Genomic DNA, 108956 nt, shown 5'->3' on the forward strand with positions numbered 1-108956 from the left:
GGCCCCGGTGATCCCGCTCGGCGCGATCGAGTTCTCGCCGGCCGAGGTCGCGATGATCCTCGCGATCCTCACCGTCGGCGCGATCGCCCTGGCCCTCCCCGCGACCCTGACGCTCGCCTGGGTCGGCTACCGCCGCGGCACCCGGCGCCCCGGCTGGAACGCGCTCTGGTACTGGCTCGCCGGTACGGCGCTGTCGGTCGGGACGACTGCAGTCGCGGCCGGCCAGGGCCTCGGCTGGTGGGCGGTACCGATCGGCTGGATCCCCACCGGGCTGCTGGCCGCGGCGCTCAACCCCCGCTGGACCCCGAGGGCGAGCTAGGTTGGGAATCCACGACGACCGGGCAGCAGGGGGAACGATGAGTGAGAACAGTGATCGGCCGACGCGACAGCGGGTGACGTTGACCGACATCAGCTCGCGCGCGTGGGAGCACCCGGCGGACCGGGGTGCGCTGGTCGCGCTGCGGCAGCTGAAAGGCTTCGACTACGTCCTGCGCAAGATGTCGGGGATGATCAACGAGCGGGCGTTCCGGCTGCAGTTCCTGGGTGGCGCGATCCGGGTCGACGAGCGGCAGTTCCCGACCGTGCACCGGCTCTTCACCGAGGCGGCCTCCACGCTCGACGTCCGCCAGCTCCCCGAGCTGTACGTCACCAACAGCCCGATCTGGAACGCGGTCACGATCGGCATGGACAAGCCGTTCATCGTGGTGAACAGCGCTCTGATCAAGGGCCTGGACGAGGAGGAGCTGCGGTTCGTCCTCGGTCACGAGCTCGGCCACGCGCAGAGCGGGCACGCGCTGTACCAGTCACTGCTGCTCTGGCTGATGCGCCTGACCGGAGCTGTCGGCTGGATGCCGATCGGCGCGCTCGGCCTCCGGGCGATCATCGCCGCGCTGCACGAGTGGCACCGCAAGGCAGAGCTCTCCGGTGACCGGGCGGGTCTGCTCGCGGTCCAGGACCCGGCCGTCGCGCTGCGCGTCCAGATGAAGCTCGCCAGCGGCGGTCAGCTCCATGAACTCGACACCACCACGTTCCTCGCCCAAGGCACGGAGTACGAGAGCGCCGGCGACCTGCGTGACAGCGTGCTGAAGCTGCTGCTGCTCGAGGCGCAGTCGCACCCGATGGCCGTCATCCGGGCGCACGAGCTGCGCCGCTGGGTCGACGAGGGCGAGTACACGACGGTCGTCTCCGGCGACTACCCGAAGCGGCAGGACGACGGCGACGCGTCGATCTCGCAGGAGGCGAAGAACGCCGCCAAGTCGTACACCGAGGCGTTCAACCGCTCGCAGGACCCGCTGGCCAAGTTCCTCCGCGACCTCGGCGACGGCCTGGGCGGCGTCCGCGACTGGGTGTCGTCGAAGTTCCCGCCCCGAAACTGACTCGCCCGCGCTCCGCCCGGGCTGCGATCCTGTGCCGGTGATCGACGTACAAGCAATCGGCCCGGACGACTGGAAGGCGTGGCGTGAGCTCCGGCTCGCCGCGCTCGCGGAGGCGCCGTTCGCCTTCGGTTCGCAGTACGCGGACTGGGTGGACGCCACCGAGGACCGCTGGCGGGAGCGGCTGAGCTCGCCCGGCGGCTATCAGGTGCTCGCCTCGATCGACGGTACGCCGGCCGGTATGGCAGGCGGGTTCCCGAGCGCCGACGACACCGCCGAGCTGGTCTCGATGTGGGTCGCGCCCGCGGGCCGCGGCAAGGGTGTCGGCAACGCGCTGATGACCGCGATCGAGGACTGGGCCCGCGGGATCGGCGCCGCGACGCTGAAGCTGTCCGTTGTCCCGGGCAACGACCCGGCGCGCAACCTGTACCTGCGTCACGGCTACGTCGACACCGACGAGCCCGGCGACCTGATGGCCGACGGCGTACGCCGGGAACTGGTCATGCGCAAACCGCTGTAGACACTGTAGACACTGGCGACACTGTGGACACTGTGGACACTGTGGACACAGACGAAGGGCCTGCTTCCCCCCTCCCGGGAAGCAGGCCCTTCGAGTACTGCGGCCGATCAGCCCATGTGGACGGCGTTCTGGCCGTCGGTGGCCAGGTCCTTGTGCTTGATCGACAGGCCGACGAGCGTGATCACGGCCGCGCCCAGCGCCAGGAACGCCGACCAGATGAACGCCCGGGTGAAACCGTGCGTCGTGGCGAGCGCGGTGAACTGGCCCTGCAGCTGCTTGATCTGCTCCGGAGACTGCCCGGACTCGGCCGCCTTCTGCAGGCCGGGGGCCAGCTCGGCGAACTTGTCCTTGATCGCGCTGGTGGAGATCGTGCCCAGCAGCGCCAGACCGATCGCACCACCGATCTGCTGCACCGTGTTCAGGACGGCGGATCCGACACCGGAGTCCTCGGCCGCGACACCGCTGACCGCGGTCAGCGTGAGCGGGACGAAGATCAGGCCCATGCCGAACGACAGGACCAGGATGTACGGCAGCAGGTCGGTCAGGTACGACGAGTCGACCTGGAGCTGGCTGAACCCGAACATGCCGCCCGCGACGAACACGCCACCGGCGCCGGAGATCCAGCGCGGGTCGACCCGCGCCACCAGCGTCGACGCGACCTGGGCGGCGACCACGATGCCGAAGCTGAACGGCAGGAACGACAGACCGGTCTTGATCGCGCTGTAGCCCATGATCGACTGCACGAAGATGCCCAGGAAGTAGAACATCGAGAACATCGCCGCGCCGACGATCAGCATCACGAAGAAGCTCACGCCGCGGGTCCGGTTCGCGAGGATCCGGAACGGCATCAGCGCGTGCTTCGACCGCGCCTCGATGGTGAGGAACAGCCCGATCAGCGCCAGGCCGCCGAGGATGAAGACCAGCGTCCAGGTGTCGCCCCAGCCCTCGGTGGCGGCGTGCGTCAGACCGTAGACCAGCGAAGTCAGACCGAGGGTTCCGGTGATCGCACCCGGCAGGTCGAATTTGCCGGTCTGTCGCTCCGACTCACCGAGGAATCGGAACGCGGCGACGGCCACCAGCAGGCCGATCGGGGTGTTGATGAAGAACGTCCAGCGCCAGTCGGCCTCGGTCAGGGCGCCACCGAGGATCAGGCCGATCGCGGCGCCGGCGCCGGACATCGCGGCGTACACACCCATCGCCCGGTTGCGCTCCTTGCCGGCCGGGAAGGTGGTGGTGATCAGTGCCAGCGCGTTCGGCGAGGCGGCCGCGGCCGCGATGCCCTGCGCGATCCGGCTGGCCAGCAGGACGCCCTCGCTCTGGGCGATACCGCCGACGAACGACGCCAGACCGAACAGCACGACGCCGAACACGAACACCTTGCGGCGGCCGACGATGTCACCGATCCGGCCGCCGAGCAGCAGCAGACCGCCGAACGCCAGCGCGTAGGCGTTGACCACCCACGGCAGCGACGCGTCGCTGAAGCCCAGTTCGTTCTTGATGTGCGGCAGCGCGATGTTCACGATGGTGCCGTCCAGCACCACCATCAGCTGCGCCATGCAGATCAGCGCGAGCGCGATGCCGAGGTTGCGATGGCCGTGCGCGTTGGCTCCGGTCGCCGCCACAGCGTCGACCGGCCGGCCGTCCGGCGGATCGGCGTTGATGACTTCTTCGGACATGAGTGTTTCCCCTCTTGGGCAGACTTGCCTGGTTGAATCGCGGACCGGCCCCTCACCGGTCAGCTCACCTGCGACCCCCGCGCCGCAGGCAGGATCACGTTGTCGATCACTCGGAGGATCAGGTCGTCGGTCGGCTCGACGCCGAGGATGTAGGCGTGGTGGATGATCACCGCGGGCAGCGTCACCGACAGCAGGGCGACGTCGACGTCCGGCGCGATCTCGCCGCGCTGGACGGCACGCTCGTACACCTTGTTGGTCAGCTCGTTGCGGGGCGCCAGGAAGCGCTCCCGGAAGGCCTTCTGCAGGTCGGCGTCGCGGTGCAGCGCGGTGAGCAGGCCGGCCACCACCGACATCGGCATCTCGTCGGTGAAACCGCCGTCGCCGCACGCCATCGAGACCAGGTCGCCGCGGAGGCTGCCGGTGTCGACGTCCTCCGGCATCGGGCAGCCCTTCGCCCGGCTGATCGCGTCCACGACCAGCTCCGCCTTGGTGGACCAGCGCCGGTACAGCGTGGCCTTGCTGGCCTTCGCCGCCGTCGCCACCGCATCCATGGTCAGCCGGTCGTAGCCGAGCTCGGCCACCACCGCGACGGTCGCGTCGAGGATCTCCTCCTCCCGACCGCCTTCGACCCGCGGCCGCTGGCGCACCACATCCACAGTCATCACCCTGAGTAGCTACAAGAACACCGATAGAACGAAACGGTTTCGTTTCATCCACCACGTTACGACTCATGTGAAGGAGTGCACAAACGATTTTCCCGGAAATTCACCAGTGGCGTAAATCACTCTGCGTACCAGTGCTCGACTGGTACGCAGAGGTGCCGGGCCATGTCGGGGCCGTGTCAGGGCGCGGACAGACCGGTGTCAGCCGGGACCGCGATGGTCTTCCCATGACGAACAACAGCACTTCCTCGATCACCCTGACCGACGACGACAAGCTCACCCTCGCCACCGCCGCGCACGGCGCGATCACGCTCATCACCGCGGCCGGCGTGAAGTCGGCCGGCAAGGTCGCCGTCGCCGGCGCCCTCGCCCTGTCCGCCGCGACCGGCCCGGTCGGGCACGCGCTCACCGAGAAGCAGAAGAGCGTGAAACTCAAGGGCAAGTCCACCGCCGAACTCGCCGACACGGTGCTGCCGGCGCTGAACGCGTCCATGAGCCTGCTCCAGCAGCAGGATCAGGCCGAGGCCGCCAACTTCCGCAGCACTGTCCTCACCGCGGTCGAGGCGGGCGCCCGCGCCGAGCGCGGCGGGACCGGCCCGGCCATGACCGAGATGATCCGCAAGATCACCGAAGCCCTCGACGCGGCATGACCCACCCGCGGACGCCGGCGGCCATCCTGCCGTCGGCGCCGCCGCACAGATCAGCGGTGGGTCAGTCGTCGTCCTCGGCCGAGCGGGCCTGCTCGAGGCGGGTGGAGATCTTCGTGGCGCGGGTCTCGATCTTGCCGGCCAGGCGGTCGCGGGCGGCCCGGAGGACGAAGATCGACAGGATCGACGAGAGGATCAGGGCGATCAGCAGCAAAGGGAACACGGTCAGCCAGTTGTTCAACGCGAACCACAGCACCGCGAAGCAGATGGCGAACAGCGCGGCCCGCAGGCCGGTGTAGATGGCGAATTCCTTCACAGCGATCCCTTTCCTCGCCTCACAGCATCACACAGCCGCTGACCCCGCCTCGACGACCCCCCACCCCGACTACAATCCGAAACCGAAGGACTACACATCGTGAAAGGGGTGGGCATGATGCGTCTTGCCGTCGTCGTCGGCGCTCTCGCGCTGGCAGTGGCTCCAGTTCCGGCCGCGGCAGTCCCGGCAGGTGACCCGGTGTACGAGTACGCGGTGGCTCACCCCCTCGACCTCGCCGGTCTCGACCGCGTCTCCCGGCAACACACCGGAGCAGGTATCGAGGTACAGCTGAACGGCATCGCCAAGCCCGTGACCGGCGCAGCGGCGCAAGAGATCCTCGACCGGCGCTGGGCGGCACGGAAGGCCGGCAAGAACCCGGCGGACAACCTCAGCGTCGGTTTCGTCTGGGTCGGCACCGTCGCCCGCGGGATCTGGGACTTCCGGGACGGATTCGTCGGTGGCGTGCGGCCCGAGGACCTCTCGAGCGTGCAACTGTCGCTCGGCTGCACCCGGATCAAGCAGACGATCACCCGCACCTACGACTACACCAACGAGCAGACTCCGAATGCGGCGTACCTGTATCACGGCGGCCTGGGGACCAACGCGCCGATCAGTGCCGTGAAGGACGCGACCTCGGGCCACAAGATGGTCACCGACCACGGTGTGACCGACGTGATCCTGACCCGGCCCAGGGGCTGCTCCAAGCACGGCCACGGCGCGCAGTACACCTACGAGCACAACCAGGGCCAGTCCGGCTTCAGCGCCTCGGCCGGGTGGGGCTTCCTCAGCGTCAGCTACAGCGGCAGCGGGGTCCACTTCCAGAAGGGCACCGACCCCTCCTACAAGACCTTCTGATGCTGGGCGTCACAGCAACACTCGCCCTGGTCGGCACACTGCTGACGCCGTCGGCCTCCGACTGGATCACCGACTGCCAGTACGGCACCTATCAGAACAGGGCGAGCAACCGCCTGACCTCCGGACGGCTCGAGACCGGGCTGTGCAGTTACTCGACCACAGCTGTCTCGCAGGTGAACATCCGCTACCACAAGGAGCGCGGGAATCCTGTCACGCTGCGCTTCGCCTGGGAGTTCGTGAACAAGCAGGGCACCGTTCTGACCGGTACTCGCCACGACCTGGGGAAGTTCAGGCAGGCTGCCGGACAGACCAAGTACTACGCCTGGAAGTACCCGTTCCCCGGGACCAAGCGGCCGGCTCCTCCGCTCGTGTGCGGGCGTGGAGTGATGGTGCAGTACGACGACGCCCGCGGGAGTGTCGTCGGGCGCTATCAGACCGGGGTGATCTGCTGGTAGCCCCGGCTCAGAGACCGGAGTAGGCGTGGAAGCCGGACAGCAGCAGGTTGACGCCGACGAAGTTGAAGAGGAAGACGACCCACCCGGCGATCGCCACCCAAGCGGCGCGGCGTCCGCGCCAGCCCGCCGTCGCACGGGCATGCAGGTACGCCGCGTAGACCACCCAGGTCACCAGCGACCAGACCTCTTTCGGGTCCCAGCCCCACGCGCGGCCCCAGGCGTAGTACGCCCAGATCGGCCCGGCGACGAGGACGCCGAAGGTCCAGATCGGGAACGAGAACGCGTGCACCTTGTAAGCGACCGCGTCGATCGACTCGGCGGACGGGACCCGGCGCAGCGCGGCCGGCATCGGCTTGCCGTCGACGGCCCGGGCCTCGGCCCTGGACTTGATCAGGTAGAGCACCGAAGCCAGCCCGCCCAGCGTGAACCCGCCGCCGGCGATCGCCGCCGCGGACACGTGGATCACCAGCCAGTACGAGTGCAGCGCCGGCAGCAGGTCACCGGCCGGGACGTAGAACGCCAGGACGGCGATGCCGAGCGCGGCGGTGATGACGAAGGTGACCCCGAGACCGAGCCACTGCAGCCGCTGACGCTTGAGCAGTGCGAGGTACACGATCGCGACCGCCAGCGACGCCGTGATGGAGAACTCGTACATGTTGCCCCACGGCACCCGCCCGGCGGCCAGTCCGCGGGTCAGCACACCGCCGGCGTGCAGCGCGAAGGCCAGCACGGTCAGCAGAATGCCGATCCGGCTCGCCTGGTCGCCGCGCACCGACGATTCGTCCGCGACAGCATCGGCCGGAGCGGCATCGGCCGGGGCGTCCGGAACCTCCCCGCCGTCCGCGGCGACCAGCACCTTCGCCTCGGCGTCCTTCTTCACCACCCGCAGGCCGCTCGCCCATTCCACCGCGTGCGCGAGCATCGCGAGCCCGTAGATGATCGTCGCGGTCGGGATCAGCAGATTCGACAGCGATGCCAGGGTGGACGGGTTCATACCTGCTCCTGCTTCTTCAGGCTCTTCACGATCGCGCCGATCTCGTCACCGAGTCCACGCTCCAGTCCCCGGTCGAGACCGGCGACCTCGACAACGGTACGCCCGTCCTCGTCGCGGACCCTTACCCAGGTACGGCGCGGGTGCACGAACAGCGAGCCCATCAGGCCGAGGATCGCCAGCAGGATGCCACCCAGCGCCAGGTTCTTGCCGGGCGTGTCGCTGATCTGCAGCTTGACCCACCGGCTGTAGCCGTCGAACGTGAGCGACCCGGCCTTGTCCGGGAGCGGGACGCTCTGCCCGGGGGCGAGCTGGAACCGCCACTTGTCACCGTTCTGGGTGAACTGCGTCAGCTTCGTCTTGTCGAGCTGGTACACCGACTCCGGCTTCCCGGTCTCGGGCTGCGGGCGGCCGTAGTACCCGGTCATCACCAGCGCCGGGTTCAGGTCGTCGGGGAACATCGACACCGGCCCCTGCTGGCCGATGACGGCCGTGGGCAGGAAGAAGCCCTCGAACCCGAGGGTGGCCGGTCGCGCGTCCGGCGCCTTGATCACGCCGAACGACGAGAAGTTGGCGTCCTGGGGCAGGAACGGCGCCGGACCGGAGAACGCCACGTTGCCCTGCCCGTCGCGGACCGTCACTCGCGGCGCGTACCCGTGACCGAGCAGGAAGACATCGCTGCCGTCCACCCGGAGCGGGTGGTTGACCTCGAGGAGATACGGCTTCTCAGGCGCGTCCGGCGTCTCCTGGTACGTCAGCTGCGCCTTGAACTCGCGCGCCGCGCCCCTCTGCGGACCGTCCTGCTGGAACTTCGCCTGGAAGTCCTTGACGGTCAGCGAGAACGGCGGCAGATCGTCGTCACCGCTGAACGCGCGGCCGGGCGTGAAGTCGTCGTACTGCGCGACGGAGTTGGAGAAACCGTTGCCCACGACAACCAGAACGGTGCCGCGATAGCCGAACAGCGATCCCCAGGCGACCCCGACCAGCGCCAGGATCAGCGAGAAGTGGAAGAGCAGGTTGCCCGCCTCGCGCAGGTAGCCGCGCTCCGCACCGACCGCGCCGTCGTACGCCTGCACCCGGAAACGGCGCTTGCGCAACTCGCGGGTCGCGACCTCGAGGACGTCGCCGGCCTCGGGGATCTCGAAACGCTCGTACCCGGGCAGGCGGTTCAGGTTCCGCGGCGGCTTCGGCGGCCGCGCCCGCAGACCCTTCAGATAGACAGACAGCCGCGGGACGACGCAGCCGATCAGCGAGATGAACAGCAACAGGTAGATCGCCGAGAACCACGCCGACTTGTAGACGTCGAACAGGCCGAGCTTGTCGTACAGCGGGCCGAGCTTCGGGTGCGCGGCGAGGAAGTCCGACACCTTGATCGGGTCGATCGGCGTCTGCGGGATCAGCGATCCCGGCACCGCGCCGAGCGCCAGCAGGAACAGCAGCACCAGCGCCGTCTTCATCGACGTCAGCTGCCGCCACATCCAGCGCAGCCAGCCGATCAGGCCGAGCGCGGGCGGGGTTCCCGGCTCCTCGGGGCCGGAGGCGGCCGCGATGCGGTCCTTCACTTCCGACATGTCAGACCGCCGATCCGAAGTTGGCGACCCACTGCCGCAGGTCCGCGGTCATCGCATCCCACACTCCCGTCAGCAGCAGCAGTCCCACCGCGATCATCAGTACGCCGCCGATCCGGATCACCAGCAGCTGGTGCTTGCGGACCCACGCGACCGCGCCCAGCATCCGGCGGAAGGCCAGCGCCGCCACGATGAAGGGGATCCCCAGGCCGAGGCTGAACACCAGTGCGAGCGCCGCGCCGCGGCCGGTGCTGCCCTCGGTCGTGGCCAGCGTCATCACGGTCCCGAGCGTCGGCCCGATACACGGCGTCCACCCGAAGCCGAACAGCACGCCGAGCAGCGGCGCCGCCGCGATCCCGACCGCCGGCACCCGGTGCACCCGCAGATCCTTCTGCAGGAACCCGAACCCGCCGAGGAAGACCAGCCCCAGCACGACAGTCAGGGCGCCGAGCACCTTCGTGATCGTCGCCTGGTGGTCGATCAGCAGGTCGCCCGCGGTCCCGAAGACCACGCCGGTGAGGATGAACACCGCGGAGAAGCCGGCCACGAACAACGCCGTACCGGCGAGCATCCGGCCGCGTTTCTCGGAGCCGAGTTCGGCCGCGGACAGGCCGGTGACGTAGGAGAGGTAGCCGGGCAGCAGCGGGACGACGCACGGCGAGAAGAACGAGATCGCGCCGGCCAGCACCGCGATCGGCAGTGCGACCAGCATCGAACCCGTCATCGAGTCGGCGAACCACTGTCCCATCAGGCTGCGCCTAACCTCATTGAGCTTCAGCCACCATTCCCAGAAGCGTCTGCTTCGTGACTTCACCGACGACGCGGCCGGCGACCTTGCCGGACTTGTCGATCACCAGCGTGGTCGGGATCGCCGCCGGCGAGATCTGCCCGCGGAAGCGCAGCAGCGCCTTGCCGTTCGGGTCGTAGATGCTCGGGAACGGTACGCCGAACTCCTGGACGAACTTCTTCGCCGGGGCCTTGTCCAGGTCGCGGGTGTTCAGCCCGATGAACTGCACCGAGGGCCCCAGCTCCTTCGAGGCCGCCACCAGGTCGGGGGCCTCCTTGCGGCACGGCGGGCACCACGAACCCCACACGTTGAGGACGACCACCTTGCCGACCTGGTCCGACAGGGTCCAGGTCTTGCCGTCCAGGGTCTGACCGGTGAGCTGCGGCGCCGGCTTCCGGTCCGCCGCTGCGAACATCGACACGTTGCCGTTGCCACTGACGAATCCGGCCTGGCCCTCGCGGTTCTGCGCCGACTGCTGCCCCGACGAGCAGGCAGTCACCGCCAGCATCAGACCGGTGACCAGCACGACGACGCGACGACGCATCAGGCCCCTCCGACGAACTTCTTCGGGTTCTTCACCGGGAGCAGGTCCTTGGCCGGCTCGGAGTACCCGACCGAGACGATCTCCTCGCCGTGGAACGTGAACGAGGTCAGGCTGGCCAGGCTGCACTGCCGCTTGCGCGGGTCGTGCAGCATCCGGCGGCCCTCGATGGCGGACCGGACGATCCAGATCGGCAGCTGGTGCGACACGATCAGCGCCTCGTGACCCGCGGCCTTCTGCCGGGCGGTCTCGATCGCGTCCCGCATCCGGCGGACGAGCTGGTTGTACGGCTCGCCCCAGGACGGCTTCCACGGGTTCCGCAGCAGCCACCAGGCGCTCGGCCGGCGCAGCGCGCCGTCACCAACGCCGAACTTCCTGCCCTCGAACAGGTTCGCCGCCTCGATCACCCGCTCGTCGATGTCCGGCGTGATCCCGAACACCTCGGCGATCGGCTGCATCGTCTCCTGGGCCCGCTCCAGCGGCGAGCTGACCAGGTGCACGATGTCGCGGCCCTTGACGTGCTCGGCCACCCGGTCGGCCATCGCCCGCCCGAGCTCGGACAGGTGGAAGTCGGGGATCCGGCCGTAGAGCACACCGGTCGGGTTGTGCACCTCGCCGTGACGCATCAGGTGCACGACCGTCGTTTCGGTCACCGCTGTCCCTTCACTCTCGTACGGCGGCCGCCGCGCGGGCTGCCGGTGCCAGGGCGGACTCGAGCTCGGTGAGCGCGTCGTCGTCGATCGCCGCGCTCACGAACCAGGCCTCGAACGCGCTCGGTGGCAGGTAGACACCGGCGTCCAGCATGGCATGGAAGAACGCCGTGAACCGGGGCAGCACCTGGGCGTTGGCTCCGGCGAAGTCCCGGATCTCGGCAGGTCCCTCCGAGGACTCCACGAAGAAGACGCTGAAGAGGTTCCCCGCCGCCGAGATGACGTGCGGCACACCTTCCTTGTCCAGCGCGGTCGACACCAGCCGCTGGATGGTCAGCGAGGTCTCGTCGAGCTTGGCGTACACCTCGTCGGTGGCCAGCCGCAGCGTGGTCAGGCCGGCGGTGGTGGCGATCGGGTTCCCGGACAGCGTGCCGGCCTGGTAGACCGAGCCCTCCGGCGCCAGGTGCGCCATCACGTCGGCGCGGCCGCCGAACGCCGCGGCCGGAAAACCGCCGCCCATCACCTTTCCGAACGTCATCAGGTCCGGCTGCACGCCGTCGACGCCGTACCAGCCCGAGCGGGTGATCCGGAAGCCGGTCATGACCTCGTCGGAAATGAACAGTGCACCGTTTTCCTTGCAGATCCGGGCGAGGAACGCGTTGAAGCCGTCGCGCGGCGGAACGACGCCCATGTTGCCCGGCGACGCCTCGGTGATCACGGCCGCGATCTGCTCGCCGTACTCGGAAAACGCTGCGCTGACGGCCGCCTGGTCGTTGTACGGCAGCACGATGGTGTCGGCCGTGGTCGCCTCGGTGACGCCCGGCGTCCCGGGGATGCCCAGCGTCAGGACGCCGGAACCGGCCTGGGCCAGCAGCGCGTCCACATGGCCGTGGTAGCAGCCGGCGAACTTCACGATCTTGGCGCGCCCGGTGAACCCGCGGGCCAGCCGGAGCGCGGACATCGTCGCCTCGGTCCCGGACGACACCAGCCGGACCTTGTCGACCGGCGTCCGCGCGACGATCTCCTCGCCGAGCAGGACCTCGGTCTCGGTCGGCGTCCCGTACGAGGTGCCGCGGCCGACGGCGGCCTGGACGGCGGCGATCACCTCCGGGTGCGCGTGGCCGAGCAGCAGCGGGCCCCAGGACGAGACCAGGTCGAGGTAGCGGTTGCCGTCGACATCGGTCATGTGACATCGGTCACCGGAGGCCATGAAACGCGGCACGCCGCCGACGGCGCGGAACGCGCGGACGGGAGAGTTGACCCCGCCCGGCGTCACGGCGGAGGCCCTGTCGAAGAGCGCGGCGGACTGTTCTGTGTGGTCGGGCCCAAGGTCACTCACCGGGCCATTCTCCCCGACCGGGCGAGCGGCCCGGCGGGCAGGGCAGGGCCAATTCCTGGTACCGATCGTTCCCGAGGGGTTCACAGGCGCTTTGTTACGCGCCAGTAAACGGCCTTGTTGGTGACCCGGCGTAGTTGAGCCAGGGGTCGAGCAGTTGCCGCAGCGGTACCCCGAGGACCGCCGCGATCCGTTCCGTGTCATCCACGGTGAGGTCGGTCTCACCGGTGGAGATCCGCCGGTTGACCCACATGAACGAGACCCCCAGGGCCGCCGCCAGACGTCTGTTCGACATCTGCTGGCGGCCGAGCTCGGCGCGCACCTCCCGCGCGATAAGCGCGGACGCCCCCTCCCGAGGAGCGATTGCAGTGTTCGTCATGCGTGACACTGTAACGCCCGGTCGGGGTCTCGGCTAGATGTAAATCCGCAACGCAAGACGCGCCAGTGACTCTCTTCATGCTTGACGTGCAACGCAAAGCGTGTCAACGTACCGCTCATGATTGCTACGCCGAACGCAACCGTTGCAGCGACGGTGCGCGCCGAGATGGCCCGGCGGAACGTCACGACCCGGGATCTCGCGGCGAAGCTCGAGAAGTCCGCGGCGTGGGTGTCCCGTCGCACCACTGGTGCCGTGCCGATCACCCCCGACGACGCCCACCTCATCGCCGACGCGCTCGGCGTCGAAGCCTCGCTGCTGCTGACCACCTGATCGGTCGCCCCGGCCTGTTCGCCGTGCCGCATTCCCCCCCGTGCCGGCCGGTATCGCCTCCCCGGGCCGGGGCGACCCCCTTTCTTCATCCGTCCGCCTGACGAACCGGAGAACGTCATGCACCACACACAGGAACCGCCAATCCCCAGGCCCGAGCACTACGAGCTCAGCTACGCCGCCGCGCACCCGTCTCGGTTCCGCCGCGCGCTGCGCTGGGCCGACCGGCATCCCGGCTGGATCGTCACCGGGCTCGTCGCCGTCATCGCGGCCGTGCCGGTGTACGTCATTGCCCACGACAACCCGGCGCGCGGCGCGGCCGACCACGCCGCCGTCGTCGCCAAGCCGGCCGCCGCACCGCCGGCCCGCAACGCGCCGGAGTACTCGCCGCCGCTCCCCGACCAGCTCGCGGGCGACGGCATGTGGATCGTCGGCAAGCAGATGAAGCCGGGCGTGTACCAGTCGGACGCGGGGGTGTCGTGCTACTGGGAACGCCTGGCCGGCCTGTCCGGGACGTACGAGGACCTGCTGGACAACGGCGGGTTCAGGCGTGGCCCGAAGCTGGTCGAGGTCCGGGCCACAGACTTCGCGTTCACCTCGCAGGGCTGCGGGCTGTGGGTGATGGTCCGATGAGCGACTTCCTGACGGTCGGCTTCCTGCCCGACCCCGGCGTCGAGCCGAACACCTCCTTCGACCCGAGCAAGAACGACAACATCCCGGCGATCTATCTCACCCGGAAGTACGGCAGCGATGCCCAGCTGAAGGTGCAGTTCAACCAGTACGACCCGGTGGACACGGTGCGGTACCTGCGCAAGCTCGCCGAGGTCGCTACCGATCTGGCCGACCGAGTCGAGCAGGCGGCGCGCGCTGATCGGGGGATCGAGCCGTGAGCACGACGACTGACGCGAACGCGTCCACCAAGCCCGCCGACCGGCTAGCCCAGGCTCTCAACGACACCGGCGTACTCATCGCCAAACCCGTCGAGAACGGCCTCGCCGTCCGTGTCGAGTCCCGCATGAAGCACCGCAAAGCCACCGAGACCCCGCTCGTGACCGTGACCGTGTGGCTGCCCGACGAGGACCTGCGCACCGGCTACGTCTGGACGGCCCCGATGGATCACCAGGTGCCCCCGGAAACCGGGGTCGACATGGTGGTCGCCGCGATCATCGCGACGCTGCTGCCGAAGGCGGCGCAATGACGATCGAGATCGAAGACGCCGCCCTCGCCCGGTTCCTCGCCGGCCCCGCGCCGTACCGCACTGGTGAGCCGACACGGTTCACCACCGCGCAGGAAGAGCTCGCGGCCGCGCTCGAGGGCCAGGCCCCGCGGCTGTCGAAGCTCGTGTTCGACCGGCTCGGCCCGGCCCAGACCGCCGAGCTCGCTCAGGTGATCCGCCGGGCGGTTGCTGTGGGCATCCGTCGCCGCGCCGACGAGCGGGTGCAACAGCTGGTGTCCGGCGCCTATGACCTGCTGGTCGACGGCCTGAACCAGGTCACCGACGGGTGCACCACCGCGGAGGCCGAGACCGATGCCTAAGCGGACCCCGAAGGTCCAGGTCCGGCCCGGCATCTGGGCCGGACAGTACATCGCCTGGTGCTACGAGCCGGGCTGCACCTGGGCCATGGCGAACAGCGGCAAGACGTACGTCGAGGACCGCGCCCGCACGCACCGCGCCGAGCACAGGAAGGCGGCGACCGGTGGCTGAGAAGCCGAAGACCGAGCAGTCCAAGGCCTACGACCGGGACACCTTCAACCGGCTGCACGGCCTTGCGCGAGTCGTGAAGAAGACCGCGCCACCAACCGACCCGAAGAAGGGCAACAAGAAGTGACCAAACCACGGCTCGCCCGCCGCAACCACGGCAAGGGCCACAGCTACCGCATCGACGGCGAGAAGGCCGTCGGCGTCACCACGGCGCTCAACGCGATCTCGAAGCCGGCCCTCGTCGACTGGGCCGCGCGCGTCACCGCCGAGTACGCCGTCGACAACTGGGACGAACTGCACCCGCTCCCGGTCGCCCAGCGGCTGACGAAGCTGAAGGACGCCCGGTGGAACACCGTCAAGGAAGCCGCGGTGCGCGGCACCCGGATCCACGACCTGGGCGAGAAGGTCTCGCACGGCGTCGAGGTCGAGGTCCCTGACGAGCTCCGCGGGCCGGTCGAGGCGTACGCGCGGTTCCTGGATGAGTGGCAGATCGAGATGGTCGCCACCGAGACCCCGGTGTGTAACACCCAGTACAAGTACGCCGGTACGGCGGACGGCTGGGCGCACATCGGCCGGACCGGGCAGGACGTCCTGATGGATATCAAGACCGGCAAGGGCGTCTACAGCGAGGCCGCGTTGCAGCTCGCGGCGTACCGGTACGCCGACCTGTGGCAGCCGGACGGCCCGGACTCGGAGACCGAGCGGGGCCCGGTCGAGGCGGTGTACGTCGCGCACATCCTGCCCGACACGGTGCGGCTTCTGCCGGTGGTTGCGGGGCCGGACGAGTGGCGGACGTTCCTGTACGCGCTGGCGTTGCACCGGCACCAGGAGCTGACGAAGGAAGACCCGCTGATCGGTGAGGCCGTGTTCCCGGAGGCGTTCGCGTCATGACCGACAACCTTCCCGCCGTACGCGCGGCTTCCGCCCCAGTTGTCCGCGACACCGATTCCTGGGTCGAGGTCGTCAAGGACGTCGGTTACCTCGCTGAGTCCGTCGCCCCGACCACCTTCGTTCCGGAGGGTCTGCGCAACAACATCGCCGGCACGGCGGCCGCGATCCTCTACGGCCGCGAGATCGGCCTCCCGCCCATGACGACGCTCCAGACCACGCACGTCATCAAGGGCCGCGTGGGGATCTCGGCCGAGATGCAGCGCGCGCTGGTTCTGTCGGCCGGCCACGAGATCGAGTACCGCGAGGTGAACGCCGGGCGTTGCGTCATCGCCGGCCGCCGCTCCGGGTCGACGAACTGGACCGAGGTGGCGTACAGCATCGACGACGCCAAGACGGCCGGCCTGCTCAACAACAGCAACTACCGGAACAACCCGACCGACATGCTCATCGCGCGTGCGTCGACGCGGCTGTGCCGGATGCTGTTCCCGGACGTCATCCGCGGCATGGCGTCCGCCGAGGAGCTCGAGGAGCTCGACGACGACCCGCGCGCTGCGCCGGCGCCCGCGCAGCGCGCGAAGGTGCAGCGCAAGCGCACCACCCCACAGACCGACGACGGGGCAGTCCCCTCCCTACCTCCCTCGGGGACGGATTCGTCAGCTGCCCCGTCGTCGCCCCCACTCCCGCCCCTGCCCGGGGAGCCGGGCTACGACTCGGTGGACGGCATTGCCGAGCAGGGTTCCTCATCCGCCCGTGGAACGGCGGTTATAGCTGGCCCTGACTCGGATGGGATTCTGCCGCTCACAGAGGCCGAGGCCCCCGCAGCCCAAAGCGCTGCGGTGGACAACCGTGTGCATGCCTCGGCAGCATCCGAGGACGGCGACGAAGGCCCGGACCCTGCCTCGTCGCCGTCCGAGGTGCGGATGAACACCCGCGCCCAGCAGCGCGGCCTGTTCGCCCTGTTCAAGGGCATCGGTATCGAGGACGACGACGAGCGCATGCAGTACACGGCTCGCCTCATCGGCCGGATGCCGTACGCCGACGGGAAGCCGTCCTGGAATGGGCTCACCTGGGACGAGGCGTCCTGGATGACGACCGCCATGTCCACCGCGAAGACCCGCGAGCATGTCGAGGCCCTGATCGAGCTGGCCGAGCAGCAGCGCGCGGGAGGTGAGCAGGGATGAAGGGACTCGGCAGCTTCAAGCAGGCCAAGCAGGTCCTGAAGGACGCTCAGAAAGACATCGACCAGGGCCGCAAGCAGCAGGGCAAGCAGCAGCCCCCGAAGAGCAAGGGCAAGTAGTGCCCCGCGGCTGGTCCACTCCCCGCACTCGGCGCCCCGGCCTGATCCGCTGGTCGGGCGCCGAGTGCGGCGCATGCGGCGACCCCGTCGAGATCGTCGTACTCAAAGCCGATCCGCTGCGCGACGACGGGTCGCGGGTGCCGATCGAGCGGGCCGTGACCGGCCGTGTCGGCGAGCCCGGATGGATCGCCGCCCGGGTGATCGCCGGCCAGATGATCGGCTACCGCCTCACGAAGACTCGCCCGTTGATCGACGGATACCAGGCGTTCCGCCCGCACCAGCTGGTGTGTGTCGAGGCGCCGCCCCCACCCCACGAGCAGCACTCGCTGTTCGACAACCAGTAGGAAGGACCACAGCGTGAGCGCTGTAGCCAAGCTCCGGGCGAAGCTGCCCGGGAATCCAGACATCAACGGCCTGGACGCGATCGCGGCCGAGCTGATCGCGACGCCGGAGAAGGTGCGGTGCGCGTTCGTCTGGTACGACGTGTACGACGTCCGCGAGATCGTCGCGACCGGGGACCACGTGCCGACGATCGAGGTACGGCGGTTCGAGCCGATCGGTGACGCCGAGTCGGTGCCGACCGAGATCCGCGAGGCGGTCGCGGCCATGGCGGACAAGCGTCTGGGAAAGCAGGCCCTGCCGTTCGAGCAGGTCTCCCCGCGAGACGACGAGGACGACGACTGATGGAGGTCCGAACCCTCAGCCGCGACGAGGTCGCCGAGCTGAACGCGGTACTCGATCCGCGCATGATCCGCCGCACACAGGCAGTCCAGGCCGCGTACGCCATCGCCGGGGTCGTGGCTCAGGGCGAGGTCTTCACCTCGGACGTGCTCGACGTCGCGGCGTTCCTGCTCGTCGACGACGCGATCGTGTGCGGGTTCCAGTGGCGCGACGGGAAAGACCAGCGCGAGTGCTGTCTCGGCGACGGTCACGCCGATCAGGGAAGCTGGCACGTCGACCGCGACGGCACGCAGTACAACGAGGTGCCGTTCTGATGGCCCGGAAGCTCGCGATCGACAGCAAGGCCGTCGCGTACGCCGTCATCGGCGAACTGCTCGCCGAACCCGAAACCGAGATCCTCTGGGACAACCAGGACAGCAACGGCATCGCCGATCACGTCCTCCAGGCGGCCGACGTCGAGTTCCAGCCGCGCGCCCGGAAGCTCATCCTCACGTTCGATCTGTCCGGCGAACCCGGCTCGCTCGAGCTGCCGCCGGCGGTCGTCGACGTCGAGCTGCCCGACGCCACCAACCCCGCGGACTGACATGGACGCCCCGGGACGGTACTGCCTCGCTGTCTGCTACTGCGGGAATTGCCCGCACTGGCAGCCGTTCGAGCTCACCCCGGCCGAGCGTGCGCGGATGCTTCACACGCTCGCCCACCCGCCCCGGAAGTACACGCCGAGCTGGTACCGCGACCCGCTCGGCCGCTGACGAGGTGGACACCCCCGGCAGGCAACGGGGGCGGGGGTGTCCACCCCAACCACATACCCACCAGGAGACCTCAGTGATCGTCGTCGGCCTCGACCTCAGCCTGACCAGCACCGGAATCGCCCGCATCAACACGACGTCGCTGACGCCGGCCACCGTCACACGCATCACCAGCAAGGCCCCGCCCACCGAGCGCGGCCCCAAAGGCAAACCTCTGCCGCCCACGCTGCAACAGCGCACCAATCGGCTCACGACGCTGCGCGACCAGATCGTCCAGGTCAGCAATGACGCCGACCTCTTCGTCATCGAGACACCGGCGTACTCGTCGAAGACCGGCAGCACACACGACCGTTCCGGGCTGTGGTGGCTGGTAATCGAGAAGCTCGACTACTGCGGGCGGTACGACGTCGCAGAGGTCACCACCGGCGGCCGGATGAAGTACGCCACAGGCAAGGGCAACGCCTCGAAAGACGCCGTCCTCGCCGCCGTCGTACGCCGGTACGCCGACGTCGATGTCACCGGCAACGACGAAGCCGATGCGCTGATCCTCGCCGCCATGGGCGCACGCCACCTCGGCGCGCCGATCGACGACCTACCCAAGACCCACCTGGCCGCGATGGACGCCGTCCGCTGGCCGAACTGACCCATCCACACCGCTACCCACAGCCGGGGGAAACCATGAACCTGAAACGCGCAGGCGCCGCGTTCACCACCGCCACAGCCCTCACGCTCGGCATCGCCACACCCACCACCGCCGTCTACCTCCCCCGCCCCCGCATCAACTACGGATCCGGCTACTGGGGCGGACCCCTCGGAGCACCCAACGAAACCGGCGACCCCACCACCGCCGACATCGCGATCTTCGGCGACTCCATCACCAGCCGCTGCCGCGCCGACCTCACCACCGCGCTCACCGCCAAAGGCCACACCGTCTACACCTGGAGCTGGTCCGGCCAGAACACCCGCGGCATCGCAGCCGCGATCCGGTCCGCCGAACACCTCCCGTCGCGGGTCATCGTCGAGGCCGGCACTAACGACCTGTTCGACCCGCCCGCCGCGCGCAGCCCCATCACCCAGCTCGCCGCCGACCTCACCGCAGCCGGCACCGACTGGCGCTGGGTCGACACCTACGTCAGACGCCCCGCGACCGCTACCGCCGACACCCGCAACTCCGGACAGGTCAACAGCTACATTCACGCCGCAGCCGGTGAGAGCCGGGTCGTGCGCTGGGCCGACGCGCTCACCGCCGCACAGAACCGCGGCCGGGCGCTGTCGTACTACCTCCAGGACGGCGTACACCCCTGGACGGCCGCCGGGACGGGCCACGCTGACGGGTGCGCGTTCCTGGCCGCCGTCGTCGCCCAGGCGGTGCCAGGGGCACCACAGTGACGTCCCGGCCGCTGAGGGCGGTCGAACAACCCACCAGCACAACAGAAGAAAGGGGCTGAGAATGCCACTCCCATGGGTGCGACTCGACTCATCGATCGCCAGCCACGACAAGGTCTTAGCCCTGCTCTCAGACCCCTCACCGAAACGCTGGCAGGCCATTTCGTCGTACATATTCGCACTCGGCTGGTCCGGCCAGCAGGGCACCGATGGGCGCATCCCGATGTCAGCTCTGCCCTTCATACACGCCACAACCACCACCGCACGCCTGCTCGTGAAGTACGGCCTCTGGACCGAAAACGGCACCGGAACCGGCTGGAACATCAAGAACTGGGCCGAGCGACAGCAGTCCGTCGCGATCACGGAGGAGGCCCGAGCTCGCCTCTCAACGGCAGGTCGGAAGGCAAATTGCGTCCGCTGGCACGGCGAGGAGTGTGGTTGCTGGAAGAACGAATCCGAATCCGCCTAGGGGAGTCCGATCGGATCTCCAGATCGGATCGCAACGTACGGACGGACTAACGGACGGACGGAGACCTCCCCCTCACCCCCCGCCCGAATCCGACACTTAGCCAACGCGCACGAGAAACGCCTGTGGAAAACGCGAAACGGAGAACTCAAATGAGCGATAAGACCCGAGAGCAAGCAATCAAAACCTTCCTGCACGCCGTCAACGAGCAGGCCAGCGAGTTGCCGGAACGCCTGTGGGCAGGCGACATCACCATCACGATCCGATCGTTCATCGTGACGGCCGAGTTCACGCCCGAGCACGGCAACGAACTCCCCAAACGGTTCGAGCTCGAAATCGAAGAGGACAAACTCACCCAGGTCGCCGGTCCGCAGATTGCCCCGTTGACCTGCATGCAGATCGACACACTCACCGGCTTCCAGTGCTCCACTCCCGCAGGCCCCGTCCACAAGATCTGCGCGAGCCACCTCGGCGACATCTTTTAGGCTACTGGAATGCACTTCAGCCTGTTGGAGATCTCATGAGCACAGGGCACGACAACTACCCCCGCGAGCAGTACCAGACGCAGGCCCCGATCGGCGCCACATCCGCCGGCCTCGCCGCCTCCATCGCCCTCGGCCGCCTGCTCCGCATGGCCCCCCACGCCGACGTCGCCAGCATCCACTTCGAGATCCGCGACCAGGGCGATGGCGCGTACGCCGGACCCGGCCCGTACGTCATCGCCAGCGCGGCCGAGCCGGACGAGTGCCCCAGCTGCCACACCATCGCTGGCCAGCACCCCCACACCGAGTACTGCCGCCGCATGCCGCCCTCGCTGATCGTCGACATGCCGCCGGACGTCAGCGAGGAGGAAGCTCGCGAGTTCGCCGACCGGTTCAGCGCGGTCCGCTCGCAGCCAGCCACCCACCGCGCCGACCTGTGGCCCGGCGAGACACCGCTCGACGACGTGATCCGCGCCGACCTCGCAGGCAACCCCGCCGACAGCAGCCGCCACCACGTCTCCGAAGAGCACCCCACCCGCCACATCGCACTCTGCTCGCGCACCTGGCCAGTCCTCGTCGAGCGCTTCCCTGGCGAACGTCACCTGTGCAGCCAGCGTCTCGACAGCCACGACCCTCGCCTGCACATCTGCGGATGCGAGCACGCCGCCAGCGTCGGGCAGACGTCACAGCCAGCCACCCGCACCAGCCAGCCACCCACCCAGCACCGCGGCGAGACAGGGCCCGTGGCCGTCATCAACATCAACGGCGAGGTCGGCCCCGACCTGGTCGACAAGGTCAGCCAGGCAATCCGCGAAGCTCAGCGACGCAACGGACGGGGGCACTGACCATGGGCCACTGCATCGTCCTCGACGTCGACGGCGAACCCGTCCGCTTCCAGCTCACCGTGCCGCCCGACCATCTGACCGACGAGGACCGCGCCGGCCTGATCGAACTCGCTCGCGCCGTCCGCGCTGACGCCGAGAAGTACCACCGCACGGCCAAGGGCAAGCACCCCCGCACCGAGTGCACCCCCGCATGTGAACCGCGACGTACCCGCCTCGCAACCCCCACCCCCGGTTGCAGGCACACCGTCATCGAGTACGACGACCAGGGCCGCGGTACCTGCCGCCTCTGCCATTCGGCAGTGTGACTACCCCCGGCGATCCACGCACCGGCCGCAAGTGGCAGGCCCTCGCCGCCTGGATCATCCAACGCGACAACGGGATCTGCTGGCGCTGCGGACGCACAGGCGCCGACACAGCAGGCCACGTCCTCCCCGTAGCCACCCACCCCCACCTAGCCCTCGACCCCACAAACCTCCGAGCCGAACACGGCGAGAAGCGAACCATCGAGCAGCACGGCTTCGACTGCCGAGGCAACTACTCACACGGCGCCGACGCCGGCCAGCCCAGCACCGACGCAACACTTCGCGGACCTCGACGCGACTGGCTCGACCAGTGACCAGGACGAGCGCACACATTCGCACAACTGTCAGCAACCTTCGATGCTCACAGAGAGTGGTCGTTTTGGCCTCCAGCCTTGGCCGCTGGAAGTCGCCGCCCTTCCGAAAATCTCTCTCCCCGCTACGATCTGGAGCCGTGATGACCGACGCCAAGGTCTGCGAGTTCGTCGTCTGGACCGCGCTCGAGGAGCACCAGGTGCGGCGGCATCTGCCGACGACCGGGCTCGACTGGGAGGCCCTCGATTTGCAGCACGAGGGGCATTCCCGGGCCCGCTGCCAGGCGACGGTGTGCGGTGAGCACCAGATGTGGGGATTCCGGGTGACCGCGACGTACTCGGAATGGGTGACGCTGGAGCAGTGGCTTCGGTCGATTGCCCCGCCGTACCGGAAATGACCGCTGACGGGGTTTTCGGCATTCGCCGCTTACACTCTGGCCATGGCGACGGCGGCGCGGACTCGTGGGCGGACGGTCCGTTCTGCCGTCGCCGCCGCAATTCAGGCCGCTCGTGACGGAAATCGGCTCCAACCGTGCCACGAACCGGGCGCCGCGGTCGCTCTGAAGGTCGCGAAGGCCATGGACGCCCGCGATTTGCCGTCCGGTGAGCTGGTGAGGCTTTCCGGCGAGCTCCAGAAGCTGTTGAACGGGCTGCCGCTGGCCCCTGAGACCGCTCCGAAGGGGGCCGGCGATGACGGAACTGATCCTGCCGCCGGTCGCGCCGGCTCGGGAGACTCACGCCCCGCTGGATTGGCGTCCGGAGTGGGGTCCGGCCCCGAGGTGGGCGACACCGCGCTCCCCGCATAGGCCGACGTACGGCGGCGAGCTCGCCCGGCTGTCCCGGTCGCTGCGGTTGCCGTTCATGCCGTGGCAGGCGTACGTCCACGACGTAGCGAACGAGGTCGATCCCCAGACCGGATGGTGGGCGTACGACGAGGTGGTCGTGACCGTCGTACGGCAGGCCGGCAAGACGACGCTGAAGATTCCGCTGTACGCCCACCGGATGCAGATCACGCCGGGCGGCGACCTGTGGATGACGGCCCAGAACGGCAAGAAGGCCGTCACCCGGTGGGACAAGGCCAGCATGGCGATGCTGAACATCCCCGAGCTGAACCCGTATCTGAAGCGCTGGGTGACGGTGGCGCGTGAACGGCTGCGATGGATGCCGACCGGCGCCCAGCTGGTGCCGTTCGCTCCCGACGACGAGAACATGCATGGTGAGTCTCCCGACCTGGTCGACGTCGACGAGTGGTGGGCGTTCGATGCCGTGGCGGCTGAGGGCCTGGTGGCGTCGTATTCGCCGGGGTTCCTGACGAAGAACGCGCAGGCCTGGAAGACCTCGACGATGGGCACCGAGGAGTCGGCCGGCCTGAACGAGGACGTCAAGAAGGGCCGGGCCGCGGTCGAGATGGACAAGCGGACCGGGATCGCCTACTTCGAGTGGTCGCTCGAGGACGAGCCGGGCGGGATCCCGATCGAGGAGCTCTCTGACGACCAGCTGATTGCCGAGTGCATCAAGATCCATCCGGCGATCGGGTTCCACCCGGTGGCGCCGGCGGACAAGATGCGGCACCACATCGCGAGCGAGCTGAAGACGCTCGGTCGGCGTGAGTTCATCAGGGCGTACGGCAACAGGTTGCAGTCTTCGGTGGGCGGCTGGCAGGTCATCGCACAGCCGCAATGGGTCGCGGCGATGTCCGACCGTCCGATCCCGCCCGGTGTGCCGGTGGGGTTGGGGTTCGAGGTGGATCCGGACGGCCGGGATGCTGCGATCGCGGTTGCGTGGCGGGCGCCGGACGGCCGCGGCCTGGTCGAGGTGGTGAAGGTGCAGGACGGTGCGACCTGGGTTGCTGCGGACGTCGCCGCGCTGTGTACGCGCTGGGGCGTCGTACAGGTCGCCGTGCAGAACTCGGGGCCGGCCAGGCACGTCGCGGACAGCCTGATCGCCGGCGGGATGGAGGTGCTTCGACTGTCGCAGATGGACTTCAGCGCGGCGTCTGCCCTGTTCCACAGCGAGGTGACAGCGAAGGGCATGCCGAAGACGCGTCACATCGGTCAGGCTGTGCTGAATTCGGCGGTTGAGCACGTCACCAAGCGGCGTACTGGGCCAAGCGGTGCCTGGGCATGGAGAATCGACCCATCCGTGTCGATCACCGCTCTGGTCGCCGTGACTGCTGCACTGTGGGCAGCAGATCACCCACGCGAGACCGAGGAACTCGGACCGTTCCGGGTTTACTGACGAGAGGACGAACACGATGGGCAAGTTCGAGGCCGGGAGCAACCCGGCTGACCACACGGTCGCCGAGGTCAACGAGTTCCTGAACGGGGGCGACGTCACCGGCGACGAGTACGACCGCGTGGTGCAGGCCGAGCGCGAGGGCAAGAACCGCGTCGGCATCATTTCCGGTTCCGGCCAGGAGGAGACCGCGGCGGCGGTGGCGGCGGACGAGGCCGCGGGCCCGAACGAGCGCGCGACCGGGCAGGAGTCGCCGGCCGACGAGGCGAAGACCGTCGACGACCCGGACGCCTCCGGTGACGCCGGGACGACGGCCGAGCCCTACCCGGACGACGCGCCGGCCGCGCTCGGCCTGGAGCAGCCCCAGTCCGCAGCGGAGGAGGCCGCGCACGCCGCGACCCTCGCCACCGCGAAGGCTGCGCAGGCGTCCGACGTCAACCCGCTGCGCATGCAGCCGGCCGCGCCGCAGAAGACGCAGACCCCCGAGCAGGCGCTGAAGCTCGCCGTCGAGCGCTCGCAGTTGCTGGGGCGCGCCACCGCCACCGCCGACGAGTAACAGGCCCTGAGGAGGGGAAGTGCAGCAGCTCTGGCCGCCGGTGGTCGATCCGGCAACTCTCAGCCGTCAGGTTTGGGATACGGTCACCGCCCAGCAGATCCCGGCGGTCGGACGCGCTCTCGCCTTGTACGGGGGCCTGATCTCTCAGTGCGACCTGGACCTGTACAACGGGCCGGTGGTGACGACGCCGCGGCCGCCGTTCCTGGCGAACCCCGACACGGTCCTCGACTCGCTGGCCGCGTTCGTCCGGTTCCACGTCGAGGACTACCTGGTGCACGGCAACGCGCTGCACCTGGTGTCCTCGCGGGACAAGTTCGGCGCGGTCCGCAACACGACCTGGTTCCCAGCCAACGAATGGTCCGTGGATGCCTCCCACGGCCGCGGGTTCCCGGACTACTACCTGAACGGGCAGAAGATCAACCGGCGCGAGGACGTCGTACACGTCAAGTGGGGCAACGCGCCCGGCGAGCCGTGGCGCGGCTGGGGGATCTTCGAGCGGTACCTGAACAGCCTCGACCGGGTCGCGCTCCAGGAAGCGGCCGAGCGGAATGCCCTCCGCAGCGGATCTGTGCCGTCGGTCGCGGTGATCGCTCCGCAGAAGAACCTGACCCAGACCGAGGCGGACGAGGCGGCCGAGCAGTTCGAGAAGCGGTTCGGCGGGTCGAGCCGGCGGCCGGGCGTGTTCCCGAACGGCACGGAGATCAAGCCGTTGTCGTTCAGCCCGGAGGACCAGCAGGCGACGCTGGCCCGGCAAATGTCGCTGACCGACGTCGCGAACATGCTCAACCTGAACTCGTTCTGGCTGAGCGCTCCGCAGTCGAGCCACACGTACCGGTCGCCAGGCCCGATGTTCCTCGAGCTCCAGCGTGTCTCGCTCGAGCCGGTGATGAACGACCTCGACTCGGTCTGGTCGAACAAGTGGTACCCGCACCAGAACGCCCGAGTACGGCTGAACCGGAACCAGCTGACGCGTGACGACTTCGCGACGTCGCTTCAGACGCTGGGCAAGGCGGTAGCGGACGGGCTCATGTCCGTGGAGGAAGCCCGGCTGTACATGGGCTGGCCGGCCGAGCCGACGATCGGCGAGCTCCGCGAACCGAAGGCCACGCCAGCAGCGGCGCCGGCCACCGAACAGGACGGCCCGCAGCTCGAGGCGCTGCCGGGCGGGAAGGAAGGGGCGGCATGACCGCAGGAACCCTGATGACCGAGCGGCGCGCCGCGAAGGTCGTCGACCTCGACATCACGGACAGCGGGTTCGTCGCGGCGACCGCGGTCCCGTACAACGTGAACACCGACCTCGGGTTCATGACCGAGTCGTTCCGTCCGGGGTCGCTGGCGAAATCGATCAAGGAGGCGGCGCGGTCGTTGCCGCTGCACCTGATGCACGACGACATGGCGATGGAAGGCATGGTCGGCATGCCGATCGGCGTCGCCGACAGCTGGGACGACAACGACGTACGGCTGTACGGCGTATGGAAGTTCGACAGCGACGTGAAGGCTCAGCGGGCGCGGGCGCTGGCGACTCCGGACGAGCACGGCAACGCCGCGCTGGGCTACATGTCGATCCGGTTCGCGCCGATCCGGGACCAGTGGAAGCTGGCTGAGAACTGGGATCCGTCGGTGCCGGAGGGTAAGGATCACGTCGAGCGGGTCGAGGCCCGGTTGGTGTCGGTGTCGCTGGTCAGCACGCCGGCCTACATCGGCGCCACGGTCGACTGGGTGCGGTCTGCTGGTGCGCCCGGGCGTGAGACCGGCGCGCGGGCGGTCGACGAGTGGTCGACGTGGCTGGAGCAGGTCAAGGCCGGCCCGCAGTAGCCTGCTGTCGTCGAAAGGGCGCATCCCTGGGGAGATCGACACCAGCGGCCCCTTGACCGGTTCCTCCGAGGCGGTCAGGGGGCCGCTGCCGTACCATCTGGACCTGACAGGCCGCGCCGTTCACCGCGCCGCCCCCACGCCGCCCACAGGGCACCTGGGAGCACCCGGAAGAACACCCGACCGGATCACCAATCCGTTTCGAGTGCCCCGGGAGGGCTCCATGACGTTCCACCTGCCCAACGCCGCTCGGCACGGGCTCCCCATCGCGAAGAACGGTCTCCAGGCGATCGGCTACCGGAAGGACGGCCGCCCGATCTGGCCGGTTGTCGGCGCCGACGGCACCCAGACCGTCGAGCACATGCCCATGGTGCAGCGCCTGCTCGACGAGCGGCAGTCGACGCTCGACTTCGTGGAGCGCACCGTCAACGAGGCGAACACGCAGAAGCGTGACCTGTCGACCTCCGAGTCCGAGACGCTCGCCAACTCGCGCAAGCGCATCAAGGAGCTCGACGACCAGCTGACCCCGCTGCTGGCGTTCGAGGAGGACAAGGCCCGCGCCGCGCAGCTCGCCCAGACCTACGCCCCCCAGCAGACCGGCCCGACGGGCGCCGGTCAGCCGGCGGCCGGGCTCGGCGGCGACCAGGCCCGCACGAACCCGCGCGTCAAGGAGTACAAGACCCGCGGTGAGGTCATCGTCGATCACATCCGCGCGGCCGGCCTGTCCGGCACCAACTTCGGTCAGGGCATCCCGGACGCCGACGCCCGCGACCGGCTGATCGCGAACGGTGTCATCCCGCCGAGCCCGACCGACGACCAGATCCGGAACGCGAACAAGCACGCCGACCAGATCCGGTCCCGGTTCGAGACCGAGGGTCGTGCGACCCAGGTGTCGGGCGACATGCCTGGCATCATCCCCGTGCCGATCGTGGGCGCGGTGATGAGCGACGTCGACGCGGCCCGGCCGTTCATCAACTCGCTGGGCGCGAAGCCGCTCGACTTCGCGGGTGAGACCTTCAAGCGGCCGCTGATCACCCAGCACGTTGCGATGGGCAAGCAGACCACCCAGGCGGCTACGACCGGTCTCGGTTCGCAGAAGATGATCATCGGTTCGGTCACCTTCGCGAAGGAGACCTGGGGCGGCTGGCTGGACGTGTCCCGTCAGGACCTCGACTGGACGTCGCCGTCTGCGTGGGACGCGCTGCTGAACGACTTCAGCGAGCAGTACGGCCTGGTGACCGAGAACGCGGCCGGTGACGCCTTCGCGGCCGCCGTCACCGCGGGCAACACCCCGGTCGAGGTCGGCGGTACCGGTACGGCGTCGACGCTCAACGACTACGCCGTCGCCCTGTACGCCGCGGCCGCGCTCGCCTACGCCGGTGCGGGCCGGATGCCCGACCGGATCTGGATGAGCCTGGACATGTGGGGCGCGCTCGGCCCGAAGATCGAGTCCGCCGTGCCGACGATGGGCAACGACCTCGGTCAGGTCAACATCGGCGACTTCCAGGCCGGGAACCTGCTGAAGCTGCCGCGGACGGTCGTGCCGTCGTTCCCTTCCGGGACGATCATCATCGGCTCGTCGCGCTGGACCGAGGTGTACGAAGAGCGGATCGGTCTGCTCCAGGCGGTGAACCCGTCCATCCTCGGCGTGCAGATCGCGTACGGCGGCTACGTGGCGTACAACACGATCAAGCCGACCGCGTTCTGCAAGGTCGTCAACGCGACCTGATCGGCGGATCTCGTGACGACCTGGCTCGAGCCGGCAGAGGCGAAGGCGCTGGTTTCGGCCAGCGCCAACGCTGAGGATCCGGCATGGATCGGCGACGTGGCGGCGGCCCGCGAGTACATCGAGGGCCGCCGCCCCGACCTGCTCGTCGGTACACCGGCGGTCTTCACTGCCGGCGCGGCGGTGAAGCTCGGCACGGCGATGCTCGCTCACCGGCTGTGGATGCGACGCACGTCGCCGCTCGGCACGAGCCAGAACGTCGAGTTCGGCGGCAGCGACTTCCTTCGGCAGGACCCCGATATCGCGAAGCTGTGCGGGATCGGGATCGAGGGCAAGTTCGTCATCGGTGGAGCTCGCGCGGCCGAGCTCGACGCCCAGGCGGCACAGCAGTGACCGCGCGGGAGGAGATCGCGGCCGCTGCCTCGACCGTCGAAGGCGTCGAATGCTCGCCGACGTACCAGGTCCAGACCACGCCCGGTCAGGCGTACGTGCAGTGGATGCGGACCGAGTACCCGAACCGGCTCGGTGGCGAGGACTACTGGGCGGTGATCGTCACGCTTCCATCCGACGCGGCCGCCGCACAGGAGTGGATCGAGGCGCACAAGGCCGCGCTGGTCGCCGCGCTGAAGACGGAGCTGATCGTCACGCAGGCGCTCCCGCAGATCTCGCCGGAGACCGACAACCCCAGCAAGAAAATCCTGGCCGTCGAGGGCCACAGAGAGTCTGAGGAGTAACCAGCATGGCGAAGGTAGGAACCCGCCTGCTCACCGTGACGGTCGCCGGCAGCAGCGCGACCGACCAGTGCGCGACGGCCAAGTTCACGACCGGCGACCAGGACAGCGATTTCGTCACGTTCGCCGACGCTGCCGCCGGCGGCGCCCGGCAGTACAACTTCGAAGCGACGATCGCTCAGGACATGGTGGCCGGCACCCTGTGGGACCTGATGTGGTCCGCGCCGGGCACGACGGTGACCGTGCGGATCGCGCCGTACGGCAACGCGGTGGCGTCGCCGACGCAGCCGCACTTCGAGGCAGCGTGCGTGGTGAAGGAGCCGGACGGCGACTTCATCGGTGGCGACGCCGACGCGTCGACCACGGCGAAGATGCCGGTCTCGTTCGTGTGGCCGTGCAACGCCAAGCCGACGAAGTACACGAGCTGAGAGGACCGGAGAGATGGCTACTCAGCTCACGGTGCAGAAGGGCACGCTGTTCATCACGCCGACGGCGAACGCGCAGGATGCCACGGGCAACTACGTGACCGTCGCGATCGGCGACGAGGTGCTGCTGCGGTTCGCGAACACTTCGGGTTCGGCGATCACCGTCACGTTGGACGACCCGACGTCGACCAGCCCGGAATCGGCGACTCAGTTCAACCCGGACGCCACGGTGTCGGTGCCGGCCACGACCGGCGTGCGGTACGTGTGGCTCGACGCGGCCCGGCTCGCCCGGTTCCGTGACCCGGCGACCGGCCGGATCAACTACACCACGTCGGCCCAGACCGGCCTGACGTGTGAGGTTGTCGGGTTCTAGTGGCTGGCGGGGGCGTACGCATTCAGGGTCTCCGGGAGGTCGTTCGCGGCCTGGAGAAGCTCGGCCTGTCGGTCGACGACCTGAAGGACGCGTTCGCCCCCATCGCCGCGGAAGGCGCCCGGCTCGCGGCCGCGCACGTCCGGTCCCGGTCGGGAAGGCTCGCCGGGACGCTGCGCGGTAACCGCGCCAAGAGCAAGGCTGTGATCACCGCGGGTCGGGCGTCGGTGCCCTACGCCGGCCCGCAGAACTACGGCTGGAAGCGACGCAACATCCCTGCCCAGGGCTTCATGCAGCGGGCGGACGCCGAGCTGGCACCGCGCTCGGTGCGGTTGCTCGAGGCAGCTGTCAACGACGCTATTCGGAGGAGCGGACTGTGAAGATCAGCGACCTGATCCCGACCCTGACGGGGTTCGAAGAGCTCGGCATCGAGCAAGTGTGCGGCAAGCCGTTGGAGGAGATCGTCGACAGCGGCACGGCGGACCACCCCAAGCCGAGCCGTGACATTCTCCTGGCCCGCGTGATGGGCGCCGTGCTCATCGCGCGCAACGACAAGGTGACGCTGCGGGCGGCGTGGGACAAGGTCCTCGCGATGCCCCAGTCGGAGCTGAGTGAACTGCTCGACGACGAGGACGAGGAAGACGAGGTGCTCGAGGACGAGCCGGTCACGGAGTCGGGAAAAGACGGCTCCGAGACCGGGAGCGAGCCGCTGAGCTCGCAACCGTCATCGTCTTCACCGGTCTGAGCAAGTCCGATTACCTCGAGCTGACCCAGGTCGAACGCCAAGCGCTGAACGCCGCGGTCAACAGACGCTACGGGAGGAGGTGACCAACCATGGCAGGTCCGATCCGGATCGCGATCCTCGGTGACGGCTCCAAGGCCAAGAAGGAAGCCAAGGACACCGCGGCCGCCTACGAGTCGTCGTTCGCGAAGATCGGCGACAAGGTGCGGCTGGGCGTGTCGAAGTCGTTCGGCGGGCTGCGGGCGTCCGCGAGCTCCGGGCTGGGCGATCTGCTCGGCGCAGTGAAGGGTGTGCCGATGCTGGCGGCCGGCGCCGCGCTCGGCGGTGGCCTGATCGCCGGGTTCACCAAGGCCCTCGACCTGGAAGATGCCCGCGGCAAGCTGAAGGCGCAGCTTGGTCTGACCGGTCCCGAGTCGAAAAAGGCCGGCAAGATCGCCGGCGACCTGTACAAGCAGGCGTACGGCGATTCGATCTCCGACGTCAACGACGTGCTGAAGGACGTGTTCCAGTCCGGGCTGGCCAGCATCGGCGACTCAGAGAACAAGATCCAGGGGGTTGCCCAGGCCGCGTTCACGCTGTCGCAGGTGATGGGCGAGGAGACGCTGCCGATCACCCGCGCGGTCTCGCAGATGCTGAAGACTGGTCTGGCGAAGAACTCGAAGGAAGCGTTCGACGTACTGACCCGCGGGCAGCAGCTCGGCATCAACAAGAGCGAAGACCTGCTGGACACCTTCAACGAGTACGGCACCCAGTTCCGCAAGCTCGGCCTGAACGCCGCCGACGCGCTCGGCCTGATGAACCAGCTGCTGCAAGGCGGCGCCCGGGACAGCGACGTCGCCGCGGACGCGATCAAGGAATTCTCGATCCGGGCGATCGACGGCAGCACGGCAACCGCGCAGGGCTTCAAGCTGCTGGGCCTGAACGCCGACGACATGGCGAAGAAGATCGCGGCTGGTGGGCCGACTGCCCGGACCGCATTCGGTCAGGTTCTGACCGCGGTCAACTCGATCTCCGACCCGGTGAAACGCAACGCCGCCGGCGTCGCGCTGTTCGGCACCCAGTGGGAAGACCTGGGCGCCGCGGTCAAGAACGCGAACCTGAGCACGGCGGCGAAGTCGCTCGGTGACCTGGCCGGCGCGACGTCCCGCGCCAACGACGACATGACCACGACCAGCACCAAGCTGAAGCAGATCGGCAGGACGATCCAGTTCTCTGTGGTCGACGCGATCTCAAAGTACGCGCTCCCCAAGCTGAACGAGTTCGCAAGCTGGTTCCAGGGGCCGGGGAAGTTCGTCGTACTCGGCTGGGCGATTGATGCCGGTGGCGCGATCCTGGATTTCGCTGATGCGCTGGTCGGCGGTCTCCAGGTGACGCTTGGTGGGCTCGTGGACTTTGCCCGGCACCTGATCGAACTCAGGGCCGAGATGCTGAAGTTCATCAACCCGGAGCAGTCGAAGCAGCTGTTCGAGCAGGCCGAGGCGTTGAAGACTTTCGGTGCTGCCAGCAAGGGACTCGATACCGCTCGTGAGAAGTTGCAGGCCTGGAGCCAAGCTGCCAAGGCGGCGAAGACGAAGGTCGAGTTCACGGCGAAGATCGATGATCTGGACAAGAAGATCACCGCGGCGCGGCAGATGCTGAAGGATCCGAAGCTGAGCGCGACCCAGCGGGCCAAGCTCGAGGCGGACATCTCGCAGCTGGAGCGGAACAAGACGAAGGCGATCGCCGAGCTCGGTGACCCGAAGCTGATCGCGACCCGTACGGCGAAGCTCAACGCCGACAAGAAGTCGCTCGACCAGAAGATCGCCGCGGCGAAGGCCGCGCTGAACTCGAAGGACCTGACCCGGGAGCGGCGCGCGACGCTGAACGCGACTATCAAGGATCTGCTGAAGAAGAAGGCAGAGGCCCAGGCTTCGATCAACAGCCTGAAGGGCAAGGTCGTCCCGATCACGGTGAAGCTGAAGTACGAGGGCGGCGCGCTGAAGGGGCAGCCCGGCAGCAGCGACCTGGGCGGGCTGTTCCCGGCCCGGGCATCGGGCGGTCCGGTCATGGCCCGCAAGACCTACCTGGTCGGCGAGAACGGCCCCGAGTTGCTGACGCTCGGCGGCATGTCGGGGTACATCACGCCGAACGAGAAGATCGCGCCGTCGCTGCTGGACAGCCCGGTCGGTGGCGGCGCACCGGTGATCGTCAACGTGTACGCGCTCACGTCCGGCCCGGAGGTCGGCCGGGCCGCGGTCGAGGCGATCCGGGAGTACGAGCGGTTCAACGGCTCCGGCTGGAGGAACTGATGCGGCCGGCCTGGGCGAAGGGGCACAACTACGACCCCGCGCACCTCACGATGTACACCGCGAACCCCGGCTTCATCATCGGCGAATCCCTGCTCGGCGTGGACCCTCTTGGCGGTGCCGGCGCGGACACACCGATCGATGCCCGGTTCACGTCCATCACGATCACGTCGCCGACCACGGTCGAGGACGGGCTGTTCGTGCACCGCGAGGTCGAGACCTGCAACCTGTCGGCGACGCTGCCGGAGAAGATCGATCTGCGGAACCAGTGGATCATCATCAAGTACTTCGGGACCGAGATCTTCCGCGGCCGCGTGGGCGAACCGCAGCTGGTTGAGTCGGTCGAGGTCGGCGCCGAGTACAAGCCCGGCAACACCGCGACCAAGACCTACCGCCTGTCGCTGACCGCGACGAACGGCGAAGACGTGCTGGCGACCATGTCGACGCCGGCGAGGACGTTCACCACGGCGACGCTCGCGCAGCGGATCGCGTCCTGGACCGGGCTGTCGGTGACGACGCAGAGCCCGGCGGCCGATATGCCGGTCGGCTGGGCGAACGCAGGGTGGGACACGGCGACGGTTCGCAAGATCTACCGCGGGACCGACCAGCTCGGTTCGCTGCTGGACACGCTGCGGAATGAGGCGAAGCTGCGGAACATGACGTTCCTGTACCAGCCGCTGAAGTCTCCGCAGTTCGTGCTGAAGCCGAACAACCAGTGGCTCACCGGGACGGGCGCGACGGCGTTGTGCTTCACCGACGACCCGGCGCACATGCTCGGGCAGGTCACTGACCCGGGCGACCAGTACGTGCACCTGGGCCGGTACGTCGGCTACACGTCACGGTCGGTCGGGCTGGACTCGTCGCTGTTCCGTACGGCGGTGTCGATCCGGTGGGGTCAGTACGACGTCGAGTCGCCGCCGGCCGACGGTCAGCCGGTCGAGACGATGTACGGGCCGTACAAGGCGTCCGGCGCGGCGACCGCGGATGCGGTGGTCGATCTCGGCACTCTCGACGTCGCGTCGCCCAGCTCCAACCCGTACTGGCTGTCCCGTGCGGTGGCCGCCACGCTGCCGCTGAAGGCGACACTGACCCCGTTCACCACCTCGGTCACCACGCCTTTCCAGTCGATGCAGCAGCTCGCCGGGACGGTGCCGGGCATGGCGCTGCTCGAGCATGACGGCATCGTCGAGCGGGTCGCTGTGCTCGGCCGGTCGCACAGCATCACGCCGGAGAAGTGGACGGTGGCGTACACGCTTGGGCCGCCGCATCTGCTGGACCGGTCGAGCGACTTCGACCCGGGTACCCCGATCGTGCATGCGCCGGCGCCTGGGTCGGGTGGCGTGCTGACGGTCCTGGAGTGGGTGGTGCCGAACTATCCGAGCGACGCGACGATCTACGAGGCCGTGTACGCCAACCCGACCGCGATTGTTCCAATCACGTCCGACAACGCGCTGCTGATCAGCGCGGATGTGACGAAGGCGCTGCCGCCCGGCACGGTGCGGCAGATCAACTGGTTCACGCCTGGTCCGGCGAACACGTTCTGGGTGCTGTACACGTCGAACCCCACGCCGGGCACGTCCAACCCGTCCGCGCTGTGGCGCGAGGGGCAACCGGCCTACCTGGGCGATGCCCTGTGATCTGGAGAGGATGAGCGCGCATGGCTGGCTTCAAGGACTTCGCGGACGGGCTGCCGCTGTATGAGTCGGAGCTCGACGGCTACCTGATGCGGCAGACCGTGATGCGGTTCGGCACGACGACGACCCTCACGAACCAGCTGACGGCCGGGATCCGCGAGGTCGGCATGTGCGCCTGGGCGGACAACACCGGCGTTCTGTACATGTGGGACGGGTCGAACTGGATTCCGTGGTGGAGCCCGGAGAAGAACGCAACTCTGGCGTTCACTGCGGGCGGAAACCAGGTGACGGTGTCGAACTCCATCGTGAACACGTGGTGGCGGTACAGCGGTGGCATGGTCAAGCTGAACTGGCGGTTCGTGATCGGCTCGACGGCGAACATGCAGTCCGGGGCGTACGCGTTGGCGTTGCCGATCGCGACCCGGGCCGAGCTGGATCACCACTACCTGGGGCAGTGCACGTACTACGACCAGAGCGCGGACACGACCTATCACCGGGCCGCGGCGACGCTGGGCACGACGACATCGGTCGGGTTTGTCGACTCGAACGGGACCAGACTCTCGACCACGGCCCCTGTTGCCTGGGCCAACAATGATCAGTTCGGCATGTCGCTGGTCTACCCGCCGTCGACCGGCACCTACCTGTGAGGATCTGATCTGTGATGAGCATCCCGGCCGAGCAGCTGCCGACGCTGATCGAACGCATGATCCGCATCGAAGCGAAGCTCGACACCTACAACCAGAACCACGCCGACCATGAGGGCCGGATCCGTCTGCTGGAGGAGAAGTCGGGCAGGCTCGACAACATCGAAGGCCGGTTGCAGACCGGCGTGCAGACGTTCGGCGATCACGAGACCCGGCTGCGTGGCTTGGAGCGGCGCATGTGGCTCACGGCTGGTGTCGCGTTGCTGGGCGGTTCGTTCGTCGGCGTTGTGTTGGGCCCGCTGCTGGGCCTCGGAGGATAGGAGGAGAACACGTGACCGAGTTCGCACCTGACTACACACCGGAGACGCCGATCGAGGCCGGCGGCGTCTACGACCCGGAAGCACCGCAGCCCGGCGCCCCGTCTGAGGATCAACTGGCCGCGGACACGGTCCTCTTTCCCACGGGGGCCGGCGCATGATGCTCACGAACCTCGCCGACGTCGTACGCAAGTCCGGGCTCGAGGTCGTCGAGGTCTCCGGATGGAAGACCCGTGGCCACGGCGAAATGCTCGGCGTCGAGGCGATCATCAACCACCACACCGCGACCCCGAAGACCGCGGACGGCGACTACCCGTCGCTGCACGTCGTACGGGACGGCCGGAAGGGTCTGGCGGGGCCGCTCGCGCAGCTCGGCCTGGGTCGGTCGGGGAAGGTGTACGTCATCGCGGCCGGTGTCTGCTACCACGCCGGGGCGACGTTCGAGACGTGGCAGAACAACTGGCACGCGATCGGGATCGAGGCCGAGCATGACGGCATCGGGCCGTGGCCGGCCGCGGTCTACAACGCGTACATCCGGCTGAACTGGGCGTTGTGTGAGGGCTACGACCTGCCGGTGTCCCGGATCCGCGGTCACAAGGAAGTTGCCGAGCCGCTCGGCCGGAAGACCGATCCGAATTTCAGCATGGACGAGATGCGTGCACGGGTCCGTGCACACAACGCACCCACGGAGGACGACATGACCCCGCAGCAGATGACTGAGCTGAAGAACTTCATCGCTTCCGAGACCGACAAGGCTGGCCGGAAGTGGGCGCTGTATCAGGTGCTGTACGGCCTGGAGACCGAGGACGATCGCGCAGCGGCGCGGCAGGAGTACGAGCAGGCGTACGACGCGGCGAAGAAGGCGGGCAAGACGGAGGCCGCGGCCGAGCAGGCGGGTATGGCCGCGGCCGAGTCGAAGCTGTCGAGCCTGCGTCAGGCGATCAAGGAAGCGCAGGCCAACGCATGAGCGTCCCGGTCAGCCAGTCCCGGCCCGTGCTGATCCTGGGCGGGATCGCGGCCGGCTCACTTGTCCTGTCGAACGGGCTGCCGCCGCTGACCCCCGAGCAGTTCGACTGGATCGGCCCCGCGATCGGCCTGCTCGGCCTGACCATCACCGCGGTGGTCACCTTCATCACCCAGGGCAAGGTGACCCCGCTGGTCGACCCGCGCGACGAGGCCGGCCGGAAGCTGGTGCCGCTGCGCACCGGTGGACCCGTCAGCGCGGGAGGCCCAGCGCTGCTGGGCGACCGCGGCCGCGAGTACATCAGCACTGACGGCGTGCCGCCGACCGACCCCACCACCACGACCGGAGACTGAACGACATGAGCAGCCTCGTACCGAACATCGCGAAGGGCCGTTTCGCCGAGCTCTACAACCGCGTCGACACCGGCGACCCCGCCGCCGCCCGGCTCTACGTGATCCCGATCCAGGCCGGCGCCGTCACGGACGCGACCCTGGTCGACGCCGACGACTTCGCCGCCATGGTCACCGCGGGCGTCACCGAGCGCACCGCGAACGGCTGGAACCGCAAGACCCTGACGTCGGCCGATCTCGCGCTGCTCGCGCCGGACGACACCAACGACCGGATGCCGATCGACATCGCCGACCAGTCCTGGACGCCGACGAACGCCGCGGACACGGTCTCCGACCTGGTCGTGTGTTACGCGTCGGTCGCGTCGCCCACCAATGCACAGCTGGTGCCGCTGGTCGTGGTCGACTACGTCGTCACGCCGTCTGGTGCGACCGAGGTCGCGAACATCAACGACCTCGCTCGGGCGTCCTGATGCCCGACGAGCTGATCGTCACGCAGCTCGAGGACGGCACGGTCACGATCGACAACGACCCGCCCCCGGAGTCGATCGTGATCGGCCGCGTCACCTGGGAACAGATGGTCCTCGGCCAGCTCGACTGGGCGACCGTCACAGAGGACCAGGACCACATCCAGTTGCTGGCGCTGAACACCGCGAACGTCACCGCCACTTTCCGCTGGTTGGAGACCGGCCCCGGCCGGACGACGATCCTCGAAACGCTGACCTGGAACACCTGAGGGAGGTGTGACCCGTGGCTCTCGCTCTCGACGCCACGTCGACCTCCGGGACCGGGGACACCTTCGCCAACAGCAAGTCCGTCCCAGCCCCGGCTGGTGCGGCCGCCGGCAAGGTCGTCGTCATCACGGTCGAGACCTGGACGTCGTCCACCGAGCCGACCGTGACGAACTGGGCCGCGCTCGGCTTCACCGAGGTCGCCGCGGCACACGCCACCATGGCGACCACGTCGTCGCCGGGTAACCAGTCGATCCGGAAGGCGTGGAAGCGGCTGACCGCGGCGGACGCCAGCTGGAACCTGAGTTTCTCGGCGACCTGCTGGAACATGGCGCACGCCGAGCTGTGGTCCGGCGTACTCGCGTCGGGCGACCCGACAGACGGCGCCGCCGTCGCGACCGCCTCGACCGGGTACCCGTCGACGACCCTCACACCGACGACCGCGGCTGCGCTGAGCAACTCGGCAGGCACCACCCAGGCCGTGTCGACCACGCCGCCGACGAACTTCGCCGAGCAGCTCGACCATGGCGTGCTGCACACCAACACCCGGATTCTTGGGGCGGCTGGTTCGGTGACGACGTCTGGCGGCACGGTGTCGGGGAACGGCGAGATCTGCGTCGCGACGCTGGCGCTGAAGCCGGACACCGGTGGCGGCAGTAACAACACCTCGGTCATGGCGGCGACCGAGGCAGACACCGCGATCACCCCGGCCCGGCAGCGGCAGCTGGCCGCGGGGCCCGCCGCTGAGACCGACACCGCGGTCACGCCCGGCCAGCAGCGGCAGCGTGCCGTGGCGCCGGCCACCGAGACCGACACCGCCCTACCGCCGGGCCAGCCGGGCACGCCGACCAGCCCGGCTGCCGAGACGGACACCGGCCTGACGCCGGCCCGGCAGCGGCTCGCGGCGGCCACGGGCGCCGCCGAGACCGATCAGGCGCTCTCACCGGCCCGTAGCCGCGTCGTACCGGCGGCCCCAGCCGGTGAGACCGACACCGCCCAGTCGCCCGCCCAGACCCGCGCCACGCCCGTCCAGCCCGCGCTGGAGACGGACGAGGCGGTCACGCCGCACAACCCGAACGAGGTCCTGCGAGACCTGGCTCTGAGGGTCGTGGTCGAGCCTGGCCGGTTCGCCGCGTCGGTCGAACCTGGCCGCTTCCGAATGGAGATCGAAGCATGATCGACACCGAACCGACCACGCTCGAGGTCGGTACCACCGGCTACGTGTACGCGCGGATCACTGACCGGCGCGGCGAGGATCTGACGTCGGTCGGGTTCGAGCTCGCGACCGTCGACCCGGCCGGAGCCCAGTCCGACTGGGCCGCACCCGCCGGCCGAGACGACGCGCTTGCGGCCGCCGGCGTCGTTCGCGTCGCCGTGCTGCACACGGCCGCGACGCCTGGCTACTGGAAGCTGCGCTACCGGGCGACCGACAACCCGGAGACGATCGTCGGCACGGCGGGAGTGTTCCGGGTCGTCGACGGGTGAGTCAGCCCGCGAGCCTGGTCAGCGCCAGCTGGTACCGCGGCCGCAGCGTCGCCGGCGTTCGGGCCGCGGCGTACTGCAACACCACGTTCCGGATCACGAACACGTCCGCCCCGAACGCGGCCGCGTACACCTCCATCGACGCCGCGTCGCCCCAGGTCGTGATCGTGACGTCGTCGGTGGAGATCAGCTCCAGGCAGCCGAGCTGCTGCGCGTCGCAGTTCGCCGAGTTGTTGCGGGCGTTCCTGACCGGCAGCTTCGCCTTCGTGAACGCCTGGACGACCTGGGCCGCTGACATGCCGGGGGTCTCCTCGGCCGGCGGTGTGTTCGCGGTCGGCTCGGCCGTGGCCACGGGCGGCTGACTGGTCGGCGCCGGCGACGGGCCGCCCTCGTCGTTGCTCGAGCAGCCCGCCGCCAGCAGCACAGCAGCGGCGATCACCGCGACGCCTCGCATGGTTCCCCCTCGACAGCCTGGTTACGGCGCGTCTATCGGGGACCACCATGCCACCGTTACAGGTTCAGGCCTCCGGGTCGTCGTGGCGTTCCCACGCCGTGCCTCGCCCGGGCCCGGATCCGGTGTCCTCCCAACCCGGGTCGCTCGGCTTCAGCTCGGGCCAGCCGCGCTCGCCGAGCTTCGGCGGCACGATCTCATCCGGCGGCGGGATGATCACCCGCCGAATCGCCAACAGCGTCGCCTCGCACGAGTGCATGAACGTGCGCTGCTCGAGGATCTCGCGGACCGCGGCGACCTGCATCGCCGGATCAGGTGTGGATAGGGTGTCGTTCACGTTCGGACCTCCGGTGTCCGTTCGAGGTCCCGGCCGGTGCTCACAACACCGGGCCGGGACCGCCAAGATCAGACCGCCAGACGGCGGACGATCTCCTGTAGATGCCGGTCAGCGACCAGCGTGTAGATCTGCGAGCTCGCGAGGTTCGCGTGCCGCAGCAGTGTCTGTGTCGCGCGGGCGTCCTTCCCGACCCGCTGGACATGGGTGCCGTACCAGTGCCGCAGTTGATGCGCGGTCACCGGGTAGCCGGCCTTGCGGAACGCCCGGCCGATCACCGAGGTCACCGTCGACGACTGCACATGGCCGTCGTCCTTGCCCGGGAACCAGTAGCCGGCCCGCGGGTAGCCCTTGCGCAGCTCTTCGACCAGGGGGTGTGTCGGGATCGCGGCGAACACGCCGCCCTTCCCGCGGACGTAGTACCAGCCCTCGTCGTCGAAGTCATCGCCGCGGATCTTCGCGATCTCGTGGACCCGCAGCCCCAGGAACGTTGCCAGCGTCATGTACGACCGAGCTCGCAGCCCGCACACCTCGAGCACACTGCGAACGGTCTCTGTCGACGCCGGCCGCGGCACCGACCGCGGAGCCTTCGGAACCGGCAGCTCGACCATCGGGTTGTCGTTGCGGTACCCCCGATCGTTGAGCCACCTGAACCAGGCTCGCGCGGATGCCGCGTACGTGCAGCGGGTCCACTTCGTGTTGCATCCTGCTAGCCACCTGACGACGGCCGTGGTGGGGATCGACACCGGGTCAGGCGTGCCGGCGACGTGCCAGAGCAGCTTGACCCCGGTGATGCGGGTAGAGACGGTGTTGTCGGATGCGTCGGCGGCTCGGAGCCACAGCTCCCAGTCGTCGAGCAGCTCGTGATGTAGTTGCGCAGCGGGCGGACGGGCGGGCATGGGTCAGGCCTCCCCAGGCTAGAGGTGGTCATGCTGCCGTCCGGGTGGTGCGCATCACACCCGGTCTACCCCGAGACTGAGAAAGTACCCGGAGATTCGTGGGATATCCCTCACTCCGCGTGTTGCTTTTCCCTTGATATGCGCCAGTATGGGTACCCGGTGACCGCTCGTACACGGTCTGCGTCCGACGCGTAACCCACGCAACGGGGCGGACGTTAGACCTATTACGACGGCCGACCGACAACGACACAAAGACTGTCCGCAGCGTGGGGCCGGGCTGGTCGATGAGTCACGGAGGGGACTAATCGATGGCGAAGGGCAAGCGCCGCGCCACGGGTAGCGGGTGGCGTCAGGTGGCGCCGCTGATCCCGTTGGCGCTGTTCGCGAGCGCGTTCACCGTCAGCGCCACGGACGACCCGGCGATCGCGACCGCGTCGCTGGAGAACGGCCTGTCCGGCGGCAGCCCGGTCGTCGTACCGAAGCAGCCGGTCCGCGAGCCGGCCAACGTGCCGGTGCCGGGCGTGGTCGGCCACGGCGTCGACCCCGGCGAGCAGCCGACCCAGGTGGTCTCGGGCCTGTCCCGCAACGGCATCCCGAACGCCGCGCTGAAGGCGTACTCGCGGGCCCAGCAGGTGCTTGCCCAGGCGGACCCGTCGTGCCACCTGCCGTGGACGCTGGTGGCCGCGATCGGCCGTGTCGAGTCCAACCACGGCCGCTTCGGCGGCAACGCGCTGAACGCCCAGGGCGTCGCGATCCCGGGCATCTTCGGCCCGCGGCTGGACGGCTCGTCCGGCATGGCCCGGATCTCGGACACCGACGCGGGCTCGTTCGACGGCGACGGCGCGTTCGACCGCGCGGTCGGGCCGATGCAGTTCATCCCCGGCACCTGGCGGGCCATGGGCGTGGACGGCGACGGCGACGGCGTGCGGAACCCGCAGGACATCGACGACGCGGCCATGTCGACCGGGGTGTACCTGTGCTCCGGCAAGACCGACCTCGCCGACGCGAGCGACCTGAACGCGGCGGTCCTGCGCTACAACCACTCCCAGCAGTACGTCGACCTGGTGACGAGCATCGCCAAGGCGTACGCCGGTGGCAGCTGGATCGCGGTCGGCAACGGCACCGCGGGTGACGACGTCGACGAGGCCGGCGACCAGATCGGCGACTCGACGATCGACGCGCCGTCCGACAAGGACCTGCCGCAGGCGATCGACATCCCGACGCCGACGGCCACGCCGACCCCGACGCAGACCGACGGCCGCGGCGGCACCCGCGAGACGACCCGGCCGACCGCCGAGCCGACCGCGACGCCGAGCAGCCGGCCGACCGCGACGCCGACGTCGAAGCCGTCGCCCTCGAAGCCGACGACCGCCAGGCCGACGGTTCCGACCACCACGACCACGACGCCGGGGGTCACCAGCCTCACCACGGCCGTCGGCGTGATCGTCGGCACGGTGGGCAGCACGCTGCAGGAGCTGCAGAAGGCCACGACGTACTGCCAGACCGAGATGGCGAAGGTGACGATCACCAAGCCGACCCAGGAGCAGCTGCAGAAGTGCGTGACCGCCTACCAGACCGGCGGCGCGAAGGCCGTCGACCAGGTCATCCGCGGTCTCCTGTCCGCCCTTGGACTGCTGGGCATCCTGGGCGGAGGCATTCTCGGCAGCTGAACCTCACTGGACCGGCGCGCCTGCCCCCACCCCTCCCTAGGCGCGCCCCTGGCGACGCCACGAAGCAATCCCCCCGCTTCGTGGCGTCGCTCTTTTTGAACGTTCAGCTCGCCCAGGCGCGGTCGATAGTCTGGGTGATGCTGTTGCCGACCAGGTCCGTCGCGGTCACCCGCAGACTCGGGTACGCGCCGGCCGGGACCTGTGCCCGCACGGTGCCGACCCCGCGCAGCGCCAGCTTCGTCCAGGTCTTCCCGTCGTACGAGATCTCGGCCGTCGTCCGGAAGACCCCCAGGCCGCGCACGCCCGGCTGGTACCTCGGCGTCAGCTCGAGCCAGCCGTTGGTGTGCCGGTAGTCGACCTGGACGAGCGGCAGGACCGCGCGGCTCTTCGACGGCGCCGACACGAAGTGCCACCGGGTGTGCGTCGACGTAGACGTCTTCGCCCAGCTGTTCGGCCCGCGCTTCTGGTCCAGCGTCAGGTCGTACCAGGCGGCCTTGGCCGGGACCGTGAACTGCGCGACCGACCAGTTCTTGCTGCCGAGTTCGACACCGTTGCTGCTCAGCTGCATGCTCGTCACGTCGCCGCGGTCGCCCCAGCCGAACACTGTCCGGTCGCCGCTGACGTACTGCGGGATCGCGATCCGCAACGCGTTCTCGAACCGTGCCGGCGGCCAGCCCTGCGCCTCGTCACCGGGGGCGTCCGACAACCCCGGTACGGCGGGCCGCGTCAGCGACTCCCACCAGCCGCGCGTGACCTGCTCGCCCGGCCGGTACGCCCGCGTGATCGTCGACTCGAAGCCGCTCTCGTTCCACTCACCCGCGGACGTTTTCTCGTCCCAGGTGACGCCCTTGACGTCCGTGACGAGGTAGTCGGTCCGCTTGACCGCCCCGGCGATCAGCCGGGACGCCGTCAGCCCGGTGGAGATCCCCGGCAGGTGTGCGATCCGCTGGTCGCGGTGCAGCCAGAACGCGTCGTTGCGCTGGAAGTCCGTGGTCACGACAGCCGGTCGCATCTTCGCGACGTCGTACGTCAGCGCGCCCTTCACGACCGGCGGGGCAAGCGCGACGTCGTACCGATAGGTGCTGTCGAGCAGGCCGTTGAGCTGCAGCGAGACGGGCCCTTCGGCCAGTTGGCCGAGCAACTGCTTGCCCTGCTCGGCGCGCAGCAGGTAGAGCGGAACGCCTTGCTCGGTCCCGGTCGACCAATAGCCGGGCTGCTCGTGGTACAGGAACACCACTTTCGCACCGGCCGCCTTGGCCGCCTCCACCTGTGTTTCGGTCGCGTCGTCCCCGCCCCAGCGGATCAGTACAGCCGCTCCGTCGGCGCCGTTGAGCTCGGCCGCCGTACCGTCGCCGCCGTTGTAGAGCGGCAGTTTCTCGTGCCCGACGTACACGGTCCGTTCCGAACCCTCGACCGGTGTGGGCAGGCGGACACCGTTGGCGTCCACGGTCAGTTTCGGCTGCGCGAGGTCCCAGCGCTGCACGACCTGGAAGGTACCGTTGGCGACCTTTCCGAAATCCTGCACGTAGACGCCGTCGGCCACCCGGCCGTTGTACGCCCAGCCGGAGACGGCGTCGCGGTCGCCGACCTTGCGGTGCCAGGCGACCCCGATGCTCTGCGCCTCGGCCGGCCGCGGCGTCCTGATCGTCACCTTGTGCGCGGTCCGGGCGTCGAACGTGAACGTCCGGTCACGGTCGATCCACTCGTCCGGATCACCGAGCAGCGTGATCGAGTTCGCCCAGTCCGCCTCGTCGCCGCCGACGGCGTACGCCATCACGCTGTAGCGCCCGGTCGGTACGTCGAGGGTGCGGCTGCCGGTCTCGTCGAACGCGATCGCGTTCACGTCGCCGGTGTCCTGGTTCCACAGCTGGACACCGCTCGCGCCGGCCTTGGTGGTGGCGGGTTGCCCGTCACGGCCGATCGCCTTCACGGTCACCTGGTTCAGCCGCCCACCGGCCGCGAACCCGAGGCCGGTCCGGTACGCCGCGGCGCCGGTCCGGGCCGTCAGGACACCGGCGTACTTGGCCGGCTGGGTCTTCGCCAGATCAAGCGTGACGGTCGCGGACGCGGTACCACCGGCGGGGATGGTCAGCCGGGCCGGGCTCACCGTCAGCCCGGCCGCCACCCCCGCCGGAGACTGTGCGGCGACCGACAGCGTCAGCGTCACCGCGCGGTCGGAGTTGTTGCGATAGGCAACGCTGCGGGTGACCGGCGCCGGCGCGGCCGGACCGGTCCAGGACAGGTCGCCGAAGAACAGGTTGGCGGTGTCCGGCAGGACCTTGGGGTCGAGCGCGTTCGGGATGTCGACCCGGCCGAGTCCCTGCTGGTCGGTGCGGGCGCCCGCGGACGGGACTGCCGTCGAGGCCAGCGCGGCCTTCAGTTGCGGACCGGCCCAGTCGGGGTGCCGCTGCGCGAGGATCGCCGCGGCGCCGGCGACGTGCGGCGTCGCCATCGACGTACCGCTCATCGCCGTGTAGTACTGGCCGAGGACGTGCCCCTGCTCGGTGCCGGCCGCGCGGGCGGCGGCGATCTCCACACCCGGAGCGGTGACCTCGGGCTTGAGGGCGCCGTCACCGAGCCGCGGGCCGCGGCTGGAGAAGGCTGCCAGGCTGTCGTCGCGGTCGACCGCGCCGACGGTCAGCGCCTCGGACGCCGTCCCCGGAGAACCGACGGTTTCCTCGGCGCCGGAGTTGCCGGCCGCGATCACGAACAGCGCGCCGCTCGACTTCGACAGCCGGTCGACGGCCTCGCTCATCGGGTCGGTGCCGTCGGACGGCCAGCCGCCGAGGCTCATGCTGACCACCTTCGCGCCCTGCTGGACGGCCCACTCCATCCCGGCGATCGCCTCGGAGTCGTACCCGCCGCCGCTGTTGTCGAGCACCTTGCCGATCAGCAGGTCCGCTCCCGGCGCGACACCCTTCCGGACGCCGCCGGACGCCGTACCGAGGCCCGCGACGATCGACGCGGTGTGCGTGCCGTGGCCGTGCAGGTCCTGGACGGCCTCGTCGGGGACGAAGCTCTCCGACGCGACGACCTGCTTGGCGAGGTCCGGATGGCCGGCGTCGTACCCGGTGTCCAGGACGGCGACCTTGACGCCGTTGCCGTCGTACCCCTGCTTCCAGGCGGTCGGGGCGCCGATCTGCTTCGTGGAGCGGTCGAGGGTGGCGTGAGTGCGGCCGTCGAGCCAGATCTTGGTCACCTGGCTGCTCTTGAACGTCGTCGGGCCGCTGATGCCGTCCCAGAAGGTCTTCGCGTCGGCCTTCCGTACGGAGACCGCGCTGCTTCCGACGCTGGGCAGCGTACGGCGGAGGGTGGCCGCCGTACTGCGCAACGTCGTGGAGCCGGAGATCAGTAGCGGCAACTGGTCGCTGCTCGCGTCGTCGTACCCCTGCGCGGCGAGCTCGGTCAGGTTGAAGAGGCGCTTGTCGAGCCGGCCCGCCGTGAGCAGCGGGTATGCGTCGGCCGGGACCAGAGTGAGGTCTCCGTCGAAGGTGCCGAAGTAGTACGGCTCGTCACCGAGCAGGCGGGCCGAGACCTGGCCGTTCGAGCTCGTGGTGAGCTCGGCGACGTCGCCGGTGACCAGCGTGATCCGCTTGCTGCCCGCACCGGGCGTCGCCTGGGCGCCCGGTGCGGACCCGGTGGGTGGACCGGCTGGTGGGGCGGCACTCGCCGTGGTGGTCGTCAGCAGCAGGGAACCGGCGACCACCGCGGCGAGCAGGCCCGCCGCAGCTCGGGACGATCGGGAAAACACAGGTGGACACCTCCCGACAGCCCGACCCACGCGAGGCCGTCGCGCTGAGCCTGTCAGTTGCCCTCAGCCACAGTCCACCACTCCCCCTGACCTACATCCGCCATGACTGATACCGGCCACCACCACCCCATTTGCCTGGTGAGCCAGGCAAATGGGGGGTTCCACACCCTGGTTACGGGTGTAGAACCCCCAAGCTGGCTGGTGGACCAGTGAAATGCGGTTTGGTGCGGCTGCCGTCAGGCGAAGCGCTTCGCGATGTTCTCGACGCGCTCCAGCAGGTCCAGGTCGTAGGCGACGCCGGGGACGTAGAAGATCACGTAGTCGGCGCCGGCCTCGAGGACCGCCTCGACCTTGTCGGCGATCTCGTCCTCGGTGGCGATCAGGTTGTCCCGGTCGAACTTCTCCCGGTTCATCGGGCCGAGCGCCTTCTCGGTCGCCTTCTGCGGGTCGTCGCCCTTGTCGATCGGGAACACGTTGAAGTTCGTCGACTTGATGATCTCGTCGTAGTCGCGGCCGACCTTCTGGCAGTGCCCGCGCAGGATGTCCGCCTTCTCCTTGAAGGTCTCCGGGTTGCCGCCGCCGATGTTCGCCGCGTCGGCGTACTGCGCGACCAGCTTCAGCGTGACCTTCGGGCCGCCGCCGCCGATCCAGAAGCTCGGGTGCGGCTTCCGGACGCCCTTCGGCTCGTTGATCGGGGCATCGATCGAGTAGTACTTGCCGTTGTAGACCGGCTTGTCCTCGGTCCACATCTTGTAGATGATCTCGGTCGCCTCGCGGAACGCCGCCATCCGCTGCGGGATGTCGGTCCACTCGTAGCCGTACGCCTTCCACTCGTGCTCGTACCAGCCCGCGCCGATCCCGGCGTACAGGCGGCCGTGGCTGGCGACGTCGACGGTGGAGGCGATCTTCGCGTAGAGCGAGGGGTTGCGGTACCCGTTGCAGCCGACCATCTGACCGATGTTCACCCGCTTGGTGTCGCGGGCCAGCGCCGCGGTGGCGCTCCAGCACTCGAAGGTGGTGTTGTCACTCGGCTCCGGCACCGTGTGGAAGTGGTCGAACAGCCAGATCGAGTCCCAGGACTGCTCGTCGGCGCGCTGGGCGACGGCCGTCATCGCCTCCCACTGCTCGATCGGGTCGGCGATCCCGGCCAGGTCCATCTTCCAGCCCTGCGGTACGAAGACCCCGAAACGTGTAGTCATGCCGCCATCCTTTCCGGGGATGGCGGCATCGGTCCATGACTACGAGTACTGAATTCGTTCTCAATCGGACCACTTCAGGTTCTGAATCAGCGGGCGCTCAGCACCCCTGCCCCCACGCCGGCGCCGTCGCGGTGCTTCGCTCTGACCGCGAGGATCGCGTTCAGCGTCAGCGGAGACAGCCTGCCGCCGAACTCCTGCCTGGTCAGCGCCGCCACACCCGCCGCGGTGGGCGCGCTCGCCGACGTACCGAAGAAGCGGCAGGAACCCTGGACGGCGGTCGGGCAGGTGCCGGAGCCGAAGCCGCCGGCGCCGCTGACGGAGACCCCGTCCGACGCCAGCCAGTACGGCGCCGGGAAGCTCTTGGCTGTGCTCCCGGCGATGCCGCGGCACGGTCCCGGCTTGCCGCCCGCACACCGCGTCGTGGTCACGATCTGCGTCGGGCCCGCCGCGCTGTACGCCTCCAGCGGGGCGGCGGCCGGATCGACCGACACGCTGGCGTTGACGGCGCCCGCGCTGGTGGCGAAGCCCAGGTAATTCGAGTCCGGGTTCATCGAACCGGCGCGCTCCGGCGGGTCGATCGTCTGGACGCCGGCCGAGAGCGCCCGCCAGCGCAGGTCGAGGATCGGCGGCGTCACGGCCGACGACGTGCCCTGGACGTCGACGACCAGCTTGGCCGGCTGCGCCACACCGGTCGTGTTCTCGTAGATGAACTGCTCGATGGTGTCGCCGACGCCGTTCGCCTGGACGCCGGTGCTGGACGCGAGGCACGTCGTACCGGCGGCGTCCATCAGGTACAGGTTCAGGTCGGTGAAGCCGCCCTGGCCGGCCGTCGGGTAGACGGCCCGCGGCTCGCTCCACTGCAGCGTCGGCATCACGGTCGCACCGGGCAGCAGGTTGAGGTTGTACGTCGTGTCGGTGCCGCGCAGCTGCACGACGTTGTCGGGGGCGTTCGGGCAGCCGGTGAAGGGGCCGGTGGCGCCGTCCGGTCCGCTGTCCGTGCCGATCGCCTTGACCCGCGGTGCGTGCCGGTTGCCGAGGTTCCCGGCCGACGAGCTGACCCAGATGCCGTGCTTGGCGAGGCTCTCCGCCGTCGCCGCGCCGATGCCCTGCTGGAACGCGGGCTCGTCGTCGAGGGCGATGTCCTCGGCGATCATCGTGACCCCGGCGGCGGCCAGCGTGTGGAACGCCTCGACGTACTGCGCGGTGGTGTCCTGCGTGCTGGCGTAGGCGAGCTTCGCGCCCGGCGCCAGGTCGTGGATGATCTCGAGCATCGCGGTGCCCTCGTCGTCCTCGTACGACGCCGCCTGCTGCAGCACCTGGACGTCGGCCGGTAGCTCACCCTGCGCGATCGAGTCGGCGATGTGGTCGACGTCCCCGGAGATCGCACCGACCTTCTGGCCGCGTCCTGTCAGGCCGCGCGCCTGGGCCAGGTCAGCCTTGTGCAGCGTGACGCCCTCGGCGGTGATCGGTCCGACGTCGACGGCCGGGCGCAGCGCGGGCCGCAGCGCGGTCACCCAGCCGAGCGCGGCGACGGCGTCGAGCTTGTCGTAGGGCACCGAGGCGGACACGAGCCCGGTGCTCGGCAGGTCGACACCTGGCACCTTCTTGAAGTCGGCAGAGTTCTTCAGGACCGTGACGCCCAAGGACGCCAGGTCGGCCCGCTGCTGCGCGGTGACCGGCTGCGCGGCGTACACCTGTACGCCGAGACGCTCGCCGCTCGCGTCGGCGCTCAGGGCGCGCGCCTTGACGCCGGTCTGTTTGGCCGCGGCCGCCTTCGCGGCGTCCCGCAACAGCGACGGGACCTTCGCGGATGCACCGGGGCTTGCAGCAGAGCCCTGAGCCGGTCCCGCGGCGGCCGGTGTCACGACTGCGACCACCGCCATCGGGACGATCAGTGCCACGCTGCTCAGGACATAACGGAGCTTCATCGATTCCTCCCCCACTCGACGCCGGGCACAACAGTCACCCACCGACGAACCACCTGTCCAGACCTCGCGTCGTACCCGAGCGAAGGAGGCAGGATCATCGAGACCACGAAGTTCGATCAGTTGTTCGCCCTCGCCGCCCCGCAGATCAGCGCCGGGACACACCAGCGCGACGAGATCCCGCGCGACGGCGGCCGCTGGCCCGTCAGCGTCGTACTGCGCCCCGCGCCCGGGCCTGTCGCATACGCTCTCGACGCGCTGACCCGGGAGGCCGCCGAACTGGCGGGGCCGGGTCACTGGCAGACCGGGCAGCTCGGATCAGCCCACTTGACCGTGCGGGCTCTGGAGCCGCGCCGCGAGCTGATCCCGCCCGACGACCCGGCGCTGACCCGCTACCGGTCGGCGCTCGGCCGCGCGGCCGCCCGCAGCTCCTGGCCGATCGGCTTCCGCGTCACCGGCCTCACCCTTACCCCCGGCACCGTCATGGCCTGCGCCGAGGCGGTCGACACCACCGCCGACACCTTCAGCGACCACCTCACCGCCGAACTCGGCCCCGACGCCTGGTTCGAACCCGACCGCCGCGACATCTGGTACCTCAACCTCCTCCACTTCACCGAAGACGTCACCCACCCCGAAGACCTGATCACCTGGGTCAAGTCCCGCCGTCACCTCCCCGTCGGCACCACCACCATCCGCACCGCCGACCTGGTCCGCTCCGACCACCACCTCCGACCACGTCCCCACATGCGCCCGGCGCGCCTGTGAGAGCGCTCTAGTTCCGGAACCGGTGAGGTCTTGACCGCGGAGGGTGGGTGTTTGAGAGTCGGGGCCGGACGTGGGCGTGGGGCCCGGGTTCCGGGAGGGAGCGGCCATGCGTGGGTGGCGGCGGGTTGGTGTGGTTGTGGTGGCGGCGCTGGTGGCGGGGATGTTGCCGCTGGAGGCGGTGGCCGATGATCCGGCGCCGGTGACGCTGGCCGCGTTCGAGGGCGCGGAGCCGTTCGCGTCGCCGCCGAACGCGGGGATCTTCACCTGGGGCAGCGACGCGGACGATCCGCCGGCGCTCGAGCTCCAGGCCCGCGCGGACGCGCCGGCCGGCGAGCAGGTGCTGCACGGGACCTACGACATCAGCGGCTGGGGCGGGTTCAGCCACGACGTGACGTACGACGTGAACCCGGGCGACTGGTCGCCGTACAAGGGGATCCGCTTCTGGTGGTACGGGCAGAACACCGCTCCGCTGCCGCCCGGCTCAGGGAAGCGGATCTTCTTCGAAATCAAGGACGGCGGCGCGAACGCCGAGGCGTCGGAGCTGTGGAACACGAGCTTCACCGACGACTGGCAGGGCTGGCACCAGGTCGAGATCCCGTTCAGCGAGCTCGTGTACCGCGGCGACTACCAGCCGGTCGGCGGTATCGACCACGTGCTGAACCTGACGCAGATGTGGGGCTACGCGTTCACGATGCCGGCCGGTTCGCCGGGTGAGTTCGCGATCGACCAGGTCGAGGTCTACGGCAAGGCCGACCCGGCGTTGAAGAACAGTGTGGTCACCGACGCCGATGTCTACCCGATCAAGGAGGGCGGAACCGCGCAGGTGAAGGTCACCGTCGCGACCACCGGCGGCACGCCGCTGGAGGAGCTGGTCACCGTCGCCTACCGGACCGGAGACGGAACCGCCGGCGCCGACGACTACACACCGGTTTCCGGAACGCTCACGTTCCCTGCCGGAACAGTTTCCGGAACGTCGCAGAACGTTTCCGTGACCACCCGGAAAGACAGTTCCGCGGAAGTTGCGGAAACCGTTCCCCTCGAGCTCACGGTGACCGGCGCGAAGGCCCCGCAGACCCAGCCGGTCGTGGTGATCGACGCGCACGACCTGCCGTACCTGGACCGGAAACTCCCGATCCGCAACCGCGTCGACGATCTGCTCGCCCGGATGACGGTGGCCGAAAAGGTCGGCCAGATGACCCAGGCCGAGCGGAACGCGCTGCGGTCCCGTTCCGACATCGCGTCCTACGCGCTCGGCTCACTGCTGTCCGGCGGCGGCTCGGTCCCGACCCCGAACACCCCGGCCGCCTGGGCCGCGATGATCGACACCTTCCAGCAGAACGCGCAGGCCACCCGCCTGCAGATCCCGCTGATCTACGGCGTCGACGCCGTCCACGGGCACAACAACGTGATCGGCGCGACGATCCTCCCGCACAACATCGGGATCGGCGCCACCCGCGACCCGGACCTGGCCCGGCGGACCGGCGAGGTCACCGCGACCGAGGTCCGCGCCACCGGCATCCCGTGGGACTTCGCGCCGTGCGTGTGCGTGGTCCGCGACGACCGCTGGGGCCGTGCCTACGAGGGGTACGGCGAGGACCCGGCGCTGGTCCAGTCGATGGCGACCGTCGTCACCGGGCTCCAGGGCAGGGCCGACGGCAGTCAACTCGCGCGCAACAACCACGTGCTCGCGACCGCGAAGCACTTCGTCGGTGACGGCGGCACGACGTACGGCAGCTCGACGACGGGCTCGTACAAGATCGACCAAGGCATCACGCAGGTCACCCGCCAGCAGTTGGAGGCCATCCACCTCGCACCGTTCAAGACCGCCGTGGACCTCGGCGTCGGCACCGTGATGCCGTCGTACTCGAGCCTGTCCGTCGACGGCGCGACGCCGGTCAAGATGCACGGCAACGGCGAGCTGATCAACGGCGTGCTGAAGCAGCGGATGGGCTTCGACGGGTTCGTGATCAGCGACTGGCAGGCGATCGACCAGCTCCCGGGCGACTACGCGAGCGACATCCGGACGTCGGTCAACGCCGGCCTGGACATGATCATGGTGCCGACCAACTACCAGGGCTTCACCCAGGGCCTGACCGCGGAGATCGAGGCCGGCCGGATCAAGATGCCGCGGATCGACGACGCGGTCCGCCGGATCCTGACCGAGAAGTTCAAGCTCGGCCTGTTCGAGCACCCGTACGCCGACCCGACCAACGCCGCGTCGGTCGGATCGGCCGCCCACCGCGCCGTCGGGCGCGAGGCCGCGGCGAAGTCGCAGGTGCTGCTGAAGAACCAGGGCAATCTGTTGCCCTTGGCATCGACCAGCAAGGTGTACGTCGCAGGCAGCAACGCAGCAGACCTCGGCAACCAGATGGGCGGCTGGAGCATCAGCTGGCAGGGCGGCTCGGGCGCGACCACCACCGGCACGACGATTCTCGACGGGATCAAGCAGATGGTCCCGGACGCGACCTTCAGCGCGGACGCGTCGGCGCCGCTCGCGGGTCACGACGTCGGCGTGGTCGTGGTCGGCGAACGCCCGTACGCCGAAGGGATCGGCGACGTCGGCAACGGCCACGACCTGCTGCTCTCGGCTGCCGACAAGGCGGCCGTCGACAAGGTCTGCGGCGCGATGAAGTGCGTCGTGCTGATCGTGTCCGGCCGGCCGCAGGTCGTCGCCGACCAGCTCGGCGAGATCGACGCGCTCGTCGCCTCCTGGCTTCCGGGGACCGAAGGCGCCGGCGTCGCGGACGTACTGTTCGGCAAGGTCCCGTTCAGCGGCCGGCTGCCGGTCAGCTGGCCGCGCACCGAGGACCAGCAGCCGCTGAACGTCGGCGATACGTCCTACGATCCGCAGTACCCGTTCGGCTGGGGCCTCACCACCCAGGCGGCCGCCCGGCAGGCGTTGGCCGAAGCGCGCGACAGCCTGCTGCGCAAGCACGATCCGTACGCGGTGGCGGCCGCGGCGACGGCGAGCGCCGCGCTCGGGATCCGTGACTGGTCGGGGCCGCAGGCAACTGTTGCGCTGGCCGCGGCCGCCCGGTCAGCCACGTTCCTGGAGCGCACGAAGGCGGACACGTTCGCCGAGGACGACGCGGTCGTCGGCGTGGCCCGCTGGATCGCGCAGAACCACATCGGGCAGAACCTGGACGAGTCCGCGTCGAAGCTCGTCTCCGACGCCGACCACGCCCTCCTCAGCGGTCAGCTCAGTACGGCGGTCGCCAAGCTGGCAGCCGCGGCCAGGTAGTACGAGTGCCGGCCGGGACGGTGACCCCTCATCCGTCCCGGCCGGCACGTCCCCGCCCAGCACCTTCCCCCCGCTGGGCTCCTAGCGGCTGATCTTGGCCGCTGCCTGCCGCGCGAGCTTGTCGAAGTTCGGCGCGGGCACCCCCGGGCCCATCTCGCGGAACGCCAGCACCGAGACGTTGCGGCCCTTGAGCGTGACGGCGTACGGGAACCCGCCCGGCTCGCTGCCCGGGTCGTTCGGCTTCGGGTAGTCGTACCACCGGATCACCCGCGTGACGTCACCCGAGGTGCCCTTCACCACCCGGTTCTCGGTGATCTTCCGCGCGTGCGTCGGCGCGGGCTTGCTGTACGTGCAGCTCTTCAGCGTCGCGATGATCGAGTTGTACGCCGCCCGCGCACTCGCCGCGTTCGCGTACCGGCTGACGTACTGCGCGCCCCACGAGCTCATGTCGTTGCTGAACCCGCGCGCCATCCGCGCCGCGACCCGCTTGCCCTCGGTCGAGGCCGGTCCGCAGTAGGTCCTCGGCAGGATTCCCCTGTCCACCTGCCGAAGCCAACCCGCCCGCGCGTCCGCCTTCCGCACCTCGGCGACGGTCAGCATCTGCGACCGGCTGAGCGCGGTCGCCGACGTCGCGGAGGCCGTCGACGTCGTACCGGCGTCCGCCCCCGGCGCCGCCAGAACGGTGAGTCCCACGGCCAGCACGCCGGCCGCCGCACCGGTCGCAACCACACCCCGGCGCATGCCCCGAGCAACAAACCTCATGTTCCGTCCCCCTCGTCGTCGGTTGTGCACGGGTAGACGTACGGGTTCCGGAAAAAGTTGTTCCGGACTAGACGGAATTCCGGCTGCGCAGGCGGCGGAGCATCCGGGCGTCCTCGAAACCGACGGTCCGGGCGGCGGACTCGACGGTGGCGCCGTGGCCGATCAGGTGTTCGGCCCGCTCCAGCCGCAGGAGCTGCTGGTACCGCAGCGGCGTGAGACCGGTGGAGGCGGTGAAGAGGCGGGTCAGCGTGCGCTCGCTGACGCCGACCTGCCCGGCCAGGTCGGCCAGTGGGAGCCGGTCGGCGTACCGGACGTCGATGACGTCCTGGACGCGGTGTGCCAGATCGTTGAGGTGGTCCCGGTGCCGCAGCATCACGGACTCCTGCAGCTCGTCGCCGTTGCGCCGGGCATAGACGACCATCTCGCGCGCGACCCGCGCAGCTGCCTCGGCGCCCCGGCCGACCGCGACCAGGTGCAGCGCCAGGTCGATCCCGCTGGCGATCCCGGCGGAGGTGATGACGCGGTCGTCCTCGACGTACAGCACGTCACGCACGATGGTCGCCCGCGGGTAGCGGGCGGCCAGTTCGTCGGTCAGGTCGTGGTGGGTGGTGAACCGGCGTCCGTCGAGGAGGCCGGCCCAGCCGAGCGCGTCGGCCCCGGAGCAGACGCTCGCCACCGACCCGCCGCTCGCGTGGTGCGCCCGCAGCCGCTGCCGGAACCCGGACCCGATCGGCGGCTCCGGGGACAGCCGCGGCGACCGCCATCCCGGGACCACGACCAAATCACCCGGCTCGAGCTCCGGCCAGACCGACGAGGTCCGCAACGGCACGCCCTGGGCGGTCGCGATCTCGTCGGATTCGGCCACGTAGAACACGTCGTAGCGGTAGCCGAAGTCGTTCGCGGTCGTGAACACCTGCGCCGGGCCGGCCAGATCGAGCAGATGCAGCTTCGGCACGAGCACGAAGACCACCCGAGTGGGACGCATCCGGTCAGGATGCCACGGGTACGCCGGTGAGCTCGTCGAGGGTCCGGATGGTGGCGAACCGGCCGGCCAGCACGTACTCGGTCCGCTCGACGACCTGCTCCGCGGTGAGGGTCCGCGGATCGGCGAGGATCTCCTCGACGGTCGCCTCGTCGCGGATCGAGGGGTGCGCCAGCGCCATCGTCGCGGTCGCCTCGGAGACGAACACCACGTCGTACCCGAGGTCGGACCCGACCCGCGCGGTGGTCTCACAGCACTGCTCGGTCCGGATGCCGCAGACAACGATTTCGGAAACGCCGTTCTGCGTGAGCACTTGCTGCAGATTCGTTGTGGTGAAGGCGTTGTGTGACGTTTTCCGGATCGTGATTTCCGTCGGCAGCGGTTCGAGACCGTCGATCAGCCGGACGTGCCCGTTGGCGGGGTCGAAGGCGCCGCCGGTCCCCGGTTCGGTGTGCAGCACCCAGACGACGAGGTCGCCGGCCTCCCGGGCCGCCCGCACCAGCCGGTCCACCCGGCCGGCGATGTCGGGGTGGTTCACCAGCTGCCAGTTCGGGCGGACCCGGAACGATTCCTGGACGTCGATCACGATCAGTGCGGTTCGGCTCATGCCCCCAGCATCGCCCGCGCCCGGCACCCGGCTGAAGGCTCGATCGGGGCCGGGACCGGAACGATCCGGTCAGCGCGGAGAGATCGGACGAATTCACACCCTTCCGAACTGTTCCAAACACTGGTCTGGCGTGCTTATCGTGCCCGGGTCTGGTTTCTACAACGATTGAGGGGATTGCGATGCCCGATCACCTGCCCCGCCGCCAGGTCCTGCGGACCGCCGGCGCCCTGGGCCTCGGTGCCGCCGCCGCGGGCGCACTCACCAGCACCGCCCAAGCCGGCCCCGACGCCGCCCGAACCGGTTCGGCCGCTGGTACGCCGGATAGATTGACCGGCATGCGCGGACACCACGGCAAGCTCGAGATCACCAAGGCCCCGTTCGGCACCACACCGGACGGTCAGCAGGTGGACGTGTACACGTTCACCAACGGCCGGGTGACGATCTCGATGCTCACCTGGGGCGCGACGATCCAGCGCGTCGAGACGCCGGACCGCCGCGGCCGGACCACGAACATCAGCCTCGGCTTCGACAACCTGCCCGACTACGCGAAGCTCAGCCCGTACTTCGGCGCCACCATCGGCCGGTACGGCAACCGGATCGCGAAGGGGCGGTTCACGCTCGACGGGACGACGTACCAGATCCCGGTCAACAACGGCGAGAACGCGCTGCACGGCGGCACGATCGGTTTCGACAAGTTGGTCTGGAAGGCCAAGGTCGTGCAGAGCGACAAGGCCGTCGGGGTGGCCTTCACCTACGTCAGCCCGGACGGCGAGATGGGCTTCCCCGGTGAGCTCACCAGCACCGTCACGTACACGCTGGACCGGCGCGACAACCTGCGGATCGACTACCACGCGACGGTCGCCGGCAAGCCGACGATCGTGAACCTCACCAACCACGTGTACTTCAACCTGCTCGGCGAGGGCAACGGCACCATCTACGACCACGTGCTGGAGCTGAACGCGCCGAAGTACACGCCGGTCGACGCGACGCTGATCCCGACCGGCGAGATCGCCCCGGTCGCCGGGACGCCGTTCGACTTCAGCCGGCCGACCGCGATCGGCAAGCGGCTGCGCGGCGACCACCAGCAGCTGATCTTCGGCCGCGGGTACGACCACAACTTCGTCATCGGCGGCGAGCCGGACGACGACGGCCTGCGGCTCGCGGGCCGCTTCTGGGAGCCCGAGCACGGTCGCACGATCGAGGTGCTCACCGACCAGCCGGGCGTCCAGTTCTACAGCGGGAACTTCCTCGACGGCACGTTCCTCGGCATCGGCAACAAGGCCTACCGACAGGGCGACGCGTTCGCGTTCGAGACCCAGCACTTCCCGGACTCGCCGAACCACGCGAACTTCCCGTCCACGGTCCTGCGCCCCGGCGAGACCTACAAGTCCACCACCATCTACTCCTTCGGCACCAAGTAGCCGCCGCGGTACCGCCGTACCTCAGCCTGAATCCGTGGACGAGTCGGCGGTACGGACGGCCGGCCGGGCACACCGCCCCGCCGGAGAACTTTCAGGGGTTCACCTCTGAAAGCGTCCCTTCACCCCTCACCTCAGCGGTTCTCCACCCCTGTTGGGGGTTCTTCGCTCGGATACCAGCAGAGAACCCCCAACGCGACCGAACAACCCCTTGGGATTGCCGGTGCTGCTCAGCCGGCTGACAGGTGCCACCCGGCCAATCCACGGATCCAGGCTCAAAGGTCCGCGCCGTAAGTTCCGCGGTGAGGCACGCCCGGGTGGATGTGCACTCTGCACAGGAGGTACCGGACCTTACCTAGTGCACCTCAGCGCGAGGCGTACACCGTCTCTCGGTGCACTACCTGTCGAGCTTGCACGCACCGGCGCCGACACGCCGCAGACACACCGGGATCCGAAGCAAGGGTTACCTAAGTTGCCTAGGGTCGGGGTATGACTGAGCCGGTCTTGCAGATTCCGTTCGAGGACGCGTTTCGGTTCGATCCGTCGCCGACGTTCGCCGCGTTGCGGGAGAACCGCCCGGTGGCGCGGGTGCGGACGCTGGCCGGCGCCGAGGTCTGGCTGGTCACCCGGTACGACGACGTGAAACTGGTGCTCGCCGATCCGCGCTTCTCGCGCGCCGCGGTGGTGAAGCAGGGAGCTCCCCGGGTCGCGCTGGCCACACCGATGCCGAACAGCCTGACCACCACCGACCCCCCGGAGCACAGCCGGCTCCGACGATTGGTGGTGCCAACGTTCGCGCACCGGAAGATCGAGCAGACCCGGCCGTGGGTCGCGGAGCTGTCCGCACAGCTCGCCGAGGACGTGGCCCAGGTCGGTGACGGCGCCGACATCCGGCAGCTGGTGGCGCTGCCGTTGCCGATCCAGGTGATCTGCCGGCTGCTCGGCGTGCCGTACGCGGACCGTGAACAGTTCCGGGAGTGGACCGAGCTCGGGTACAGCATGAAGATGGCCGAGAAGGATCTGGTCGAGGACGCGATGACCAACCTGACCGCGTACATCGAGGACCTGGTCACCAAGAAGCTCGCGAACACCGACCAGCCCGCCGAGGACCTGCTCGACGAACTCGTCCGCGCCCGCGCGGAGGGCGACCGGCTCAGCCAGGACGAGCTGATCGCGTTCGGCGTGAACCTGCTCGTCGCCGGGCACGAGACCTCGGCGAACCAGATATCCAGCTGCGTCGCCACCCTGCTGCGCCGGCCGGAGAACTGGGCGCGGCTGGTCGAGGAGCCCGGGTTGATCCCGTCCGCGATCGAAGAGCTGCTGCGGTTCAACCGGTTCAGCGAGGTCGGGCAGCTCCGCGTCGCGGTCGAGGACATCGAACTGCACGGCGTACGCATCAAGGCGGGTGACGGCGTGATGGCCGCGCTCAACTCCGCGAACCGGGACCCGCGGACGTACGACGCGCCCGATGAGCTGCGGCTGGATCGGCCGGACAACAAGCACCTGTCGTTCGGCTTCGGTCCGCACTTCTGCCTCGGCGCACAACTGGCGCGGATCGAGCTGCAGGAGTCGCTGGCGGCCCTGGTCCAGAGGTTTCCGCGGATGAGCCTCGCGAAGCCGGCCGAAGAGCTCGAGTGGCGGCGCGTGCTGGTCAGCGGTCTCGCAGAACTGCCGGTGAACCTCAACTTGTGAGGTCCACCGGCAGCTCGATGAATCAGTTCTGCGAGGCGAACACGACTCCGTGCTCGGTCTCGTACTGCTCGATGAACCGCGCGGCCATCGGCTCGCTGGACGCGATCGCGTCGGCCAGCGTCTTCGCGCTGCGCTCGCGACCTGCAGGCCAGTCGGCCAGCAGCGCGTAGGCCCGCATCCGCTTCTTCTCCAGCGCCGTCGGCTCCGGCTTGTCCTCCTCCGGCTCCGGCTCGGCCTTCTGGACGACGACGGGCGCCGGGTCCGGCAGGACCGGCTCGACCTTCGGGGTGGTGATCAGCGCGGGGGGCTGCGGGTCCGCCGGCCCCGCGAACGGCGACGGCGGCTTCGGCTTCTCCACCATCGGCTCGGCCTTCGGCTGCGGCGCGAACGGCTTCAGCTTCCCGTTCACGGCACCGTTGCCGTTGACCACGTGCTGCGGCTCGCCGGCGTCCTCGACCACGACCGCTTCGGCGACCGACTCGTCGGTGTCCGGTCCCTGGTCGACGATCGCCATCAGCTCACCGGTCCACGCGTCGTCGTCGCGCAGTCCGACGCCGGTGCTGTCCGCACGCCGCGGCTGCCCGCCCTCCAGCACCCAGACGGCCGCCGGTACGGCGGGACGTTCCTCGGGCTGCTCCGGCGGCGGCGAGATCGCCTTGGTCAGCTTGTTGGTGATGACCTCGTAGTTGATCCGCTCCTCGAGCATCCCGGCCAGCCGGTCCGGGTCGTACGTCGTCTCGGCGATCTTCGCCAGCCGCTCGTCCTGGTGCTCGGACCGGATGTATTCGGCAACGGTCCCGGCGATCGCCTCGCGGCGGCTGCGGTTGCGGATCTGGTGCTGCGCAGCGCGCAGGCTCTCGTAGAGGGAGTAGCCGTGCTCGATCGCGAGCGAGCGCGCGAGCCAGGTCGTCTTCGGCTCGCGGATCCACTGCACGATGCCGTACACCGGACCGGTGTCGCGCATCTGGCCCGCGCGACGCAACGCGTCCCGGCGCCGGGCCGAGCTGTGGATCAGCCAGAGCACGTAGGCGAACGCGGACAGGCCGCCGAAGCCGAAGGCCAGGAACCGCTCCTCCGGACGCCAATGGCCGACCACATTGAAGACGACCGCGACGAGCGCCGCGAAGAACGACATCGCCCGGTACGCGTAGGCCTGCTCGCCCTTGCGGCGGCGCAGGTCCGCGAGCGCCGCGGTGGCCACGCCACCGAGCTCGAGCACCGCGACCGCGGGCGTGACGAGGACGATCTTGAGCAGGGTCGAGAAGCCGCTGTCCGGCCACGGGATATGGGTCACGCCGGCCCAGACCTGGCCGACCAGCGCCGCGGCAGCCGCGGTCGCGTAGAAAGCGTAGGCGACTTTGTCCGCACCGGTGAGGGGTACGTTGACCAGTTCGCCAGTACTGGTTGTGCTGGTGTTCTCCTGCAAGACGTGCACTCCTGACCGGTTTGGGCTCTCCGGCAGTTCGTCGGGTGGGTGGTACGGCGGCCCCCATAGCGCGCTGCACGAGGCTACCGGTTTCCGGCCCCGAAAGGGGAGGCGAATCCGGAAACGTCTCGAACCTCCCCGTTCCGGTCCCAGTTCTAACCTATGAATTCTTTGCGGAACAGATTTATTGACGAAGCAGGAAATTACCCTGGCTTCGCGGTTCACAGCAAGATGACAGGAAACGTGCAGCGGGTCCGAGGGCCGGCCGCAGATCCTGGGAGCATGAGGGTCGCGGCGCGTTCGTTGAGTGTGCGGGTCGCGGCGGCGATGGTGGCGCTGGTCGCGGTGGTGAGCATCGTGATCGGCGTACTGACGACCGCCGCGATCGGTTCGTACCTGACCGGACAGCTCGACGGCAAGGTGATGGCAGCGCAAGGGCGCGCCATGGGCGCGTTGAAGAACGGCTCGTGGGGACCACCACCTGACGCGCCGCACGGGCAGGACGCCGGCACGGTGACGGTCTACGCGCAGGGCGACAATGCCGCCGGGACAGTCGTCACTGCCGAAGGCAACGTCACCGACCTCACCGACGTGGTCGTCGGCAAGCTCGACAACCTCGCGGCCGGTCGGAGCAGCACGGTCGACCTGCCCGGCCTCGGCGAGTACCGGGTGCGCGCGGCGAACCTCGACCAGGTCACCGTGATCACCGGGCTGCCGACCAAGGACATCCAGGACACGATCAACAGCCTGATCGGGTGGGAGGCGTTGTTCGGCGGGATCGGCGTCCTCACCGCGGGCGGCGTCGCCGTGTTCGTCGTACGACGTCAGTTGCGGCCGCTGCGCCGCGTCGCGCAGACGGCCCGCGAGGTGGCGGCGCTACCGCTCGACACCGGCGAGATCGGCGTGACCGCCCGGGTACCCGACCAGCTCACCGACGAACGGACCGAGGTGGGACAGGTCGCCGTCGCGCTCAACACGTTGCTCGGGCACATGGAAGGCGCGCTGGACGCCAGGCACCGCAGCGAGCAGCAGGTCCGCCAGTTCGTCGCGGACGCGTCGCACGAGCTGCGGACGCCGCTGACGACGATCCACGGTTACGCCCAGCTGAGCCTGCGCCAGCGTGATCCCGAGCTGTTCGCGCACGCGATGGGCAAGGTGATGGTCGAGACCACCCGGATGGCGTCGCTGGTCGAGGACCTCCTGCTGCTCGCCCGCCTGGACGCCGGCCGGCCGCTCGACAGCCGCCCGGTCGACCTGTCGAGGCTCGCCCAGGACGCGGTCACCGACGCCCGGATCGTTGCCCCCAGCCACCATTGGGAGCTGGACCTGCCTGCCGAGCCGATCGTCGTCGTCGGCGACGAGCAACGCCTGCACCAGGTCCTCGCCAACCTCCTGACGAACGCGCGCCGGCACACCCCACCCGGCACCACCGTCACCGTCACGGCCGGCCGCAGCGACCGCTCCGCCTTGCTCACCGTCCACGACGACGGCCCAGGCATCGCCGCCGACCTGCTGCCCAACGTCTTCCAGCGCTTCACCCGAGCCGACACCGCCCGAACGCGCGCCAGCGGCGGCACCGGCCTCGGCCTGTCCCTGGCCCGATCCATCACCGAGGCTCACAACGGCACCCTGACCCTGAGCTCGGCCCCGGGCAGCACCAGCTTCACGCTGGCGTTGCCGGCGTGAGGCGGATCAGCTCGCGGCGAGTGCCTTGGTGGCCTGGGCCGCGAGGGTAGTGGCGCGGTTGTCGTCGGAAAGGCCGTCGGCTATCAGGACCGCGTAGCGCAGCCGGAGGGTGTCGCCGGCGGGGAACGGGAGCTCCTCGGAGAAGAACGGGGCGGGACAGACCGCCGCGAAGTCCTCCGAGCGGACGAACCACTCCGGTGGATGGCGAACGTTGTCGGCGGCGTCGGCGACGATGATCGTCGACGCGGTGTCGGTCTCGTCCTGGCGGGCGGTGAAGCCCATCCACGGCGCGCGCTGACCGCGGAGCTCGTCGCGGCCGCCGCCCTGCGGGGCGAGGACGGTGCCGTTGGTGAACGCCCGCGGCCCGCGCCAGAACAGTCCGCCGTACCCGGCGTTCGGGCGGCCCGCGGTGGTCGGGCTGCCGATCTGGATCGTCGCGCCGGACACGTTCGTCATCGCGGTCTCGTAGACCAGCACCCAGCCGTCGTCCGCGAGCCGCGCGGTGATCGTGCGGGACTCGCCGACGACGTGCTCGCCGCTCTGCCGATGCCACGACAGGTGGTGCGCGAACCGGACCTGATCGTCGGACACGTCCAGCGCGTCGACCCGGTCGTGCTCCTGCGAGCCGTTGTTGTCGCGCGGCTGATACCCGTCCTGCTGCGCGTACGTCGGCCCGCCCCAGAAGTTGTCGTGCCCGAAGTGCGGCAGCGACCAGGACAGGCCCTTGTGCCAGAGGTGGTCCCACGGGCGGTAGACGCTGACCAGGTCACCGGTCAGCGTGCGGATCGGGTGGAAATACGGCCGCGGCGACTCGTACTGCGGGTCGTCCGCGTTGTAGACATAGGTGAACAGCTCGCCGCCGCCCGCCGTCACCTGGATCGACCGGTTGACGGCGTGGTTGCAGCCGAGTTTCTGCGACATTCAGCTCTCCCGTTGTTGGGTCCAGGGCGCCCCGATCTCGCTGAACAGCGCCAGCTCGTCCGCGGCCCGGTCGATCCATTGCTCGACGTCGAGGAGGATCGGCCGGCGCTCGAGTCCTTCGCCCTCCCAGCGCACCAGCTCCGGCGCGATCGGCGCCGGGTCCGGGGCCGTGCGAACCGCCTCGACCACGCGGGTGAAACCGCCCGTCGCGGCCAGCGGCACGTACAGCGGCACCGAGGGGTCGGCTCGGTGCGCGAGCAGGTTCTCCAGCAGGTCGGCCCGGCCGTACTTCGTGTCGCCGATCAGATCCGACTGGTACGTGAGCACCGCGCGGCCCTCCGATCCGTGCACGATCACCGTCGCCTCGAGGTGCTCCACCGCGCACAACGTGACCGCGATCAGGATCGGCGTACCGCGCGCGGTCGTGATCCGCACCGACGAGGTGTCGTCGGACTCGATCGGGTTCGCCCGGTACAGCTCGGTCTCGATCGACCGTACGTCGTCCACGCCGGTCGAACCGTCCAGCAGCAGGGCCGCCGCGGTCGCGTGTGCGAGCGGGTTGGTCACCGCGCCGTCGACGACATCGACGCCGTCGAGCCGCCGCTTGCCGGACCAGCGCGCGCGCTGGAAGTACCGCGCCGTCCGCACCCACTTCCCCACCGCGCTGATCCCGCGGATCTCGCCGAGCTGCCCCTCGGCCATCATCGCCGCGAGCTTCAGCGTGGCCTCCGACGCCTGCGCCTGGAACCCGACCTGCAGCGCCCGCCCGGTCTCGGCCACCACCGCGGACAGTTGCTCGAACTCTGCCATCGACGCCGTCGGCGGTTTCTCCAGCAGGACGTCGGCGCCGGCGCGCATCGCCAGCTCGGCCAGTGGAACGTGCGTCTGGATCGGCGTACAGATCACCACGACGTCGACCTCGGTCGCCGCCAGCAGCTCGTCCAGGCCGCCGAAGACCCGGACGCCCGGCGGCAGGTCGCCGCCGCCACGGGGATCGGCGACCGCCACCAGCTCGGCCCGGCCGGCCTGCGCCAGCCGGGCGACGTTACGGACATGGGAGGCGCCGTGGCCGTGGATTCCCAGCACGGCCACGCGGGCCCCCGTCATCGGCAATCAGTTGCCGTCAGCAACACTACTTGAGCTCCCCGTTGACCTCGTCCAGGAAGGCCTTGGCGGCCGCGTCGGGCGCCTGCCGGCCGAACAGCACCTCGGTGGTGTACCGCTGGATGATCTTCTCCACCTGGCCACCGCCGACCGGCGGGGCCGGCGAGGGGTCACCGAGGTCCTTGCCGATGTCCTGGATGAACTTCGCGGACGCGGCGTCGGCCGGCTTCAGCTTCGACGCCACCGCGGAGCGGATCTCGGTGTTCGGCGGCACGCCCCGCTCGGCCAGCAGGACGTCACCGGCAGCGGTGCTGTTGGCCAGGTAGTTGACGAACTCCGCGGCCTCCTTCTGGTGCTTCGAACGGGCCGAGATCGACCAGAACATCGAGCCCTTGTAGTACGAGCCGTTGTCGGCGGCCTTGCCGTCGGAGCTCGGGATCCGCAGCAGTTTCAGCTGCTGGCCGGTCGCCTTGCTGAAGGCGTTCAGCTGGTTGCTCCAGATGAAGCTCATCGCCAGTTTTCCGGTCGCGAACGCGGACTGGTCGAGCGAGGCGTTCATGTCCTGCGAGATCGCCTCGGCCGACGGGATCGCCTTCGCGTCACGCAACTTCAGGATGTACTTGAAGAAGTCGGTGGTCTTCTCCGGCGAGACGCCGAGCTTGCCGTCCTTCGTCCACAGCGACTCGCCGTTCTGCCGGGCCCACAGGTTCAGGCCCGCCTCGTTGCTGCCCAGCGTGCCGGTCCCGGTGATCTTGCCGCCGGTCTTGGTGGTGATCTCCGCGGCGATCCGGGCGAAGTCGTCCCAGGTCCATGTGGTGTCGTCCGGGATCGCCACACCGGCGGTCTTGAAGGCGGCCGGGTTGACGACCACCGCGAACGAGTTGATGCCGGCGTTCAGCCCGTACAGGCCGCCGTCGAACTCGCCGGCGCCGAGCGTGTCCGGCTCGAACTTGCCGGTGTCCAGGCCCTGCGCCTTCTTCAGGTCGAGCAGCGCGCCGCGGTCGGCGTACTCCCGCAGGTACTTCTCGTCCATCTGGATGATGTCCGGAGCGTCGTTCGCCGCGACCGTGGTGGCGAGCTTGTCCCAGTAGCCGGACCACTCGCCGAACTCACCCTTGATCGTGACGTTCGGATGGTCCTTCTGGTACGCGTCGATCACCTGCTGGGTGAGCTTGGTCCTGGTGTCCGATCCCCACCAGGTGAATCGGAGCGTGACCTTGCCGCCGGCGTCGGACGACCCGCCCGGGCCGCCGGAGTCGCCGCCGCAGGCGCTTGCCGCCAGCAGCGTGGTGGCCAGCGCCAGGGCCGTCAGGGCGCGTGGGATGTGCCTCATGAAGTGCACCTTTCGGGGAGTTACTTGATGCCGGTGGTCGCGATGCCCTTGATCAGGAACCGCTGGCCCAGCAGGAAGGCGAGGAAGACCGGGACGAGGGAGACGACCGACATCGCGAACATCGATCCCCACGACGAACTGGAGGTCGAGTCGACGAACGACCGCAGCGCGAGCGGAACCGTGTACATGTGCGGGTCGGTCAGGTAGATCAGCTGGCTGAAGAAGTCGTTCCAGGTCCAGATGAACGTGAAGATCGTCGTGGTGGCCAGGGCCGGCACCATCAGCGGCAGGATGATCCGCAGGAAGATCGAGGCCTTGCCGCAGCCGTCGATCCGGGCGGCCTCGTCCAGCTCGCGCGGGATGCCGCGGATGAACTGCACCATCAGGAACACGAAGAACGCGTCGGTGGCCAGCAGCTTCGGCACGACCAGCGGCAGCACCGTGTTGATCCAGCCCAGGTTCGAGAACAGGATGTACTGCGGCACGATCACCACGTGGATCGGCAGCATGATGCTGAGCAGCATGATCGCGAACCAGAACTTCTTCGCGGTGAACTCCAGCCGGGCGAACGCGTACGCGGCCATCGAGCAGGACACCAGGTTGCCGAGGATCGAGCCGAGCACCACCAGCGCCGAGTTCAGCAGGTAGCGGGTGAACGGCTCGGTGAGCGCGTGCCAGCCGACCCGGTAGTTCTCGATCCGCAGGTCCTTCACCAGGAGCCCCGGGTCGCGGAAGATCTCGTTGCCCGGGCGCAGCGAGCTGACCACCATCCAGATCACCGGGTACAGCATCACCAGCGCGGAGCCGGCCAGCACGACGTGAATCACCAGCGGCCGGATCCGGGACCAACTGACGGCCGCGGACCGGCGGGTGGCGACGGTGCGGGTCAGCGTCTCGGTCGTCGTCTCAGTCGTCATAGAACACCCAGTACTTCGAGGCGAAGAAGTTCGCGGCGGTGAAGACCCCGATGATCACGAGCAGGAACCACGCCATCGCGGAGGCGTAGCCCATGTCGAAGTTCCCGAAGCCCCGGTCGTAGAGGTACAGCGTGAAGAACATCGTCGAGTCCGACGGCCCGCCGCTGCCCCCGGAGACGACGAACGCCTGGGTGAACGACTGGAACGCGTGGATGATCTGCAGCACCAGGTTGAAGAAGATGATCGGCGTCAGCAGCGGCAGCGTGATGCTGAAGAACCGCCGCAGGACGCCGGCGCCGTCGACCGACGCCGCCTCGTAGTACATCGTCGGGATCTGCCGCAGCCCGGCCAGGAAGATCACCATCGGCGACCCGAACGTCCAGACGTTCAGGACGACGAGCGTGCCGAGCGCGGTGCTCGGGTCGGAGATCCAGCCCTTGCCCTCGATGCCGACCAAGTCCAGCACCTGGTTGAGCAGGCCGGTGGTGCCGAACACCTGCCGCCAGAGGATCGCGATCGCGACACTCGAGCCGAGCAGCGACGGCAGGTAGAACACCGAGCGGTAGAACGCCATCCCGCGGACGCCACGGTCGAGGACGACGGCCAGCAGCAGCGCGATCGCCAGCTGCAGCGGCACCGAGACGAACACGTAGGTGAAGGTCACCCGCAGCGAGTTGTGCAGCCGCTCGTCGGACAGCATCCGGGTGAAGTTCTCCAGGCCGATCCACTTCGGCGCCTGGATCAGGTTGTAGTCCGTGAAGGACAGGTACAGCGAGGCCAGCATCGGCCCGATCGTGATCAGGAACAGACCCAGCAACCACGGCGCCAGGAACAGGTAGCCGGCCAGATTGTCCTTCTTCTGACCTGCCGGTTTCTTGCCCCGCAGACTGCCCAGCTCACCCAGCGCACTCATGGTCACCTCTCTTCCGTCCCCGTCGGCCTCCGGCCCGACGCTTAGGAAAGCGCTTGCCTTGGCCGGTCAAGCTAGTACAAGAAACCGGTTCCCGCAAGGGTTCACCGACGAAGGGAACGGCCGGACCCGGACCGATTGCGAGCTATTGACAGGACAAAGTTCCGGCGCGACAGTTCTGAGCATTTGGCAACCGCTTACCGACGGAGATCCCGATGCTGCGACGTACTTTTCTCACCGGTTCGCTGACCACGGTCGCGCTCGGCGCGCTGCATCCAGGTGCGGCTCGTGCTGAGGTGGCAGCCGTGGACGAGGACTTCCTGACCCTGCTCACCGAGGCGAACCGGAAACAGATTCCGATCGTGCTCGGCAACTTTCAGAACGTTTCCGACAGTGTCCGGACCGTGGCCCGCAAGGCCCGCCGGCTGGTTTCCGGCTATGCCTGGGGACGGTCGCCGTACCATCACGACGCCACGCTCCTCGAGCCGCTGGCCTGGCTCGTGGACCAGCTGGCCGCGCGACAGCACGAGGACGGCCTGTACGACGTCGGCAACCTGCACTCGCCGCCGGACAGCGCTTTCGCGATCCAGGACGTGTGCATGCTGTACGCGCTGCTCGACGCGGACGGCCGGCCCGAGACCGCGTCGATGCGCGCGACGCTGGCCTCGGTGATCAAGAAGGCCGGACCCGCGCTGGCGTCCGGCGGCGTGCACACGCCCAACCACCGGTGGGAGGTGTCCGCGGCGCTGGCCAGGGCGCACCACCTGTTCCCGGACCGGCGGTATGCGGCGCGGATCGACGACTGGCTCGACGAGGGCATCGACGCGACCCCGGACGGGATCTACAGCGAGCGCAGCTCGACGTACGCCTCCGAGGTGACGAACCCGTGCCTGCTGACGATCGCCTGGCTGTACGACAAGCCCGCCCTGCTCGACTACGTGCAGCGGAATCTCGACGTCACGCTGTACCTGCTCGAGCCGAACGGCGAGGTGGACACGACCGCGTCGCGCCGGCAGGACCAGAAGGGCATCCGCGACGTCTGGTGGTACCTGACGCAGTTCCGCGAGCTGGCGCTGCACACCGGAGACGGCCGGTTCACGACCGTTGCCAAGAGCATCGAGGCGCGCGGGACCGGTGAACTCGGGGATTTCCTCGCCGAGGTGCTGGAGCGGCCGGAGCTGTCCGCGGTGCTGCCGACCGCGACCCCGGCGCCCACGGACTTCGTGCAGCACTACCCGTCGCAGGCCTCGGTGCGGATCCGCCGCGAGGCTCGGACGGCAACCGTTTTCGGCGGCACCGACTTCCACGACATCCCGGTGATCTCGTCGGGTCTGTCGACGAACCCGACCTTCTTCAAGCTCCGCAACGGTGCGGCGATCCTCGACTCGGTCCGGTTGTCACCGCAGTTCTTCAGCACCGGGCATTTCCGCAGCGCGGGACTCCGGCGTACGGCGCCCGGTACGTTCAAGCTGCAGCAGGAGGTGAAGGTCCCGTACCACCTGCCACTCCCGAAGCGCTATCGCCGGGCGGACGGCCGCTACGCACTCACTCCTGACGGCCGTTTCTACGCATCCATGGACTTTCCGCACCGCCCCAAGCAGTACCGGGCGCTGCGGACCGAGATCACTGTCGCCGAGGTTCCGTCCGGCTACGACCTGACGTTCGACTTCGCCGGAGACGAGACCGGCTACGCCGTCGAGCTCTGCTTCCGTCCCGGCGGCACGCTGACCGGCGTGGACCAGTTGGATGCTGCAGGCAACTACCAGCTGGCGTCGGGGACCGGCAGCTACACCGTCGGCACGGACCGGATCGAGTTCGGCCCGGGCAACGGCGCCGCCCGGGTCGCGATGGATCCGGGCGAGCGCTACACCTATCTGGGCGGCAGCCTCACCCCGGACGGCCTCCGCGTGTACCTGACCGGCCGGACACCGGGGCGTCAGGTGCTCCGGCTGCGCACATCCTGATCAGGCGGTCCGCACGACGGTTTCCAGCAAGCCGTCGTGCGGAATCCGCAGTACGTGGACGCGCCGCCGCTGGTCCCGCAGATACGTCCGCGACGACGCGCTGAGCGTCGCCGGACGGCGTGCCGACCAGGTGATCGTGATCGTGGCCGCACCCCGGCGGATCACGAGGCCGTCGGCGGTCGCCGTCCGCGTCTCGCCGTACGGCACGACGGTGCCGTCCGAGAACACGACCTCGTCGCCCGGCTGCAGCACCAACGGGATCTGCTCGGTCGCGGCGCCCGTCGCGGTGACCCGGCGGCTGACCGAGTGGGAGCCGACGACGAGCTCCGTCGACACCGAGGCGTCCGGCGTGCGGTAGCGGACCAGGTCCTTCGACGGGTACTCCGCGACCAGGTTGGTCTCGGCATCGGCCTTGCCGTCGCGGACCGTGCCCCAGCAGCCGGTCGCGGTCTGCTGCGCGTGGATCACGGTGCCGGCTGCCGGGTGCCACAGGAACCCGGTCCCGGCCTTCACGGCGCCGCCCTGCCGCTCCCCGAAGAACGCGCCGAGGTACAGACCGGGCCGGCGGACGTAGAGGTAGTCCTGGTTGCCGTCGTTCTCGTGGCGGCGCTCGGTGAAGTTGTCGCGGCTCAGGTACGGGATGTTCGCGATCGCGGCGCGTTTGGCGGACCGGGTCGGCAGCGTCTCGCCGTACGGCGCGTGCGCGATGATCCGCGGCGACGTGTCCTGCTTGGCCAGGGCCGGCACCGGCGCCGGGTCGGCGGCCCACGCCTGGCGGGTCGCGGCCTTGTCCTCGCGGGAGGTGAAGAACGCCCCGAGGTTCGGGACCGCGGGGACGAAGTGCGAGCCGAGGATGCTCCGGTCGGGGTCCGGGATCACGTCGTCGTAGTAGGCGACCGAGGTCCGGTCGGAGACCGCGTAGTACGTCAGCCAGCCGGAGCCGTCGGGCTCGCGGAGCAGGTTGTACCCGAACCAGTCGGCGAACTTGCGCGTCATCGAGACGAGCAGCGGGTTCCTGGTCTGCAGATAGAGCTCGGCCAGCTCCGGCAGCATGACCTCGAAGTTGTAGTTGATGTCCATGCCGCGCGGGTCGTAGAAGAACCCGGCCGGGCTCTGCGCCCACTTCGCGACGAACCGGATCCGGTCCTGCAGCTTGAGCCACCGGGCCTGGTCGGGCAGCAGCCGCAGCGTCAGTGCCGAGCCGGCCACTCCGGCGACGGCCTGGTTCGTGTACTCGAACGGGTCGTCCCAGACGACCGAGTTGCCCGGGTCCAGGTACCAGTCGACGCCCTTGCGCAGGGCACCTTCCAGCTGGGTCCGCCGGGCCGGCAAGGCGTTCGCCTGGCGCAGATTGGCCAGTGTCTTGGCCAGGTAGCCGATTCCGAAACCGCTGGACGCTTTTCCGCGCTCGCCTGGGGAGTACTCCGGCCACGAACCGTCCGGGTTCTGCAGACCCAGGTAGTGCTGCAGCGCCGCGTCGAGCCGGCCGAGGAGTGCGCTGTCGCGGTAGTACGGGTTCCAGGCTCGTTGGTTGGCGTAGAACCAGCTGAGCGTGAAAACGTGTTCCTGGACCCGGGAGTTGTACGGCTGGGCCGGCGTCCGCCACCAGCCGCCGCCCATGAAGCCGTACGGGTCGGTGTCGACGATGTCGTTCGTCATCGGCGCGAGGATCACCAGGTACCCCGCGAACCGCTGCTCGCCGGGCGTGAACAGCCGCCGGTCCGGCGCGCCGGCCGGCAGACCCGCCAGCAACGGCAGCCCAGCAGCACGGGCCGGGGCGGCCGTCACAGCGGGGACCAGACCGGCGCCGACGGCACCGAGCAGCACGGTACGACGTTTGACGTGCATGAGTGAGCTCCTGAAGTAGTTTTCAGCGGACGGTGAGAACAGCGAACTCGGGATCGGGCACGCTGCGGCCGCTCCGGACGTCGGCGACCGCGGCGCCCCACTGGGTGAACTCGGGGGTCTTGTCGCGGTAGCCCCGAGTACCGCGGAAAACGATGTCGTGACAGTCCCGCAGACCGGCGCCGTACGGGTACGGGCCGAGGACGGTCGCGACCCGGAACAAGACGGAATTGGCGAACAGCAGGTGGTGGCAGCGGTCGAGCTCGAGGGCCTGCGACTGCCAGCCGTAGATGTGGTCCTCGGTCTGCAGCCCGAAGAACTGCCAGCCGGAGACCTGCCGGAGGACGACCTCGCGGTGCTGGTGATGCTCGATCGAGAGCTCGTACGCCGACGTCGGCACGGACGACTGCTCCACGAGCAACCCGTTGTCGGCCCAGCCGTTCGAGCTCCAGATGTTCGACAGCACTCCCCCGCCGCCGCGAACCCAGACGCCGTACTTGTGTTTGCCCTTGTACGTGTAGCCGGGGTCGCCGCCCGGCACGTCGTCCGGGTGCCACTTCACGAACTGGGTGGCGATGTCGGCGAGGTACGACCCGCGGCCCGATCGCCAGCTGACGTTGACCGCGCCGGGCGTGTTCCGGGCCGTGTCCAGACCGAGGCCGTGGACGATGTTGCGCCCGCCCAGCGGCGTCTCGACCAGTGCGCGCGGCCGGTCCGGATCACCGAAGTACGCCGTGCCGTCGGGGGTGCGCAGCCAGGTCTGGCGAGGATGCAGACCGATCAGGTTCGAGCCGGGACGCAGTCGTAACGTCCCGGCGAGCACGTACTCGCCGATCGGGACGAACACGGTTTCGTGCCGGTCCACGGCCTCCTGGAAGACGGGAAGATCGTCAGCGCCCGCGCCGATCGTCCGGCCCATCCGCGCAGCCACGTCGGCGACGCTGACCCAGGTCGTCACGCTCGGCAGATCCGGAACGTCGCTCCTCGGCACATCGCGGCCGGGCGCTCCTTGCGACATCACCACCCCGCCGGACCGCGCCTCGCGCGCCGACAGTGCATCGATGATCCGCAGTCCGTAGCTGAGGTCGATACCACCGTCGCGGGCCGGTACCCGGCGACCGCTCTGCGCCAGCGCGAGCACGGTCGGGGTCCGGCGTACGACGCTGGTCACCAGGTTGAGCTGGTTGCTGTTGAGGATCCGCGGATCGGCGGCTCCGGGCAGCTGGTCGCTGTCGTTCATGACGATGCCCTCGGCAACGTCTTCGAGGACGCAGCCCTGCAGATACAGATGCAGGAACTGATCGGGGACGCACTCGACCCCACGGGGCGCGTCGGCCAGGACGGTGCGGACGACCACCAGTTTGGCGTCGTTGTTCGCACGGACGGCCGTCTCGCGCTGCCCGGTGAAGCGACAGTCCAGCAGCGTGGTAGGCCAGCCGGCAGAGGCGGCGTAGGCGTTGAACCCGACCGCGCCGCCACGGACTCGGACCCGCTGGATCAGATTCGCGTTGTGGTCGATCCCGGCCCAGCCGTCACCCACGTCGAGGTCGAGGTCCTGCAGCAGGCACAACTGGGCCCCGCCGAACCGGACCGCGATCGCCCGTGGGTTACCCGGGCCGATCTCGATGTCTACGTTGATCAGACCGGATCCGAACGTGTCGTTGTTCGCGTACGTGACCGGACCGCCGACGGGACGGCGCCGGAACGAGAACACGTCCCGCGGCGCCGTACCGGCGTACCCAGGGCTGTTCGGAGCGAGCACGAACCGCGGCCGGGACCGGCCGAAGCCGATGATGCGGACCGAGTCGTGCACGTCGATCGGGGCCGACAGCGTGTAGGTCCCGGGCGGTACGAAGACGACACCGCCGCCGTCGCCGAGCGGGAAGTCGCGGGCGCCGCCGAGGATGTCGCCGAGGCGGTTCGCGATACCGCGCCGGGACGCCTCGTCGACCGCGGCCTGCAGCGCGGCGGTCGCGTCCGCGCCGGCCTCGAAGCCCGGCGACCCCAGGACGACGGCGGTCGGGTCCGGCGGACAGGCGTCGTACGCCGATCCGAAGCCCGGAGTGTCCGGCGCGGCCGCGGCCGGCTGGATGCCGGCCGGCACGAACGGGGCCGCGACGGCGGCGGCGGCCAGGCCGGTGAAGTGGCGGCGACTCAGCATGGACGCTCTCCTCGCGACGATCGGAACTGCGGCGAGTTTTCTGCGCCGAACCAGTCGTGGTCAAGACCTCGGCTTTAGTAATCCGAATTAGCAGCCGCACCGAGCCCTTGACGCCGTTCGGGGACGTGTTCTAATGTCCCCGGCAATCCGTATTACTGCGAAGGATCGATCGATGCCGGACAAGGCGACCGCCCGACTCACCCAGCGCGACATCGCGCGGCTGGCCAAGGTCAGCCAGACGACCGTCTCGCTGGTGCTGAACAACCGCAGCGACGCGAGCGCGCGGATCCCGGCCGAGACCCGCGACCGGGTGCTGAAGGTGATCCGCGAGACGGGCTACCAGGCCGATCCGCTGGCCCGCCGGATGACCAAGCAGCGCAACCAGATCCTCGGCGTGTTCACCTACGAGTCGGTGTTCCCGAGTGCGAGCGGCGACTTCTACCACCCGTTCCTGGCCGGCATCGAGGACCGCGCCGAGCGGCTCGGGTGGGACCTGTTGCTGTTCACCAGCGCTCCGGTGACCGACGGCCACCGGCGGATCTTCCACGAGAACAACCGGCTCCGGATCGCCGACGGCTGCCTGCTGCTCGGGCGCGAGATCCCGGCCGACGAGCTGGCCCGGCTGATCGCCGAGGACTACCCGTTCGTCTCGGTCGGCCGCCGCGACGACGCCGGCGGCCCGGTGCCGTACGTCGGCGCCGACTACGGCACGGCCACGCGGACGGTCGCGGAGCGGGCGCAGGCGCTCGGGCACCGGCGGATCGCGTTCGTCGGGCTCGGCGAGGGCGCCGAGTCGTCGGCCGACCGGCTGCGCGGCTTCCGGGCGGCGGCCGGCCCGCGCGCGCCGCACCTGCCGACGCTCGACCGCCCGCCGGGCGAGGTGCTCGACGACCTGCTGGACCGCCGGATCACCGCCGCGTTCGTCGAGGAGCGCGCGGACGCGATCGCGCTGTACGCCGCGGCGGCCGAGCGCGGGATCGACGTACCGCGGGACCTGTCCGTGGTCGCGCTCGGTGACGCCACCCGGGCCGCGGCCAGCGACCTGGACTTCTCCGGCTTCCACGTCCCGCGGCGGGCGATGGGCGTCCGTGCGGTCGAGCTGCTCGAGGCCGTCCTCAGCGGCACGGCCACCGAGCAGCAACTGCTGCTGCCCTGCGAACTGACCGACGGAATCACACTCACTCCACCCGAAGGTGCCTGAATGCATACCGATGTCCTTGTGATCGGCGGCGGACTCGGCGGCGTCGCCGCGGCTCTGGCCGCGCTGCGTGCCGGTCGCTCGGTGATCATGACCGAGGAGTTCGACTGGCTCGGCGGCCAGCTGACCAGCCAGGCCGTCCCGCCGGACGAGCACACGTGGGTCGAGCAGTTCGGCGTCACCGCGTCGTACCGGGCGCTGCGTGACGGCATCCGTGACTACTACCGCCGCCACTACCCGCTGACCGAGGCGTCGCGGGCCGCTGCCCACCTCAATCCGGGCGCCGGCTACGTGTCCAAGCTCTGCCACGAGCCACGCGTCGCGCTCGCGGTGCTGGAGGCGATGCTCGCGCCGTACCGGGCCGGTCGCCGGCTCCAGGTCCTGCAGCCGTACCGTCCGGTAGCGGCCGACACCGACGGCGACCGGGTCACCGCGGTCACCGTGCAGCATCGCGACACCGAAGAGCGGCTGACGCTGACCGCGCCGTACATCCTCGACGCGACCGAGACGGGCGAGCTGCTGCCGCTGACCGGGACGGAGTACGTCACCGGGTTCGAGGCGCAGAGCCAGACCGGCGAGCCGAGTGCACCCGCTGAGGCGCAGCCGCTGAACATGCAGGCCGTCTCGTACTGCTTCGCGGTGGACCACGTGGACGGCGATCAGGTCGGGGACAAGCCGGCCAACTACGCGTTCTGGCGGAACTACCAGCCGTCGTTCTGGGGTGATCGGCTGCTGTCCTGGACCGCGCCGAACCCGCGCACCCTGGAAGCCTCACGGCGGACCTTCACGCCGAACCCCGACGACGATCCGCTCGCGGTGGTCGCGGACCAGCGGCGGACGGGCGGTGACACGAACCTGTGGACGTTCCGCCGGATCGCCGCCCGCCGGCACTTCGTCCCGGGGACGTACGCGAGCGACATCTGCCTGGTGAACTGGCCGATGATCGACTACTTCGAGGGCCCGGTGATCGACGTACCGGACGCGGCGAAGCATCTCGCGGCGGCGCGCGAGCTCTCGCACTCCGTCCTGTACTGGCTGCAGACCGAGGCGCCGCGGCCCGACGGCGGCACCGGCTTCCCCGGACTGCGGTTGCGCGCGGATGTGGTCGGATCCACGGACGGTCTGGCCCAGGCGCCGTACATCCGCGAGTCCCGGCGGATCAAGGCGGAGTACACCGTCGTCGAGCAGGATCTGTCGGTCGCGGTCCGCGGTGAGCGCGGCGCGGTCGAGTACGACGACAGCGTCGGCGTCGGCATGTACCGGATCGACCTGCACCCGTCGACCGGCGGCGACAACTACATCGACGTGGCGAGCAGCCCGTTCCGGATCCCGCTCGGCGCCCTGCTCCCGGAACGGGTCGAGAACCTGCTGCCGGCGAACAAGAACCTCGGCACCACGCACATCACCAACGGCTGTTACCGGCTGCACCCCGTCGAGTGGAACATCGGCGAGTCCGCCGGCGCGCTCGCGGCGTACTGCCTCGACCGCGGCGTCGCGCCGCGGGCGGTCCGCAACACCCCTGCTCTGCTCGCCGAGTTCCAGGACCGCCTGGTTGCTCAGGGCATCGAACTCGCCTGGCCGGCCGTCGCCGGCTACTGATGGAGGACTCCCATGAAGATCCTGACAGCGGCGTTGACCGCCGCGGCACTGCTGACGGCGGCCGGCTGCGGGGGCGGGTCCGGCTCCGGCTCGGGCTCGGGTGACAGCGGGCCGATCGACCTGCGGATGACGATCTGGAGCGCGAACGCCAAGCACGTCGCGCTGTTCGACCAGATCGCCGCTGCCTACAAGAAGGACCACCCGGAGATCGGCAAGATCACCTTCGAGTCGATCCCGTTCGACAGCTACACGACCACGCTGACCACGCAGATCGGCGGCGGCAACGTGCCCGACCTGGCGTGGATCTTCGAGAGCAACGCGCCGGACTTCGTCAGCTCGGGCGCGCTCGAGCCGATCGACAAGGACGCCGACCTGCTGCCGAGCACGACGGCCAACTGGGAGAAGGACGGCAAGCTGTACGCCTACCCGTTCTCCACCTCGCCGCTGGGGGTGTTCGTGAACACCGACCTGGTGAAAGCAGCGGGGCGGCCGGCCCCGGCCCAGCAGATCGCTTCCGGGACGTGGACCTGGGAGGAGGCCGCCAAGACCGCGGCCGCCGTCCAGGCGCGTGGCAAGGGCGGTCTGGTGGTCGGCGACTTCGACTACAAGGGCTGGGACACGCTGAACGCGATCTGGGCGGGCTGGGGCGCGCGGCCGTGGAGCGAGGACGGCAAGACCTGCCAGTTCGACCAGCCGGAGATGGTGGACGCGATGACGTTCGTCCACAAGCTGATCTTCACCGACAAGGGCATGCCGGGGCCTGGTGTGACGAAGGACTTCTACGCCGGCGACTCGGCGATGGTGGTGACGCAGATCAGCCGCGCGGCTCTGCTCGAGAAGGCCAAGTTCCACTGGGATCTGGTGCCGTTGCCCAAGGGCCCGTCGGGTGAGTACTCCGTGGTCGGGCAGGCCGGGATCGGCGTCTTCAAGCGCGGCAAGCACGCCGACGCCGCCAAGCAGTTCCTGGCGTACTTCAGCAACGCGGAGAACTCCGCCAAGCTCGCACAGTTCTTCCCGCCGCCGCGCAAGTCGCAGCTGAACGCCGCCACGCTGGCCAAGGCCAACCCGCTGCTCAAGCCGGCCCAACTGGACAGCGTCGTGGTCAAGGGCATCGAGAACGGCACGATCAAGCCCAGCCACACGGGGTACGCCGAGGTGCAGCAGACCGTGCGCGCCGCGCTCGATCCGCTGTGGAAGCCGGACGCGGACGTCAAGAGCGTGTTGTCCGGCGTCTGCTCGAAGATCAACCCCCTGCTGGCGAAATGACCCTGCTCCTCGACAAGCCGGCGCCTCCGGTGGCGCCGGCCGAGCGCGCGCCGTACTGGACGATGCGGCGGCGGGACACGTTGGCCGGCTGGCTGATGGTCCTGCCGCAGCTCGCCGGGATCGTGGCCTTCGTTCTCGTGCCGCTCGGACTGGTGGTCTGGTACAGCGTGCACGAGTGGAACGTGCTCGGCGGGACGTTCGAGTTCGTCGGCGGCGACAACTACGCGGCGCTGGCGTCCGACGCCCGGCTGGGTCCGGTGCTCAGGGCAACAGGTGTGTTCTCGATCGGTCTGGTGGTGCTGAACCTCAGCCTCGCGCTGTTCCTGGCCGTGCTGCTGAACCAGAAACTGCGCGGAACGGTGATTTTCCGGACCCTGTTCTTCTCGCCGGTCGTGGTGACGCTGGTCGCCTGGACGATCGTCTGGGGTTTCCTGCTCCAGGACAACGGCGGAATCAACGGTTTCCTGGATCTGCTGGGCATCGACGGGCCGAACTGGCTGCGCTCCGGCGGTACGGCGATGGCGTCGGTGATCGTGGTCCAGCTGTTCAAGAACGTCGGCCTCAACATGGTGCTGTTCCTGGCCGCGCTGCAGGGTGTCCCCGCGGAGCTGTACGAGGCGGCCCGGATCGACGGCGCGTCCGCGTGGGCACGGTTCCGGCGGGTGACTGTGCCGCTGATCAGTCCGACGATCCTGCTGACGATGATCCTGACCATCGTCGGATCGCTGCAGGTGTTCGCGCAGATCGCCGTGCTGACCCAGGGCGGGCCGGAGACGTCGACGACCGTGCTCGTCTACTACCTGTACCAGCAGGCGTTCCAGTTCCATCACTTCGGCTACGGCGCGACGCTCTCGCTGCTGCTGTTCTTCATCGTCCTGGTGCTGACCGTCGTCCAATGGCGGATGCGTCGTAGGTGGGTGTTCCATGAGGCTTAAGTTGGTGGTGTACGGCGTACTGATGGTCTGCTGTGTGCCGTTCGTGTTCCCGATCTGGTGGATGGCGACGACCTCGCTGAAGCCGGTGTCCGAGATCTTCGCGTTCCCGCCGTCGCTGCTGCCGGCGTCGCCCACGCTCGACGCGTATCGCCAGGTGTTCGAGCTGCAGCCGTTCGGCCGGCAGTACCTGAACAGCCTCTACATCGCGCTGCTCGTGACCGTCGGGACGCTGGCCGTGTCGGCGCTGGCCGGATACGCGTTCGCGCGGATCCGGTTCCGCGGCGCCGGGATCGTGTTCGTGATCGTGCTCAGCGGTCTCCTCGTACCGAACGAGGTGACGATCATCCCGCTGTACCGGATGTTCGACGCCTTCGGCCTGGTGGACACGCACTGGCCGCTGATCCTGATCCCGATGCTCGGCGCGCCGAGCGTGCTGGCGACGTTCATCATGCGGCAGTTCTTCATCACGCTGCCCTCCGAACTGGAGGAGGCCGGCCGGGTCGACGGACTGGGTCGCTTCGGCCTGTTCTGGCGGGTCTGCCTCCCGCTGGCCCGGCCGGCGATCGGGGCAGTGTCGATCTTCACGTTCCTGCACAGCTGGAACCTCTACCTCGAGCCGATCGTGTTCCTGTCCTCGAAGCAGAAGTTCACCGTCCCGCAGGCCCTCACCCAGTACGTCGACGCGTACGGCGGGCCGATGTGGAACACCCAGCTAGCCGCCGCGACGCTGTCCGCCCTGCCAGTCCTGATCATCTTCGTCCTGGCCCAGCGCCAGTTCGTCGAGGGCCTCGCCCAGACCGGCCTGAAGGGCTGACCGTCAGCCGAAGTCGCGCTCGGCCTCCGGGGGCAGCTCGCGGATCCTGCGCGCGCCCTTGTTCGTCCGCCGCCGCAGGTCCGCGAAGTTGCCGATCAGGTTGACCGCTTCGGGCATGGCCTTCGTCAGCCACAAGGACAGGCCGAGCGACCACCTGCCGTTCACGTCCTTGACCTCGAACCGGACGACAGTCTTGCCGATCCGCACGCGGTGGTACGGCAGGTTCTCGTGCAGATACACCCCGGCGGCGCGCGCCGACTCGGTGAAGCCCTTCTCGAGCAGGGACGCCCGGATCTCCCTGGCCGCCATGTCACGCAGATCCTGGGCACTGACGTGCGAGACGGCGTACTCACCGGTCTGGAAACCGCTGGCGGACTCGGGCTGCGCCACCGATTCGGTCAGGTGCAGCACCGCCCGCAGCTCCTCCACGCGCGGCGCCGGATCGAAGAACGCCTTCGCGTACCTGACCAGATCGGGCTGGTCGGTCGACTGCAGCGCGGACAGCGGGTCGTCGTCCTCGGCGTACACCGCGTCGGTCAGGTCCTGGTACTCCGCCGGCCAGCGCAGCTGCAGTCCGACGAGGCCGGCGATCAGCCGCGGGTTCGCCGAGATGGCGCGGACACCGGCGATCCGGAGCAGCAGCAGGAAGGAGTTGATGAAGCGCTTGACCTGCCGCGGGTTCACCGCGAGCCCCAGCGTGGCGACGTCGTACGCGATGCCGCCGAAGTCGTCGGGCAGCGATCCCTTCGGCGGGCTCCACCCCGGCACCAACTCGTTCAGGAAGACGCCGGCCTGGATGTCCAGGCGCGGCACCCGGAACGGGACCTGCACCATCTTCTCGATGAACACGTGCCCCGACGCGTACGGGTACTTCGCGGCGACCGCGCGGACCAGGACGTCGTAGTCGAGCGCCAGGACGAACACGAACCCCGGCACGTCCAGCACCAGGTTGATCGCCTCCAGCAACGACACCACCTTGGCCGGCGAACACCGGTCCAGATCGTCGACGAGCACCACGATCCGCCGCTTCCCGAGCGCGCCGGCGATCGCCCGCAGGTCCTGGTACGGCCGGACGTAGGCCGAGTCGAGCGCGGCGGCGTACCCCGCGTCGGGCGCCGCCGGTGCGAACGCCGCGCCGGGGTCGACCTTCACCGGGCCGAGGCTGATCGTCACGCTGCGGACCACCGACGCCAGCGCCGACCGGACCTTCTCGGTCAGCTTCGGGTCGTTCAGCCCCGGGCTGGCGCTGTAGATCGCGTTGAGCATCGGTACGACGATGTGCTCGGCCCGCTCGTACCGCCAGGCGTCGAACGGCACCGTCAGCACGCCGGCGTCCTTCGCGAGCTCGGCCCGGATCGCGTTCAGCAGCGACGACTTCCCACTGCCCCAGGACCCGTAGATGCCCACGGTGAACTGCGGCGGCGACCCGCCCCGGATCGCGGCCGCGATCGCCTCCGCGTACGCCTGGAACCCCATCGTCGGCTGCTCGCTCGGCGTGTCAGCCACGATCGGCAACAACTCAGCCGCCACCGTCTCCTCCCCGTTGCCATTGTGCCGACCGGCCACCGGCGAGGGAACGGCTCGCGGCCGCGTGGAAAAATGGGTGTGTGAGTTTCCATGCGGCCGCGTTCATCGCCACCAGCCTCGACGGGTACATCGCGCGAACCGACGGTTCCATCGACTGGCTCACCAGCCGGGCCGAGCACGCCGGCGAGACCGGGTACGACGAGTTCCTGGCGTCGGTGGACACCGTCGTCCTCGGGCGGAACACGTACCAGCTGGCCTGCACCTTCGACAGCTGGCCGTACGAAGGCAAGCAGGTCGAGGTGCTGAGCACCACGCTCGACCCGGACACCGACGACCGTATCCTCGTCCACCGCACCCTGGACGCCCTGGTCGAGACACTCGACGACCGCGGCGCCCAACGCATCTACGCCGACGGCGCGGCCACCATCCAGACCTTCCTCGCGGCCGGCCTCCTGAACGAGCTCACCATCACCACAGCCCCCGTCCTCCTCGGCGCCGGCATCCCCCTGTTCGGCCCCGTCCCCGCCGACATCCCCCTCAACCACAACGCCACCCGGACCCTGAAGGCCGGCTTCACCCAGTCCGACTACACGATCGTGCGCTAGAGAAAGCGCGGCGCGAGCCGATCCGCCGTACGGAAGGCGAAAGCGAGCGGCCGCGCCACACACGCCACCAGCCCGCCGACGAGCGGCCCTCGACGCCGGGCGGAAACCCGCGGCGGGAGTGTCGCGAACAGCGTGGCGAGACCCGGCAGCGGACGGATGAACACCGTCAGCTCGACGATCCTGCCCTCGTCGTCGGTCCGCACCAGATTCATCGCTTCGAGCTCGACGCCGCCCCGGACCCGCGCCCGGAACGAGAACGCCTGCCGGTCGCCGTACGTGAGCGGCTCACTCGTCCTGATGTCCTCGAGCACCGCGAAGATGTCACGGTGCAACGCGACGACCTCGTCCCGTCCCACGAACGTGACCCGATCCGTCAGCGGTGAATGGAACACCACCTCATCGGCCAACAGCCGACCCACCGCCTCGGCATCGCCCAGCTCCCCCGCCGTACGCAACCCCTCGATCGCCGTCATGCTGCTCGACGGAACCAACCAGGCTCGAGGAAGTCAAGCGACCCGCCCGGCCTCGACCGGCGCGCCGGGTTGGTTACCTGTTGCCGAGGAGGTGGACGGCTTCGGCGGCCCAGTAGGTGAGGATGGTGTCCGCGCCGGCGCGGCGGATCGACGTGAGGGTTTCGAGGATCGCCTGGTCGCGGTCGATCCAGCCGTTGGCGGCGGCGGCCTCGACCATCGCGTACTCGCCGGAGATGTTGTAGGCGGCAACAGGCACGTTCACGTGGTCGCGGACCTGGCGGATGATGTCCAGGTAGGCGAGGGCCGGCTTGACCATGACGATGTCGGCGCCCTCGGCGATGTCGAGGTCGACCTCGCGGATCGCGTCGCGGGCGTTGGCGTTGTCCTGCTGGTACGTCTTCCGGTCGCCGGTGAGCGACGAGTCGACGGCCTCGCGGAACGGGCCGAAGAACGCCGACGCGTACTTCACGGCGTACGCCAGGATCACGGTGTCGATGAAGCCGGCCGCGTCCAGCGCCTGACGGACCACACCAACCTGGCCGTCCATCATCCCGGACGGCCCGACGACGTGCGCGCCGGCCGTCGCCTGCGCGACGCCCATCTCGGCGTAGATCTTCAGCGTCGCGTCGTTGTCCACGCGCCCCGCGGAGTCGAGGACGCCGCAGTGCCCGTGCGACGTGAACTCGTCCAGGCAGAGGTCGGACATGATCAGCAGTGCGTCGCCGACCTCGGACACCGCGTCCCGGATCGCGACGTTGAGAATGCCGTTCGGGTCCAGGGCGCCGGATCCCTGCGGGTCCTTCGACGACGGTACGCCGAACAGCATCACGCCGCCGAGGCCGAGCTGCGCCGCCTCCGCGATCGCCTTGCGGGCCGTGTCCCGGGTGTGCTGGACGACGCCCGGCATCGAGTTGATCGCGATCGGCTCCCGGGCGTCTTCCCGGACGAACATCGGCAGGATCAGCTGCCGCGGCTCGATCACCGTCTCCGCGACCAGACGACGCATCGCCGCCGACGACCGGAGCCGCCGGGGCCTCACTTCCGGGAAACCAGGCACAGCATCAGCTCTTTCTACGAGAACCCGGGCGACGCTCGGACGGACGGGTGACCGGCTCCCCGGCCTCCACCATGGTGTCACGCCGGTCGGCGCCGAACCGGGCGAGAGCGTCGGCGAGCTCCTCGACGGACGGGGTCTCGGCCATCGCGTCGACCCGCAGGCCGTGCTCCTCGGCGGTCTTCAGCGTCGCCGGGCCGATCACCGCGATCACCGTCGACGCGTGCGGCTTGCCGGCGATGCCCACCAGGTTGCGCACCGTCGAGGACGAGGTGAACACGACCGCGTCGAACTTGCCGGACTTGATCGCCTCGCGGGTCGGCGCGGGCGGCGGGGCGGCCCGCACGGTCCGGTACGCCGTGACGTCGTCGACCTCCCAGCCGAGATCGGTCAGGCCCGCGACCAGGGTCTCGGTGGCGATGTCGGCGCGCGGCAGGAAGACCCGGTTGATCGGGTCCAGCACCTCGTCGAACGGCGGCCAGTCCTCGACCAGCCCGGCGGCGGACTGCTCACCGGACGGGACCAGGTCCGGACGGATGCCCCAGGCGCCGATCGCCTCGGCGGTCTTGTCGCCGACGGCCGCGATCTTCAGCCCGGAGAACGCCCGCGCGTCCAGCCCGTACTCGTCGAACTTCTCCCGGACCGCCTTGACCGCGTTGACCGAGGTGAACGCGACCCATTCGTAGCGTCCCTCGACCAGGCCGCGGATCGCCTTGTCCATCTGCTGCGGGTTGCGCGGCGGCTCGACCGAGATCGTCGGGACCTCTTCCGGCATCGCGCCGTACCGGCGCAGGCGGTCCATCAGCGGACCGGCCTGGTCCTTGGTGCGCGGCACCAGGATCCGCCAGCCGAACAGCGGCTTGGTCTCGAACCACGACAGCGCCTCGCGCTGCTCGACGACCGCGCCGACCACCACCACGGCCTCGCCGGTCACCTTCGCCGCGCGCAGGTCGGCGACGATGGTCTCGAGCGTTCCGACCACGCTGGTCTGCGACGTCGTCGTACCGCCGACGGTCAGGGCGACCGGCGTGGAAGCGTCGAAGCCGGCCTCGACCAGCGCGCCGACGGTCTCCTTCAGGACGTCCATCGCGTTCAGCAGGACGAGCGTCTGCTTCGGCTGCAGGCGGGTCAGGTCGAGCTTGTTCTCGGCGAGGTCGACGACGGTGACCTCGCGGTCGCCCTTCATGGTCAGCGGGATCCCGGCGTACGTCGGGACCGCGCTCACCTCGCTGACACCCGGCACGACGTTGAAGGCGATGCCCGCCTTCTTGCAGGCGGCCGCCTCCTCGGCGCCGCTGGAGAAGGTGAACGGGTCGCCGCTCAGCAGCCGGACGACGTTCGCCGCGGACTTGGCGGTCTTCACGACCAGACGGGCGCGGGCGGCGACGCGCAGCGCGCGGCTGCCCTCGGCGCCGGAGCCGTCCACGACCTCGACACCCGGCCTGCAGTAGCTCAGGAACGCGTCGTGCTCGGGTCCCTCGACGACGACCGCGTCGGCGTTCGCGAGCACGTCCCGGCCGGCCAGCGTCAGCAGTGCCGGGTCACCGGGACCGACGCCGACGAATGTCACGTGGCCGAGCGGTTTGGTCTGCTTGACGGTACTGGTCGCGGCCTTCTGCGGTGCCGCGGTGGCGGCTGTCTTCGCGCTCACGTCTGCCTTCGCCCTCGTCGTTTTCCTGCTCGTCCTGTGGGCCGTCTTCTTGGCCTGCTGATGGGCCGCCGTACTCGTGCCCTGTGCCGGTGTCATGTTCGCTCCAGCAACTCGTTCGCCAGCGCCTTGCCGAGGGACACCGGGTCGTCCACCGGCCCGTTCGCGCTGAGCCGCCGTACGCCGTCGTCCTGGCCGAGCGCGCCCCGCAGCCACAACTCGGGGCCGTCCTCACCCTCGACCACCTCGGCGAGCGCGCCGACCGGAGCCGTGCACCCTGCCTCGAGGGTGGCCAGCAGCTGCCGTTCGGCCGTCACCGCCGCGCGGGTGGCCGGGTCCTCCAGCGGAGCCAGCGCAGCCAGTACGCCGGTGTCGTCCGCGCGGCATTCGATCGCCAGGGCGCCCTGCCCGGGGGCGGGCAGCACCTGGATCGGGTCCAGCGTCTCGGTCGCCTCGCCGAGCCGTCCCAGCCGGGCCAGCCCCGCCCGCGCGACCACCACCGCGTCCAGCTTGCCGTCGGTGACCAGCCCGATCCGGGTGTCCACGTTGCCGCGGATCCCGGTGCACTCGACCCCGAGGCCGAGCGCGTCGATCTGTGCGACCCGGCGGGCCGCGCCGGTGCCGATCAGGGCGCCGTGCGGCAGCTCGCCGAGGGTCAGGCCGTCGCGGGCGACGAGGACGTCGCGCGGGTCCTCGCGGACCGGGATCGCGCCGAGCGTCAGGCCGTCGACCGGCTGGGTCGGCAGGTCCTTCAAGGAGTGCACCGCGACGTCGATCTCGTTCGCCAGCAAGGCGTCCCGCAGGGCGCTGACGAAGATGCCGGTGCCGCCGATCTGCTCGACCGGTGCGCGGTTGACGTCCCCGGTGGTCGTGATCAGCACGAGCTCGACCTCGTGGCCGAGGGCCCGGAGCTGGTCGGCGACGATCGTCGACTGCGCGGTCGCCAGCTTGGAGCGGCGGGTACCGAGGCGGATCATGCCTGCTCACTCCCCTTCGGCGCGGTGACGGCCTCCACGGCCGCCTGGTCGAGCGCGAACAGCTGCCGCAGCGCGTCGGCGTACGTCGGTCCGCCCGGGTCGCCGCCGAGCTCCTTCACCCGGACGGTCGGGTTGTGCAGCACCTTGTCGACGACGCGGCGGATGGTCCGCTCGACCTCGTGCCGCTCGTGCTCGTCGAGGCCGGGCACCCGCCGCTCCAGGCGGGCCAGCTCGGCGTCGACCAGCGAACTCGCCATCGCCCGCAGCGCCACCACGGTCGGCGCCACCGAGGCGGCCCGGCGGGTCGCCTCGAACGCTCCGGTCTCCTCGCCGACGATCCGCCGGACCTCGTCGATGTCGGCCTGGCTACCGCCCGCCGTACCGATCAGGTCGGCCAGGGTGATCAGGGTGACGCCCGGGATCCGGGCCGCCTCCGCTGCGACGTCCCGCGGCAGCGCGACGTCCAGCACGCCGAGCGGCCGGCCGTCCGCGGCGGAGCGGATCATCTCCTCGGTCAGGACGACGCCTCGCGCGCCGGTGCAGGACACGACCAGGTCGGCGTCGTGCAGCGCGGCCGGTACGTCGGCCAGGCGGACCGCCGTACCGCCGATCCGGTCCGCGAGCGCGACCGCGCGATCGTAGTTGCGGTTGGCAACGGTCACGCTGCGGGCGCCGCCGTTCGCCAGGGTCTGCGCGGCCAGGGACGCCATCGAGCCGGCGCCGACGATCAGCGCCCGGCGGCCCTCGAAGCCGCCGACCGCGTCCAGCCCGGCGGAGACCACCGAGCGGCCGGCCGCGTCGATCCCGGTCTCGGTGCGGGCCCGTTTGCCGACCCGCAACGCGTGCTGGAACAGGGCGTTCAGGTCGGTGCTGACGGTCTCCAGGTCCTGACCGACGCGCAGCGTCTCCTTCACCTGGCCGAGGATCTGGCTCTCGCCGACGACCATCGAGTCCAGCCCGACCGCGACCTGGAACAGGTGCGCGACGGCGCCTTCCTCGAAGTGCACGTACAGGTGCTCGGCCAGGTCCAGCAGCGGGACGCCGGTGACGTCGGACAGGATCGCGGTGACCTCGTCCATCCCGGCGTGGAACCGGTCGACCGTCGCGTACACCTCGGTGCGGTTGCAGGTGGCAAGCACCGCGGACTCCGCGACGGCCGAGGAACTGCCGACCGCGAGAGCGAGCTTGGTGGCCGCCTCGGCGTCGAGGGCGACCCGCTCCAGCACGTCGATGGCAGCGGAACGGTGACTGATGCCGACGACCAGATAGCTCATCGGCGTCCTCGCTTCGCTCCGGGCGCCGATGAGGCACGAACCGCACGGTGTTGAACGGTGAACTCGCTCCGCTCGTTCACGCGCCGACACCTCCCCCGACACTCGGGAGATCCGTCAGGCCGTTCATCGCTGGTAGTTCGGGCACCTGGGGGAGCGCCGCCTCTCCGGACTTTCGTTGTTCGTGGTACGCCAGGATCTGGAGCTCGATCGAGAGGTCCACCTTGCGGATGTCGACGCCGTCGGGCACGGACAGCACGACCGGCGCGAAGTTCAGGATGCTGGTGACGCCGGCGGCGACCAGCCGGTCGCACACCTCCTGCGCCGGACCGGCGGGCGTCGTGATCACCCCGATCGAGACCCGGTCGGCCTCGACGATCTCCTCGAGCTGGGCGAAGTCGCGGACCTCCATGTCGCCGATCCGCTCGCCGACCAGGTTCGGGTCCGCGTCCAGCAGGGCGACGATCCGGAAGCCGCGGGTGCCGAAGCCGGAGTAGTTGGCCAGCGCGTGGCCCAGGTTTCCGATCCCGACGATGACCACGGCCCAGTCCTGGGTGACGCCGATCTCGCGGGCGATCTGGTACCGCAGATACTCCACGTCGTAGCCGACGCCGCGGGTGCCGTAGGAGCCCAGGTAGGACAGGTCCTTGCGGAGCTTGGCCGAGTTGACGCCGGCGGCGGTCGCCAGGTCCTCGCTCGACGCGGTCGCGATGCCACTGTCCGAGAGTGCGGTCAGGGCCCGCAGGTAGACCGGCAAGCGCGCGACAGTCGCCTCGGGGATGCCGCGTTCGGTTCTCGTCGGCGGGCCGGGGCGACGGCTGCTGGCACGCGTCACAATTCTCCTGGGAGCGGTTGGTTCACCGCGGTCTGACGGCCGGCGGCTCTCTTACTCTAGGAGCTTGTGAACGTGAGAACAAAATCGGTGAAAGTGACGCGGCACACTCATCCGCATCCATGTACCTATGTGGCGGACCTCCCTCGCGCTCTCCGTTCGCCGCCAACCTCACCGCCGGCTCCAGGGGAAATCCGGCTCGGCCGCCGTTTCCGTGGGTACTGCGGACCCGGCTCGGGACCGGCCGTGGTGACTCGGGCCCGGGAGTGGTGACCTGGGACCGGCCGTGTGACCTGGGACCAGACGCGGCGACCGGGGACCTGGCCTGACAGGTCTCCGCCTACCACTTCAGGTCTCCGGTCGCCGTTTTCAGGCTCCGCCGCGTCGGGGTTATCCCCTGCTGTTGGGCCGGTCCGGATGCCGGATTCGTCTGGCGTGCGCCGACCAGGCTAAGCAGTAAGGGCCTTCCGGAGGCGGGTCGCGTCGACGCGCCAGAAGTCGTGCTGCTTGCCGTCGACGAAGGTGACCGGGATCTGTTCGCCGTACTGCGCGAAGAGACGGTCGTCCTGGGTGATGTCGAGCTCGCTCCACTCCGCACCGGTTTCGGCGCAGACGGCCCGGATAATCTCCCGGGCGTCGTCGCAGAGATGACAGCCCGGCTTCCCGTACATCACCACCCTGGTCATCGGTCCGCACCCCGCAGCCGGCCCTTCGCGACCTTGCCCGTGACCGAGTGCGGCAGGTTCTCCACCACCTCGATCTCGACCGGGCACTTGAACCGCGCCAGCCGGCTCCCGGCGTACTCGCGGACCGCCGCGACGTCGACCGATGCGTCCGGCAACGGCACCACGAACGCCTTCACCGCCTCGCCGGTCTCCTCGGACGGTACGCCGATGACCGCGGCCTCCCGGACCCCCGGAGCCGCGACCAGCACGTCCTCCACCTCGCTGGGGAAGACGTTGAACCCGGACACGATGATCAGCTCGCGCAGCCGGTCCACCAGGAACAGGTCGCCGTCGCCGTCCAGGAATCCGACGTCTCCGGTCCGGTACCAGCCGTCCGCGTCCGGCCCGTCGACGCCGTCCGGCCAGTAGCCGGAGAACAGGTTGCCGCCGCGGATCAGGATCTCGCCGGGGTCGTCGCCCTCCACGTCCTCGCCCCGCTCGTCGGCGATCCGGATCTCGACGTTCGGCAGAGCGCGGCCGACCGAGCCCGGCTTCGGCTCGGCCTCGCCCAGCGTCGTGGTGACCCCCGGGGACGCCTCCGTCAGGCCGTACCCCTGATGCACGTGGTGACCGCTGGCCTGCTCGAAGCGGTCCGCGAGCGCCCGGTCCAGGCTGGAGGCGCCGGTCAGCACGACCTTCACTGTCGTGAGGGCGTCGCGCAGATCGGTCCGGGTCAGCAAGGCGTGCAGCGCCGGCGGAGCGAGCGGCAGCCGCGTCACGCCGTACCTGCGGATCAGGTCGAGGGTCTGCTCGGGGTCGAAGCGCTGCTCGACGACGAGCGCGGCGCCGGTCGCGACCGCCCAGCCGAGGACCGCGTTCAGACCGAACGCGTGGAACATCGGCAGCACGCCGAGCACCACGTCGTCGGGGCCCATCCGGTCCTCGCCGAGCTCGCCGAGGTTCCGCACGTTCGCCGCGAGCGCCCGGTGGGTGAGCATCGCCGCGCGCGGATCTCCGCTGGTTCCGGAGGTGTAGAGGAGTACCGCGAGCGTCTCGGGGTCGATCGACGGAAGTAACGGAGCGTGACCCTGGAGCTCGTCGGGCGCCACCGTCCGGATGCCCTCGAAACGGTCCGCGAGCCCCGGTCCGGCGATCGCGAGCCGGGCCCCGGAGTGCGCCGTCACGGTCGCCAGCTCGGCCTCGGTGAGCCCGGTGTTGAGCGGCACGGCGACCAGCCCGGCGCGGAGAATGCCCAGGTAGGACGTGACGAACTCGATGCTGTTGGCCACCAGCAGCAGGACCCGGTACCCGGGCACCAGGCCGGCCGCGGCGAGGCCCTGCGCGGTCCGGTCGACGGCCTGGTCGAGCTCGTCCCAGGTCAGCCGCCGATCCCCGTCGACCAGCGCGGGACGCTCGCCGTGACGTTGCGCTGTGTCACGAAGAATGTCCGCGAAATTCACCATCACCAGGCGAGTCTGTCACGCCGGGGATCCGGCCCGGGACCGACCGTCTTGCACAGAATGGTTGCAGCGGAGCGTAACCACCGATATACAGGTGACTTCGCGGGCGCGCTTCTGCTGAACCTCACACTGCAGAAACCCGGCCGCGCGGGGACCTCATGCGCGATGCAACACCCCCGACAGCAGACTGCTCCGTCGACGGAGGCAGTCCGCTGGCGCATTCGTGACCATCGGACCGGACGGAAGGCGGCACGCCCCAGCCTGTTGACAGTACGTGCCCGAGCAGTAACGTTCGGTGCTGTCCAGTCGCTGTGGCCATTCGCGGATGTGTCGAACGACGTGTCAGTTGAACGGGGAGAACACTTGACCACGCCGGAACCAAGCCCGGACGGGATGCGACGTGCGGAGCTCGTCGATCGCGCCCAGGCCGGGGACGTCGGTGCCTTCGGCGAGCTGTACGACGAGTACTCGCTCACCGTCTATCGCTACATCTACGCGCGGGTGTCGTCGTCGGCACTCGCCGAGGACCTGACCAGCGAGACCTTCGTCCGGGCGCTGCGCGCACTGGACTCGTTCCGCTGGCAGGGCCGGGACTTCGGCGCCTGGCTGGTGACGATCGCCCGGAACCTGATCACCGACCACTACAAGTCCGGCCGGGTCCGGCTCGAAGTGGTCACGGACGAGATCGAGACCCACGACCGGCAGACCGAGGGTCCGGAGATCGACGTGCTGGCCGCGGCCACCGCCGAGGTACTCCGGGACGCGGTCGCCGGCCTGCCCGACGAGCAACGCGACTGTCTGACGATGCGGTTCTTCGCCGGTCTGTCGATCGCCGAGACGGCCAGGGCGCTGGAGAAATCCGAAGGCGCCGTCAAGCAACTGCAACTGAGGGCCGTACGGCACTTGGCGAAGGTTATCCCCAAGGACTTGAGATGAGGCGGATGACAACGAACGTCTTTCGTAACCCGTCAGGGAGTTACCTCGTTTGCCTGGTGAGGACCTGTCGGTGACCCCGACTGGCCATTGAGGAGAACGAGAACTCATGAGTGACCTACACAGGGCTCGAGCGCGCGCGGAGGCCTTCGCGCACGCCGTCGATCACGGGCCCCGTCACTCCACGCGACTGGGCGACGACCCCGAGTTACTGGAAGCTGTGGAACTGGTCGGACGGCTGAGGACCGCCGGCGCAGTTGCACCGCGACCGGAGTTCAGTGCCGAGCTGCGGCACCGCCTGCTGGAGCAGGCGGCGGCGCGCGCGGCGACCACTGCGACTCCGCTGACGGTGCACACCGCACCAGACGACTCGGACGACCCGCCGGGGAGCGAGGACGTTGGCGCGTCCGTGACAGCTATCCGTCGCCGCCAGGGCCGGAGGATCCGCCTGGTGGCCAGCACCGCCGCGCTGGTGCTGCTCGGAGGTGGCATCGGTTCGGCCGCCGCCGCGCAGCAGGCCATGCCCGGCGACACGTTGTACGGCATGAAGCGCAGCATCGAGAACGTGGCGACCAATGTCGGGGTCGGCGACGACTCCCGCGGCCGGCGCGATCTCGAGCACGCGATGACCCGACTGTCCGAAGTCCGCGAGCTGGCCGGCAACGGCGGGTCCGTGGGCACGATCAACGCGACCCTGGACGACTTCTCGGCACAGGCCCGCAAGGGTGTGTCCAGACTGCTCGCCTCGTACCAGCAGAACGGCGACGAGAGCTCGAACCGCGATCACCTCGTTCATCACCAGTGCCCGCCAGGCTTTGGTGGCGGCGACGCCGAACCTCCCGCCGGAATCACTGAAGTCCGGTGTCGAGGCGCTGGCCACGATCGAGCAGCTGACGCAGCTCACCTCGGCGGCGTGCCCGAAGTGCGCGTCACCGAAACCGGCCGGCGCGCCGGGCACCGGCACCACGAGCAACACCAAGCCGGGCCGCACCACGCCCGGCACCGGCGCCGAGTCGAGCAACCCGGTCAAGGCGTCGTCGAGCCCGGAGGCGTCGACGACGATCCCGACACCGGTCGGCTCCAGCACCCAGGAGCCGTCCACCCTGCCGACGAAGGTGCCGAACACCACCATCGTGGGCGAGTCCACCGCACCACCGACCAACCTGAAGACGCCACCTCCGCCGTCGTCGTCAAACTCGCCGATTGCGACGCCCACGGTGCTGCCTTCACTGACGCCGACCACGCCGTCCTGGCCGTGGCCGTTCCCGACGACACCGCTGATCAACCTGCCGGGCATCATCCAGACCCTGCTTCCACCCTGGAAGTAGCAGGACCCCAGCACCCGCAGCCCCCGGCACAACACGCGCCGGGGGCTGCGTCGTATCCCGACCCCACCTCGCACCCAACCCGCGTGCGCACCCCGCGTGCGCACCGCCCACCCGACCCCGTGCGCGCCACCTGCCCCACCGCGCCACTCCGCTCACGCCACCTCTGCCTCACGCCACCTCTGCCTCACGCCACCTCTGCCTCACGCCACCTCTGCCTCACGCCACCTCTGCCTCGCGCTTACCACGGCCGCGCTCACCACATCCTGCCTGCGCGTAACAGCCGCCCGTGTGTACGCCGCTCCCCGCCATCACCGCACCGGCGTACTGCATTCCAGTGGATACCCCCTTGTGTTGTGGCTTCTTCGCTCGCATACCCACCGAGAACCCCCAACGCGAAGGGATATCCCTCGCGTGCCGTAGGTCGGGGCCGTGTCAGCTGGACAGGACGTGTCAGTTCGGTAGGTAGTGCACCCGAGGGTGAATCCGTCCGCGCGTACGGTGTCTCGCCGGTGCACTACCTGTCGTCCGTGCACACCGTCCCGCCCGCCGCCGGCCCTTGCCGCACGGTGAGCCCGACGCGGGTGGGGAGGGTGGCGAGCAGGGCGAGGAAGTGGGTGGTCGCGTCGGTGAGCCGGAGGAGGCCCGCTTCGTTCCGGCGCCAGCCGAACTCGAGCTCGCCGTCGAGCGTGCGGGACGGGCCGGTCTGCGGGTGGCGGCAGGTGGCAGGCGCGGGTGGCAGGCGCGGGTAGCAGGCGCGGGGGTCAGAAGAAGACGCTGCGGCGTTGCATGAGAAGGGTGTAGAGGGTCTGCTGGATGGTCTCGCGGACCTGGTCGGTCACGTTGAAGACCAGCATCGGGTCGTCGGCGGCCCCGTCCGGAAACTCGTCGGTGCGGATCGGCTCGCCGAACTCGATCAGCCACTTGGACGGCAGCGGGATCAGGCCGAGCGGCCCGAGCAGCGGGAAGAACGGTGTGATCGGGATGTACGGGACGCCGAGCAGCCGGGCCAGCGAGGCGATGTTCCCGACCAGTGGATAGATCTCCTCGGCGCCGACAATCGAGCACGGCACGATCGGTACGCCGGTCCGCATCGCGGCGCTGACGAAGCCGCCGCGTCCGAAGCGCTGCAGCTTGTACCGCTCGGAGAACGGCTTGCCGAGTCCCTTGAAGCCCTCCGGCCAGACCCCGACCAGGTTGCCCTGCCGGAGCAGCCGCTCGGCGTCGTCGTTGTTGGCCAGCGTGGCGCCGCCCTTGCGGGACAGCTCGCCGACGAACGGCGTCTGGAACACCAGGTCCGCAGCGAGCGTGCGCAGCGGCCGTCCGGTGTGGTCCGCGACGACCACCTGGGTGACGAGCCCGTCGAGCGGCATCGTGCCGGAGTGGTTCGCGACGATCAGCGCGCTGCGGTCGGACGGGATGTTCTCGATCCCCCGGACCTCGACCCGGAACCACTTCTCCACCATCGGCCGCAGCATCGGCAGCAGCACCTGGTCGGACAGGTCACGGTCGTACCCGAACTCGTCGAGCTCGTAGTCGCCGGTCAGCCGCCGGCGCAGGAACGCCAGCCACTCGGCGACCCGGCGCTCGCCGTCCTCGCCGAACAGCCCACGGACAGCCCGCTCGAGTCCCGCGAAGTCGAACGGCGGCAGCTCGGGTCCGTCGACGTCCGGCACGGCGCCGGCCGGCTCGCTCTGGAGCTCCGCCGCCCGCGAACCCGTGGCGACGTCGTCGGCGCTCTTACCGGCGCGGCCCTTCTTCGGGCGGCCGGCCTGTCCGGCGAGCGCCCGCGCCGCGGCCGAGGGCGTCGTACGGCGTCCGGTGCCCCGGCCCGGGCGACCGCCGGAGCCGATCGGGATCACATCCGCGTCAGCCACGCAGCGCCCCCAGGCCCGCGGTGAGCAGGCTCGACACCCGCGTCATCGCGCCGGTCCCGAGCGACCGCCGGAAGTCGTCGAAGGCCTCCGCGGTCGTGTACTTCGGCTCGAACCCGAACTCGGTGCGCATCCGCGTGGTGTCGACACCGCGCCCGAAGGTGAGGAAGGTGATCTGGTCCGGCGAGAAGTCCGCCAGCCGGGCCCGCCGGACGGCGGCGGCCGTGCCGGATGCGGTGAACGAGGGCATCCGCAGCGTCGGGCGGCCGAGCCGCCGGATCGCCTGGGACAGCGAGAGCACGCCGTCACCGGCCAGGTTGAACGTCCCCGGCAGGTCGTTCACGGTCGCGTGGTGGATCGCCTCGACGCCGTCGTCCTCGTGCAGGAACTGCAGGCGGGCGTCGTACCCCAGGACGGTCGGGACGACGGGCAGGCCGAAGTACCGCGTGATCGGGGAATCGGTCTTGGGACCGATCCAGTTCGCCATCCGCAGCGTGCTGACGCAGACGTCGGGACGGCGCCGGGCGAAGCCGCGCACGTACCCCTCGACCTCGACCGCGTCCTTGCTCAGCCCGTGGTGATGGATCGCCCGCGGCGCCATCTCCTCGGTGAACATCGCCGGATCCCGTGCACCCGAGCCGTACACCGTGGTGGACGACTTGACCACCAGCTTGGCCACGCCGGGCGCCTTCTGGCAGGCGGCGAGCAGCTGCATGGTGCCGATGACGTTGATCTCCTTCATCGACGACCGGCCGCCGGCGCTGCCGGGAGTGGCCACGACGCCGGTGTGGACGACCGTGTCCACGGCCTCGGCGGCGATCACCTTGGCGATCACCGGGTTACGGATGTCGGCCCGGACGAACCGGACCCGCCCGAGCTCCGCGCGCGGAGGAACCACATCGATACCGAGAACGGTGTCGATCGAGGGGTCCTCGGCCAGTCTGCGGGCACAGCGAGCGCCGGCGTCTCGCGAGACGCCGGTCACCATCACCACCTGTGCCACGGGCAACTCCCAGCCGGACCGGGCGCGGCAGACCTGCTTACTTACCGAGCTTGCGGCGCTGCACCCGCGTCTTCTTCAGCAGCTTACGGTGCTTCTTCTTCGCCATACGCTTGCGGCGCTTCTTGATTACGGAACCCACAGTGGACCATCCAAACTCAAAGAGAACGTCGGCAAAGCTTACCCGGAGGTCGCTTCCCCGACCTAAAGCAGGCTCCACAGGTAGGGTGGACGGAGACCTGGGGAGGCTCGATGAAGGCCCGGAAGACTGCGCGGTACGACGGTCTGGCGGAGTGGTACGACGAGCGGTTCGTGCGCGACGCGGAGCCGCATCAGCCCGGTCTGCTGGACCTGCTCGGACCCGGATCCGGGCCGTGCCTGGACATCGGCTGCGGCACCGGACGTAACTTCGACACGATCCGGGCGGGCGGCCGGACCCCCGTGGGGCTGGACTACTCGATCGACCAGCTCGGCCGTGCCCGGACGCGCACCGACGGCCCGCTGCTGCACGGTGACGCCGCGGTCCTGCCGTTCGCCGACGCGTCCTTCGACACGGCGGTCTCGATGTGGATCTCGACCGATGTCGACGACTTCGGCGCCGTCCTGCGGGAGGCGGCCCGGGTGCTGCGGCCGGGCGGCGTCCTGGTCGCGTACGGCGTGCACCCCTGCTTCAACGGGCCGCATGTCGTCTACGAGGACGACGGTCGCCGGACCGTGCATCCCACGTACCGCCAGTCGGGCTGGCACACCGACATGCCGTGGTGGGGCGAGGACGGCATCCGCCGGCGGATCGGCATGTCCCACCTCACCCTGGCCGACTACCTGAACGCCGTCGTGGCCAGCGGTCTGGTCATCGAGCGCTTCGAGGAGCCCGGCGGTTACGACATCCCGCACGCACTCGCGTTCCGGGCGCGGAAGGCTTAGGGCCTAAGCGGCCTTCCGGATCGCAACCGGGACGATCGGCTTGGTCAGGACCGCCAGGTGGGGTGTGGCGGTCCTGGTACTGGTGCTCGCGTAGGCGGCGGGGGTGAAGGCGACGGCGGCCAGGCCCAGGGTCGCGATGGTGCCTACGGCAACGGTCTTGACGAAACGGATCGGCATCGGGAGCCTCCTTCAGGTTGGTGATTCCATCCTGGTCTCACGGCCTGCGACGGTGCTGCGAGATTCCTGGGAGGTCCCTGGGAGGCCCGGGTACCGTAGCGGCATGGCGTACGTCGTGTTTCTCGCCGGCCTGGCGGCGGTGCTCGCGGGGCTGACCTGGTTCGCCCGGTGGGCCACGCGCCACGGGCGCGGATCCGGGGTGGCCGGCGCGCTGGCGGCGTACGAGGAGGCGTACCGGTCGACCGCACACCAGTCGCACCACGAGCTGCGCCGGCAAGCCGATCGGAAGTCCGAGTCCAGTTCTCCCGACGATCTCTAGCCGAGATAGTCGGCGATCGGGCCGAGGGTGAGCAGGCCGCTGCCGGCCGCGTGTTCGCCGGCCGCCGGCGCGAGAGCAGCTCGCGCTCTCGCCACCAGCTCGGGGTCTCTGGTGCTGTGGGCGGTGAATGCCCAGTACGCCTCGAACAGCAGCCCAGGCGGGGGATCCGGCGATCCGTGCACCCACGGGGCGTGCGGTCCGTAGTCGGCCTCGGGGATCGGTTCGTCATGCCGTACGGCGTGCGCGGCCAACGCCAGCGGGAGAAGCCCCTCGCTCAGGCCGGGCATGCCCGCGCCGTCGAGCAGCGCGGCGGCGGCGCGGTAGGACTCCGGGGTGTCGTCGCGCAGCGCGGCGTACCAGCGGGTGAAGACGGCGACCAGCGGCAGCTCGTGCCTGGCGGCCAACGCGTCGGCGGCTGCGGCATGGTCGTCGGCCGTGGTGTGGTCGGCTCTGGCGCACGCGGATTGCAGACGGATCAGGTGGCCGAGAACCTCGTAGGTGAAGAGGTCGTGGCGCTGCGCGAGCGTGACGAGCTCGGCACCGATCGCGTCGCGTGCGGGCGCCAGGCCGGCGCGGTAGCAGGTCTGCATGAACAGGCCGTTCAGCGCGAACGCGAGCAGCGCGGGATCGTCGAGACCGCGGGCGAGTTGCTCGGCCTCGAGCGCTGCCTCACGGGCCCGCGGCGACCGGGAACCGCGGGACTCGAGCGCGATCGTGGCGAGCAGCCGCGCGCGGGGGCCGGCGTGGTCCTGGGTCGGCAGCACCCGTTCCGCCGCCGCGACGATCGCGGCCGCCTGCGCCTCGTCGTCGGAGCGGGTCCAGATCGCCGGTACGTCGTACGCGCCGATCACGCGCGCGGTGAGATCGGGGTCGCCGAGTTCCGCGGCCGCCGAGATGGCGGCGAGGCGATGCCCGCGGGCCGCTTCCAGGCCGCCGCCTCCGGTGACCGCGAGGTTGCGCAGCAGGCCGACCGTCGACTCGATCCGGGCGCGCGTGCCGCCGACGGCACGGTCGTACGCGGCGGTGGTCTCGGCCCACACGGTGCCGGCCGGCGTCAGATGCGCTGCCTGGTTGAGGATGTCGCCCTCGAGCCGGCTCAGCGCGGGACCGGGGTCGACGCCGAGCTGATCCACCAGGGTCTCCCGGGCACGGCGCAGTACGGCGAGAGCGTCGCCCTGGCGCTCGCTCCGGTACAGCGCGAGCGCCAGCAACCGCCACGCGTCCTCGCGCCACGGATGCTCGGTGACGTGTGCGTCGAGATCCGGCACCGCCTCGGCCGCTCGTCCCAGCTCCAGCCGCGTCTCCGCCACCCGCTCGATCGCCTGCAACCGCAGCTCGGTCAGCCGGGCACGCTCGGCCGACGCCCACGTCTCGTCCATGAACTCGACGTACGCGGGCCCTCGCCACAAGGCCAATCCGGCCAGGAGCTCCGGCAGCAGCTGCTCCGGTGGCAGCGAGGCCCTGGCCGACGTCTCGAACCGCCACGCGTCGACGTTGTCCGTCTTCAAGGCGTAGCCGGGGCCGGACGTCACCAGCAGCTGGGCCGGTTGCCTAGGCGCTCGGTCGGGCTCGATCGCACGGCGCAGCGCAGCCACGAACGTCCGCACGGCGCTCAGCGCGCCCTCGGGCGGATCGGCCCACAGATCGTCCACGAGCACGCTCGCCGGCACGACCCGCCCTCTCGCCACGATCAGCCGCGCGAGGACCGCCCGGTGCCGGCGGCCCTTCAGGTCGACCGGCCCCCCGTCCCGGGCCACCACCGGCCCCAGCACACCGAACTCCACGCGGCCACGGTAGCGCTCATCCGTTGCTCATCCGGATCCGCGACGCTGGTCGGCATGTTGATCGAAGGCTTTGAGTACCAGCAGGTCGAGGGCACGGACGGGGTCGAACTGAACGTGGCCGTCGGCGGATCCGGTCCGCCAATCGTGTTGCTGCACGGGTTTCCGCAGACGCACCTGATGTGGCGGCACGTTGCTCCGGCGCTGGCCGCGGATCACACCGTGATCTGCCCGGACCTGCGCGGGTACGGCGAGAGCGGCAAACCGGCCGACGGGTACTCTAAGCGGACCATGGCGGCCGATATCGTCGCGGTGGCCGGTCGGTTGGGTCATCGCCGGTTCGCCCTGGCCGGGCACGACCGGGGAGCGCTGGTGGCGTTCCGCGCGGGTCTTGATCACCCGGATGCCGTCTCCCATCTGCTGTGTCTGGACGTTCTGCCGAACCTCGACATGTGGGACGTGATGCACGGGGCCAGTGCTGCAGTCGGCTTTCACCTCTACCTGATGGCGCAGCCGCCCGGCCTGCCGGAGCGGATGATCGCGGCCAGCTCGGACGAGTTCTTCGGATACTTCCTGGATCAGTGGGTGAACGATCCCGCGGCGATCCCGTCCGACGTCCGCGCGGTGTACCTGGCGGCCTGCCGGCGCGCGGTGCCGTCGATCGTCGCTGACTACCGCGCCACGGCGACCGTCGACATCACCCACGACGAGCAAGACCTTGCTCACGGCAACAAGTTGCGGATGCCGGTGACCGTGATCCAGCAGGACTGGGGCGCCGCCCTAGGCTTCGATGCCGCCGCCCGCTGGAAGACCTGGACCACCAACCTCCACCACGAAACCACGACCTCCGGCCACTTCATGGCCGAGGAATCCCCCACCGAGATCACCACAGCCATCCGGGCCCTCCTCAAGCGTTAGACGGTTGCCCCTCCAGGTACGCCGCGGACTCTGCGAGCTCGGAGAGGGCGTCCGGCAGCGACGTGCTGATGATGCGGCCGTCGCGCTTGACCGGGGAGCCTGCGACCAGGACTGTGTCGACGTTGCCGGGGTGGGCGGATGACACCACAGTGGCCACTGGGTCGTGGAGACCACCGGCGAGGTTGAGGTCTGTGGTGCGCAGCAGGATGATGTCGGCCTGGTTGCCGATGGCCAACGATCCGACGTCGGACAGGCCCAGTGCCCGCGCGCCGGCGGATGTCGCCAACTGCAGGATCTCCGCGGCGGTGAAGGTCTGGTAGCCGAGGGAGAGCACCTCGTGCATGGCGCGGAACATGTCGCCGCCGGCTGTTGTCACGACGTCGATGCTGAGGCTGAAGTCGACGTCGGCCGCTCGCAGGCGACCGGCCAGTGGCCGGCCCAGCTCCATGCGGGCCTCGACGGTCGGGGTCGCGGAGACGGCTGCGCCGGTCTCCGCGATCACCTTCAGCTCGGAGTCCGGCAGGTTGTTGCCGTGGACATACAGCGTGGTCGGGCGTGCCAGCCCGGCGTCCCGCAACCGCGTGACCGGGTCGGGCACGTCCGAGCTGCTGCTGATGTGCACGACGACCGGCACGCCGAGAGCGTCCGCCAACTCCCAGTCCGCCCGCACGGTCTCGAACGGCGCGAACGACGGCCCGATCGCCGCCACCGCGAGCCCGAGCCGCCCGGAGCGGCGGGCCAGCACCCGGCGCATCTCCCCCGCATCGACGGCGCCGCCGCTCAACGGCGACGGCCCGTAGCCGAAGACGGCCCGGATGCCGCTGCGCTCCAGCGCGTCCAGCGCCGCGTCGGCGTGGTCAGGGGTGCGCTGGACATGGGAGTAGTCCTGCACGGTGGTGATCCCGGCGTCCAGGCACTCGAGCGCGCCGACGAGGTTGCCCGCAGCAACGTCCTCCGGCCGGAACCGCGACCCGTGGGCGCCGAGCACCCGCTCGAAGTAGGTCCCGAGACCGGCGTCGACCGCGATCCCCCGCAGCGCCGTCTGCCACAGATGCCGATGGGTGTCGACGAAGCCGGGCAGCACGATCCGGTCCCGCGCGTCGATCACCTCCGCGTCGACGTCGAGCCCCGGCCCGACCGCGGCGATCCGGCCGTCCTCGATCAGGACATCGGCGTCCCGGCGGACGACGACCTCCGGGAAGGTGTCGATCACCGTCCCGCCCTTCAGCAGCAGCTTCACGAGCATCTCCCTCAGTAGAAAGCTTTGTGAAAAGCTATCATCAAAGGAAGCTAGGCTGTCAACCGTGACCGACGACCCTGTGGACCGGGTGATCGCCTCCTGGGAGCACGAGCTGCCCGAGGTGCTCTATCCGACCAGCGAGCTGACGAAGCGGATCATGCTGCTCGCCGGCGAGCTGAATTCGGCGACCCGGCGGGTGCTCCGCGACCTGGAGCTGACGATGGCGGAGTTCGACGTGATCGTCTCGCTGCGCCGGTCCGGGGCGCCGTACCGCCAGAAGCCGTCCGACCTGGTCCGGATCCTGTTGCTGTCCTCGGGCGGCACCAGCAATGTGACGAACCAGCTGGTCCGCCGCGGCCTGGTCGTCCGCGAGCCCGACCCGGACGACGGTCGCGGGACGCAGGTCCGGCTGACCCCGGAGGGAATCAGCCTCGCCGAGCAGGCTGTGAAGGCCAGCTCAGCCGCCCACGCCGAGCTGTGGGCCGATGTCCCGGCCGACACGCTGGAGGCGGCCACCGCCGCGCTACGAGGCCTGTCGGCCCGTCGCCGGTGAACCTTGCGTGGACAAACGACGAGGCGGCCCGACCCCTAAGGGCCGAGCCGCCTCGTTCTCGTTGTTATCCGGCTTGAAAGAAGGCGCCCTTGAGGTAGTCGTGCACGGCGTCCTCCGACACCCGGAACGAACGACCTACCCGCACCGCGGGCAGCTCACCGGAGTGCACCAATCGGTACACCGTCATCTTGGACACGCGCATGGCCGTGGCGACTTCCGCCACGGTCAGGAACTTCACCTCGGCGAGCGGCTGCTCACCACCGGACTTCTTTGATGCCATTGCGCACCGCACTTCCAGCACGGATCGTGCGCCGGCTTCCCCTCCGGCACCTCCGTCCGTGCATGTCATGAGCCTAGTGGCTGTTGGTACGAATGGGAAAGAGGGGGACTCGTGTGACTCGACCGGGCGGTGCGGCGGAGAAGGTGTCTCACCAGCTCGGATCGAGACCGAGCAGCGGGAAGCTCGCGTCGCGGGTGGCCTTGATGGCGCGGTCCAGCCAGGTGTCGGGGTTGTAACCGGTCGACCAGTCGACGTACGACGCGTCGCGGCCGTCGGTCATCCGCAGTGGCGCGACCCGCCCGAACCGCAGCTGGACCTCCTCGCGCCAGGCGTCCGGCACCGGCGTCGCGGGGTCGATCGGCGTCCCCGCGACGATCGCCAGCAGATGCGTCCAGGCCCGCGGCACGACGTCGATGATCGCGTACCCGCCGCCGCCGGTGGCGACCCATTTCCCGTCCGCCACCTCGTGCGCGAGGTCGTGCAGCGCGACGTACGCCGCCCGCTGCCCGTCGATCGTCTTCGTCAGGTGGGCCAGCGGGTCCTCGACGTGCGAGTCGCAGCCGTGCTGCGTGACCAGCACGCTCGGGCGGAACGCCTTCACCACGTCCGGTACGACGGCGTGGAACGCGCGCAGCCATCCCGCGTCCCCGGTGCCGGGCGGCAGCGCGACGTTGACCGCCGTACCCTCGGCGCCCGGCCCGCCGGTCTCACCGGCGCTTCCGGTGCCGGGGAAGAGTGTGGTCGGCGACTCGTGCAGGCTGACGGTCAGCACCCGCGGTTCGTCGTAGAAGACGGTCTGTACGCCGTCCCCGTGGTGGACGTCGACGTCGACGTACGCGACCCGCTCGGCGCCGTGGTCGAGCAGCCACCGGATCGCGATCGCCGGATCGTTGTAGACGCAGAATCCGCTGGCCTGGTCGGGCATCGCGTGATGCAGGCCGCCGGCGATGTTCGCGGCGTGCAGGACGTCCCCCTCCCAGACCGCGCGGGCCGCCTCCACGGTCGCGCCGGCGATCCGCGCCGAGACCTCGTGCATGCGCGGGAAGCAGTACGTGTCCGACGTGCCCAGGCCGTGCACCGGATCGGCCTCGTCCGGGTGGTCGCCGGCCTCTTTCACCGCGGCGACGTACTCGGCGGTGTGCACGGTCTCGAGCAGCGCGTCGTCGGCGGTCGGCGCGGGCGCGACCTTGAGGTGGTCGAGGATGCCGAGCTCGCGGGCGAGCTTGATGGTCAGCTCCACCCGGATCGGACTCATCGGGTGGCCACGGCCGAAGTCGTACGCCGTCAGCCCGCCGTCGAACACCAGCAATGCCTCACCGCTCATGCCCTCGACCTTAACCGTCGCGCCTGCGCAAGCGCGGGTCCGAAGCCGCACCACCGGGTTGAGCGGGGTCCGGGCTCAACAGGCACGGACGGCGCGACACCCCTCCCTGGCCGCGCCGACCCCGCCAGCGGTCCAACAGTCGATTCATCGGCGCCGGACTGCAAAGCGTTACAGATTTTGCCGTCGGAGGCGCAGAAACCGCAGATTCTGGGTCGGCCGTGGCGTCGGGCGACTGCGGACAGTGAGATTCGGACTTGCGAGTACCCTCGGTCGGCCGCCACAGTTCTCCGGTGAGGCAAATGAGACCCAACCGGCGGCAGATCTTTACAGTAGGAGCGGCGGCCGCGGCCGCCGCGACGGTGGCCGCCTCGACCGAGAGCGCGTCCGCCAGCACGTCGTCGGACACCGGGCCGTACGGCTCCGGCGTGCTCGGCTCCTGGGCCGGAGCGACCCGCGCGATCTCCACCGCGGCGCAGTTCCAGCACACCCGCGAGACCAACGGCGTGTTCATGTTCGGCGACAGCATCTCCGTGCAGGACGGCAAGGCGCTCGCGATCCGGCTGCAGGACCGCGACGGCAGCCCGCTGGCCGTCAACAACTGGTCCAGCCGGCCGACCTCCGGCGCGGTCGACGCACTCCAGCAGTGCGCGTCGGCGTACGGGCTGCCGCGGCGGGTCCTGATGGCGAGCGGCTCGAACGACATCTTCGACCCGCCGAAGTTCGCCGCCCAGGTCGCCCGGGCGGTCAGCATCGTCGGCCAGAACCGGATCTTGTACTGGGTCAACATCCAGGTCGTCCGCAAGAGCGTGACCTCGACGATGCAGCTCGCCGACCAGCGGAACAGCTCCTGGCTGAACATGCAGCTGTACGACCAGCAGGAGAAGTACCCGAACCTGCGGATCATCCGCTGGGCCGAGTGGCTCTGGGTCAAGCCGTACCGGCTGCTCAACTACCTGCGCGACGGCGTACACCCGACCGTGCCGCTCGGCCAGGACGCCCGCAACGAGCTGATCGTCCAGTCGCTCGTCCAGCGGTGAATTCCTTCCCCGTCCCACCGCCCCGGTCGGTGAGATATGCTGGCAGCGTGAACACGAACTTGCAGCTGTGGTGGGCCGCCTAGGGCGGTCCCCCGGCGTGTTCGCACGCAGCCACTGAGGCCGCCTCGCCGAGGCGGCCTTTTTCATGTCCTCGGTGGGGCCTCACACACCACCGAAAGGGCACGATCATGACCTCGCTTTCCGGTATCACCCCGTCCGGCCGGCTGACGCTCGGCAACCACCTCGGCGCGCTGCGCCGGTTCACCGATCCGGACGGTTTCTACTTCGTCGCGAACCTGCACGCGATGACGACCAAGCACGAACCGCGAAGACTCGCCGCGCTGACCCGCGAGTTCGCGACCCTGATGCTCGCCGCCGGTGTCCCCGAGGGCACCGTCTTCGTCCAGTCCGACGTCCCCACGCACGCCCAGCTCGCCTACCTGCTGGAGTGCACGTCGTACGTCGGCGAGCTGTCCCGGATGATCCAGTACAAGGAGAAGGGCAAGGGCCGCCCGATGACGCGGGCCTCGCTGTTCACGTACCCGTGCCTGATGGCCGCGGACATCCTGCTGTACGGCGCGGAGCAGGTCCCGGTCGGCGGTGACCAGGACCAGCACGTCGAGCTGGCCCGGGACATCGCGATCCGGTTCAACCGCGAGTACGGCGACACGTTCGTCGTACCGCGGCTGAACAAGGCGGCGCTCGCGACCCGGGTGAAGGACCTGCAGAACCCGACCGCGAAGATGAGCAAGTCCGACGCCGACGACGCGATCGGCACGATCCGGCTGCTGGACCCGCCGGACGTCATCCGCCGGCAGATCATGCGCGCCGTCACCGACTCCGGGAACGAGGTCCGGCACGACGAGGCGGACAAGCCGGGCATCACGAACCTGCTGGAGATCCTCGCGGCCTGCACCGACGGCGATCCGGTCGAGCTCGCGAAGTCCTACGCGTCGTACGGCGCGCTGAAGCAGGACGTCGCGGACGCGGTACTGGCGGTCATCGAGCCGCTGCAGAAGGAGTACGCGCGGCTCATGACCGACCGCGGCGCGATCGAGGACCTGCTCGCGCAGGGCCGGGACCGGGCGCTCGAGGCGAGCACTCCCCGACTCCGGGCGGCGTCGGTCGCGATGGGTTTGGCAGGATCACCTGTATGAAGATCCGCGCCGCTTCGTTCAACATCCGCAACTCCTCCGCGCCCGACGGCGACAACGCCTGGCCGGTCCGGCGGAAGGCGACGGTGGCGGCGATCGAGCACCTGGACGCGGACGTGGTCGGGCTGCAGGAGGTGCTGCCCGACCAGCTCGACTACCTGCGCTGGCGGTTCCCGAAGCACGAGCTGGTCGGCGCCGGCCGGGACGACGGCATGAACGCGGGCGAGCACGCCGCCGTCCTGGTCCGGCCCGGCGACTGGCGGATCGAGCGGCAGGAGACCCGCTGGCTGTCCGACGACCCCGGGACGCCGGGATCGATCGGGTGGGACGCCGACCTGACGCGGGTCGCGACCCTGGTGTGGCTGCGGCACCGCAACGGTACGACGGTCGGCCTCGTCAACACGCACTACGACCATGCGGGCGAGGTCGCGCAACTGCAGTCGTCCCGGCTGATCGCGCGCTGGATCACCGGGTCGCTGCCGTGGATCGTGATGGGTGACCTGAACGCGACACCGGACTCCCCGCCGCTGAAGACGCTGGTGGACTCCGGGCTGCGCCTCGCCGTACCGGCCGCCGCGGGCGGCAGCTGGCACGACTTCACCGGCGCGACCGACGACGACCGCATCGACCACATCCTCGTCACGAAGGAGTGGACCGTGACCGACGCGGCCGTCTCGCACTACCGCCCGGACGGCCGTGTGCCGAGCGACCACTGGCCGCTGTTCGCGACGCTAGAACTTCAGTAGCACCTCTTCGCGCAGCCGCTCCAGCGCGTCGAACCGCCGGCTGCCCTCGCCGAGGAACGCGTCCGGGACCAGCAGTTCGTCGATCCCGGCCGCCGGGTACTGCGCGACCACGTCGAGCACCTCCTGGGCCGATCCCATCACCACGTGGGCCCCACGCTCCTCCAACCGGGCCTTCCGCTCGGCTGCCTCGGCGTCCCCCGGCTCGACGATCTCGAGGAAGGTCTGGGCCGACCGCCTGACGGTCCGCGGATCGCGGCCCGCCCGCTCGCAGTGCTGGGCGAACACCTCGCCCTTGTGCGCCGCCAGGTCGGGACGTCCCCAGTGGTTCCACTCGTCCGCATACCTGGCAACGATGCCGAGGGCAACCTTTTCGCCGGACGCGCCGATCAGGATCGGGAGCCGCGCCGGCTTCGGCTCGCACGGCGCGTCCGACAGCTGGTAGTACTTGCCGTCGTAGGTCGTCCGCTCCTGCGTCAGCAACCCCTTGATCACCTGGCAGGCTTCCTCGAAGCGCTTGAGCCGCGGCCCGATCGCCGGCAGCTCGATGCCGTACGCCGCGTGCTCGTTCACCTGCCAGCCCGCGCCGATGCCGAGCACGAACCGGCCGTTCGCCATCTGGTCGATGGTCGCGGCCGCGTTCGCCACCACGGCCGGGTGCCGGTAGGTGTTGCCGAGCACCATCGTGCCGACCCGGACGCGCTCGGTCCGCGCGACCAGCCCGGCGACCAGCGCCAGGGCCTCGTTCACCGGGACGCTCAGGTCGTCACCGTTCTGCATGAAGTGATCCGCTATCCAGACGCCGTGCCAGCCTGTCCGCTCGGCGTACTCGGCGCCGTCGAGCACCGACCGCCAGTCCCGGGAGGCCGCAGGCCACAAAGAGAAGTCCATGCAGTCATCCTCTCTCCTGCGCCTCCAGCACCGCCTCGCCGTTCTGTTCTGCCCACTCTGTGAGCAGCCGGACCGGTCCCATCAGCGTGCGTCCGAGTTCGGTGAGCGCGTACTCGACCCGAGGGGGTACGCCGCCGTGGTGCGTGCGCGTCACCAGGCCGTTCGTCTGCAGGCGGCGCAATGTCTGCGTGAGCACCTTCTTCGAGATGCCGCCGATCAGTTCGAGCAGCTCGGAGTGCCGCCGGGCGTGGTCGTTGAGGCCCCACAGCACCACGACAGCCCACTTGTCCGCAATCACCTCGACCGCGAGCCGCGCCGGACAGTCGGCCAGGAAGACGTCGCCAGGTTCCACTCCGTGCACAGCGGTCAGGGTACCCAGAGGTTCCCACGGCGCTGTCTAGCGTCTGCCGCATGAGCAGACTTCCCGAGAGCAGCTACCGGCTCTTCGACGAGCCGAAGGACGTCACGATGATCACGATCGACCCGGACGGGTCACCGCAGGCCGCGCTGGTGTGGGTCGGGCGGGACGGCGACGACCTGCTGATCGGCGTCGAGGAGAGGCACCGCAAGACCCGGAACCTGCGCCGCGACCCGCGGATCACGTTGCTCGTACAGGACGACCGGATCAGCCCGCGCGGCCTGACGCAGTACCTGGTCGTGCGCGGAACCGCGCAGCTGGAGGGGCCCGGCAACCCGGCGTACAAGACGCTGATGGACCGGCTGACGCGGAAGTACCTCGGCCAGGAGACGTTCCCGTTCGGCAGCGAGCAGGTGTACGCCGGCGCGACGGTCGTGCGGGTGCGGGTCGAGAAGGTGACCGGGGAAGGGCCGTGGGCGGTCAGATGACGATGTGCCAGCGGAGCAGGAAGGCGCCGATGGAGAGCACGACGTAGAGCAGGACGAGCGCGGCGCCGATGCCGGGGCGCGGGCGGTGCCGGCGGACCGGGGTGGTCAGGGAACGCTCGCGCAGGGCCTCCATCACCGCGGCGACCTCGGCGGTGCGGTCGGTGGGAATGCCGTTGATCTCGTGCTCGTCCGGGCCGCGGGTGAGCACGACGTTGTCGTCGCCGACCTCGATCTTGCCGACGTCCTGCCAGGCCAGGCTGCGGATCAGCATGCTCGTCCGCGCCTTCAGGCCGCTCGGGAACAACTCGACGCGGTACAGCACGACGCCGCCGGCGACCCGGACGACCGACGCGCCGATGATCGTCAGCAGCCCGACGGCCAGCATGTCGCGGGCGCCCATCCACAGCCACGAGTTCAGCGCCGGCACGACGACGAACGGCAGCACGAACAGCGTCCAGGCCCACCACGGCGCCGGGTCCAGCGGCACTCGCCACGGGAGCGGCGGCACCTCCTGCTGCGGCGCAGGCGCGGCGACCGGCTCGACCGAACCATTAGTCATGGGCGGACTCATCCCTCGAACATGGTGGGAAACCTCGGCGCCCACCTTAACGCCACCCGCGCGAGAGGTGTTACTCGGCGGCCAAGGCCCGTGACCGATTGCGAGCGGCCTCGATCGCGGACAGGAACGCGGCGCGGACCTTGTGGTCCTCGAGCTCGCGGACCGCGGCGGCCGTCGTACCGCCCGGAGAGGTGACGCGCTCGCGCAGGACCGTCGGGTGTTCGCCGGTCTCGCGCAGCAGCTTCGCGGATCCGACCACGGTCTGCACGACGAGGTCGGTCGCCGTACCGCGCGGCAGGCCCATGTGCACGCCGGCCTCGATCATCGCCTCGACGACGAAGAACAGGTACGCCGGACCGGAGCCCGAGATCGCGGTGACCGCGTCCTGCTGCTTCTCCGGCACCCGGATCACCCGGCCGGTCGCGGCCAGCAGGCTCTCGGCCAGCTCCAGGTGGCTCTCGTCGCAGTGCGCGCCGCGGGAGATGGCGGCCATCCCCTCGTCGACCAGGGCGGGCGTGTTCGGCATCACCCGGACGACGGCCACGCCTTCCGGCAGCCTCGATTCGACGAAGCTGGTGGTGATACCGGCGGCGAGCGAGACGACCGTCTGCGACGGCCGGACCGCCGGGGCGATCTCGGCGAGCAGGTCCGGCATGTCCTGGGGCTTCACCACCAGGACCAGCGTCTCGGCCTGCTTCGCGGCCTCCACGTTCGACACGACGTCGACGCCGTACCGCTCGCGCAGCTCGGCGGCGCGCTCCTCCCGGCGCTCGGTGATCAGGAGGTCCTCCGGTCGCCGCCCGGCCCGAATCAGCCCGGACAGCAACGTCTCCCCCATCACCCCGGCCCCGAGAACGGCCACCTTTGCACTCATGCCCACAGACTACTGACGAACTGCTCAGATCCCGGTCCCGCTGCCCACCAGCCGGGACATAGCCTCTCCTCTCCCACTCCTCCGCCCCGAGAAGAGACCGCCCATGCGAATGCTGCGCGCCCTCGCCGTCTCCGCCGCCGCTCTCCTGGCGACCAGCGGCCTGGCCCAAGTCACCGCCGCCGCACAAGCCGTAGCCGCCCCTGCTGCCCCTGGAGCTGCCGCCGTCGTGCAGGCCGCCGACACCGACACGGATGACGGCGACACCGGAACCCTGACCAACCCGACCATGGCCACCGTGGTCGCCCCCGCAGCGATGTCGACGGCAGGCTACTCGTACACGGCGCCGGTCGACCATTGCATCCTCTACGGCTACGAGATCGGCGCCACCTGCTACCAATGGGTCGGTGACGACCAGTGGGTGGTGGACGGCATCGCCAACGGCTGGGCCGCCGTGGTGCACGTACAGACCAACTACGGCAAGGACCGGTACTGCCAGGCGCTCCCATCCGCCGAGGGCTGGGGGAAGTGCAACTACGACCATGTCGAAGGCAAGTGCGTCCGCTGGCAGATGTACGAGCTCAAGGACGGGGACACCCGGAACTTCACGGGCTGGAGCGCCTGGTACGGCACGCAGTACGGCTATCCGTGCTGATTACTTCTTGGTGATCAAGGAGCGGGCGAAGAACTGCAGGTTGGCGGGGCGCTCGGCGAGGCGCCGGAT

The 108956-nt window shown here is 69.6% G+C and carries 123 protein-coding genes and 1 pseudogene (2 of these 124 cut by a window edge); 75 read left to right on the forward strand and 49 right to left on the reverse strand.

Going from position 1 to position 108956, the window contains the following annotated elements:
- The 4 genes in view from ABZX12_RS18370 to ABZX12_RS18385 are tightly spaced (at most 37 nt apart) and all read left to right on the forward strand, a layout consistent with a single transcriptional unit that may run on beyond the window.
- Positions 1–11, forward strand: partial view of a hypothetical protein gene (locus ABZX12_RS18370; RefSeq protein WP_355694497.1) — the end only. 391 nt of this gene lie to the left of the window's left edge; 11 of the gene's 402 nt are visible here — the last part of the coding sequence; its start codon lies beyond the left edge, outside the window; the stop codon is at positions 9–11.
- The gene (locus tag ABZX12_RS18375) at positions 8–319 is read left to right on the forward strand and encodes a hypothetical protein (RefSeq protein ID WP_355694499.1); all 312 of its coding nucleotides are present in this window, start codon (positions 8–10) and stop codon (positions 317–319) included. The genes ABZX12_RS18370 and ABZX12_RS18375 overlap by 4 nt, the downstream gene beginning before the upstream one ends.
- 37 nt (positions 320–356) lie before the next feature.
- Positions 357–1376: a M48 family metallopeptidase gene (locus tag ABZX12_RS18380; protein ID WP_355694501.1), complete on the forward strand. Its 1020-nt coding sequence runs from the start codon at positions 357–359 to the stop codon at positions 1374–1376.
- Positions 1377–1413: 37 nt separating this feature from the next.
- On the forward strand, positions 1414–1893 hold the full coding sequence (locus ABZX12_RS18385) for a GNAT family N-acetyltransferase (RefSeq protein WP_355694503.1): 480 nt from the start codon (positions 1414–1416) through the stop codon (positions 1891–1893).
- Positions 1894–2000: 107 nt separating this feature from the next.
- On the opposite strand, the gene ABZX12_RS18390 is transcribed toward ABZX12_RS18385, so the two are convergent.
- Positions 2001–3569 carry an MFS transporter gene (locus ABZX12_RS18390; RefSeq protein ID WP_355694504.1) on the reverse strand — a complete coding sequence of 523 codons (1569 nt, stop codon included), beginning with the start codon at positions 3567–3569 and terminating at the stop codon, positions 2001–2003.
- A gap of 59 nt (positions 3570–3628) precedes the next feature.
- Complete coding sequence (locus ABZX12_RS18395) at positions 3629–4225, reverse strand: TetR-like C-terminal domain-containing protein (protein WP_355482157.1); 597 nt, start codon at positions 4223–4225, stop codon at positions 3629–3631.
- Positions 4226–4458: 233 nt separating this feature from the next.
- Between ABZX12_RS18395 and ABZX12_RS18400 the strand changes: the two genes are divergently transcribed.
- Complete coding sequence (locus ABZX12_RS18400) at positions 4459–4881, forward strand: hypothetical protein (protein ID WP_355694505.1); 423 nt, start codon at positions 4459–4461, stop codon at positions 4879–4881.
- 61 nt (positions 4882–4942) lie between these two features.
- Here the strand turns inward: ABZX12_RS18400 and ABZX12_RS18405 are convergent, their stop codons facing one another.
- Positions 4943–5194, reverse strand: a complete 252-nt coding sequence (locus ABZX12_RS18405) for a DUF4229 domain-containing protein (protein WP_355694506.1) — start codon at positions 5192–5194, stop codon at positions 4943–4945.
- A 114-nt stretch (positions 5195–5308) separates the two neighbouring features.
- On the opposite strand from ABZX12_RS18405, the gene ABZX12_RS18410 reads away from it, so the two are divergent.
- Both ABZX12_RS18410 and ABZX12_RS18415 read left to right on the forward strand, forming a co-directional pair.
- Complete coding sequence (locus ABZX12_RS18410) at positions 5309–6049, forward strand: hypothetical protein (RefSeq protein ID WP_355694508.1); 741 nt, start codon at positions 5309–5311, stop codon at positions 6047–6049.
- The gene (locus tag ABZX12_RS18415) at positions 6049–6504 is read left to right on the forward strand and encodes a hypothetical protein (protein ID WP_355694510.1); all 456 of its coding nucleotides are present in this window, start codon (positions 6049–6051) and stop codon (positions 6502–6504) included. Before ABZX12_RS18410 ends, ABZX12_RS18415 begins: the two co-directional genes overlap by 1 nt.
- A 7-nt stretch (positions 6505–6511) precedes the next feature.
- Here the strand turns inward: ABZX12_RS18415 and ccsB are convergent, their stop codons facing one another.
- The 7 genes from ccsB to ABZX12_RS18450 form a co-directional block, all read right to left on the reverse strand.
- Entirely contained in the window at positions 6512–7498 is a 987-nt protein-coding gene (gene ccsB / locus ABZX12_RS18420; RefSeq protein WP_355694512.1) for a c-type cytochrome biogenesis protein CcsB, read from the reverse strand.
- A complete protein-coding gene (locus ABZX12_RS18425; protein ID WP_355694514.1) occupies positions 7495–9066 on the reverse strand; it encodes a cytochrome c biogenesis protein ResB in 1572 nt (523 codons plus the stop codon). Before ABZX12_RS18425 ends, ccsB begins: the two co-directional genes overlap by 4 nt.
- 1 nt (position 9067) lies before the next feature.
- On the reverse strand, positions 9068–9811 hold the full coding sequence (locus ABZX12_RS18430) for a cytochrome c biogenesis protein CcdA (RefSeq protein WP_355694516.1): 744 nt from the start codon (positions 9809–9811) through the stop codon (positions 9068–9070).
- Between the two features lie 16 nt (positions 9812–9827).
- Entirely contained in the window at positions 9828–10394 is a 567-nt protein-coding gene (locus ABZX12_RS18435; RefSeq protein ID WP_355694518.1) for a TlpA disulfide reductase family protein, read from the reverse strand.
- Entirely contained in the window at positions 10394–11017 is a 624-nt protein-coding gene (locus tag ABZX12_RS18440; RefSeq protein WP_355695440.1) for a histidine phosphatase family protein, read from the reverse strand. The genes ABZX12_RS18435 and ABZX12_RS18440 overlap by 1 nt, the downstream gene beginning before the upstream one ends.
- Before the next feature lie 37 nt (positions 11018–11054).
- On the reverse strand, positions 11055–12380 hold the full coding sequence (gene hemL / locus ABZX12_RS18445) for a glutamate-1-semialdehyde 2,1-aminomutase (protein ID WP_355694520.1): 1326 nt from the start codon (positions 12378–12380) through the stop codon (positions 11055–11057).
- A gap of 94 nt (positions 12381–12474) precedes the next feature.
- Positions 12475–12756 (reverse strand): helix-turn-helix transcriptional regulator, encoded by a 282-nt coding sequence (locus ABZX12_RS18450; protein WP_355694521.1) that lies wholly within the window; start codon positions 12754–12756, stop codon positions 12475–12477.
- A gap of 117 nt (positions 12757–12873) precedes the next feature.
- Between ABZX12_RS18450 and ABZX12_RS18455 the strand changes: the two genes are divergently transcribed.
- From ABZX12_RS18455 to ABZX12_RS18665, 43 genes are all read left to right on the forward strand, one after another.
- Positions 12874–13086, forward strand: coding sequence for a helix-turn-helix transcriptional regulator (locus tag ABZX12_RS18455; protein WP_355694523.1), 213 nt, complete (start codon positions 12874–12876; stop codon positions 13084–13086).
- Positions 13087–13203: 117 nt separating this feature from the next.
- On the forward strand, positions 13204–13716 hold the full coding sequence (locus ABZX12_RS18460) for a hypothetical protein (protein WP_355694525.1): 513 nt from the start codon (positions 13204–13206) through the stop codon (positions 13714–13716).
- The gene (locus ABZX12_RS18465; protein ID WP_355694527.1) at positions 13713–13973 is read left to right on the forward strand and encodes a hypothetical protein; all 261 of its coding nucleotides are present in this window, start codon (positions 13713–13715) and stop codon (positions 13971–13973) included. Before ABZX12_RS18460 ends, ABZX12_RS18465 begins: the two co-directional genes overlap by 4 nt.
- Entirely contained in the window at positions 13970–14281 is a 312-nt protein-coding gene (locus ABZX12_RS18470) for a hypothetical protein (protein ID WP_355694529.1), read from the forward strand. The genes ABZX12_RS18465 and ABZX12_RS18470 overlap by 4 nt, the downstream gene beginning before the upstream one ends.
- Complete coding sequence (locus ABZX12_RS18475) at positions 14278–14619, forward strand: hypothetical protein (protein ID WP_355694531.1); 342 nt, start codon at positions 14278–14280, stop codon at positions 14617–14619. Before ABZX12_RS18470 ends, ABZX12_RS18475 begins: the two co-directional genes overlap by 4 nt.
- A complete protein-coding gene (locus ABZX12_RS18480) occupies positions 14612–14788 on the forward strand; it encodes a hypothetical protein (protein ID WP_355694533.1) in 177 nt (58 codons plus the stop codon). The genes ABZX12_RS18475 and ABZX12_RS18480 overlap by 8 nt, the downstream gene beginning before the upstream one ends.
- On the forward strand, positions 14781–14912 hold the full coding sequence (locus ABZX12_RS18485) for a hypothetical protein (RefSeq protein ID WP_355694535.1): 132 nt from the start codon (positions 14781–14783) through the stop codon (positions 14910–14912). The genes ABZX12_RS18480 and ABZX12_RS18485 overlap by 8 nt, the downstream gene beginning before the upstream one ends.
- Positions 14909–15676, forward strand: coding sequence for a hypothetical protein (locus tag ABZX12_RS18490; RefSeq protein WP_355694537.1), 768 nt, complete (start codon positions 14909–14911; stop codon positions 15674–15676). The genes ABZX12_RS18485 and ABZX12_RS18490 overlap by 4 nt, the downstream gene beginning before the upstream one ends.
- Positions 15673–16857 (forward strand): hypothetical protein, encoded by a 1185-nt coding sequence (locus ABZX12_RS18495; protein ID WP_355694539.1) that lies wholly within the window; start codon positions 15673–15675, stop codon positions 16855–16857. The genes ABZX12_RS18490 and ABZX12_RS18495 overlap by 4 nt, the downstream gene beginning before the upstream one ends.
- Positions 16858–16972: 115 nt before the next feature.
- Positions 16973–17317, forward strand: a complete 345-nt coding sequence (locus tag ABZX12_RS18500; RefSeq protein ID WP_355694540.1) for a hypothetical protein — start codon at positions 16973–16975, stop codon at positions 17315–17317.
- Between the two features lie 13 nt (positions 17318–17330).
- Entirely contained in the window at positions 17331–17657 is a 327-nt protein-coding gene (locus tag ABZX12_RS18505; protein WP_355694542.1) for a hypothetical protein, read from the forward strand.
- Positions 17657–17968, forward strand: coding sequence for a hypothetical protein (locus ABZX12_RS18510; protein WP_355694544.1), 312 nt, complete (start codon positions 17657–17659; stop codon positions 17966–17968). Before ABZX12_RS18505 ends, ABZX12_RS18510 begins: the two co-directional genes overlap by 1 nt.
- The gene (locus ABZX12_RS18515; RefSeq protein ID WP_355694546.1) at positions 17968–18237 is read left to right on the forward strand and encodes a hypothetical protein; all 270 of its coding nucleotides are present in this window, start codon (positions 17968–17970) and stop codon (positions 18235–18237) included. The genes ABZX12_RS18510 and ABZX12_RS18515 overlap by 1 nt, the downstream gene beginning before the upstream one ends.
- A gap of 1 nt (position 18238) precedes the next feature.
- Positions 18239–18406, forward strand: a complete 168-nt coding sequence (locus tag ABZX12_RS18520; protein ID WP_355694547.1) for a hypothetical protein — start codon at positions 18239–18241, stop codon at positions 18404–18406.
- A gap of 73 nt (positions 18407–18479) precedes the next feature.
- On the forward strand, positions 18480–19046 hold the full coding sequence (locus ABZX12_RS18525) for a hypothetical protein (protein ID WP_355694549.1): 567 nt from the start codon (positions 18480–18482) through the stop codon (positions 19044–19046).
- A gap of 35 nt (positions 19047–19081) precedes the next feature.
- A complete protein-coding gene (locus ABZX12_RS18530; protein WP_355694551.1) occupies positions 19082–19792 on the forward strand; it encodes an SGNH/GDSL hydrolase family protein in 711 nt (236 codons plus the stop codon).
- 76 nt (positions 19793–19868) lie between these two features.
- Positions 19869–20258, forward strand: coding sequence for a hypothetical protein (locus ABZX12_RS18535; RefSeq protein WP_355694553.1), 390 nt, complete (start codon positions 19869–19871; stop codon positions 20256–20258).
- A 149-nt stretch (positions 20259–20407) separates the two neighbouring features.
- Entirely contained in the window at positions 20408–20740 is a 333-nt protein-coding gene (locus ABZX12_RS18540) for a hypothetical protein (protein WP_355694555.1), read from the forward strand.
- 35 nt (positions 20741–20775) lie between these two features.
- Positions 20776–21582, forward strand: a complete 807-nt coding sequence (locus ABZX12_RS18545) for a hypothetical protein (RefSeq protein WP_355694557.1) — start codon at positions 20776–20778, stop codon at positions 21580–21582.
- A gap of 2 nt (positions 21583–21584) precedes the next feature.
- Positions 21585–21887, forward strand: coding sequence for a hypothetical protein (locus ABZX12_RS18550; RefSeq protein WP_355694559.1), 303 nt, complete (start codon positions 21585–21587; stop codon positions 21885–21887).
- Positions 21888–22338: 451 nt separating this feature from the next.
- Positions 22339–22593 (forward strand): hypothetical protein, encoded by a 255-nt coding sequence (locus ABZX12_RS18555; protein WP_355694561.1) that lies wholly within the window; start codon positions 22339–22341, stop codon positions 22591–22593.
- Positions 22594–22885: 292 nt separating this feature from the next.
- Positions 22886–24433 carry a hypothetical protein gene (locus ABZX12_RS18560; RefSeq protein WP_355694563.1) on the forward strand — a complete coding sequence of 516 codons (1548 nt, stop codon included), beginning with the start codon at positions 22886–22888 and terminating at the stop codon, positions 24431–24433.
- 16 nt (positions 24434–24449) lie between these two features.
- Positions 24450–24986, forward strand: a complete 537-nt coding sequence (locus ABZX12_RS18565) for a hypothetical protein (RefSeq protein ID WP_355694565.1) — start codon at positions 24450–24452, stop codon at positions 24984–24986.
- Between the two features lie 19 nt (positions 24987–25005).
- A complete protein-coding gene (locus ABZX12_RS18570; protein ID WP_355694567.1) occupies positions 25006–26172 on the forward strand; it encodes a phage portal protein in 1167 nt (388 codons plus the stop codon).
- Positions 26169–26801, forward strand: coding sequence for a hypothetical protein (locus ABZX12_RS18575; RefSeq protein ID WP_355694569.1), 633 nt, complete (start codon positions 26169–26171; stop codon positions 26799–26801). Before ABZX12_RS18570 ends, ABZX12_RS18575 begins: the two co-directional genes overlap by 4 nt.
- Before the next feature lie 220 nt (positions 26802–27021).
- On the forward strand, positions 27022–28527 hold the full coding sequence (locus ABZX12_RS18580) for a hypothetical protein (RefSeq protein WP_355694571.1): 1506 nt from the start codon (positions 27022–27024) through the stop codon (positions 28525–28527).
- Positions 28528–28539: 12 nt separating this feature from the next.
- Positions 28540–28917, forward strand: a complete 378-nt coding sequence (locus tag ABZX12_RS18585; RefSeq protein WP_355694572.1) for a hypothetical protein — start codon at positions 28540–28542, stop codon at positions 28915–28917.
- A complete protein-coding gene (locus tag ABZX12_RS18590; protein ID WP_355694574.1) occupies positions 28914–29258 on the forward strand; it encodes a hypothetical protein in 345 nt (114 codons plus the stop codon). The genes ABZX12_RS18585 and ABZX12_RS18590 overlap by 4 nt, the downstream gene beginning before the upstream one ends.
- Positions 29259–29263: 5 nt before the next feature.
- Entirely contained in the window at positions 29264–29683 is a 420-nt protein-coding gene (locus ABZX12_RS18595) for a hypothetical protein (RefSeq protein WP_355694576.1), read from the forward strand.
- Positions 29684–29696: 13 nt separating this feature from the next.
- Positions 29697–30053, forward strand: coding sequence for a hypothetical protein (locus ABZX12_RS18600; protein WP_355694578.1), 357 nt, complete (start codon positions 29697–29699; stop codon positions 30051–30053).
- The gene (locus ABZX12_RS18605) at positions 30053–30430 is read left to right on the forward strand and encodes a hypothetical protein (RefSeq protein ID WP_355694579.1); all 378 of its coding nucleotides are present in this window, start codon (positions 30053–30055) and stop codon (positions 30428–30430) included. The genes ABZX12_RS18600 and ABZX12_RS18605 overlap by 1 nt, the downstream gene beginning before the upstream one ends.
- Positions 30427–30795 carry a hypothetical protein gene (locus ABZX12_RS18610; RefSeq protein ID WP_355694581.1) on the forward strand — a complete coding sequence of 123 codons (369 nt, stop codon included), beginning with the start codon at positions 30427–30429 and terminating at the stop codon, positions 30793–30795. The genes ABZX12_RS18605 and ABZX12_RS18610 overlap by 4 nt, the downstream gene beginning before the upstream one ends.
- Before the next feature lie 89 nt (positions 30796–30884).
- A complete protein-coding gene (locus ABZX12_RS18615; RefSeq protein ID WP_355694582.1) occupies positions 30885–33080 on the forward strand; it encodes a phage tail tape measure protein in 2196 nt (731 codons plus the stop codon).
- A complete protein-coding gene (locus tag ABZX12_RS18620; protein WP_355694584.1) occupies positions 33080–34714 on the forward strand; it encodes a hypothetical protein in 1635 nt (544 codons plus the stop codon). The genes ABZX12_RS18615 and ABZX12_RS18620 overlap by 1 nt, the downstream gene beginning before the upstream one ends.
- Before the next feature lie 20 nt (positions 34715–34734).
- Positions 34735–35358, forward strand: coding sequence for a hypothetical protein (locus ABZX12_RS18625; protein WP_355694586.1), 624 nt, complete (start codon positions 34735–34737; stop codon positions 35356–35358).
- A 14-nt stretch (positions 35359–35372) separates the two neighbouring features.
- Complete coding sequence (locus ABZX12_RS18630; RefSeq protein WP_355694588.1) at positions 35373–35675, forward strand: hypothetical protein; 303 nt, start codon at positions 35373–35375, stop codon at positions 35673–35675.
- A gap of 11 nt (positions 35676–35686) precedes the next feature.
- Positions 35687–35833, forward strand: coding sequence for a hypothetical protein (locus ABZX12_RS18635; RefSeq protein WP_355694589.1), 147 nt, complete (start codon positions 35687–35689; stop codon positions 35831–35833).
- A complete protein-coding gene (locus tag ABZX12_RS18640; RefSeq protein WP_355694591.1) occupies positions 35830–36639 on the forward strand; it encodes an N-acetylmuramoyl-L-alanine amidase in 810 nt (269 codons plus the stop codon). The genes ABZX12_RS18635 and ABZX12_RS18640 overlap by 4 nt, the downstream gene beginning before the upstream one ends.
- Positions 36636–36989 carry a hypothetical protein gene (locus ABZX12_RS18645; protein ID WP_355694593.1) on the forward strand — a complete coding sequence of 118 codons (354 nt, stop codon included), beginning with the start codon at positions 36636–36638 and terminating at the stop codon, positions 36987–36989. Before ABZX12_RS18640 ends, ABZX12_RS18645 begins: the two co-directional genes overlap by 4 nt.
- A gap of 5 nt (positions 36990–36994) precedes the next feature.
- Entirely contained in the window at positions 36995–37456 is a 462-nt protein-coding gene (locus ABZX12_RS18650; protein WP_355694594.1) for a hypothetical protein, read from the forward strand.
- Positions 37456–37719, forward strand: coding sequence for a hypothetical protein (locus ABZX12_RS18655; RefSeq protein ID WP_355694596.1), 264 nt, complete (start codon positions 37456–37458; stop codon positions 37717–37719). The genes ABZX12_RS18650 and ABZX12_RS18655 overlap by 1 nt, the downstream gene beginning before the upstream one ends.
- A 14-nt stretch (positions 37720–37733) precedes the next feature.
- Positions 37734–38891: a hypothetical protein gene (locus ABZX12_RS18660; RefSeq protein ID WP_355694597.1), complete on the forward strand. Its 1158-nt coding sequence runs from the start codon at positions 37734–37736 to the stop codon at positions 38889–38891.
- Positions 38888–39199, forward strand: coding sequence for a hypothetical protein (locus tag ABZX12_RS18665; protein WP_355694599.1), 312 nt, complete (start codon positions 38888–38890; stop codon positions 39197–39199). Before ABZX12_RS18660 ends, ABZX12_RS18665 begins: the two co-directional genes overlap by 4 nt.
- Position 39200: 1 nt before the next feature.
- On the opposite strand, the gene ABZX12_RS18670 is transcribed toward ABZX12_RS18665, so the two are convergent.
- The 3 genes from ABZX12_RS18670 to ABZX12_RS18680 all read right to left on the reverse strand — a co-directional run bounded on the left by ABZX12_RS18670 (position 39201) and on the right by ABZX12_RS18680 (position 40880).
- On the reverse strand, positions 39201–39650 hold the full coding sequence (locus ABZX12_RS18670; protein WP_355694601.1) for a hypothetical protein: 450 nt from the start codon (positions 39648–39650) through the stop codon (positions 39201–39203).
- A 64-nt stretch (positions 39651–39714) separates the two neighbouring features.
- Complete coding sequence (locus ABZX12_RS18675; protein ID WP_355694603.1) at positions 39715–39984, reverse strand: hypothetical protein; 270 nt, start codon at positions 39982–39984, stop codon at positions 39715–39717.
- Between the two features lie 68 nt (positions 39985–40052).
- A complete protein-coding gene (locus tag ABZX12_RS18680; RefSeq protein WP_355694605.1) occupies positions 40053–40880 on the reverse strand; it encodes a tyrosine-type recombinase/integrase in 828 nt (275 codons plus the stop codon).
- A gap of 308 nt (positions 40881–41188) precedes the next feature.
- Here ABZX12_RS18680 and ABZX12_RS18685 point away from each other — a divergent pair, with 308 nt between their 5' ends.
- Positions 41189–42550 carry a lytic murein transglycosylase gene (locus tag ABZX12_RS18685; protein ID WP_355694606.1) on the forward strand — a complete coding sequence of 454 codons (1362 nt, stop codon included), beginning with the start codon at positions 41189–41191 and terminating at the stop codon, positions 42548–42550.
- A gap of 103 nt (positions 42551–42653) precedes the next feature.
- On the opposite strand, the gene ABZX12_RS18690 is transcribed toward ABZX12_RS18685, so the two are convergent.
- The 3 genes from ABZX12_RS18690 to ABZX12_RS18700 form a co-directional block, all read right to left on the reverse strand.
- Positions 42654–46301, reverse strand: a complete 3648-nt coding sequence (locus ABZX12_RS18690; protein ID WP_355694608.1) for a S8 family peptidase — start codon at positions 46299–46301, stop codon at positions 42654–42656.
- Positions 46302–46537: 236 nt separating this feature from the next.
- The gene (locus ABZX12_RS18695; RefSeq protein ID WP_355694610.1) at positions 46538–47500 is read right to left on the reverse strand and encodes an LLM class F420-dependent oxidoreductase; all 963 of its coding nucleotides are present in this window, start codon (positions 47498–47500) and stop codon (positions 46538–46540) included.
- 86 nt (positions 47501–47586) lie between these two features.
- A complete protein-coding gene (locus ABZX12_RS18700; protein ID WP_355694612.1) occupies positions 47587–49428 on the reverse strand; it encodes a S8 family serine peptidase in 1842 nt (613 codons plus the stop codon).
- A gap of 120 nt (positions 49429–49548) precedes the next feature.
- On the opposite strand from ABZX12_RS18700, the gene ABZX12_RS18705 reads away from it, so the two are divergent.
- Both ABZX12_RS18705 and ABZX12_RS18710 read left to right on the forward strand, forming a co-directional pair.
- Complete coding sequence (locus tag ABZX12_RS18705; protein ID WP_355694614.1) at positions 49549–50190, forward strand: hypothetical protein; 642 nt, start codon at positions 49549–49551, stop codon at positions 50188–50190.
- A gap of 106 nt (positions 50191–50296) precedes the next feature.
- Entirely contained in the window at positions 50297–53431 is a 3135-nt protein-coding gene (locus tag ABZX12_RS18710; RefSeq protein WP_355694616.1) for a glycoside hydrolase family 3 N-terminal domain-containing protein, read from the forward strand.
- 81 nt (positions 53432–53512) lie between these two features.
- Here ABZX12_RS18710 and ABZX12_RS18715 read toward each other — a convergent pair whose 3' ends face one another.
- The 3 genes from ABZX12_RS18715 to ABZX12_RS18725 all read right to left on the reverse strand — a co-directional run bounded on the left by ABZX12_RS18715 (position 53513) and on the right by ABZX12_RS18725 (position 55782).
- Positions 53513–54193: a hypothetical protein gene (locus ABZX12_RS18715; protein ID WP_355694618.1), complete on the reverse strand. Its 681-nt coding sequence runs from the start codon at positions 54191–54193 to the stop codon at positions 53513–53515.
- Between the two features lie 67 nt (positions 54194–54260).
- Positions 54261–55178, reverse strand: coding sequence for a DJ-1/PfpI family protein (locus tag ABZX12_RS18720; RefSeq protein WP_355694619.1), 918 nt, complete (start codon positions 55176–55178; stop codon positions 54261–54263).
- A gap of 4 nt (positions 55179–55182) precedes the next feature.
- Positions 55183–55782: an isochorismatase family protein gene (locus ABZX12_RS18725; protein ID WP_355694621.1), complete on the reverse strand. Its 600-nt coding sequence runs from the start codon at positions 55780–55782 to the stop codon at positions 55183–55185.
- Between the two features lie 179 nt (positions 55783–55961).
- On the opposite strand from ABZX12_RS18725, the gene ABZX12_RS18730 reads away from it, so the two are divergent.
- Entirely contained in the window at positions 55962–57203 is a 1242-nt protein-coding gene (locus tag ABZX12_RS18730) for an aldose epimerase family protein (protein ID WP_355694622.1), read from the forward strand.
- A gap of 486 nt (positions 57204–57689) precedes the next feature.
- On the forward strand, positions 57690–58892 hold the full coding sequence (locus ABZX12_RS18735; protein ID WP_355694624.1) for a cytochrome P450: 1203 nt from the start codon (positions 57690–57692) through the stop codon (positions 58890–58892).
- Between the two features lie 22 nt (positions 58893–58914).
- Here the strand turns inward: ABZX12_RS18735 and ABZX12_RS18740 are convergent, their stop codons facing one another.
- Positions 58915–60318: a hypothetical protein gene (locus tag ABZX12_RS18740; RefSeq protein ID WP_355694626.1), complete on the reverse strand. Its 1404-nt coding sequence runs from the start codon at positions 60316–60318 to the stop codon at positions 58915–58917.
- Positions 60319–60600: 282 nt separating this feature from the next.
- Between ABZX12_RS18740 and ABZX12_RS18745 the strand changes: the two genes are divergently transcribed.
- Positions 60601–62004: a HAMP domain-containing sensor histidine kinase gene (locus tag ABZX12_RS18745; RefSeq protein ID WP_355694628.1), complete on the forward strand. Its 1404-nt coding sequence runs from the start codon at positions 60601–60603 to the stop codon at positions 62002–62004.
- 6 nt (positions 62005–62010) lie between these two features.
- Here the strand turns inward: ABZX12_RS18745 and ABZX12_RS18750 are convergent, their stop codons facing one another.
- Genes ABZX12_RS18750 through ABZX12_RS18770 form a run of 5 tightly spaced genes read right to left on the reverse strand, consistent with a single transcriptional unit; the run spans position 62011 to position 67192 of the window.
- Positions 62011–62925 carry a PmoA family protein gene (locus ABZX12_RS18750; protein ID WP_355694629.1) on the reverse strand — a complete coding sequence of 305 codons (915 nt, stop codon included), beginning with the start codon at positions 62923–62925 and terminating at the stop codon, positions 62011–62013.
- Complete coding sequence (locus ABZX12_RS18755; RefSeq protein WP_355694631.1) at positions 62926–64032, reverse strand: Gfo/Idh/MocA family oxidoreductase; 1107 nt, start codon at positions 64030–64032, stop codon at positions 62926–62928.
- Positions 64033–64057: 25 nt separating this feature from the next.
- Positions 64058–65362 carry an extracellular solute-binding protein gene (locus ABZX12_RS18760; protein ID WP_355694633.1) on the reverse strand — a complete coding sequence of 435 codons (1305 nt, stop codon included), beginning with the start codon at positions 65360–65362 and terminating at the stop codon, positions 64058–64060.
- A 20-nt stretch (positions 65363–65382) separates the two neighbouring features.
- The gene (locus ABZX12_RS18765) at positions 65383–66279 is read right to left on the reverse strand and encodes a carbohydrate ABC transporter permease (protein ID WP_355694635.1); all 897 of its coding nucleotides are present in this window, start codon (positions 66277–66279) and stop codon (positions 65383–65385) included.
- Complete coding sequence (locus ABZX12_RS18770) at positions 66269–67192, reverse strand: sugar ABC transporter permease (protein ID WP_355694637.1); 924 nt, start codon at positions 67190–67192, stop codon at positions 66269–66271. Before ABZX12_RS18770 ends, ABZX12_RS18765 begins: the two co-directional genes overlap by 11 nt.
- A 212-nt stretch (positions 67193–67404) precedes the next feature.
- Here ABZX12_RS18770 and ABZX12_RS18775 point away from each other — a divergent pair, with 212 nt between their 5' ends.
- A complete protein-coding gene (locus ABZX12_RS18775) occupies positions 67405–69153 on the forward strand; it encodes a hypothetical protein (RefSeq protein WP_355694639.1) in 1749 nt (582 codons plus the stop codon).
- Here the strand turns inward: ABZX12_RS18775 and ABZX12_RS18780 are convergent, their stop codons facing one another.
- Together ABZX12_RS18780 and ABZX12_RS18785 are read right to left on the reverse strand one after the other, a co-directional pair.
- Positions 69154–71001, reverse strand: coding sequence for a hypothetical protein (locus ABZX12_RS18780; RefSeq protein ID WP_355694640.1), 1848 nt, complete (start codon positions 70999–71001; stop codon positions 69154–69156).
- A gap of 22 nt (positions 71002–71023) precedes the next feature.
- Positions 71024–73159 carry a glycosyl hydrolase family 28-related protein gene (locus ABZX12_RS18785; RefSeq protein ID WP_355694641.1) on the reverse strand — a complete coding sequence of 712 codons (2136 nt, stop codon included), beginning with the start codon at positions 73157–73159 and terminating at the stop codon, positions 71024–71026.
- A 172-nt stretch (positions 73160–73331) separates the two neighbouring features.
- On the opposite strand from ABZX12_RS18785, the gene ABZX12_RS18790 reads away from it, so the two are divergent.
- From ABZX12_RS18790 to ABZX12_RS18810, 5 genes are read left to right on the forward strand one after another with little or no spacing between them, the layout of a single operon-like run.
- The gene (locus ABZX12_RS18790; RefSeq protein ID WP_355694643.1) at positions 73332–74360 is read left to right on the forward strand and encodes a LacI family DNA-binding transcriptional regulator; all 1029 of its coding nucleotides are present in this window, start codon (positions 73332–73334) and stop codon (positions 74358–74360) included.
- A complete protein-coding gene (locus ABZX12_RS18795) occupies positions 74361–75956 on the forward strand; it encodes an FAD-dependent oxidoreductase (protein ID WP_355694645.1) in 1596 nt (531 codons plus the stop codon).
- 12 nt (positions 75957–75968) lie between these two features.
- The gene (locus ABZX12_RS18800) at positions 75969–77222 is read left to right on the forward strand and encodes a sugar ABC transporter substrate-binding protein (protein ID WP_355694647.1); all 1254 of its coding nucleotides are present in this window, start codon (positions 75969–75971) and stop codon (positions 77220–77222) included.
- Positions 77219–78157 (forward strand): sugar ABC transporter permease, encoded by a 939-nt coding sequence (locus ABZX12_RS18805; protein ID WP_355694649.1) that lies wholly within the window; start codon positions 77219–77221, stop codon positions 78155–78157. Before ABZX12_RS18800 ends, ABZX12_RS18805 begins: the two co-directional genes overlap by 4 nt.
- Complete coding sequence (locus ABZX12_RS18810; protein WP_355694651.1) at positions 78147–78971, forward strand: carbohydrate ABC transporter permease; 825 nt, start codon at positions 78147–78149, stop codon at positions 78969–78971. The genes ABZX12_RS18805 and ABZX12_RS18810 overlap by 11 nt, the downstream gene beginning before the upstream one ends.
- 3 nt (positions 78972–78974) lie before the next feature.
- Here ABZX12_RS18810 and ABZX12_RS18815 read toward each other — a convergent pair whose 3' ends face one another.
- Complete coding sequence (locus tag ABZX12_RS18815) at positions 78975–80501, reverse strand: P-loop NTPase fold protein (RefSeq protein ID WP_355694653.1); 1527 nt, start codon at positions 80499–80501, stop codon at positions 78975–78977.
- A gap of 77 nt (positions 80502–80578) precedes the next feature.
- Between ABZX12_RS18815 and ABZX12_RS18820 the strand changes: the two genes are divergently transcribed.
- A complete protein-coding gene (locus ABZX12_RS18820) occupies positions 80579–81103 on the forward strand; it encodes a dihydrofolate reductase family protein (protein ID WP_355694655.1) in 525 nt (174 codons plus the stop codon).
- Here ABZX12_RS18820 and ABZX12_RS18825 read toward each other — a convergent pair.
- From ABZX12_RS18825 to ABZX12_RS18860, 8 genes are all read right to left on the reverse strand, one after another.
- The gene (locus tag ABZX12_RS18825) at positions 81100–81576 is read right to left on the reverse strand and encodes a nuclear transport factor 2 family protein (protein ID WP_355694657.1); all 477 of its coding nucleotides are present in this window, start codon (positions 81574–81576) and stop codon (positions 81100–81102) included. The two genes, ABZX12_RS18820 and ABZX12_RS18825, sit on opposite strands and share 4 nt — an antisense overlap.
- A gap of 73 nt (positions 81577–81649) precedes the next feature.
- Positions 81650–82615 (reverse strand): porphobilinogen synthase, encoded by a 966-nt coding sequence (hemB, locus tag ABZX12_RS18830; protein ID WP_355694658.1) that lies wholly within the window; start codon positions 82613–82615, stop codon positions 81650–81652.
- A gap of 22 nt (positions 82616–82637) precedes the next feature.
- Positions 82638–84377, reverse strand: coding sequence for a uroporphyrinogen-III synthase (locus tag ABZX12_RS18835; protein WP_355694660.1), 1740 nt, complete (start codon positions 84375–84377; stop codon positions 82638–82640).
- The gene (gene hemC, locus ABZX12_RS18840) at positions 84374–85255 is read right to left on the reverse strand and encodes a hydroxymethylbilane synthase (protein ID WP_355694662.1); all 882 of its coding nucleotides are present in this window, start codon (positions 85253–85255) and stop codon (positions 84374–84376) included. The genes ABZX12_RS18835 and hemC overlap by 4 nt, the downstream gene beginning before the upstream one ends.
- Positions 85252–86529 (reverse strand): glutamyl-tRNA reductase, encoded by a 1278-nt coding sequence (locus tag ABZX12_RS18845; RefSeq protein ID WP_355694663.1) that lies wholly within the window; start codon positions 86527–86529, stop codon positions 85252–85254. The genes hemC and ABZX12_RS18845 overlap by 4 nt, the downstream gene beginning before the upstream one ends.
- 76 nt (positions 86530–86605) lie before the next feature.
- Complete coding sequence (locus ABZX12_RS18850) at positions 86606–87361, reverse strand: redox-sensing transcriptional repressor Rex (protein ID WP_355694665.1); 756 nt, start codon at positions 87359–87361, stop codon at positions 86606–86608.
- Positions 87362–87807: 446 nt separating this feature from the next.
- On the reverse strand, positions 87808–88044 hold the full coding sequence (locus tag ABZX12_RS18855; RefSeq protein ID WP_355694667.1) for a glutaredoxin family protein: 237 nt from the start codon (positions 88042–88044) through the stop codon (positions 87808–87810).
- Entirely contained in the window at positions 88041–89486 is a 1446-nt protein-coding gene (locus tag ABZX12_RS18860; protein ID WP_355695442.1) for an AMP-binding protein, read from the reverse strand. Before ABZX12_RS18860 ends, ABZX12_RS18855 begins: the two co-directional genes overlap by 4 nt.
- A gap of 360 nt (positions 89487–89846) precedes the next feature.
- On the opposite strand from ABZX12_RS18860, the gene ABZX12_RS18865 reads away from it, so the two are divergent.
- The 3 genes and pseudogenes from ABZX12_RS18865 (at position 89847) to ABZX12_RS18875 (ending at position 91744) form a co-directional block, all read left to right on the forward strand.
- Positions 89847–90419 carry a sigma-70 family RNA polymerase sigma factor gene (locus ABZX12_RS18865; RefSeq protein WP_355694669.1) on the forward strand — a complete coding sequence of 191 codons (573 nt, stop codon included), beginning with the start codon at positions 89847–89849 and terminating at the stop codon, positions 90417–90419.
- A gap of 541 nt (positions 90420–90960) precedes the next feature.
- Positions 90961–91095, forward strand: a pseudogene (locus tag ABZX12_RS18870) (hypothetical protein); the annotation flags it as partial.
- A gap of 139 nt (positions 91096–91234) precedes the next feature.
- Positions 91235–91744: a hypothetical protein gene (locus ABZX12_RS18875; RefSeq protein ID WP_355695461.1), complete on the forward strand. Its 510-nt coding sequence runs from the start codon at positions 91235–91237 to the stop codon at positions 91742–91744.
- Between the two features lie 761 nt (positions 91745–92505).
- On the opposite strand, the gene ABZX12_RS18880 is transcribed toward ABZX12_RS18875, so the two are convergent.
- From ABZX12_RS18880 to ABZX12_RS18890, 3 genes are read right to left on the reverse strand one after another with little or no spacing between them, the layout of a single operon-like run.
- Entirely contained in the window at positions 92506–93618 is a 1113-nt protein-coding gene (locus ABZX12_RS18880) for a lysophospholipid acyltransferase family protein (RefSeq protein WP_355694671.1), read from the reverse strand.
- Entirely contained in the window at positions 93611–94618 is a 1008-nt protein-coding gene (locus ABZX12_RS18885) for an NAD-dependent epimerase/dehydratase family protein (protein WP_355694673.1), read from the reverse strand. The genes ABZX12_RS18880 and ABZX12_RS18885 overlap by 8 nt, the downstream gene beginning before the upstream one ends.
- A 37-nt stretch (positions 94619–94655) precedes the next feature.
- On the reverse strand, positions 94656–94757 hold the full coding sequence (locus ABZX12_RS18890; RefSeq protein WP_008356322.1) for an AURKAIP1/COX24 domain-containing protein: 102 nt from the start codon (positions 94755–94757) through the stop codon (positions 94656–94658).
- Positions 94758–94867: 110 nt separating this feature from the next.
- On the opposite strand from ABZX12_RS18890, the gene ABZX12_RS18895 reads away from it, so the two are divergent.
- Positions 94868–95539, forward strand: a complete 672-nt coding sequence (locus ABZX12_RS18895; RefSeq protein WP_355694674.1) for a class I SAM-dependent methyltransferase — start codon at positions 94868–94870, stop codon at positions 95537–95539.
- 3 nt (positions 95540–95542) lie between these two features.
- Here the strand turns inward: ABZX12_RS18895 and ABZX12_RS18900 are convergent, their stop codons facing one another.
- On the reverse strand, positions 95543–95716 hold the full coding sequence (locus ABZX12_RS18900; RefSeq protein WP_355694676.1) for a hypothetical protein: 174 nt from the start codon (positions 95714–95716) through the stop codon (positions 95543–95545).
- Between the two features lie 103 nt (positions 95717–95819).
- Here ABZX12_RS18900 and ABZX12_RS18905 point away from each other — a divergent pair, with 103 nt between their 5' ends.
- A complete protein-coding gene (locus ABZX12_RS18905) occupies positions 95820–96035 on the forward strand; it encodes a hypothetical protein (RefSeq protein WP_355694677.1) in 216 nt (71 codons plus the stop codon).
- Here ABZX12_RS18905 and ABZX12_RS18910 read toward each other — a convergent pair.
- Complete coding sequence (locus tag ABZX12_RS18910) at positions 96032–97819, reverse strand: BTAD domain-containing putative transcriptional regulator (protein ID WP_355694679.1); 1788 nt, start codon at positions 97817–97819, stop codon at positions 96032–96034. The genes ABZX12_RS18905 and ABZX12_RS18910 overlap by 4 nt on opposite strands.
- A gap of 54 nt (positions 97820–97873) precedes the next feature.
- Here ABZX12_RS18910 and ABZX12_RS18915 point away from each other — a divergent pair, with 54 nt between their 5' ends.
- The gene (locus ABZX12_RS18915; RefSeq protein ID WP_355694681.1) at positions 97874–98734 is read left to right on the forward strand and encodes an alpha/beta hydrolase; all 861 of its coding nucleotides are present in this window, start codon (positions 97874–97876) and stop codon (positions 98732–98734) included.
- Here the strand turns inward: ABZX12_RS18915 and ABZX12_RS18920 are convergent.
- The gene (locus ABZX12_RS18920; protein WP_355694682.1) at positions 98724–99974 is read right to left on the reverse strand and encodes an amidohydrolase family protein; all 1251 of its coding nucleotides are present in this window, start codon (positions 99972–99974) and stop codon (positions 98724–98726) included. The two genes, ABZX12_RS18915 and ABZX12_RS18920, sit on opposite strands and share 11 nt — an antisense overlap.
- A gap of 64 nt (positions 99975–100038) precedes the next feature.
- On the opposite strand from ABZX12_RS18920, the gene ABZX12_RS18925 reads away from it, so the two are divergent.
- The gene (locus ABZX12_RS18925) at positions 100039–100527 is read left to right on the forward strand and encodes a MarR family transcriptional regulator (protein WP_355694684.1); all 489 of its coding nucleotides are present in this window, start codon (positions 100039–100041) and stop codon (positions 100525–100527) included.
- 64 nt (positions 100528–100591) lie between these two features.
- Here ABZX12_RS18925 and ABZX12_RS18930 read toward each other — a convergent pair whose 3' ends face one another.
- Positions 100592–100807: a helix-turn-helix domain-containing protein gene (locus tag ABZX12_RS18930; RefSeq protein WP_012923942.1), complete on the reverse strand. Its 216-nt coding sequence runs from the start codon at positions 100805–100807 to the stop codon at positions 100592–100594.
- Between the two features lie 148 nt (positions 100808–100955).
- Positions 100956–102131 (reverse strand): acetoin utilization protein AcuC, encoded by a 1176-nt coding sequence (locus ABZX12_RS18935; protein ID WP_355694685.1) that lies wholly within the window; start codon positions 102129–102131, stop codon positions 100956–100958.
- Between the two features lie 299 nt (positions 102132–102430).
- Between ABZX12_RS18935 and ABZX12_RS18940 the strand changes: the two genes are divergently transcribed.
- The 3 genes from ABZX12_RS18940 (at position 102431) to ABZX12_RS18950 (ending at position 105068) form a co-directional block, all read left to right on the forward strand.
- Positions 102431–103168, forward strand: a complete 738-nt coding sequence (locus tag ABZX12_RS18940; RefSeq protein WP_355694687.1) for a hypothetical protein — start codon at positions 102431–102433, stop codon at positions 103166–103168.
- A gap of 188 nt (positions 103169–103356) precedes the next feature.
- Positions 103357–104325, forward strand: coding sequence for a tryptophan--tRNA ligase (gene trpS, locus ABZX12_RS18945; RefSeq protein WP_355694689.1), 969 nt, complete (start codon positions 103357–103359; stop codon positions 104323–104325).
- Complete coding sequence (locus ABZX12_RS18950) at positions 104322–105068, forward strand: endonuclease/exonuclease/phosphatase family protein (protein ID WP_355694691.1); 747 nt, start codon at positions 104322–104324, stop codon at positions 105066–105068. The genes trpS and ABZX12_RS18950 overlap by 4 nt, the downstream gene beginning before the upstream one ends.
- Here ABZX12_RS18950 and ABZX12_RS18955 read toward each other — a convergent pair.
- Positions 105054–105956 carry a TIGR03560 family F420-dependent LLM class oxidoreductase gene (locus ABZX12_RS18955; RefSeq protein ID WP_355694693.1) on the reverse strand — a complete coding sequence of 301 codons (903 nt, stop codon included), beginning with the start codon at positions 105954–105956 and terminating at the stop codon, positions 105054–105056. The genes ABZX12_RS18950 and ABZX12_RS18955 overlap by 15 nt on opposite strands.
- A gap of 4 nt (positions 105957–105960) precedes the next feature.
- The gene (locus tag ABZX12_RS18960) at positions 105961–106317 is read right to left on the reverse strand and encodes a helix-turn-helix domain-containing protein (protein WP_355694694.1); all 357 of its coding nucleotides are present in this window, start codon (positions 106315–106317) and stop codon (positions 105961–105963) included.
- A 50-nt stretch (positions 106318–106367) separates the two neighbouring features.
- Between ABZX12_RS18960 and ABZX12_RS18965 the strand changes: the two genes are divergently transcribed.
- A complete protein-coding gene (locus tag ABZX12_RS18965; protein ID WP_355694696.1) occupies positions 106368–106802 on the forward strand; it encodes a PPOX class F420-dependent oxidoreductase in 435 nt (144 codons plus the stop codon).
- Here the strand turns inward: ABZX12_RS18965 and ABZX12_RS18970 are convergent.
- The gene (locus tag ABZX12_RS18970; protein WP_355694698.1) at positions 106795–107361 is read right to left on the reverse strand and encodes a hypothetical protein; all 567 of its coding nucleotides are present in this window, start codon (positions 107359–107361) and stop codon (positions 106795–106797) included. The two genes, ABZX12_RS18965 and ABZX12_RS18970, sit on opposite strands and share 8 nt — an antisense overlap.
- 70 nt (positions 107362–107431) lie before the next feature.
- Positions 107432–108235 carry a pyrroline-5-carboxylate reductase gene (gene proC / locus ABZX12_RS18975; protein WP_355694699.1) on the reverse strand — a complete coding sequence of 268 codons (804 nt, stop codon included), beginning with the start codon at positions 108233–108235 and terminating at the stop codon, positions 107432–107434.
- A 103-nt stretch (positions 108236–108338) separates the two neighbouring features.
- Here proC and ABZX12_RS18980 point away from each other — a divergent pair, with 103 nt between their 5' ends.
- Positions 108339–108887, forward strand: coding sequence for a hypothetical protein (locus ABZX12_RS18980; RefSeq protein ID WP_355694701.1), 549 nt, complete (start codon positions 108339–108341; stop codon positions 108885–108887).
- On the opposite strand, the gene ABZX12_RS18985 is transcribed toward ABZX12_RS18980, so the two are convergent.
- On the reverse strand, positions 108888–108956 hold the end of the coding sequence (locus tag ABZX12_RS18985) for a proline dehydrogenase family protein (protein ID WP_355694703.1). The gene runs 861 nt beyond the window's last position; only the last 69 of its 930 coding nucleotides appear in the window; the start codon falls outside the window, past its right edge — the gene reads right to left on this strand; its stop codon occupies positions 108888–108890. It lies immediately after the preceding gene.

It is taken from the genome of Kribbella sp. NPDC003505 (genome assembly GCF_040610875.1).
Lineage (GTDB): Bacteria > Actinomycetota > Actinomycetes > Propionibacteriales > Kribbellaceae > Kribbella.

What these genes read in the sequence shown, in the direction of transcription:
- ABZX12_RS18955 (WP_355694693.1), bottom strand. Translation starts at nt 105,956, where the DNA reads ATGGACTTCTCTTTGTGGCCTGCGGCCTCCCGGGACTGGCGGTCGGTG.
- ABZX12_RS18760 (WP_355694633.1), bottom strand. Translation starts at nt 65,362, where the DNA reads ATGAGGCACATCCCACGCGCCCTGACGGCCCTGGCGCTGGCCACCACG.
- ABZX12_RS18390 (WP_355694504.1), bottom strand. Translation starts at nt 3,569, where the DNA reads ATGTCCGAAGAAGTCATCAACGCCGATCCGCCGGACGGCCGGCCGGTC.
- ABZX12_RS18665 (WP_355694599.1), top strand. Translation starts at nt 38,888, where the DNA reads ATGATCGACACCGAACCGACCACGCTCGAGGTCGGTACCACCGGCTAC.
- ABZX12_RS18540 (WP_355694555.1), top strand. Translation starts at nt 20,408, where the DNA reads ATGAGCGATAAGACCCGAGAGCAAGCAATCAAAACCTTCCTGCACGCC.
- ABZX12_RS18855 (WP_355694667.1), bottom strand. Translation starts at nt 88,044, where the DNA reads ATGACCAGGGTGGTGATGTACGGGAAGCCGGGCTGTCATCTCTGCGAC.
- ABZX12_RS18515 (WP_355694546.1), top strand. Translation starts at nt 17,968, where the DNA reads ATGGCCCGGAAGCTCGCGATCGACAGCAAGGCCGTCGCGTACGCCGTC.
- ABZX12_RS18715 (WP_355694618.1), bottom strand. Translation starts at nt 54,193, where the DNA reads ATGAGGTTTGTTGCTCGGGGCATGCGCCGGGGTGTGGTTGCGACCGGT.
- ABZX12_RS18750 (WP_355694629.1), bottom strand. Translation starts at nt 62,925, where the DNA reads ATGTCGCAGAAACTCGGCTGCAACCACGCCGTCAACCGGTCGATCCAG.
- ABZX12_RS18410 (WP_355694508.1), top strand. Translation starts at nt 5,309, where the DNA reads ATGATGCGTCTTGCCGTCGTCGTCGGCGCTCTCGCGCTGGCAGTGGCT.
- ABZX12_RS18680 (WP_355694605.1), bottom strand. Translation starts at nt 40,880, where the DNA reads ATGCCCGCCCGTCCGCCCGCTGCGCAACTACATCACGAGCTGCTCGAC.
- ABZX12_RS18600 (WP_355694578.1), top strand. Translation starts at nt 29,697, where the DNA reads ATGGCTACTCAGCTCACGGTGCAGAAGGGCACGCTGTTCATCACGCCG.
- ABZX12_RS18655 (WP_355694596.1), top strand. Translation starts at nt 37,456, where the DNA reads ATGCCCGACGAGCTGATCGTCACGCAGCTCGAGGACGGCACGGTCACG.
- ABZX12_RS18640 (WP_355694591.1), top strand. Translation starts at nt 35,830, where the DNA reads ATGATGCTCACGAACCTCGCCGACGTCGTACGCAAGTCCGGGCTCGAG.
- ABZX12_RS18460 (WP_355694525.1), top strand. Translation starts at nt 13,204, where the DNA reads ATGCACCACACACAGGAACCGCCAATCCCCAGGCCCGAGCACTACGAG.
- ABZX12_RS18720 (WP_355694619.1), bottom strand. Translation starts at nt 55,178, where the DNA reads ATGCGTCCCACTCGGGTGGTCTTCGTGCTCGTGCCGAAGCTGCATCTG.
- ABZX12_RS18735 (WP_355694624.1), top strand. Translation starts at nt 57,690, where the DNA reads ATGACTGAGCCGGTCTTGCAGATTCCGTTCGAGGACGCGTTTCGGTTC.
- ABZX12_RS18575 (WP_355694569.1), top strand. Translation starts at nt 26,169, where the DNA reads ATGACCGCAGGAACCCTGATGACCGAGCGGCGCGCCGCGAAGGTCGTC.
- ABZX12_RS18630 (WP_355694588.1), top strand. Translation starts at nt 35,373, where the DNA reads ATGAGCATCCCGGCCGAGCAGCTGCCGACGCTGATCGAACGCATGATC.
- ABZX12_RS18415 (WP_355694510.1), top strand. Translation starts at nt 6,049, where the DNA reads ATGCTGGGCGTCACAGCAACACTCGCCCTGGTCGGCACACTGCTGACG.
- ABZX12_RS18785 (WP_355694641.1), bottom strand. Translation starts at nt 73,159, where the DNA reads ATGCTGAGTCGCCGCCACTTCACCGGCCTGGCCGCCGCCGCCGTCGCG.
- ABZX12_RS18380 (WP_355694501.1), top strand. Translation starts at nt 357, where the DNA reads ATGAGTGAGAACAGTGATCGGCCGACGCGACAGCGGGTGACGTTGACC.
- ABZX12_RS18450 (WP_355694521.1), bottom strand. Translation starts at nt 12,756, where the DNA reads ATGACGAACACTGCAATCGCTCCTCGGGAGGGGGCGTCCGCGCTTATC.
- ABZX12_RS18805 (WP_355694649.1), top strand. Translation starts at nt 77,219, where the DNA reads ATGACCCTGCTCCTCGACAAGCCGGCGCCTCCGGTGGCGCCGGCCGAG.
- hemC (WP_355694662.1), bottom strand. Translation starts at nt 85,255, where the DNA reads ATGATCCGCCTCGGTACCCGCCGCTCCAAGCTGGCGACCGCGCAGTCG.
- ABZX12_RS18825 (WP_355694657.1), bottom strand. Translation starts at nt 81,576, where the DNA reads ATGACGGCGATCGAGGGGTTGCGTACGGCGGGGGAGCTGGGCGATGCC.
- ABZX12_RS18775 (WP_355694639.1), top strand. Translation starts at nt 67,405, where the DNA reads ATGCTGCGACGTACTTTTCTCACCGGTTCGCTGACCACGGTCGCGCTC.
- ABZX12_RS18725 (WP_355694621.1), bottom strand. Translation starts at nt 55,782, where the DNA reads ATGAGCCGAACCGCACTGATCGTGATCGACGTCCAGGAATCGTTCCGG.
- ABZX12_RS18430 (WP_355694516.1), bottom strand. Translation starts at nt 9,811, where the DNA reads ATGGGACAGTGGTTCGCCGACTCGATGACGGGTTCGATGCTGGTCGCA.
- ABZX12_RS18555 (WP_355694561.1), top strand. Translation starts at nt 22,339, where the DNA reads ATGACCGACGCCAAGGTCTGCGAGTTCGTCGTCTGGACCGCGCTCGAG.
- ABZX12_RS18930 (WP_012923942.1), bottom strand. Translation starts at nt 100,807, where the DNA reads ATGGCATCAAAGAAGTCCGGTGGTGAGCAGCCGCTCGCCGAGGTGAAG.
- ABZX12_RS18440 (WP_355695440.1), bottom strand. Translation starts at nt 11,017, where the DNA reads ATGCGTCACGGCGAGGTGCACAACCCGACCGGTGTGCTCTACGGCCGG.
- ABZX12_RS18625 (WP_355694586.1), top strand. Translation starts at nt 34,735, where the DNA reads ATGGCTGGCTTCAAGGACTTCGCGGACGGGCTGCCGCTGTATGAGTCG.
- ABZX12_RS18700 (WP_355694612.1), bottom strand. Translation starts at nt 49,428, where the DNA reads ATGAAGCTCCGTTATGTCCTGAGCAGCGTGGCACTGATCGTCCCGATG.
- ABZX12_RS18495 (WP_355694539.1), top strand. Translation starts at nt 15,673, where the DNA reads ATGACCGACAACCTTCCCGCCGTACGCGCGGCTTCCGCCCCAGTTGTC.
- ABZX12_RS18900 (WP_355694676.1), bottom strand. Translation starts at nt 95,716, where the DNA reads ATGCCGATCCGTTTCGTCAAGACCGTTGCCGTAGGCACCATCGCGACC.
- ABZX12_RS18970 (WP_355694698.1), bottom strand. Translation starts at nt 107,361, where the DNA reads ATGACTAATGGTTCGGTCGAGCCGGTCGCCGCGCCTGCGCCGCAGCAG.
- ABZX12_RS18550 (WP_355694559.1), top strand. Translation starts at nt 21,585, where the DNA reads ATGGGCCACTGCATCGTCCTCGACGTCGACGGCGAACCCGTCCGCTTC.
- ABZX12_RS18615 (WP_355694582.1), top strand. Translation starts at nt 30,885, where the DNA reads ATGGCAGGTCCGATCCGGATCGCGATCCTCGGTGACGGCTCCAAGGCC.
- ABZX12_RS18425 (WP_355694514.1), bottom strand. Translation starts at nt 9,066, where the DNA reads ATGTCGGAAGTGAAGGACCGCATCGCGGCCGCCTCCGGCCCCGAGGAG.
- ABZX12_RS18835 (WP_355694660.1), bottom strand. Translation starts at nt 84,377, where the DNA reads ATGACACCGGCACAGGGCACGAGTACGGCGGCCCATCAGCAGGCCAAG.
- ABZX12_RS18560 (WP_355694563.1), top strand. Translation starts at nt 22,886, where the DNA reads ATGACGGAACTGATCCTGCCGCCGGTCGCGCCGGCTCGGGAGACTCAC.
- ABZX12_RS18580 (WP_355694571.1), top strand. Translation starts at nt 27,022, where the DNA reads ATGACGTTCCACCTGCCCAACGCCGCTCGGCACGGGCTCCCCATCGCG.
- ABZX12_RS18980 (WP_355694701.1), top strand. Translation starts at nt 108,339, where the DNA reads ATGCGAATGCTGCGCGCCCTCGCCGTCTCCGCCGCCGCTCTCCTGGCG.
- ABZX12_RS18730 (WP_355694622.1), top strand. Translation starts at nt 55,962, where the DNA reads ATGCCCGATCACCTGCCCCGCCGCCAGGTCCTGCGGACCGCCGGCGCC.
- ABZX12_RS18895 (WP_355694674.1), top strand. Translation starts at nt 94,868, where the DNA reads ATGAAGGCCCGGAAGACTGCGCGGTACGACGGTCTGGCGGAGTGGTAC.
- ABZX12_RS18935 (WP_355694685.1), bottom strand. Translation starts at nt 102,131, where the DNA reads ATGAGCGGTGAGGCATTGCTGGTGTTCGACGGCGGGCTGACGGCGTAC.
- ABZX12_RS18480 (WP_355694533.1), top strand. Translation starts at nt 14,612, where the DNA reads ATGCCTAAGCGGACCCCGAAGGTCCAGGTCCGGCCCGGCATCTGGGCC.
- ABZX12_RS18770 (WP_355694637.1), bottom strand. Translation starts at nt 67,192, where the DNA reads ATGAGTGCGCTGGGTGAGCTGGGCAGTCTGCGGGGCAAGAAACCGGCA.
- ABZX12_RS18565 (WP_355694565.1), top strand. Translation starts at nt 24,450, where the DNA reads ATGGGCAAGTTCGAGGCCGGGAGCAACCCGGCTGACCACACGGTCGCC.
- ABZX12_RS18795 (WP_355694645.1), top strand. Translation starts at nt 74,361, where the DNA reads ATGCATACCGATGTCCTTGTGATCGGCGGCGGACTCGGCGGCGTCGCC.
- ABZX12_RS18800 (WP_355694647.1), top strand. Translation starts at nt 75,969, where the DNA reads ATGAAGATCCTGACAGCGGCGTTGACCGCCGCGGCACTGCTGACGGCG.
- ABZX12_RS18685 (WP_355694606.1), top strand. Translation starts at nt 41,189, where the DNA reads ATGGCGAAGGGCAAGCGCCGCGCCACGGGTAGCGGGTGGCGTCAGGTG.
- ABZX12_RS18455 (WP_355694523.1), top strand. Translation starts at nt 12,874, where the DNA reads ATGATTGCTACGCCGAACGCAACCGTTGCAGCGACGGTGCGCGCCGAG.
- ABZX12_RS18695 (WP_355694610.1), bottom strand. Translation starts at nt 47,500, where the DNA reads ATGACTACACGTTTCGGGGTCTTCGTACCGCAGGGCTGGAAGATGGAC.
- ABZX12_RS18765 (WP_355694635.1), bottom strand. Translation starts at nt 66,279, where the DNA reads ATGACGACTGAGACGACGACCGAGACGCTGACCCGCACCGTCGCCACC.
- proC (WP_355694699.1), bottom strand. Translation starts at nt 108,235, where the DNA reads ATGAGTGCAAAGGTGGCCGTTCTCGGGGCCGGGGTGATGGGGGAGACG.
- ABZX12_RS18745 (WP_355694628.1), top strand. Translation starts at nt 60,601, where the DNA reads ATGAGGGTCGCGGCGCGTTCGTTGAGTGTGCGGGTCGCGGCGGCGATG.
- ABZX12_RS18645 (WP_355694593.1), top strand. Translation starts at nt 36,636, where the DNA reads ATGAGCGTCCCGGTCAGCCAGTCCCGGCCCGTGCTGATCCTGGGCGGG.
- ABZX12_RS18620 (WP_355694584.1), top strand. Translation starts at nt 33,080, where the DNA reads ATGCGGCCGGCCTGGGCGAAGGGGCACAACTACGACCCCGCGCACCTC.
- ABZX12_RS18710 (WP_355694616.1), top strand. Translation starts at nt 50,297, where the DNA reads ATGCGTGGGTGGCGGCGGGTTGGTGTGGTTGTGGTGGCGGCGCTGGTG.
- ABZX12_RS18435 (WP_355694518.1), bottom strand. Translation starts at nt 10,394, where the DNA reads ATGCGTCGTCGCGTCGTCGTGCTGGTCACCGGTCTGATGCTGGCGGTG.
- ABZX12_RS18400 (WP_355694505.1), top strand. Translation starts at nt 4,459, where the DNA reads ATGACGAACAACAGCACTTCCTCGATCACCCTGACCGACGACGACAAG.
- ABZX12_RS18595 (WP_355694576.1), top strand. Translation starts at nt 29,264, where the DNA reads ATGGCGAAGGTAGGAACCCGCCTGCTCACCGTGACGGTCGCCGGCAGC.
- ABZX12_RS18860 (WP_355695442.1), bottom strand. Translation starts at nt 89,486, where the DNA reads ATGGTGAATTTCGCGGACATTCTTCGTGACACAGCGCAACGTCACGGC.
- ABZX12_RS18520 (WP_355694547.1), top strand. Translation starts at nt 18,239, where the DNA reads ATGGACGCCCCGGGACGGTACTGCCTCGCTGTCTGCTACTGCGGGAAT.
- ccsB (WP_355694512.1), bottom strand. Translation starts at nt 7,498, where the DNA reads ATGAACCCGTCCACCCTGGCATCGCTGTCGAATCTGCTGATCCCGACC.
- ABZX12_RS18545 (WP_355694557.1), top strand. Translation starts at nt 20,776, where the DNA reads ATGAGCACAGGGCACGACAACTACCCCCGCGAGCAGTACCAGACGCAG.
- ABZX12_RS18650 (WP_355694594.1), top strand. Translation starts at nt 36,995, where the DNA reads ATGAGCAGCCTCGTACCGAACATCGCGAAGGGCCGTTTCGCCGAGCTC.
- ABZX12_RS18780 (WP_355694640.1), bottom strand. Translation starts at nt 71,001, where the DNA reads ATGCACGTCAAACGTCGTACCGTGCTGCTCGGTGCCGTCGGCGCCGGT.
- ABZX12_RS18670 (WP_355694601.1), bottom strand. Translation starts at nt 39,650, where the DNA reads ATGCGAGGCGTCGCGGTGATCGCCGCTGCTGTGCTGCTGGCGGCGGGC.
- ABZX12_RS18940 (WP_355694687.1), top strand. Translation starts at nt 102,431, where the DNA reads ATGAGACCCAACCGGCGGCAGATCTTTACAGTAGGAGCGGCGGCCGCG.
- ABZX12_RS18905 (WP_355694677.1), top strand. Translation starts at nt 95,820, where the DNA reads ATGGCGTACGTCGTGTTTCTCGCCGGCCTGGCGGCGGTGCTCGCGGGG.
- ABZX12_RS18530 (WP_355694551.1), top strand. Translation starts at nt 19,082, where the DNA reads ATGAACCTGAAACGCGCAGGCGCCGCGTTCACCACCGCCACAGCCCTC.
- ABZX12_RS18950 (WP_355694691.1), top strand. Translation starts at nt 104,322, where the DNA reads ATGAAGATCCGCGCCGCTTCGTTCAACATCCGCAACTCCTCCGCGCCC.
- ABZX12_RS18755 (WP_355694631.1), bottom strand. Translation starts at nt 64,032, where the DNA reads ATGACGGGGGCCCGCGTGGCCGTGCTGGGAATCCACGGCCACGGCGCC.
- ABZX12_RS18465 (WP_355694527.1), top strand. Translation starts at nt 13,713, where the DNA reads ATGAGCGACTTCCTGACGGTCGGCTTCCTGCCCGACCCCGGCGTCGAG.
- ABZX12_RS18510 (WP_355694544.1), top strand. Translation starts at nt 17,657, where the DNA reads ATGGAGGTCCGAACCCTCAGCCGCGACGAGGTCGCCGAGCTGAACGCG.
- ABZX12_RS18965 (WP_355694696.1), top strand. Translation starts at nt 106,368, where the DNA reads ATGAGCAGACTTCCCGAGAGCAGCTACCGGCTCTTCGACGAGCCGAAG.
- ABZX12_RS18475 (WP_355694531.1), top strand. Translation starts at nt 14,278, where the DNA reads ATGACGATCGAGATCGAAGACGCCGCCCTCGCCCGGTTCCTCGCCGGC.
- ABZX12_RS18810 (WP_355694651.1), top strand. Translation starts at nt 78,147, where the DNA reads ATGAGGCTTAAGTTGGTGGTGTACGGCGTACTGATGGTCTGCTGTGTG.
- ABZX12_RS18915 (WP_355694681.1), top strand. Translation starts at nt 97,874, where the DNA reads ATGTTGATCGAAGGCTTTGAGTACCAGCAGGTCGAGGGCACGGACGGG.
- ABZX12_RS18790 (WP_355694643.1), top strand. Translation starts at nt 73,332, where the DNA reads ATGCCGGACAAGGCGACCGCCCGACTCACCCAGCGCGACATCGCGCGG.
- trpS (WP_355694689.1), top strand. Translation starts at nt 103,357, where the DNA reads ATGACCTCGCTTTCCGGTATCACCCCGTCCGGCCGGCTGACGCTCGGC.
- ABZX12_RS18845 (WP_355694663.1), bottom strand. Translation starts at nt 86,529, where the DNA reads ATGAGCTATCTGGTCGTCGGCATCAGTCACCGTTCCGCTGCCATCGAC.